Source organism: Streptomyces sp. NPDC101234 (genome assembly GCF_044767525.1).
Classification (GTDB): Bacteria; Actinomycetota; Actinomycetes; order Streptomycetales; family Streptomycetaceae; genus Streptomyces; species Streptomyces sasae.
Genome location: NZ_JBIWOA010000011.1, coordinates 112,154 through 225,379, shown reverse-complemented (window position 1 = coordinate 225,379; position 113,226 = coordinate 112,154). Strand labels below are relative to the sequence as shown.

Annotated in this window: 100 protein-coding genes, 3 tRNA genes and 1 pseudogene (2 of these 104 only partly in view); 50 read left to right on the top strand and 54 right to left on the bottom strand. The window is 71.2% G+C overall.

The window, feature by feature from the left end; genetic code table 11:
* Positions 1-161, top strand: the 3' portion of a protein-coding gene (gene fxsT / locus ACIRR9_RS21870; protein WP_403754217.1) for an FxSxx-COOH system tetratricopeptide repeat protein. 3,889 nt of this gene lie to the left of the window's left edge; 161 of the gene's 4,050 nt are visible here — the last part of the coding sequence; the start codon falls outside the window, past its left edge; its stop codon occupies positions 159-161.
* Positions 162-166: 5 nt separating this feature from the next.
* On the opposite strand, the gene ACIRR9_RS21865 is transcribed toward fxsT, so the two are convergent.
* The 9 genes from ACIRR9_RS21865 to ACIRR9_RS21825 form a co-directional block, all read right to left on the bottom strand.
* A complete protein-coding gene (locus ACIRR9_RS21865) occupies positions 167-1,060 on the bottom strand; it encodes an alpha/beta fold hydrolase (RefSeq protein ID WP_403754214.1) in 894 nt (297 codons plus the stop codon).
* Between the two features lie 152 nt (positions 1,061-1,212).
* The gene (locus tag ACIRR9_RS21860; protein WP_403754212.1) at positions 1,213-2,910 is read right to left on the bottom strand and encodes a PHP domain-containing protein; all 1,698 of its coding nucleotides are present in this window, start codon (positions 2,908-2,910) and stop codon (positions 1,213-1,215) included.
* Between the two features lie 26 nt (positions 2,911-2,936).
* Positions 2,937-4,772 carry a LamG-like jellyroll fold domain-containing protein gene (locus ACIRR9_RS21855; RefSeq protein WP_403754209.1) on the bottom strand — a complete coding sequence of 612 codons (1,836 nt, stop codon included), beginning with the start codon at positions 4,770-4,772 and terminating at the stop codon, positions 2,937-2,939.
* A 49-nt stretch (positions 4,773-4,821) separates the two neighbouring features.
* Complete coding sequence (locus ACIRR9_RS21850) at positions 4,822-7,764, bottom strand: glycoside hydrolase family 2 TIM barrel-domain containing protein (protein ID WP_403754206.1); 2,943 nt, start codon at positions 7,762-7,764, stop codon at positions 4,822-4,824.
* Complete coding sequence (locus tag ACIRR9_RS21845; protein WP_403754437.1) at positions 7,761-8,669, bottom strand: alkaline phosphatase family protein; 909 nt, start codon at positions 8,667-8,669, stop codon at positions 7,761-7,763. Before ACIRR9_RS21845 ends, ACIRR9_RS21850 begins: the two co-directional genes overlap by 4 nt.
* Positions 8,670-8,850: 181 nt before the next feature.
* Positions 8,851-9,636 (bottom strand): carbohydrate ABC transporter permease, encoded by a 786-nt coding sequence (locus tag ACIRR9_RS21840; protein ID WP_260328689.1) that lies wholly within the window; start codon positions 9,634-9,636, stop codon positions 8,851-8,853.
* A gap of 104 nt (positions 9,637-9,740) precedes the next feature.
* Positions 9,741-10,718: a carbohydrate ABC transporter permease gene (locus ACIRR9_RS21835; RefSeq protein ID WP_403754433.1), complete on the bottom strand. Its 978-nt coding sequence runs from the start codon at positions 10,716-10,718 to the stop codon at positions 9,741-9,743.
* Between the two features lie 34 nt (positions 10,719-10,752).
* Complete coding sequence (locus ACIRR9_RS21830) at positions 10,753-12,030, bottom strand: ABC transporter substrate-binding protein (protein ID WP_403754203.1); 1,278 nt, start codon at positions 12,028-12,030, stop codon at positions 10,753-10,755.
* Between the two features lie 108 nt (positions 12,031-12,138).
* Positions 12,139-13,158, bottom strand: coding sequence for a carbohydrate kinase family protein (locus ACIRR9_RS21825; protein ID WP_403754200.1), 1,020 nt, complete (start codon positions 13,156-13,158; stop codon positions 12,139-12,141).
* Between the two features lie 127 nt (positions 13,159-13,285).
* Between ACIRR9_RS21825 and ACIRR9_RS21820 the strand changes: the two genes are divergently transcribed.
* From ACIRR9_RS21820 to ACIRR9_RS21800, 5 genes are all read left to right on the top strand, one after another.
* Positions 13,286-14,050, top strand: a complete 765-nt coding sequence (locus tag ACIRR9_RS21820) for a DeoR/GlpR family DNA-binding transcription regulator (RefSeq protein ID WP_384567895.1) — start codon at positions 13,286-13,288, stop codon at positions 14,048-14,050.
* Complete coding sequence (locus ACIRR9_RS21815; protein WP_403754197.1) at positions 14,047-15,384, top strand: 6-phospho-beta-glucosidase; 1,338 nt, start codon at positions 14,047-14,049, stop codon at positions 15,382-15,384. The genes ACIRR9_RS21820 and ACIRR9_RS21815 overlap by 4 nt, the downstream gene beginning before the upstream one ends.
* A gap of 48 nt (positions 15,385-15,432) precedes the next feature.
* Positions 15,433-18,477, top strand: coding sequence for an alpha-mannosidase (locus ACIRR9_RS21810; RefSeq protein ID WP_403754194.1), 3,045 nt, complete (start codon positions 15,433-15,435; stop codon positions 18,475-18,477).
* Positions 18,478-18,481: 4 nt separating this feature from the next.
* Positions 18,482-19,732 (top strand): alpha-L-fucosidase, encoded by a 1,251-nt coding sequence (locus tag ACIRR9_RS21805; protein WP_403754192.1) that lies wholly within the window; start codon positions 18,482-18,484, stop codon positions 19,730-19,732.
* Positions 19,733-19,924: 192 nt separating this feature from the next.
* Positions 19,925-20,797, top strand: coding sequence for a sulfotransferase family protein (locus ACIRR9_RS21800; protein ID WP_403754189.1), 873 nt, complete (start codon positions 19,925-19,927; stop codon positions 20,795-20,797).
* Positions 20,798-20,852: 55 nt separating this feature from the next.
* Here the strand turns inward: ACIRR9_RS21800 and ACIRR9_RS21795 are convergent, their stop codons facing one another.
* Positions 20,853-22,532 carry a carbohydrate binding domain-containing protein gene (locus ACIRR9_RS21795; protein ID WP_403754186.1) on the bottom strand — a complete coding sequence of 560 codons (1,680 nt, stop codon included), beginning with the start codon at positions 22,530-22,532 and terminating at the stop codon, positions 20,853-20,855.
* Between the two features lie 171 nt (positions 22,533-22,703).
* On the bottom strand, positions 22,704-23,837 hold the full coding sequence (locus ACIRR9_RS21790; RefSeq protein ID WP_403754183.1) for an ATP-grasp domain-containing protein: 1,134 nt from the start codon (positions 23,835-23,837) through the stop codon (positions 22,704-22,706).
* 324 nt (positions 23,838-24,161) lie between these two features.
* Between ACIRR9_RS21790 and ACIRR9_RS21785 the strand changes: the two genes are divergently transcribed.
* Together ACIRR9_RS21785 and ACIRR9_RS21780 are read left to right on the top strand one after the other, a co-directional pair.
* A complete protein-coding gene (locus ACIRR9_RS21785; RefSeq protein WP_365335210.1) occupies positions 24,162-25,067 on the top strand; it encodes a metallophosphoesterase in 906 nt (301 codons plus the stop codon).
* A complete protein-coding gene (locus ACIRR9_RS21780) occupies positions 25,015-25,695 on the top strand; it encodes a 4'-phosphopantetheinyl transferase superfamily protein (protein ID WP_365335212.1) in 681 nt (226 codons plus the stop codon). Before ACIRR9_RS21785 ends, ACIRR9_RS21780 begins: the two co-directional genes overlap by 53 nt.
* Positions 25,696-25,709: 14 nt before the next feature.
* On the opposite strand, the gene ACIRR9_RS21775 is transcribed toward ACIRR9_RS21780, so the two are convergent.
* From ACIRR9_RS21775 to ACIRR9_RS21765, 3 genes are all read right to left on the bottom strand, one after another.
* Positions 25,710-25,937 carry a hypothetical protein gene (locus ACIRR9_RS21775; RefSeq protein WP_403754180.1) on the bottom strand — a complete coding sequence of 76 codons (228 nt, stop codon included), beginning with the start codon at positions 25,935-25,937 and terminating at the stop codon, positions 25,710-25,712.
* A 216-nt stretch (positions 25,938-26,153) separates the two neighbouring features.
* A complete protein-coding gene (locus tag ACIRR9_RS21770; RefSeq protein WP_403754430.1) occupies positions 26,154-26,693 on the bottom strand; it encodes a toxin-antitoxin system, toxin component in 540 nt (179 codons plus the stop codon).
* Between the two features lie 37 nt (positions 26,694-26,730).
* Positions 26,731-27,387 carry a helix-turn-helix domain-containing protein gene (locus ACIRR9_RS21765; RefSeq protein ID WP_403754177.1) on the bottom strand — a complete coding sequence of 219 codons (657 nt, stop codon included), beginning with the start codon at positions 27,385-27,387 and terminating at the stop codon, positions 26,731-26,733.
* Between the two features lie 226 nt (positions 27,388-27,613).
* On the opposite strand from ACIRR9_RS21765, the gene ACIRR9_RS21760 reads away from it, so the two are divergent.
* A complete protein-coding gene (locus tag ACIRR9_RS21760; protein ID WP_403754174.1) occupies positions 27,614-28,285 on the top strand; it encodes a hypothetical protein in 672 nt (223 codons plus the stop codon).
* A gap of 52 nt (positions 28,286-28,337) precedes the next feature.
* On the opposite strand, the gene ACIRR9_RS21755 is transcribed toward ACIRR9_RS21760, so the two are convergent.
* Positions 28,338-29,132, bottom strand: a complete 795-nt coding sequence (locus tag ACIRR9_RS21755; RefSeq protein WP_403754171.1) for a cache domain-containing protein — start codon at positions 29,130-29,132, stop codon at positions 28,338-28,340.
* 33 nt (positions 29,133-29,165) lie between these two features.
* The gene (locus tag ACIRR9_RS21750; protein WP_403754168.1) at positions 29,166-29,906 is read right to left on the bottom strand and encodes a FadR/GntR family transcriptional regulator; all 741 of its coding nucleotides are present in this window, start codon (positions 29,904-29,906) and stop codon (positions 29,166-29,168) included.
* Between the two features lie 123 nt (positions 29,907-30,029).
* Between ACIRR9_RS21750 and ACIRR9_RS21745 the strand changes: the two genes are divergently transcribed.
* The 11 genes from ACIRR9_RS21745 (at position 30,030) to ACIRR9_RS21695 (ending at position 44,066) form a co-directional block, all read left to right on the top strand.
* The gene (locus ACIRR9_RS21745; RefSeq protein ID WP_403754165.1) at positions 30,030-31,061 is read left to right on the top strand and encodes an ABC transporter ATP-binding protein; all 1,032 of its coding nucleotides are present in this window, start codon (positions 30,030-30,032) and stop codon (positions 31,059-31,061) included.
* Between the two features lie 39 nt (positions 31,062-31,100).
* The gene (locus tag ACIRR9_RS21740; RefSeq protein WP_403754162.1) at positions 31,101-32,303 is read left to right on the top strand and encodes an ABC transporter substrate-binding protein; all 1,203 of its coding nucleotides are present in this window, start codon (positions 31,101-31,103) and stop codon (positions 32,301-32,303) included.
* Positions 32,304-32,306: 3 nt separating this feature from the next.
* Complete coding sequence (locus tag ACIRR9_RS21735) at positions 32,307-33,170, top strand: ABC transporter permease (RefSeq protein WP_403754159.1); 864 nt, start codon at positions 32,307-32,309, stop codon at positions 33,168-33,170.
* 18 nt (positions 33,171-33,188) lie between these two features.
* Entirely contained in the window at positions 33,189-34,004 is an 816-nt protein-coding gene (locus ACIRR9_RS21730; RefSeq protein WP_403754156.1) for an ABC transporter permease, read from the top strand.
* Positions 34,005-34,095: 91 nt separating this feature from the next.
* Positions 34,096-35,640, top strand: coding sequence for an amino acid permease (locus tag ACIRR9_RS21725; RefSeq protein WP_403754153.1), 1,545 nt, complete (start codon positions 34,096-34,098; stop codon positions 35,638-35,640).
* A gap of 146 nt (positions 35,641-35,786) precedes the next feature.
* Entirely contained in the window at positions 35,787-36,782 is a 996-nt protein-coding gene (locus tag ACIRR9_RS21720; protein ID WP_403754150.1) for a LacI family DNA-binding transcriptional regulator, read from the top strand.
* 182 nt (positions 36,783-36,964) lie between these two features.
* A complete protein-coding gene (locus tag ACIRR9_RS21715) occupies positions 36,965-38,317 on the top strand; it encodes an ABC transporter substrate-binding protein (RefSeq protein WP_403754147.1) in 1,353 nt (450 codons plus the stop codon).
* A gap of 5 nt (positions 38,318-38,322) precedes the next feature.
* Positions 38,323-39,279 (top strand): carbohydrate ABC transporter permease, encoded by a 957-nt coding sequence (locus tag ACIRR9_RS21710; RefSeq protein WP_403754144.1) that lies wholly within the window; start codon positions 38,323-38,325, stop codon positions 39,277-39,279.
* Entirely contained in the window at positions 39,276-40,157 is an 882-nt protein-coding gene (locus ACIRR9_RS21705) for a carbohydrate ABC transporter permease (RefSeq protein ID WP_403754141.1), read from the top strand. The genes ACIRR9_RS21710 and ACIRR9_RS21705 overlap by 4 nt, the downstream gene beginning before the upstream one ends.
* 30 nt (positions 40,158-40,187) lie before the next feature.
* Positions 40,188-41,831, top strand: coding sequence for an alpha-amylase family glycosyl hydrolase (locus ACIRR9_RS21700; protein ID WP_403754138.1), 1,644 nt, complete (start codon positions 40,188-40,190; stop codon positions 41,829-41,831).
* Positions 41,832-41,921: 90 nt separating this feature from the next.
* Positions 41,922-44,066: a discoidin domain-containing protein gene (locus ACIRR9_RS21695; protein WP_403754135.1), complete on the top strand. Its 2,145-nt coding sequence runs from the start codon at positions 41,922-41,924 to the stop codon at positions 44,064-44,066.
* Here the strand turns inward: ACIRR9_RS21695 and ACIRR9_RS21690 are convergent.
* From ACIRR9_RS21690 to ACIRR9_RS21675, 4 genes are read right to left on the bottom strand one after another with little or no spacing between them, the layout of a single operon-like run.
* Positions 44,035-44,850: an ABC transporter ATP-binding protein gene (locus ACIRR9_RS21690; protein ID WP_403754133.1), complete on the bottom strand. Its 816-nt coding sequence runs from the start codon at positions 44,848-44,850 to the stop codon at positions 44,035-44,037. The two genes, ACIRR9_RS21695 and ACIRR9_RS21690, sit on opposite strands and share 32 nt — an antisense overlap.
* 24 nt (positions 44,851-44,874) lie before the next feature.
* Positions 44,875-45,651, bottom strand: coding sequence for an ABC transporter permease (locus tag ACIRR9_RS21685; RefSeq protein ID WP_403754131.1), 777 nt, complete (start codon positions 45,649-45,651; stop codon positions 44,875-44,877).
* Positions 45,648-46,421, bottom strand: a complete 774-nt coding sequence (locus tag ACIRR9_RS21680) for an ABC transporter permease (RefSeq protein WP_403754427.1) — start codon at positions 46,419-46,421, stop codon at positions 45,648-45,650. The genes ACIRR9_RS21685 and ACIRR9_RS21680 overlap by 4 nt, the downstream gene beginning before the upstream one ends.
* Before the next feature lie 5 nt (positions 46,422-46,426).
* Complete coding sequence (locus tag ACIRR9_RS21675; protein ID WP_403754129.1) at positions 46,427-47,392, bottom strand: ABC transporter substrate-binding protein; 966 nt, start codon at positions 47,390-47,392, stop codon at positions 46,427-46,429.
* Positions 47,393-47,589: 197 nt separating this feature from the next.
* Between ACIRR9_RS21675 and ACIRR9_RS21670 the strand changes: the two genes are divergently transcribed.
* Positions 47,590-48,333 carry an IclR family transcriptional regulator C-terminal domain-containing protein gene (locus ACIRR9_RS21670; RefSeq protein WP_403754127.1) on the top strand — a complete coding sequence of 248 codons (744 nt, stop codon included), beginning with the start codon at positions 47,590-47,592 and terminating at the stop codon, positions 48,331-48,333.
* Here ACIRR9_RS21670 and ACIRR9_RS21665 read toward each other — a convergent pair.
* From ACIRR9_RS21665 to ACIRR9_RS21650, 4 genes are all read right to left on the bottom strand, one after another.
* On the bottom strand, positions 48,284-49,222 hold the full coding sequence (locus ACIRR9_RS21665; RefSeq protein WP_403754125.1) for a PDR/VanB family oxidoreductase: 939 nt from the start codon (positions 49,220-49,222) through the stop codon (positions 48,284-48,286). The genes ACIRR9_RS21670 and ACIRR9_RS21665 overlap by 50 nt on opposite strands.
* Entirely contained in the window at positions 49,219-49,389 is a 171-nt protein-coding gene (locus ACIRR9_RS21660; RefSeq protein WP_403754124.1) for a hypothetical protein, read from the bottom strand. The genes ACIRR9_RS21665 and ACIRR9_RS21660 overlap by 4 nt, the downstream gene beginning before the upstream one ends.
* A complete protein-coding gene (locus ACIRR9_RS21655) occupies positions 49,386-50,450 on the bottom strand; it encodes a Rieske 2Fe-2S domain-containing protein (RefSeq protein ID WP_403754121.1) in 1,065 nt (354 codons plus the stop codon). Before ACIRR9_RS21655 ends, ACIRR9_RS21660 begins: the two co-directional genes overlap by 4 nt.
* A gap of 214 nt (positions 50,451-50,664) precedes the next feature.
* Positions 50,665-52,566, bottom strand: a complete 1,902-nt coding sequence (locus ACIRR9_RS21650; protein ID WP_403754118.1) for an OmpL47-type beta-barrel domain-containing protein — start codon at positions 52,564-52,566, stop codon at positions 50,665-50,667.
* Between the two features lie 343 nt (positions 52,567-52,909).
* Between ACIRR9_RS21650 and ACIRR9_RS21645 the strand changes: the two genes are divergently transcribed.
* Positions 52,910-53,887: an NAD(P)-dependent oxidoreductase gene (locus ACIRR9_RS21645; RefSeq protein ID WP_403754115.1), complete on the top strand. Its 978-nt coding sequence runs from the start codon at positions 52,910-52,912 to the stop codon at positions 53,885-53,887.
* A gap of 407 nt (positions 53,888-54,294) precedes the next feature.
* On the top strand, positions 54,295-55,533 hold the full coding sequence (locus ACIRR9_RS21640; RefSeq protein ID WP_403754112.1) for an MFS transporter: 1,239 nt from the start codon (positions 54,295-54,297) through the stop codon (positions 55,531-55,533).
* A 146-nt stretch (positions 55,534-55,679) separates the two neighbouring features.
* Here the strand turns inward: ACIRR9_RS21640 and ACIRR9_RS21635 are convergent, their stop codons facing one another.
* The 3 genes from ACIRR9_RS21635 to ACIRR9_RS21625 form a co-directional block, all read right to left on the bottom strand.
* The gene (locus tag ACIRR9_RS21635; protein ID WP_403754110.1) at positions 55,680-56,558 is read right to left on the bottom strand and encodes a GNAT family N-acetyltransferase; all 879 of its coding nucleotides are present in this window, start codon (positions 56,556-56,558) and stop codon (positions 55,680-55,682) included.
* A 129-nt stretch (positions 56,559-56,687) separates the two neighbouring features.
* Positions 56,688-57,425 (bottom strand): class I SAM-dependent methyltransferase, encoded by a 738-nt coding sequence (locus ACIRR9_RS21630; RefSeq protein WP_403754107.1) that lies wholly within the window; start codon positions 57,423-57,425, stop codon positions 56,688-56,690.
* Between the two features lie 101 nt (positions 57,426-57,526).
* Positions 57,527-57,922, bottom strand: a complete 396-nt coding sequence (locus tag ACIRR9_RS21625; RefSeq protein WP_365335267.1) for a nuclear transport factor 2 family protein — start codon at positions 57,920-57,922, stop codon at positions 57,527-57,529.
* Positions 57,923-57,978: 56 nt separating this feature from the next.
* Between ACIRR9_RS21625 and ACIRR9_RS21620 the strand changes: the two genes are divergently transcribed.
* Entirely contained in the window at positions 57,979-58,557 is a 579-nt protein-coding gene (locus ACIRR9_RS21620) for a PadR family transcriptional regulator (protein WP_403754103.1), read from the top strand.
* Between the two features lie 51 nt (positions 58,558-58,608).
* Here the strand turns inward: ACIRR9_RS21620 and ACIRR9_RS21615 are convergent, their stop codons facing one another.
* The 4 genes from ACIRR9_RS21615 to ACIRR9_RS21600 all read right to left on the bottom strand — a co-directional run bounded on the left by ACIRR9_RS21615 (position 58,609) and on the right by ACIRR9_RS21600 (position 64,400).
* Positions 58,609-59,781, bottom strand: a complete 1,173-nt coding sequence (locus tag ACIRR9_RS21615; protein WP_403754100.1) for a C40 family peptidase — start codon at positions 59,779-59,781, stop codon at positions 58,609-58,611.
* Between the two features lie 98 nt (positions 59,782-59,879).
* A complete protein-coding gene (locus tag ACIRR9_RS21610) occupies positions 59,880-60,362 on the bottom strand; it encodes an RNA polymerase sigma factor (RefSeq protein WP_403754097.1) in 483 nt (160 codons plus the stop codon).
* Positions 60,363-60,514: 152 nt separating this feature from the next.
* Positions 60,515-61,180: a M15 family metallopeptidase gene (locus ACIRR9_RS21605; RefSeq protein WP_403754094.1), complete on the bottom strand. Its 666-nt coding sequence runs from the start codon at positions 61,178-61,180 to the stop codon at positions 60,515-60,517.
* Between the two features lie 142 nt (positions 61,181-61,322).
* Complete coding sequence (locus ACIRR9_RS21600; protein ID WP_403754091.1) at positions 61,323-64,400, bottom strand: AfsR/SARP family transcriptional regulator; 3,078 nt, start codon at positions 64,398-64,400, stop codon at positions 61,323-61,325.
* A 399-nt stretch (positions 64,401-64,799) separates the two neighbouring features.
* Here ACIRR9_RS21600 and ACIRR9_RS21595 point away from each other — a divergent pair, with 399 nt between their 5' ends.
* From ACIRR9_RS21595 to ACIRR9_RS21580, 4 genes are all read left to right on the top strand, one after another.
* Positions 64,800-65,735, top strand: coding sequence for a hypothetical protein (locus tag ACIRR9_RS21595; protein ID WP_403754089.1), 936 nt, complete (start codon positions 64,800-64,802; stop codon positions 65,733-65,735).
* Positions 65,736-65,823: 88 nt separating this feature from the next.
* On the top strand, positions 65,824-66,279 hold the full coding sequence (locus ACIRR9_RS21590; protein WP_403754086.1) for a hypothetical protein: 456 nt from the start codon (positions 65,824-65,826) through the stop codon (positions 66,277-66,279).
* Between the two features lie 227 nt (positions 66,280-66,506).
* Positions 66,507-68,555: a phosphocholine-specific phospholipase C gene (locus tag ACIRR9_RS21585; RefSeq protein WP_403754083.1), complete on the top strand. Its 2,049-nt coding sequence runs from the start codon at positions 66,507-66,509 to the stop codon at positions 68,553-68,555.
* Positions 68,556-68,621: 66 nt separating this feature from the next.
* Positions 68,622-69,428 (top strand): phospholipid scramblase-related protein, encoded by an 807-nt coding sequence (locus tag ACIRR9_RS21580; RefSeq protein WP_365335284.1) that lies wholly within the window; start codon positions 68,622-68,624, stop codon positions 69,426-69,428.
* Between the two features lie 244 nt (positions 69,429-69,672).
* Here ACIRR9_RS21580 and ACIRR9_RS21575 read toward each other — a convergent pair whose 3' ends face one another.
* Together ACIRR9_RS21575 and ACIRR9_RS21570 are read right to left on the bottom strand one after the other, a co-directional pair.
* A complete protein-coding gene (locus ACIRR9_RS21575) occupies positions 69,673-70,632 on the bottom strand; it encodes a hypothetical protein (RefSeq protein WP_403754080.1) in 960 nt (319 codons plus the stop codon).
* Positions 70,629-71,423 (bottom strand): phosphatase PAP2 family protein, encoded by a 795-nt coding sequence (locus tag ACIRR9_RS21570; protein ID WP_403754077.1) that lies wholly within the window; start codon positions 71,421-71,423, stop codon positions 70,629-70,631. Before ACIRR9_RS21570 ends, ACIRR9_RS21575 begins: the two co-directional genes overlap by 4 nt.
* Before the next feature lie 234 nt (positions 71,424-71,657).
* Between ACIRR9_RS21570 and ACIRR9_RS21565 the strand changes: the two genes are divergently transcribed.
* Positions 71,658-72,272, top strand: a complete 615-nt coding sequence (locus ACIRR9_RS21565; protein ID WP_403754074.1) for a TetR/AcrR family transcriptional regulator C-terminal ligand-binding domain-containing protein — start codon at positions 71,658-71,660, stop codon at positions 72,270-72,272.
* Positions 72,273-72,419: 147 nt separating this feature from the next.
* Here ACIRR9_RS21565 and ACIRR9_RS21560 read toward each other — a convergent pair whose 3' ends face one another.
* The 3 genes from ACIRR9_RS21560 to ACIRR9_RS21550 all read right to left on the bottom strand — a co-directional run bounded on the left by ACIRR9_RS21560 (position 72,420) and on the right by ACIRR9_RS21550 (position 76,009).
* Complete coding sequence (locus tag ACIRR9_RS21560) at positions 72,420-73,481, bottom strand: DUF2510 domain-containing protein (RefSeq protein ID WP_403754071.1); 1,062 nt, start codon at positions 73,479-73,481, stop codon at positions 72,420-72,422.
* Between the two features lie 100 nt (positions 73,482-73,581).
* Positions 73,582-74,724 carry an anhydro-N-acetylmuramic acid kinase gene (locus tag ACIRR9_RS21555; protein ID WP_403754068.1) on the bottom strand — a complete coding sequence of 381 codons (1,143 nt, stop codon included), beginning with the start codon at positions 74,722-74,724 and terminating at the stop codon, positions 73,582-73,584.
* Positions 74,725-74,728: 4 nt separating this feature from the next.
* The gene (locus tag ACIRR9_RS21550; RefSeq protein ID WP_403754065.1) at positions 74,729-76,009 is read right to left on the bottom strand and encodes an MFS transporter; all 1,281 of its coding nucleotides are present in this window, start codon (positions 76,007-76,009) and stop codon (positions 74,729-74,731) included.
* Between the two features lie 181 nt (positions 76,010-76,190).
* On the opposite strand from ACIRR9_RS21550, the gene ACIRR9_RS21545 reads away from it, so the two are divergent.
* The gene (locus tag ACIRR9_RS21545) at positions 76,191-78,872 is read left to right on the top strand and encodes an ATP-binding protein (protein WP_403754062.1); all 2,682 of its coding nucleotides are present in this window, start codon (positions 76,191-76,193) and stop codon (positions 78,870-78,872) included.
* Between the two features lie 80 nt (positions 78,873-78,952).
* Here ACIRR9_RS21545 and ACIRR9_RS21540 read toward each other — a convergent pair whose 3' ends face one another.
* From ACIRR9_RS21540 to ACIRR9_RS21505, 8 genes are all read right to left on the bottom strand, one after another.
* Positions 78,953-79,744: an SDR family NAD(P)-dependent oxidoreductase gene (locus ACIRR9_RS21540; protein ID WP_403754059.1), complete on the bottom strand. Its 792-nt coding sequence runs from the start codon at positions 79,742-79,744 to the stop codon at positions 78,953-78,955.
* A 49-nt stretch (positions 79,745-79,793) separates the two neighbouring features.
* Complete coding sequence (pcaD, locus tag ACIRR9_RS21535) at positions 79,794-80,912, bottom strand: 3-oxoadipate enol-lactonase (RefSeq protein WP_403754056.1); 1,119 nt, start codon at positions 80,910-80,912, stop codon at positions 79,794-79,796.
* Complete coding sequence (gene pcaB, locus ACIRR9_RS21530) at positions 80,909-82,258, bottom strand: 3-carboxy-cis,cis-muconate cycloisomerase (protein WP_403754053.1); 1,350 nt, start codon at positions 82,256-82,258, stop codon at positions 80,909-80,911. The genes pcaD and pcaB overlap by 4 nt, the downstream gene beginning before the upstream one ends.
* Entirely contained in the window at positions 82,255-82,857 is a 603-nt protein-coding gene (pcaG, locus tag ACIRR9_RS21525; protein WP_365335307.1) for a protocatechuate 3,4-dioxygenase subunit alpha, read from the bottom strand. Before pcaG ends, pcaB begins: the two co-directional genes overlap by 4 nt.
* A 6-nt stretch (positions 82,858-82,863) precedes the next feature.
* Positions 82,864-83,637: a protocatechuate 3,4-dioxygenase subunit beta gene (gene pcaH / locus ACIRR9_RS21520; protein ID WP_403754050.1), complete on the bottom strand. Its 774-nt coding sequence runs from the start codon at positions 83,635-83,637 to the stop codon at positions 82,864-82,866.
* 117 nt (positions 83,638-83,754) lie between these two features.
* Entirely contained in the window at positions 83,755-84,957 is a 1,203-nt protein-coding gene (locus ACIRR9_RS21515; RefSeq protein WP_403754047.1) for a thiolase family protein, read from the bottom strand.
* Positions 84,954-85,598, bottom strand: coding sequence for a 3-oxoacid CoA-transferase subunit B (locus ACIRR9_RS21510; RefSeq protein ID WP_403754044.1), 645 nt, complete (start codon positions 85,596-85,598; stop codon positions 84,954-84,956). The genes ACIRR9_RS21515 and ACIRR9_RS21510 overlap by 4 nt, the downstream gene beginning before the upstream one ends.
* Positions 85,598-86,353, bottom strand: coding sequence for a CoA transferase subunit A (locus ACIRR9_RS21505; protein WP_403754041.1), 756 nt, complete (start codon positions 86,351-86,353; stop codon positions 85,598-85,600). Before ACIRR9_RS21505 ends, ACIRR9_RS21510 begins: the two co-directional genes overlap by 1 nt.
* A 210-nt stretch (positions 86,354-86,563) precedes the next feature.
* Between ACIRR9_RS21505 and ACIRR9_RS21500 the strand changes: the two genes are divergently transcribed.
* A complete protein-coding gene (locus ACIRR9_RS21500; RefSeq protein WP_365335317.1) occupies positions 86,564-87,043 on the top strand; it encodes a MarR family transcriptional regulator in 480 nt (159 codons plus the stop codon).
* A 109-nt stretch (positions 87,044-87,152) separates the two neighbouring features.
* On the opposite strand, the gene ACIRR9_RS21495 is transcribed toward ACIRR9_RS21500, so the two are convergent.
* Positions 87,153-88,217, bottom strand: a complete 1,065-nt coding sequence (locus tag ACIRR9_RS21495; protein ID WP_384563789.1) for an ATP-dependent DNA ligase — start codon at positions 88,215-88,217, stop codon at positions 87,153-87,155.
* Between the two features lie 156 nt (positions 88,218-88,373).
* On the opposite strand from ACIRR9_RS21495, the gene ACIRR9_RS21490 reads away from it, so the two are divergent.
* The 3 genes from ACIRR9_RS21490 (at position 88,374) to ACIRR9_RS21480 (ending at position 91,175) form a co-directional block, all read left to right on the top strand.
* Complete coding sequence (locus ACIRR9_RS21490; protein WP_403754036.1) at positions 88,374-88,934, top strand: hypothetical protein; 561 nt, start codon at positions 88,374-88,376, stop codon at positions 88,932-88,934.
* Positions 88,935-88,991: 57 nt separating this feature from the next.
* Positions 88,992-90,011: a non-homologous end-joining DNA ligase gene (ligD, locus tag ACIRR9_RS21485; protein WP_403754033.1), complete on the top strand. Its 1,020-nt coding sequence runs from the start codon at positions 88,992-88,994 to the stop codon at positions 90,009-90,011.
* Positions 90,012-90,131: 120 nt separating this feature from the next.
* Positions 90,132-91,175, top strand: coding sequence for a LacI family DNA-binding transcriptional regulator (locus ACIRR9_RS21480; protein WP_403754030.1), 1,044 nt, complete (start codon positions 90,132-90,134; stop codon positions 91,173-91,175).
* A gap of 12 nt (positions 91,176-91,187) precedes the next feature.
* Here ACIRR9_RS21480 and ACIRR9_RS21475 read toward each other — a convergent pair whose 3' ends face one another.
* Positions 91,188-91,979: a VOC family protein gene (locus tag ACIRR9_RS21475; protein WP_384563778.1), complete on the bottom strand. Its 792-nt coding sequence runs from the start codon at positions 91,977-91,979 to the stop codon at positions 91,188-91,190.
* Between the two features lie 260 nt (positions 91,980-92,239).
* Between ACIRR9_RS21475 and ACIRR9_RS21470 the strand changes: the two genes are divergently transcribed.
* The 5 genes from ACIRR9_RS21470 to ACIRR9_RS21450 all read left to right on the top strand — a co-directional run bounded on the left by ACIRR9_RS21470 (position 92,240) and on the right by ACIRR9_RS21450 (position 95,248).
* Positions 92,240-92,494, top strand: a complete 255-nt coding sequence (locus tag ACIRR9_RS21470; protein ID WP_365335541.1) for a WhiB family transcriptional regulator — start codon at positions 92,240-92,242, stop codon at positions 92,492-92,494.
* Between the two features lie 66 nt (positions 92,495-92,560).
* Positions 92,561-92,631 (top strand) — tRNA-Ala (locus ACIRR9_RS21465).
* Between the two features lie 11 nt (positions 92,632-92,642).
* Positions 92,643-92,714: transfer RNA gene (locus tag ACIRR9_RS21460), tRNA-Glu, on the top strand.
* Positions 92,715-92,741: 27 nt separating this feature from the next.
* Entirely contained in the window at positions 92,742-94,070 is a 1,329-nt protein-coding gene (locus ACIRR9_RS21455; RefSeq protein ID WP_403754026.1) for an SDR family oxidoreductase, read from the top strand.
* Positions 94,067-95,248 carry a ribonuclease inhibitor gene (locus ACIRR9_RS21450; RefSeq protein WP_403754023.1) on the top strand — a complete coding sequence of 394 codons (1,182 nt, stop codon included), beginning with the start codon at positions 94,067-94,069 and terminating at the stop codon, positions 95,246-95,248. The genes ACIRR9_RS21455 and ACIRR9_RS21450 overlap by 4 nt, the downstream gene beginning before the upstream one ends.
* A gap of 3 nt (positions 95,249-95,251) precedes the next feature.
* Here ACIRR9_RS21450 and ACIRR9_RS21445 read toward each other — a convergent pair whose 3' ends face one another.
* Entirely contained in the window at positions 95,252-97,087 is a 1,836-nt protein-coding gene (locus ACIRR9_RS21445; RefSeq protein ID WP_403754020.1) for an AAA family ATPase, read from the bottom strand.
* A complete protein-coding gene (locus tag ACIRR9_RS21440; RefSeq protein WP_403754017.1) occupies positions 97,088-98,491 on the bottom strand; it encodes a hypothetical protein in 1,404 nt (467 codons plus the stop codon).
* A 90-nt stretch (positions 98,492-98,581) separates the two neighbouring features.
* Here ACIRR9_RS21440 and ACIRR9_RS21435 point away from each other — a divergent pair.
* Both ACIRR9_RS21435 and ACIRR9_RS21430 read left to right on the top strand, forming a co-directional pair.
* Positions 98,582-98,657 (top strand) — tRNA-Trp (locus tag ACIRR9_RS21435).
* Between the two features lie 190 nt (positions 98,658-98,847).
* Positions 98,848-99,471: a hypothetical protein gene (locus ACIRR9_RS21430; RefSeq protein WP_403754015.1), complete on the top strand. Its 624-nt coding sequence runs from the start codon at positions 98,848-98,850 to the stop codon at positions 99,469-99,471.
* Here the strand turns inward: ACIRR9_RS21430 and ACIRR9_RS21425 are convergent.
* The 4 genes from ACIRR9_RS21425 to ACIRR9_RS21410 form a co-directional block, all read right to left on the bottom strand.
* Positions 99,468-100,313: a hypothetical protein gene (locus ACIRR9_RS21425; RefSeq protein ID WP_403754012.1), complete on the bottom strand. Its 846-nt coding sequence runs from the start codon at positions 100,311-100,313 to the stop codon at positions 99,468-99,470. The genes ACIRR9_RS21430 and ACIRR9_RS21425 overlap by 4 nt on opposite strands.
* 190 nt (positions 100,314-100,503) lie before the next feature.
* Positions 100,504-101,478 (bottom strand): acyl-ACP desaturase, encoded by a 975-nt coding sequence (locus tag ACIRR9_RS21420; protein WP_123972096.1) that lies wholly within the window; start codon positions 101,476-101,478, stop codon positions 100,504-100,506.
* A 227-nt stretch (positions 101,479-101,705) separates the two neighbouring features.
* A complete protein-coding gene (gene ddaH / locus ACIRR9_RS21415; RefSeq protein ID WP_403754009.1) occupies positions 101,706-102,482 on the bottom strand; it encodes a dimethylargininase in 777 nt (258 codons plus the stop codon).
* A 98-nt stretch (positions 102,483-102,580) separates the two neighbouring features.
* On the bottom strand, positions 102,581-104,218 hold the full coding sequence (locus ACIRR9_RS21410; protein ID WP_403754006.1) for an ABC-F family ATP-binding cassette domain-containing protein: 1,638 nt from the start codon (positions 104,216-104,218) through the stop codon (positions 102,581-102,583).
* Between the two features lie 334 nt (positions 104,219-104,552).
* Between ACIRR9_RS21410 and ACIRR9_RS21405 the strand changes: the two genes are divergently transcribed.
* Complete coding sequence (locus ACIRR9_RS21405) at positions 104,553-105,395, top strand: isocitrate lyase/phosphoenolpyruvate mutase family protein (RefSeq protein ID WP_403754004.1); 843 nt, start codon at positions 104,553-104,555, stop codon at positions 105,393-105,395.
* A 19-nt stretch (positions 105,396-105,414) separates the two neighbouring features.
* Here the strand turns inward: ACIRR9_RS21405 and ACIRR9_RS21400 are convergent, their stop codons facing one another.
* A complete protein-coding gene (locus ACIRR9_RS21400) occupies positions 105,415-105,831 on the bottom strand; it encodes an SsgA family sporulation/cell division regulator (RefSeq protein WP_403754001.1) in 417 nt (138 codons plus the stop codon).
* 201 nt (positions 105,832-106,032) lie between these two features.
* On the opposite strand from ACIRR9_RS21400, the gene ACIRR9_RS21395 reads away from it, so the two are divergent.
* The 4 genes and pseudogenes from ACIRR9_RS21395 to mmpA all read left to right on the top strand — a co-directional run bounded on the left by ACIRR9_RS21395 (position 106,033) and on the right by mmpA (position 108,338).
* Positions 106,033-107,136: a WD40/YVTN/BNR-like repeat-containing protein gene (locus ACIRR9_RS21395; RefSeq protein WP_403753998.1), complete on the top strand. Its 1,104-nt coding sequence runs from the start codon at positions 106,033-106,035 to the stop codon at positions 107,134-107,136.
* A 7-nt stretch (positions 107,137-107,143) separates the two neighbouring features.
* Positions 107,144-107,386, top strand: a pseudogene (locus ACIRR9_RS21390) (plasmid stabilization protein); the annotation flags it as partial.
* A gap of 55 nt (positions 107,387-107,441) precedes the next feature.
* Positions 107,442-108,131, top strand: a complete 690-nt coding sequence (locus ACIRR9_RS21385) for an endonuclease V (RefSeq protein ID WP_403753995.1) — start codon at positions 107,442-107,444, stop codon at positions 108,129-108,131.
* A gap of 60 nt (positions 108,132-108,191) precedes the next feature.
* The gene (mmpA, locus tag ACIRR9_RS21380) at positions 108,192-108,338 is read left to right on the top strand and encodes a morphogenic membrane protein MmpA (protein WP_403753992.1); all 147 of its coding nucleotides are present in this window, start codon (positions 108,192-108,194) and stop codon (positions 108,336-108,338) included.
* A 4-nt stretch (positions 108,339-108,342) separates the two neighbouring features.
* Here the strand turns inward: mmpA and ACIRR9_RS21375 are convergent, their stop codons facing one another.
* Complete coding sequence (locus ACIRR9_RS21375; RefSeq protein WP_403753989.1) at positions 108,343-109,521, bottom strand: saccharopine dehydrogenase family protein; 1,179 nt, start codon at positions 109,519-109,521, stop codon at positions 108,343-108,345.
* 179 nt (positions 109,522-109,700) lie between these two features.
* Between ACIRR9_RS21375 and ACIRR9_RS21370 the strand changes: the two genes are divergently transcribed.
* The 4 genes in view from ACIRR9_RS21370 to ACIRR9_RS21355 are tightly spaced (at most 40 nt apart) and all read left to right on the top strand, a layout consistent with a single transcriptional unit that may run on beyond the window.
* On the top strand, positions 109,701-110,852 hold the full coding sequence (locus ACIRR9_RS21370; RefSeq protein WP_403753986.1) for a CaiB/BaiF CoA transferase family protein: 1,152 nt from the start codon (positions 109,701-109,703) through the stop codon (positions 110,850-110,852).
* Entirely contained in the window at positions 110,852-111,865 is a 1,014-nt protein-coding gene (locus ACIRR9_RS21365; protein WP_123972088.1) for an LLM class F420-dependent oxidoreductase, read from the top strand. Before ACIRR9_RS21370 ends, ACIRR9_RS21365 begins: the two co-directional genes overlap by 1 nt.
* Before the next feature lie 39 nt (positions 111,866-111,904).
* Positions 111,905-113,119: an acetyl-CoA C-acetyltransferase gene (locus tag ACIRR9_RS21360; RefSeq protein ID WP_403753981.1), complete on the top strand. Its 1,215-nt coding sequence runs from the start codon at positions 111,905-111,907 to the stop codon at positions 113,117-113,119.
* Between the two features lie 40 nt (positions 113,120-113,159).
* Positions 113,160-113,226, top strand: the beginning of a protein-coding gene (locus ACIRR9_RS21355) for a 3-hydroxyacyl-CoA dehydrogenase NAD-binding domain-containing protein (protein WP_403753978.1). It continues 2,129 nt past the right edge of the window; only the first 67 of its 2,196 coding nucleotides appear in the window; the start codon lies at positions 113,160-113,162; its stop codon lies off the right edge, out of view.

The following is a 113,226-nucleotide window of genomic DNA, read 5'->3' as shown; positions in this document are numbered from 1 at the left end:
CGGTGACCCTGCGCGCCCTGCGCCGGATCCCGGAGGCGGACCAGTTGCAGGAGAGCACGCAGGCGGACCTGGAGCGGCTGCTGGGGGAGGAGCATCCGCACACCGTGACGGTACGGGAGGGCAAGCGGATCCACCGGGACCTGGAGCCGCCCCTGGTGTGAGACGGTCAGGCGCGGTCGGCGGCCAGCCGGCCGCGCCCGCCCAGCAGCCAGGTCACGATGTCCGGCAGCACCCGCAGGGACGCGAAGTGCGCGGCCCGCGGGTGCAGTACGGCCCTGCCGCCGGGGATGCGTTCGGCCAGCCACCTGGTGTGGCTGACCGGTGCGAACACGTCCTGTTCGCCGTGCCAGAGCAGCACCGGCACGGAGATGTCGGCGAGCGAGAAACCCCAGGGCGTGCAGAAGGACAGCGCGTCATCGACCCAGCCGTCGGCGGACACGCTCAGCGCCTCACGGTAGTTGCGCAGCAGCATGGTCCGGATGCCGGCGTCGGCGACCACCCGCAGGTCCGACTCGGTCAGCTCCCACCGCAGTTGGGTGAGCAGCTTGCGCGGGTCGGTACGGATGGCGACGGACCGCTTGCGGAGGCTGGCGGCGAGCTGGTCGGGGCCGGCGAGTGCCTGGAGGTACTCGTGGACGTTGGAGGCGGCCATCCCGGCGAACCAGTCCAGTCCGTCGGCGTCGCGCGGGGCGAGGCTCACCAGTACCGCGACCCGGGTCACCCGGTCCGGCAGCAGCGCCGCGCAGGCCAGCGCGTGCGGGCCGCCGCCGGAGCGGCCGACCACGGCGAAGCGTTCGATGCCGAGGGCGTCCGCGATGGCGGCGACGTCCGCGGACACATGGGCGACCTGACGGCCGGCCAGCCGGTCGGACCGGCCGTAGCCGGGACGGTCGTAGGTGATCAGGCGGACCCGCTGGTGGTACAGCAGCATCGGCCGGGGCGCGGGGCCGAGCCGGCTGCCGGGTGTGCCGTGCAGCAGGAAGACCGGCGAGCCCTGGGGATCGCCGGCCATCTCCACTTCTAATCGCCGACCGTCCCCGCTGTACACCTCGGTCTGCATCCGCGGCCTCCTCGAAGCCCCCGTCAACTGCGGTATGCCCTGCCGTCGTGCAACGGCCATTCCCCATGGTGACCCAGATCATCCGGGTGTGCGGAGTTTTGGCGATATCACAGAGGCGGGGGCGGAGGAGAGGCCGCCGGGATGACGATCCGTCAGGAGCCGGTCACGTCGACGAAGATCGGGTTCGAGTAGAACCAGGTGTCCGCCCACGGGTCGCCGTTGCCCGGCTCGTGCGGGATCGGGCCGTGCGGGTCGATCGACGCGCCCAGGTAGCCCGCGCCGTTCCGCTTGCCGTCGCTGCCGCGCAGGCGGACGTAGAAGGACTCGTCGCCCGCGGTGATCGGGATGTGCAGCGTGTAGGTGCCCTTGCGGTCGCTGACATCCTTGGACTGGACGACCTTCGTGTCGGGCGCCCGCCAGGTGTCGCGGTCGGCGAGCGGGCCGCGCACCGCGCCCCGGATGACATCGACGTGCGCCAACTGGGGCAGGATTCCCTGGGCGTTGGCCCGGGACGCGGTCGTCACCGTCACGTACAGGGTGATCCGCTCGCCCTTGCGGACGCGCAGCCGGCCGCCGAGGGTGACACCGTTGCCGTGGTCGCAGTCCCGCTTCAGCCGGACGTCGAGGCCGTCGAGCAGGTGGCCGTGGTCCAGCCAGACCCGGCCCGCGCGCAGGCCCGCCATCACCGCACGGTAGCCGTAGCGGGTGACGCCGACGTGGGTGCGGCTGAACTCACCCGGCCAGAAGTCGCTGCCGGGCTGCGGGGTGTCGGTGTTGACCGGGTCGGGCAGCTTGCCGGTGTTGTCGAAGTTCTGCCCGGCCGGCCAGTCGCCGTTCTTCCAGGTGTCGAAGACCGTGCGGTGGTTGTCGGAGTTGGTGGTGATCGTGAACAGCCTGCCCTCGGACAGCATCGCGTCCCACAGGCCGCCGACCGTCGCCGTCGCCCAGTCGAAGCCGCCGTACGTCAGGTACGCGTCCGCCGGGTAGCCCGCCCAGGACTGCGCGGAGGGCTTGTTCTCGTACTCGCCGCGGATGGACGTGGCGCCGCGCCAGCCGGGGATCGCCGCACCCTGGGCGCCGGGTGCGCCCTCCATGCCGATCATGATCTCGGCGGCCTCGTCATTCCCGCCACCCCACCCTGCGTCCCGCCAGTTGCGCATCTCGTGCGGGGAGTCGATGCCGAGGCGCAGCGGGTGGTTGGCGAGGACGAGGACGTCGTCGACATAGCCGGTGCGGCGCTGCTCGGCCAGCCACTGGATGGCCTTGACGGCGTGGGCCTCGTTGCGGGCGGTGTTCGCGCCGTCCGCGGAGCCGTCGGTGTAGCCGAGCAGCTTGCCGTCGTAGGCCAGTTCGAACTGCGTGAGCAGATCGGTCTCGTTGGGGCCGGGCGCGGCGAAGACCGTGCAGTGCTCGGCGGCCGGGATGTACCACTCCAGGCCCTGGAAGATCAGCTGGCGCGGGTTCGCGGCGCGCGCCTTGAGGATCTCCGCGTGCTCCAGCTTCGCGCCGTAGTAGGCGTGTCCGAAGTTGGAGTGCTCGTTGAACACCATCCAGTCCAGGCCGTATTTCGCGGCGGCCTGGGCCTGCTGGGAGAACGTGTACTTGGCGTCGTGGCTGTACACGGAGTGGACGTGGTGGTCGCCGACCAGGTAGGCGAGGCGCGGGTCCTCGCCGCCCAGGCCGCGCTGCGCGGGCGCGGCGAACGCCGGGGTCGCCGCCGACCCGAGCGCGAACGCGGCGCCGAACAGGCCCGCACGGCGCAGGAGCTGACGTCTCGACACACCCTGGGCGTCGAGTTCGGCGGGGGCGACAGCGGGGTCGGCCCAGGTGGGGAGCTGCTGCTCGGTCATGAAAGTGGTGATCCTCGTGACGGGGGTCAGTGGGTCATGAAGGAGGAGACGGGCAGCGCCCGCGCGACGATCCGGACGTCGCCGAGGCGGCCGTGCAGGATCTGGTCGATCTTGTCCGCGTACTCGTAGCCGCCGAGCAGCCAGGGCTTCCCGGACGAGGCGATACCGATCGCGGGGGCGTGCGGGTTGCGGGCCACCGGGCAGCCCTGGACGTACATGACCGTGTGCCGGCCGTCGTTGACCACGGCCACGTGCCACCAGATCTCGGGGTCGGTCTCGTCACCCCAGTTGGTGGCCAGCTGCTGCTGGTTGAGCGGGTGCACCGCCCACTGCGGGCCGGGACCGTCGGAGAGGGAGAGGGTCGCGAGGGGCTCGTCGGGGTCGTCGGTCACCGTGCCGACCGAGCCGTTGCGGCCGGTGCGGCTGACCAGGCCGGACCAGGCGTTGTGCGAGGCGTCCCAGTCGGCGGGCAGCCGGTAGAACGCCTCGATGGTGTAACCGTCCTTGAAGGTCGCCGAGTTGAGCGGCGCGCCGTCGACGGTCTTCAGGTACGCGCCTTTCAGCGGGGACTTGTAACCCGTGAACTCCAGGCTGCCGTGCCCCGGTTGGTCCGGGTGGTGGTCCGCCGACCAGCCGAGGGTGCCGCCGCCCACCGAGACCACGGTGAGGTCGTTGCCGTTGCCGGACAGGTCGCGGACCGTGCCGGAGACCGCCGAGTCGAACCGCCAGTAGGCGGCCGTGCCCCGGACCAGCAGCTGTGAGGCGGGCCGCGCCGGGCGGGCCGGTACCGGGGCGAAGCCGGCGAAGCGGTCCGCGAAGTCGATGTCGACGGAGAAGCGGTCCGCGTCGCCGCTGAGCTCCATCTCCTGCCGCTCCAGCTCGTTGAGGCCCTTCTTGGCCCGGCCGAGGATCCACGGCGAGACCGTCTCCACGTCGATGACGTCGCGGTCCAGGTCGAAGTGGTAGAGGCGGATCATCGCCGCGCCGCCGAAGTAGCGGTTCTGGTAGTTCGTCAGATGCAGGTGCACCTCGTTGCCGGCCGCGTTCTTGCGGGTGGCGCGGCGGGCCGGCCAGTAGTGGCCGTTCAGGGTGAGGAAGATCTGGTCGTGCTCGTCGATCAGCTGGTCCCAGAGCTGCTGCCCGTACGACGACAACTCGTCGTCGTCCACGACCAGTTCATGCGTGGTGAGGATGACGGGCGCCTTCGGGTGCCGGGCGATGACGTCCTTCGCCCAGGCGTACCCCTTCGCCGACAGCCGCCAGTCCAGGGCCAGCACGAGCCACTCCCGCCCGGCCGCCCGGAACAGGTGGTAGGTGTTGTAGCCGTCCGAGGAGGCGCCGCCGAACGTCGGATTGCCCTGGAAGCGCTGCGGCCCGAAGGCGTCCAGGTACGGCGTCGAGCCGCGCTGGTCGTCCGTGGACGACCTGATGTCGTGGTTGCCGGCCAGCACGCTGTAGCCGACCCCGTGCCGGTCGAGGATCCCGAACGCCTTGCTGATCGCGGCGAACTCCTCCTCGGCGCCGTTCTGGGTGAGGTCGCCGAGGTGGGACAGGAAGACGATGTTCTCGTCGGACTCGCCGCCCTGCTCCAGGAGATAGCGCAGCGAGGCCTCGATCGGCGCCGGGTTGATGCTCGGCCCGTCGAAGAGGTACTGGGTGTCGGGCATCACCGCGAGGGTGAAGCGCCGGCTCTCCGGGTCGGGCCGCCGGCCGGACCCGGAGGACGACGCCTCGGCGACGGCCGGCAGGGCCACCCCCGCGGTGGCGGCGGCGCCCAGCAGCGCGGTGGCCCTGAGGAAGTTGCGTCTTCCGGCTCCGGCCTGCGCGGCCTCGCCCTGAGGGTGGTCATGCGAAGTACACACGTGTGCTCCGTGAGTGTGCAGAAGGGGCAGCGAAGGGCGTGGGGGGATCTCAGAGGACGCGCAGGGTCCAGCTCCAGCGGTGGATGCCCGGTGCGACGAGGTAGGAGGGGAAGGTGTCGGGACCGCACGAGGCCGTACCGAGACCCCGGTGTGCGGCGTCGAGGTGGACCACACAGCCGGCCCGCGGCACGAGTTCGTCGTGGTGCGTGACGGCGGTGAGGTCCTCGGCGCGGTAGCGGGTGACGGAGACCTGGCGGGGCTCGTCGAGCTCGACCGCGAGCCCGGTGGCGTCGGGCGCCGACAGCGTGAACCGCCGTACGCCGTGCCGGCCGCCGCTCTCCTGCGGCCGGAGATAGGGGGTGAACAACTCGTCCACGGGCAGGGAGTGGTGGCCGACCGGGGCTCCGGCGGCGCGGTCCGGGTACGACTCCCAGGGACCCTGACCGAACCACTCCAGCAGATCGAGCCCGGCCACCGTCTCGAAGACCGAGCCGACCCGGGCCACGTCGTGGAACTCCTGGGGGAGTTCGGCCGACTCGTCGACCCGCACCCCGCCCTCGACCGGCGTGAACTCCTGCCGGTGCCGTACCACCCCCACGGTGCCGGCGTACTCCGCGAGTACGGTCACCTGGTCGCCTTCCCGGCGCACGGAGACCACCTTGCGGACCAACCGGTCCAGGCCCCAGGCGCGCCAGCGCGGCGCGATCCCGCCCAGCTCGTCGTTGTCGGTGGGCGCCCGCCACAACGACAGCGTCGGACCGGCCGTCAGCAGCGGGTGCAGCAGCAGCCCCTCGCCGTCCACCTCGACGGCCGGTCCCACGGCAACCCGCTCACGCGGTGCGTCCGCCGCCCGGAGCCGGAGCTGCGGCGCGCAGACCTCCGTACCGGCCGGCGCCCACGCCTGGTCCTCGGCGACCGTCACCCGCAGCGTCAGCCACGCCTCCCCGCCGTCCGCGGGCACCGCGAACGGCAGTGGTACGGCCGCGGTCTCGCCGGGCCGCAGATCGGGCAGCTTCGCCGGGCCGGTCAGGGCACGGCCGTCGGCCAGCGCCAGCTCCCAGGTGCCCGTCAGCCAGTCCAGGCCGCGGAAGTGCTGGTGGTTGGCGAGCACGACGCCCTCGTGCCTGAAGCACCGGATGCGGACCGGCGCCGCGATCTCCCGGTGCTCGTACATCGCGGGCTTGGGGGTGCGGTCGGGGAAGACGATCCCGTCCGCGACGAACGCCCCGTCGTGCAGGGCCTCGCCGAAGTCGCCGCCGTACGCCCAGCGGTGGCCGGGCGCGGCGACACCGTTGTCATACAGTCCGGCGCCTGTGCGCCCGACCGGTCTTCCGTCGCTCACCCGCTGGAGAATTCCGTGGTCCCAGAACTCCCAGATGAACCCGCCCTGAAGCCCCGGAGTGGACTCGATGGCGGCCCAGTGGTCGGCCAGCGTGCCGTTGCTGTTGCCCATGGCGTGGGAGTACTCGCACTGGATCAGCGGCTTGGTCTGCTCCCCGGACAGCGCGTGTGCCACACAGTCCTCCAGCGCCGCGTACATCGGGCAGGCGATGTCGGAGGCCACGTCCGGGTCCGCCCAGCCGAGCTTGGCGGCCCCCTCGTACTGGATCGGCCGGGTCGGGTCGTGCCGCCGCACCCAGCCCGCCGCCGCGTCGTGGTTCGCCCCGTAGTCGGACTCGTTGCCCAGCGACCAGATGATGATCGAGGGATGGTTCTTGTCCCGCAGCACCATCCGTGAGACACGGTCCACGAAGGAGTTCAGGTAGCGCGGGTCGTCGGCGATCTCGTGCGCGTGGTCGTGGGACTCGATGTCCGCCTCGTCGACGACGTAGAAGCCCAGTTCGTCCGCGAGGTCGTAGAGCGTCGGATCGTTCGGGTAGTGCGAGGTGCGGATCGCGTTGAACCCGAACCGCTTCAGCACCACCAGGTCCGCGTGCATGTCGTCGTACGACACCGTCCGCCCGGTCAGGGGGTGGAAGTCGTGCCGGTTCACACCGCGGATGAAGACGCGTTCGCCGTTGACCAGCAGGTCTCGGCCGACGATCTCGACGTCGCGGAAGCCGACGCGGTGGTGCGACGCGTCGGCGACCGTGCCGTCCGCGCGGTGCAGCCGGACGGTCAGCCCGTACAGCTCGGGCTCCTCCGCGTTCCAGGTGCGCACCTCGGGCACGACGGCATGGATACGGGCCTCGCCGAGGAAGTCGGACACCCGGTCGTCCTCGGTGTTGAGGCGGTCGAACTCGGCGTCCTGCGCGAGGGGTTCGCCGTCCAGGTCACCGGTGACGTACCAGCCCCCGGGCAGCGCCCGGTCGCCCGCCGCGTTCCGCACCAGACAGTCCACCCGCAACTCGCCGTCCAGGCGCGCCCGTACGGTCACGTCCGCGAGATACAGCGGATCCGTGGCGTACAGCAGCACGGAACGGGTGATCCCGCCGTGCCACCACTGGTCCTGGTCCTCGATGTGCGTCGCGTCCGACCACTTGACGACGGTCAGCCGCAGGACCGATCGCTCGCCGGGACGCACGACTTCCGTCAGGTCGAACTCGGCCGCCAGGTGGGAGTCCTTGGAGACGCCCACCGGCCGCCCGTCGACGTGCACGAGGAGCACGCTCTCCGCCGCGCCGACCTGGAGCACGATGCGCCGCCCGGCCCACTCGGCGGGGACGTCGAGTTCACGCTCGTAGACCCCCGTCGGATTGACGGCCGGCACCTTCGGAGGGAACTCCCGGAACGGCATGGTGACGTTCGTGTACTGCGGCAGGTCGTCCGTGTCCTGCACGGTCCAGGCACCCGGGACGTACGCCGTGGACCAGGAGCCGCCGACCGGCGCGTCCGGAGCGGGCAGCAACTGGAAGCGCCAGTCGCCGTCCAGGGGGAGTCCTCCGGTGCGCCGGTCGACGGCGTTCATGGGGAGCCGCCCCCAGGAGGTCACTTCGGGTGCCTCCCAGGGACGGAGGGCGATCAGGGGGTCGGTGGGAAGTTCGTCGGTCATGACCATTCCGAAGTCGGTGTGGTGGGGCTTGGCAGGACCCGTCCTGCCAGGCCCCAGGCGGGGTCGACGGGGATGCCGAGCCGGTCCAGGACGGTGGGGGCGATGTCGACGAGACGGGGGGTGTCGAGCAGGGTGCCTGCGACGGGCGCGCCGGGCTCGGCCAGGATCACGAAGACCTCGCGTTCGGCGCGGGTGTCGCCGCCGTGGCCGCCGGCGTCCAGGTGACCGTGGTCGGTGGTGACCAGTACGGTCCACCGCTCGCCGGAGCCCCGGGCGTCGATCGCCGCCAGCAGCCGCCCGAGGTGGGTGTCCTGGGCGAGGAGGGCGTGGTCGTAGGCGGGGGAGAGGGGGCCGGTGGCGTGGCCGGCCTCGTCGGTGGCGCCGAAGTACACGAACACCAGGTCCGGGTCGTGTTCGGTGAGCCAGCGGACGGCGGTGCGGGCGACGAGATCGTCCGCGGTCGCGTAGCCGTCGCTCTCGCCGTCGTAGTGGACGCGCCGGCCGATGCCGGGGCCCAGGGTGCCGCGGTGGACCAGCTCCGGCCAGGACACCGCGGCCGCGGTCCGCAGACCGGGGCGGGCGGCGGACGCGCGGCTGAGGAAGTCGGGGTAGCGGGTGTAGTCGGCGCCGGCGAAGTCGTTGCCGGTCACCCTGTGCCGGTCGGGCCACACCCCGGTCAGCACGCTCGACCAGCCGGGCCCGGAATCGGTGTAGGCCATGCTGGTCGACGGCCCGTCCGCGGCCTGGCCGTCCGCCTCGCCGTACGGCAGCAGGCTGGTGCCGTGGGCGCCCGTGGCCATCAGGCCGTGCAGAACCGGCGCGTGGGCAGGCGAGCGAAGCGAGATGGGGGTCTCCCCGGCCGGAGGCTGGGGGAGGACCAGCCGGTCGTGGCGCAGTCCGTCCATGCCCACCACGAGTACTTTGCCGTGCGCGGTGCCGTCCCGGCCGGGGGGCACGGCACGGCGCCGGGCGAACGGCAGGCGGGCGGAGGGTCCCGCACCCTCCGCTGCCCGCGTCCGCCCGGCGTCGGCGTCCGTCACCGGATCCCTCCTCTGTCTCACACGTGTGTCTCACACGTGGCGCGGGTCAGGTGCCCTGCACCGCGCCCTCGGTGGCGCCCGCGATGAAGCCGCGGGCGAAGATGGCGAAGACCAGCACCAGCGGCAGCGACGCCATCAGCACACCGGCCATGACCATGCTGTAGTCGGTGGTGTGGCCGACGTTGAGCTGGGCCAGCTCGACCTGGAGCGTCACGTGGTCGGGGTTGGTGAGCACGATGAGCGGCCAGACGTAGTCGTTCCAGGCACCGACGAAGGCGTAGATGGCGAGGAAGGACAGCGCGGGCCTGATCATCGGCAGCGCGATGTTCCAGTACTGGCGGAAGAACCCGGCGCCGTCGATGCGCGCGGCGTCGAGGAGTTCGTCGGGCACGCCGTTCTCGATGTACTGGCGCAGCCAGAAGATGCCGAAGGCGTTGGCCAGGGCGGGCGGGACCAGCGCCTTCAGCATGCCGACCCAGCCGATGTTCGACATGAGGATGAACTGCGGCAGGATCGCCAGCTGCAGCGGCAGCATCATGAACAGCAGCAGCGTGCCGAAGAGCACCTTGCGGCCGGGGAAGTCGAACTTGGCGAAGGTGAAGGCCGCCAGCGAGTCGATGAAGAGCACCAGGACGGTGGTGACGGTCGCGACGATGACCGTGTTGAGCATCGACCCGAAGAAATCGATGGTGTTGAGCACGTGCCGGATGTTCTCCAGCAGGTGGGAGCCGAAGGTGAACTTCGGCGGGCTCTTGTAGATGTCCTGGGTGGTGTTGGTGGCCATGACGATCGTCCACACGAACGGGAAGACCGAGAGCAGGACGGCCGCCATGAGGATGATGTGCGCGGTCAGGCCCTTGGGGCGGCGCAGCCGCCTCGCGCGCGGGGCCGGCCGCGTCGGGTCGGCCGTCGGAGCGGCTGTCGGGTCGGCTGTGGTCACGGCTTCCTCCCTCGTTGGGTGATGCGCCAGTTGACGGCGACGAGGACGATGATCAGCAGGAAGAAGGCCCACACGATGGCGGCGCCGTAGCCGTAGTCGTTGTTGAGGAAGGCCGACTGGTAGAAGTACAGCAGCGTGGTCAGACCGGCCTGTCCCGGGCCGCCGAGGTTCGCGTTGGCGGCGTTGTTGGCGAACAGGACCTGGGGTTCGCTGAAGCTCTGCAGACCGTTGATCGTCGAGATGATGACGGTGAACAGGATGATCGGCCGCATGATCGGGACGGTGATCTGGAAGAACGTGCGGACCGGGCCGGCGCCGTCCATCTTCGCCGCCTCGTAGATCGAGGTCGGGATCGCCTGGAGACCGGCCAGGTAGATGATCATGTTGTAGCCGGTCCACATCCAGGTCATCAGCAGCGAGATGACCACTTTGATCAGCCACGGGTTGCTCAGCCACGGCACCGGCGAGATGCCGACCGTGCCCAGGATCGCGTTGACCAGGCCGAAGTTGTTGCTGAACACCGCGCCGAAGAAGATCGCCACGGCCACGATCGAGGTGACGTTCGGTACGTAGAGGGCGATGCGGTAGAAGCCCTTGAAGCGGCGCACCGAGTGCAGCAGCGTCGCCAGCACCAGGGCGCCCAGCAGGGTGGGCACGGTGGACAGCACCCAGATCACCAGGGTGTTGCGGATCGACAGCCAGAAGACCGGGTCCGACCACAGGAACTTGAACTGCTGCAGGCCCACGAACTGCATGTCGCCGAGGCCGTCCCAGCGTTGGAAGGCCAGGTACAGCGAGTAGAAGACCGGGAAGAAGGAGAACGCGGCGAAGATCAGGTAGAAGGGCGAGATCGCCAGGTACTGCCGCCAGTACGCCAGCGGGCCGCGCCGCTTGGGCCGTGCGGTGGTGCCCGCGGGCGTGGCGCGCCGCGGGCGGAACCGGGCCGGGCCCGGCCCGCCGCGGTGTTCGGGCACCGCGGCGGGACCGGTCACCGGAGGTGACGTCACCTCAGTTCACCCCCTGCCGCCGGGCGATCTGCTTGGCCTGGCTGACCGCGTCGTTCCAGGCGTCGTCGGGCTTCTTGCCCTTGGCCTCGATGTTGGTCAGCTCCGTCTTGTAGGGGGCCATGACGGCGGCGTCGGCCGGGGCCTCGTAGGCGGCCGGGACGGACTTGGCGGCCGGTCCGAAGACCTCGATGATCTTCTGTCCGCCGAAGAAGGCGTCGGGGCCCGTCATGGCCGGCATGGTGTACGCGGCCGGGGCGGCGGGGAAGATGGCGGCGTCGGTGAACCCGCGGGCGTCGTTGGCCGGGCTGAGGATCCAGCTGATGATCTTGAAGGCCTCTTCGGGGTTGCGGCACTGCTTGGGCAGGGCCAGGTAGGAGCCGCCCTGGTTGGCCGGTCCGACGGGCATCGCGCACACCCGCCACTTGCCCTTGGTCTGCGGGGCCGCCTGCTCGATGTCCAGCGCGTGCCAGGCCGCGCCGAGCTCGGTGAGGAGGTTCTTGCCGACGGCGGCGTTCCAGGAGTTGTCGTTGATCTTGGCGTCGAGGCCCAGGGTGTAGGGGCGCACCGACGTGGTCCACGCGGCGCGGATGTGGTCCTGGTCGCCGATGAAGTGGTTGTTCTTGTCGATGAACCGCTGGGTGCCCTGGCCGATGGTCATGTCGAACATGGAGCCGAGGTTGTTGACCAGGTAGGTGCCGGGGTTCTTCTTCTGCACCTCCAGGCCGAGCTGGAAGTAGTCCTCCCAGGTCGTGACCAGGGCGGCGACCTTGGCGGGGTCGGTGGCCACGCCGGCCTTGGCGAACAGGTCCTCGCGGTAGAAGAGCGCGGTGGGGCCGATGTCGATCGGGAAGCCGATCTGCTTGCCGTCGCTGGTCTGGGCGAGCTTGGTCTTCCAGCCCAGGTACTGCGAGGACAGCTTCTTGAAGCCCAGGTCGTTCAGGTCGAGGAAGCGGGAGGCGTTGGGCAGGAAGGAGGCTATGTCCTCGCCCTTGATGCCCGTGATGTCGGGCACGGAGGAGCCGCCCGCGGCGAGCGTGGTGGTGAGCTTCTGCTTGAAGTCGCCGCCGATGGAGGCGGCGGTCAGCGTCACCGCGCCGCTGAAGTGGGTCTTCGCCTCCGCAACCACCTTGTCGCTGAGCGCACCGCCCCAGTACCACAGGGTGAGGTTCTTGCCGTTCTTGGTGCCGCCCGATCCTGAGCCGCCGCATGCGACGGTCAGGCCGGACGCGGCCGCGGTGAGCGCGGCGGCCTGGAGGAAGCCTCTACGTGAAAGGTCCACGGGTCACTCCTGTTGTTCCTGTTCGTGGTACTGAGGGGCGTGGTACTGAGGGGCGTGGTGGTGTGGGGCGTCGGGCTGTCGGGCGTGGGGCTGTGGATCGGGTGCGGGTCAGTGCTGCGGGGCGGGCGGTGTGACGGGGGCGTGGTGCACCGGCGGGCCGATATCGGCCGGGATGCGGTCGGCCAGGAAGCCGTAGGCGTGCTTGAGGTCCGGGTCGGTCAGCGACCGCCACCAGCGGTCCACGCCGTACCAGCCGGGTGCCGCCAGTGCCCCGCCGTGGTGGCCGACCGAGAGACCCGCGGCGAGCACGGCGAACCGCAGCCGGTCCGCCAGCGGCCAGCCGCCGAGCGAGGCGGCCACGAAGCTCGCCCCGAAGACGTCGCCGGCGCCCGTCGCGTCCAGCACGTCGACGGCCAGGGCCGGGACCTCCGCGTACTCGCCGGTGGTCTGGTCGACGGCCAGCGCGCCGTCCCCGCCGCGCGTCACCACCGCGACCGGGACCAGCTCGGCGAGCGTGCCGAGCGCGGCCCGCGCGCTGTCGGTGCGGGTGTAGGCCATGGCCTCGGTCTCGTTCGGGAGGAAGGCGTGGCACAGGGCGAGCTGGTCGAGGAGGTCGCGGGACCACTCCTGGGTGGGGTCCCAGCCGACGTCCGCGTAGATGCGGGTGCCGTTCGCGGCCGCCTTGGCGATCCACTCGCGCGGCTCGGCCTCGATGTGCACCAGCGCCGTACGCGCCTCGGGCGGGTCGCCCATCAGCACGTCCTGCGAGTACGGCGGTTCCTGGCCGTGGGTGACCAGGGCGCGGTCCTGGCCGTGGGCGAGGGCGACGGTGACGGGGGTGGGCCAGCCGTCCGCGACGCGGGAGAGCGAGAGGTCGACGCCCTCCTGGCCGGCCAGGACCTCCTGGCAGTAGGCGCCGTAGAAGTCGTCGCCGAAGACCGTGGCCAGCGAGGTACGCAGGCCGAACCGGGCCGCGGCCACCGCGAGGTTCGCGATGCCGCCGGGGCCGCAGCCCATACCGGACGTCCAGATCTCCTCGCCCGGCGTCGGCGGCTTCCCGAGCCCGGTGAGGACGAGGTCGTAGAAGAGCAGCCCGGTCAGCAGCACATCGGGCCTGTCGTCGTCCACGCGCACACCCTCTCGTCAAAACTCGTCATTTTGATGACGGGAATCGTGCGCTGATCCGGGAGATTGGTCAATACCCGAGCAGAAGTGAGCATGGATTTGATTGAAGATGACGAGTAGTGTTCGCCGCGTGCTGGCAGAACGACGACATCAACTCATCCTGCGGGCCCTGCGCTCCGGCGGGCCCGCCGCTGTGACCGACCTCTCCGAACAGCTGGGCGTGAGCCCGGCCACGATCAGGCGCGACCTGGTCAAGCTGGAGGAGGACGGGCTGCTCACCCGGGTGCACGGCGGAGCGGTCGCGGAGGAGGGCGATCAGCCCTTTGCCGAGGTCGCCGAGGTGCGGGTGGCCGAGAAGGACGCCATCGCCGCGCACGCCGCGTCGATGGTCGCCGACGGCCAGTCGGTGCTCCTGGACATCGGCACCACCGCCTACCGGCTGGCCCGCCAGCTGCACGGCCGCCGCCTCACCGTGATCACCAGCAACCTGGTGGTCTACGAGGAGCTCGCCGACGACGAGGGCATAGAGCTGGTGCTGCTCGGCGGCATGCTCCGCCGCGAGTACCGGTCCCTGGTCGGCTTCCTCACCGAGGACAACCTGCGCCAGCTGCACGCGGACTGGCTGTTCCTCGGCACCAGCGGGGTGCGTCCGGGCGGTCAGGTGATGGACACGACGGTCGTCGAGGTGCCGGTCAAGCGCGCCATGATCAAGGCGAGCGACAAGGTCGTCCTGCTCGCCGACGCGGCGAAGTTCCCGGGTACGGGCATGGCGAAGGTCTGTGGTCCCGAGGACCTGGACGTGGTGGTGACGAACGCGTCGGTCGACCCGGCGACCCGGTCCGCCCTGGAGGAGGCCGGTGTCGACGTGGTCCTGGCAGGAAAGGCTCAAACGTGAAACTGACGATTCTTGGCGGCGGCGGATTCCGCGTGCCGCTCGTGTACGGCGCACTGCTGGCGGACCGGGCCGAAGGGCGGGTCACCGAGGTCGTGCTGCACGATCTCGACGACGGCCGGCTCTCCGCGGTCGCCCGGGTCCTGGCCGAACAGGCCGCGGACGTGCCCGACGCCCCCGCCGTGACCGCCACCACCGACCTGGACGAGGCACTGCGCGGCGCCGACTTCGTCTTCTCCGCGATCCGCGTCGGCGGCCTCGCGGGCCGGGCCGACGACGAACGGGTGGCCCTGGCCGAGGGCGTCCTCGGCCAGGAGACCGTCGGCGCGGGCGGCATCGCCTACGGGCTGCGGACCGTCCCTGTCGCCGTCGACATCGCCCGGCGGGTGGCCCGGCTCGCCCCCGACGCCTGGGTCATCAACTTCACCAACCCGGCCGGCCTCGTCACCGAGGCCATGTCCCGCCACCTCGGCGACCGCGTCATCGGCATCTGCGACTCCCCGGTCGGCCTCGGCCGCCGGATCGCCCGGGTGCTCGGCGGGAACCCGAAGGAGGCCTGGATCGACTACGTCGGCCTCAACCACCTCGGCTGGGTGCGCGGCCTGCACATCGCGGGCCGCGACGAGCTCCCGCGCCTGCTCGCCGACCCCGACCTGCTCGGCTCCTTCGAGGAGGGCAAGCTCTTCGGCGTCGACTGGCTGCAGTCCCTGGGCGCGATCCCGAACGAGTACCTGCACTACTACTACTTCAACCGCGAGGCCGTCCGCGCCTACCAGCAGGCCGAGAAGACCCGCGGCGCCTTCCTCCGCGACCAGCAGGCGCACTTCTACGAGGCGGTCACGGAGCCCGGTGCGAAGGCCCTGGACGTCTGGGACCGCACCCGCGCCGAGCGCGAGGCCACCTACATGGCCGAGAACCGGGAGACGGCCGGCGCCGGCGAGCGCGACGCCGACGACCTCTCCGGCGGCTACGAGAAGGTCGCCCTGGCCCTGATGCGGGCGATCGCCCGCGACGAACGCACCACCCTGATCCTCAACGTCCGCAACCGCGACACCCTCTCGGCGCTCGACGGCGAGGCCGTCATCGAGGTGCCCTGCCTGGTCGACGCCAACGGCGCCCACCCGGTCGCCGTCAAACCGCTTCCTGATCACGCCACCGGTCTTGTCTGCGCGGTCAAGGCCGTCGAGCGCGAGGTGCTCGCCGCGGCCGAGTCCGGGTCCCGCACGACGGCCGTCAAGGCGTTCGCGCTGCACCCGCTGGTCGACTCGGTGAACGTGGCCCGCCGGCTGGTGGAGGGGTACACCTCGGTCCACCCCGGCCTGGGTTATCTAAAGTAGACGTCAGCGGATCGGAAAGCGCTTTCTCACCCTCTTCTGGAGACTTCCATGCACGACGAACGCCGCCGGATCGAGGAGCGCGTAGAGCGCCTCCAGAACCAGCGCATCAAGCCCGCGATCTACGCGGCCACCGTCCCCTTCGAGGTGACCGCCTGGCAGGCCCCCGGGGAGCCGGTCTCCTTCGAGGAGGCCGCGGCCGCCCCCTATGAGCCGTTCGCCATGGACACCCCGTGGGGCCCGCCCTGGGGCACCACCTGGTTCCGGATGCACGGCGAGGTGCCCGCGGAGTTCGCGGGCCGCCGGGTCGAGGCCGTCATCGACCTCGGGTTCGTGGGCGACTGGCCCGGCAACCAGGCCGAGGCCCTGGTGCACCTGACCGACGGGACCCCGCTGAAGGCGGTCAACCCGCTCAACCAGTACGTGCGGATCGCCGACCCGGCGACCGGCGGCGAGGTGATCGACTACCTGGTCGAGGCCGCCTCCAACCCCGACATCCTCGCCAACGACTTCCGCGAGCCCACGCCCCTCGGCGATGTCCTGACGGCCGGCGACAAGCCGCTCTACACCTTCAAGCGCGCCGACATCGCCGTCCTCGACGAGGACGTCTGGCACCTCGACCTCGACATCCAGGTGCTGCGCGAGCTGATGCTGGAGCTCGGCGAGCACGACCCGCGCCGGCACGAGATCGCGCACGCCCTCGACCACGCGATGGACCTGCTGGACCTGGACGACATCTCCGGCTCGGCCGCCGCCGTCCGCGAGGCCCTCAAGCCCGCGCTGTCCAAGCCCGCGCACGCCAGCGCGCACGTCATCTCCGGCGTCGGCCACGCACACATCGACTCGGCCTGGCTGTGGCCGATCCGCGAGACCAAGCGCAAGACCTCCCGGACCTTCTCCAACGTGACATCGTTGGCGGACGAGTACGAGGAGTTCATCTTCGCCTGCTCGCAGGCCCAGCAGTACGAGTGGGTGCGCGACAACTACCCGCAGGTCTGGGCCCGGATCCAGGAGTCCGTGAAGAAGGGCCAGTGGGCCCCGGTCGGCGGCATGTGGGTCGAGTCCGACGGCAATCTCCCCGGCGGCGAGGCGATCGCCCGCCAGCTCGTGCACGGCAAGCGGTTCTTCATCGAGCACTTCGGGATCGAGACCAAGGGTGTCTGGCTGCCGGACTCCTTCGGCTACAACGCGGCCTACCCGCAGCTCGCCAAGCTGGCCGGCAACGAGTGGTTCCTCACCCAGAAGATCTCCTGGAACCAGACCAACAAGTTCCCCCACCACACCTTCTGGTGGGAGGGCATCGACGGCACCCGGATCTTCACGCACTTCCCGCCGGTCGACACCTACAACGCCCGCTTCAGCGGCGAGGAGATGTCCCGCGCGGTCCGCAACTACGCCGAGAAGGGCGCCGCCACCCGCTCGCTGGCCCCGTTCGGCTGGGGCGACGGCGGTGGCGGCCCCACCCGCGAGATCATGGAGCGCGCCCGCCGTCTGAAGGACCTGGAGGGCTCGCCGCGCGTCGAGGTCGAGCACCCGGACGCCTTCTTCGCCAAGGCCCGCGCCGAGTACGAGGACGCCCCGGTCTGGGTCGGCGAGCTCTACCTGGAGCTGCACCGCGCCACCTACACCTCCCAGGCCCGCACCAAGCAGGGCAACCGGCGCAGCGAGCACAAGCTGCGCGAGGCGGAGCTGTGGGCGACCACGGCAGCCCTGCACGCGCCCGGCTACAGCTACCCGCACGAGAAGCTCGACCGGCTCTGGAAGACGGTCCTGCTGCACCAGTTCCACGACATCCTGCCGGGTTCCTCGATCGCCTGGGTGCACCGCGAGGCCGAGGCCGAGTACGCCCGCGTCGCCGAGGAACTGGAGGTCCTGACCGCCGAGGCGGTCACCGCGCTGGGCGGCGGCACCTCCCGGGTCTTCAACACCAGCCCCTACGACCGTGCGGAGGTCGTCCGCGACGGCGCGGGCACCCCGGTGTACGTCGAGGTCCCCGCGAGCGGCAGCGCCCCGCTGACGGGCGGCGCCGAGGCCCCGAGGCCGGTGACCGTCACCGGCCGGGTCATCGACAACGGCCTGGTGCGCGTGGAGATCGCCGAGGACGGCACGCTGTCCTCCGTGTACGACCACCGAGCCGGGCGCGAGGTCCTCGCCGACCAGGGCAACCTGCTCCGGCTGCACACCGACCTCCCGAACTACTGGGACGCCTGGGACGTCGACAAGCACTACAAGAACCGCTACACGGACCTCCTCGACCCCTCCGAGATCACGGTCGTCGACGAGGACCCGCTGCTCGGCTCGGTCCGGATCACCCGGCCGTTCGGCAACGGCTCGACGATCGTCCAGACGATCACCGTGCGCGCCGGCAGCCCCCGGATCGACTTCGAGACGGACATCGACTGGCACGAGGCCGAGAAGTTCCTCAAGGCCGGCTTCCCGGTGGACATCCGCGCCGCGCACTCCTCCGCCGAGATCCAGTTCGGCCACGTCCAGCGGCCCACCCACACCAACACCAGCTGGGAGGCGGCCCGCTTCGAGGTCTCCGGCCACCGCTGGGTGCACCTCGCCGAGCCCGGCTACGGCGTCGCCGTCATCAACGACTCGACGTACGGCCACGACGTCTCCCGCACGGTCCGCGAGGACGGCGGCACGACCACCACGGTCCGCCTCTCCCTGGTCCGCGCCCCGCGCGTCCCGGACCCGGGTGCCGACCAGGGCCGCCACCGCTTCACCTACTCCCTGCTGCCCGGCGCGAGCATCGAGGACGCGGTCGCGGCCGGCTATGCCCTCAACCTCCCGCTCCGGGTGGCCGATTCGGCGGGCGAGCCGCAGCCGGTGGTCTCGGTGGACGGCGCGGGTGTGACCGTCGAGGCGGTCAAGCTCGCCGACGACGTCTCCGGCGATGTCGTGGTCCGGCTCTACGAGTCCCGGGGCGGCCGCGCCCAGGGCGTCCTGCGCACCGGCTTCCCGCTCGCGGGCGCCCAGGTCACCGACCTGCTGGAGCGCCCCCTGGAGGACGCGGCCACCGACGGCGACACCGTCGCGGTGGAGCTGCGCCCCTTCCAGATCCTCACCCTCCGGCTGCGGAGGGGCTGACCGTATGCCGATGCAACCCTGGTTCACCGACGCCAAGTTGGGGATCTTCGTGCACTGGGGCATCTACGCCGTGGACGGCGTCCAGGAGTCCTGGTCCTTCTACGACGACATCGTGCCGCACGAGCAGTACATGTCCCAGCTGGGCCGGTTCACGGGCGCCGCGTACGACCCGAAGGCGTGGGCGGACCTGTTCGCCCGCGCCGGCGCGAAGTACGCTGTGCTGACGAGCCGTCACCATGACGGTGTGGCCCTGTGGGACACGGAGTACGGCGACCTCAACCTCGGCAAGGACTACCTCGGCCCCTATGCCGAGGCCCTGCGCGAGAAGGGGCTGAAGGTCGGTCTCTACTACTCCCACTCCGACTGGAACCACCCCGACTACGCCTCCACCCGCAAGCCCGGCCGCCCGCCGGAGCAGGAGGACAACCGCTACTCCGAGGTGGCGGCCGAGGACGAGGACCTGGCCGCCTGGGAACGCTTCATCGTCTACCGGGACGGCCAGATGACGGAGTTGGCGTCCCGCTTCCGGCCGGACCTTATGTGGTTCGACGGGGAGTGGGACCGCAGCGAGGAGCAGTGGCGGATCCCCGAACTTGCCGCGCTGATCCGCTCGTACGTCCCGCACGTCGTCTTCAACGCGCGGATGCTCGGCGAGGGGGACTATGCGACCCCCGAGCAGGGCGCCCCCGTGGTGCCCCCGGAGGGCCCCTGGGAACTCTGCCTGACGATCAACGACTCATGGGGCTACCAGCACCACGACCACAACCACAAGTCACTGGCCCAGCTGATCCGCTACTTCACCGAGACCATCGGCGGCGGTGGCAACCTGCTGCTGGACGTCGGCCCCATGGAGGACGGCACCATCCCGCAGCCGCAGGTGGAGCGCCTCGAAGGGCTGGGGGAGTGGATCCGCAGGCATGCGGAGGCGGTGTACGGGACGGTCCGCGGGCTGCCCGCCGGGCACCACTACGGCCCCAGCACGCTCTCCGCGGACCGCCGTACCCTCTATCTCACCCTGTTCGACGCCCCGCGCGCCGAGATCGGTGTCCGCGGCCTCGCCACGAAGGTCACCAAGGTGACCGTGCTCGGCACCGGCACCGAACTCGGCCACCGGGTGGTCGGCGGACTGCACGAGGCGGTCGGCGTGCTGTGGATCGACCCGCCGGCCGAGGCCGACCTCGACCCGTACGCCACCGTGCTCGCCGTCGAACTCGACGGGGAGCTGGAGCTGTACCGGGGATCCGGCCGGTTCTGAGGTTCTTCGTCCATAAAAGCCGGAGATTCTCATATGAAGAATTAAGAGATCGGTAAGTGCGCAGGTCACGGCGGCTTTTCGGGCCGCCGTGACCCTGTTGGTTCGCCTCTTGGACACCTTGAGTTCGCTTGGCACCCCTGGGATGCGTGACGGCAGGGACGAGAGAGAGGCATCACCGTGCGAGACCCGCGAATGTCAGCGATCGCCAAGGGGCTCAAGCGCCGCGGACGGCTCATGGCGCAGGCGGTGAGCCCGCCGCGCAGGACCCTGGACGGGATCCCGACGCAGCGCCCGGTCGGGCCGGAGCAGCCCTTTGACGGCTATGTGGCCCCGCTCGCCCCGCGCCTGGTGCAGTCCCCGGTCTTCGTCCTCTCCTCGGTGCGCTCCGGCTCCACCCTCCTGCGGGTGCTGCTGAACAGCCACAGCCGCATCCGCGCCCCGCACGAGATGCATCTGCGCACGGTCCACGTCCGGATGTCCCGGGAGTTCACGGCGGACGCCATGAAGGAACTCGCCCTGGACAAGGACGAGTTGGAGCACGTCCTGTGGGACCGCGTGCTGCATCTCGAACTCTCCCGCAGCGGCAAGGACGTCATCGTCGACAAGACCCCGCCGAACACCCTCATGTGGCCGCGGCTGCACCGATGTTGGCCCGAGGCCCGGTTCGTCCTGCTGCTGCGCCACCCCGGCGCCGTCATCCAGTCCCTGACCAGCCGCCGCGCCGAACCCGACCACGACCAGATCCGCGGTGAGGTCCTTGGCTACGCCGAGAAGCTGGAAGAGGCCCGGCAGCAGCTCCCCGGCGCCCATGTGATCACCTACGAGGACCTGACCGCCGAACCGGAGCGGGTCACCCGTGACCTGTGCGAGTACCTCGGTGTCCCCTGGGAGAGCGGCATGCTCGACTACGGCACCCAGGACCACGGCACCTTCCGCCCCAAGCTCGGCGACTGGAGCGAGGAGATCAGGTCCGGCCGTGTCCAGGCCGCCCGGCAGGCCGACCCCGGCGCCGAACTCCCGCCCCGGCTCGCGGAGATAGCGAAGGCGTGGGGGTACCCGGTCTAGGCACCCCCACGCCGTTCGGTCCCTGCCCGCTCGGCCGGTCGAACCGGCCGCTCGCTCAGCCGGTGAAGCCGGCCGTGATCGAGGTGAACTGCCAGTTGTTCTGGCTGATCCCGGAGCAGTTGCTCACCACGCCGCCGCCCGCGCAGCCGCGGTCCCGGTTGACCGCCCAGAACGCGAGCCGGGCGATGTGGTGCGAGTTCCCCCAGTCACGGATCTGGGTCCAGATCGCCGGGGTCGTGGTCTCCTGCTGGTCGGACAGCCCGTTCATGCCGGAGATCCCGATGTGCGCGTAGGCCGTCGCGTCGTCCCAGCCGAACGTGGACTTCAGCTTGGTCTTCAGCCCCTCGGCCGCAGCGACGGTGTTGCCGTACATATCGGAGCCGCCGCCGAAGTCGAACGGCATGATCGTGAAGACGTCGATGTCGGCGCCGATCGACTGAGCCTGCTCGATCAGCCTGTTGCCGTAGTACGTCGGCCCGGTGGTGGACGTCCCGAAGGTGACGATCGTCTTCAGACCGGGGTTGTTGGCCTTGACCGTCTTCAGGGCGGTCAGGATCTTCGCCTGCACGGCCTCGTTCTCGAACTCGTCCGTGTTCTCGATGTCCATGTCGACGGATTTGAGACCGTAGGCGTCGATCACCTTCTGGATCGCTCCGGCCAGCGCGCTCGCGGAGGAGCAGTTGGCGCCGAGCTTGCTGCCCTGCCAGCCGCCGAACGACGGGGTGATGTCACCGCCGGCCGCCCGGATCTGGTTGATCGCGGTCTGGTCGACGCCGCCGGTGAGCGCCCTGCTGCCGTCCCAGGCCGGGGTGCAGCCGCCCGAGTCCAGCACGAAGGCCATGGTGAAGTTCTTGATGCCGGTCGCGCTCATCACGGTGGAGGGGCTCGGCGGGTCGCCCCAGCCCTCGAAGAGGTAGGGTGCGGCCTGCTTGAAGCCGGTGCCGCCACCGCTGCCCGCGTTCGTGGTCACGGACACGGCGTTGGAGGCCGCCGAGACGTTCCCGGCCGCGTCCCGCGCCTTCACCGTGAACGTGTACGCCGTGCCGGCCGACAGTCCGCTCACCGTGGCGGACGTCCCGGAGACGCTCGCCACCTGGCTGGACCCGCTGTAGATGTCGTACGCCGTCACCCCGACGTTGTCCGTCGCGGCCGACCACGACAGCGACACGCTCGACGAGGTCTTCCCGGTGGAGGCGAGGTTCGTGGGCGCGGTGGGCGCCTGTGTGTCCGAGCTGCCGCCGGGCCCGTCGAGGCTGATGTCGTCGGCGTAGTACGTCCCCTGGGCGTACCACCCGTGGACGTAGATCTGCGCGCTGGTCTGCGAGGCGCCAGTGGTGAAGGAGACGCTCAGCTGGCTGTACTGGGACGGCGAGGTGGTCCAGGTGGAGGCGCCGCCGGTCACCCCGAGATAGACGTACGAGCCGCGGACCCAGCCGCTCAGCGAGTACGTCGTGTTGGGCTGCACGGCGACGGTCTGGGTGCACTGGGCGGTGTCGCTGGAGCTCACGGCCCCCGCAAGGGCCTTGGAGCCACCGTGCACGGGGGAGGACACGACCGAGCCGAGGTTCCCGGAGCAGGACCAGGGCGAGAGGCTCCCCGACTCGAAGCCGGGGTTGGACAGGACGTTGGCCGCCTGCGCGGTACCGGGCAGCGCGATCGCCCCGGCGAGCGCGAGTGCGGCGGACCCGAGCAGGGCGGGTATCCGATGTCTGGAACGTCTGAGTGAGTTGCGCACACGATCTCCCTGAAGGAATGGGGGTGTTCGGGAGTGCGCAACAAAGTTGGTATGGACCAATCCGCGTGTCAAGAAGACGAACGTGAATTGGTCCATACCGGTGAGATGAGAAACTCGGGGGCGCGGGGAACTGCGCGAGCAACCACGACGATGCCGCACCCGGCCGACGACCTAAAGTGGCAGCACCTCGGCCGCAGCTTCCACCGAACTCACGGCAACAGGCGCAGCCACCGGCACCGGCAGCACCAGTTCCGCCGCCTCCTCCTCCCGCGCCACCGGCACGGACGGCAGTACGGGACGCGGCCCCGAAACCACCGCGTAGTCCTGCCCCAGGAACGGCGGCTCGATCACCCCCGGGTCCTCACCCAGCGCCAACTGCACCGCGGCCCAGGGCGCGTTGACGCCACACAGGGACAGCTGGTGCAACCCGCCCGCGGGCCGCGTGTTGACGTCGAGCAGGACCGGCTCGTCGCCGTACATCCGGAACTGGATGTTGGACAGGTAGTGCAGCCCGAAGCCCTCGGCGATGATCCGCGCCGGCTCCAGCCACCGCTCGTCGAGGGTGAAACCGCGCCGGCGGCCCTTCTTCGTACGGCCCACGGCCATCCGGACCAGGTTGTCGGGACCGGTGAGGCAGTCCACGGACACCTCAGGTTCCTCCAGACGGGGCATCACCAGCCAGTCCACCGGGTGATCGGCCTCCTGCAGCGCGTTGACGACCAGGTCGAGCTGGACGTACGGCCCGGGGAACCCGCTGAGGTGGAAGAGCGAGAAGGGGGCGCGCGTGATCACCCGGAAGCCCACCCCGCCCGCACCGGCCGCGGGCTTGAAGCACGCCTTGTGCCCATCAGCCTCCAACTTCTCCACCGCGTCGAGAAGTTCGTCCGCCGTACGGACCCGCCACCACGGCGGCACCGGCACGCCGACGGCGGCGACCGCCTCGTACGCGGTCGCCTTGTCCTCGAAGACCGCGGTCCCCTCCGGCGTCGGCGCCAGCAGGGCCGTACCGACCGCCTCGAAGTCGGCGCGGTGGGCGACGATCGCCGACTGGTGCAGCCGGGGCACGAAGACATCGATGCCACGGCGCTGGCACTGGTCGAGCGCGTACTCGACGTAGGCGGCCGGGGACAGGCCCTCCGGCTCCATGTCGGCGGTGTCGGCGGCGGCCAGTACGGGGGAGTCGGCGTCACCGTGCGTCGCATGGATCTCGACCGCCCGGTCGCTGGGATTTTTCCGCAGCTGATCCATGAAGAACACGTTCTCCGCGTACGTGCGGTTGAGCCAGACGCGTACGCGAGAGCGCATTAATGCCGCCTTCCGGGGTTTTTGGGCAGGGCTCAGCGAGCCCGTGCCCGGGCAGGGTGGTTGGAGGGTCACCAAACCGCCCTGGTCGAAGGGAAGTTCGTGGCGGTGGTGTTGGGGGGATCATACGGCTTCCAAGGGGCCCCGCGTGCAACGCCAGTGTTACGGATTTCCCCGGAGTGTCCACGCGCGTTTTCCTGCGCCGTCCCTGCCGGTTTCCTTGACTGGCCGGTGACGGGCATACGCCCGGTCGGCCGGGTCCCCTTGTTCGCCGTGCCCGTGGTGTGCTGTGGTGGGTGGAGACGACATGATCGGAAGGGGTACGGGGTGGAGTCCACGGCCGGTGCCGGGCGGTTGCTGGCCATCAGCGACCTGCACATCACGTACCCGGAGAACCGCGAGCTCGTCGGGAAAATGCGACCGGAAACGGACCAGGACTGGCTGATCGTCGCCGGTGACATCGCGGAGACCGTCGCCGACATCCGCTGGACCCTCGAAACCCTGGCCGGCCGCTTCCGCAAGGTGCTGTGGGCACCCGGCAACCACGACCTGTGGACCCATCCCAAGGACCCGGTGACCCTGCGCGGCGTCGCCCGCTACGAGCACCTCGTCGAGCTCTGCCGGGAACTGGGCGTGGTCAGCCCCGAGGACCCCTACCCGGTCTGGGAGGGCCCGGGCGGCCCGGTCGTCGTGGCACCGCTGTTCCTGCTGTACGACTACTCCTTCCTGCCGGCCGGCTGCGCCACCAAGGAGGAGGGCCTCGCCTACGCGCACGGCACCGGCGTCGTCTGCAACGACGAGTACCTGCTGCACCCCGACCCCTACCCGACCCGCGAGGCCTGGTGCCGGGCCCGGGTCGAGGCCACCGAGCGCCGGCTCGCCGAGCTGCCCGAGGACCTGCCGACCGTGCTGGCGGGCCACTACCCGCTGGACCGGCACCCCACGGACGTGCTCTGGCACCCGGAGTTCGCCATGTGGTGCGGCACCACACTCACCGCCGACTGGCACCGCAGATTCCGCGTCGACACCATGGTCTACGGTCATCTGCACATCCCCCGCACCACCTGGCACGAAGGCGTCCGCTTCGAAGAGGTCTCCGTGGGATACCCCCGCGAGTGGCGCAAGCGCTCCCGGCCGCCGGGCGAACTGCGCCGCATACTGCCGATGGAGGTCGGAACCGGTGATCGAGGAGCTGCTCCCGGACTCGGTGGTGGTCGTGGAGATGCTCGGTGACGAGGCGATCCGCGAGGCCCCGCTCTACCCCGAGGAGGAGGCGATCGTCGCGCGGGCCGTGCCCAAGCGGCGCCGCGAGTTCGCCGCCGTGCGCGCCTGCGCCCGCAGCGCCATGGAGAAGCTGGGGGTCCCGCCACAGCCGGTCGTGAGCGGTGAGCGGGGGGCACCGCGCTGGCCGGACGGGCTGATCGGCAGCATGACCCACTGCGAGGGCTACTGCGCCGCCGCCCTGGCCCGCGCCGCCGACCTGGCGTCGATCGGTATCGACGCCGAACCGCAGGGCCCGCTGCCCGAGGGCGTCGGCGAGTCGGTGCTGCTGCCCTCGGAGCAGGAGCGGCTGGGCCGGCTCGCCGCGGAGCGGCCCGGCGTGCACTGGGACCGCCTGCTGTTCAGCGCCAAGGAATCCGTCTACAAGGCGTGGTTCCCCCTCACCGGGAAGTGGCTGGACTTCATGGAGGCCGACATCGAGCTCTTCCCGGAGCCCGGTGAACGGCCGTACGGCACGCTGCGCGCCCGCCTCCTGGTCCCCGGCCCGACGGTCGGCGGGCGGCGCCTGCAGGTCTTCGAGGGCCGCTGGGGCGCGGGGTACGGCATGCTGGCCTCGGCCGTGGTGGTGCCGCACCCCTGACCACCCCCGTCGGCTCAGACGGGCGGGCACCAGTCGTGCAGCAACCGGAAGAACGCCTCCTCGTTGCCCGCCAGTCCCGCTCGGGTCAGGGCCTCCTCGGCCTCGGCGAACACGGCCGGTGGTACGAGCGGGGGCCGGTCTTCGCCGGGTGGTCCGTCGAAGGCCGCGCGCACCGTGTGCAGCAGCCGCAGATAGGCCTGGACGGCGGTGCGCTCTTGGTCGGTCAGTACAGCGGTGGGCATGGGTCGGCTCTCCCCGTCGGTCGTCGCGGTCACACGCCCGTGCGGCGCGGGCCCACCGCGTGTGCGGTGCGCACCCTCCAGCTTGCCGCGCGCCACTGACAACGCCGTCCGGCCACACCTCGGTTCCCCCGCTCAGCCGACGCGCAACCGCGCCGCGAGCCCCCCTGAGGGAACGTCTCTTCGCTGTTCCGGCAACGGATTCCGGCCCGGCGGGGCTCACTTCCCCGGATAGCCGAGCGATGCCTCGATACGCCCCGCGACGTCGTGCCGCCGTACCGGCCCGCGCAGGGCCGAACCGGCGAGCCAGGTCCGGCACTTGCTGGCCAGCAGCAGCCCGAAGGTCTCCGCGTCCCGCTCCTCGGCCCGGTCGCAGCGGGTGCGGGCGGCGACCCGCAACACGGCCGCCTGGACCGCGGCCTGCTCGCCGCCCGTCCTCTCGGTGAGGAGCCGTGCGGCCACCCCGACCCCCTCGACGTCATGGCCGTGGTGCCCGGCGTGCATGTGCCACAGTTCGTGGCCGAGGATCACCAACTGGTGATCGGGAGCGGTGCGTTCCTCGACGACGACCAGGTCGCTGTCGGCCAGGTCGAGCCAGAGCCCGCTGGCCGTGCCGGGCGGGAAGACGGCCGTGCGGAACAGCACGGGACGGCCGCGGCGGCGGCCCATGGCGTCGCACAGTGCCCGGTACAGCTCCTGCGGCGGGGCGGGCGCGGGCAGGGTCAGCTCCCCGACCAGCTCACCGCTCAGCCGGCGCATGTCCCTGCCGATGCCCACTGTTCTCCCTCAGCTCAGCTCACGACTCGGGCCGCTTGACGCTCTCCAGGAGCATGTCCAGCCATTCGGCGACCTTGTCCCGGTGCTGGTCGGTGGGCAGCTGGGCGGCCCGCCAGGCGATCCCGCGCACCCCGTGGTCCTGCAGCAGCCGCTCCAGGGGGTCCTCGGCGGCCTCGGCCGCGGCCCGCTCCCGGTCGGCCAGCTTCTGCAGCAGCTCCTGCTCGACCCGCTGGAGGGCGCCCGCGAGGGCCTCCGGGTCCTCCGCGGTGAGGAAGCCGGCGTGCACCCGGAAGAACCGCTGGAGGGCGTCGCAGTGCTCCATCGTCGGCCGCCGGTCGCCGTTGAGCAGCGCCCCGGCCTGCTGCCGGGACATGCCCGCGCCGTCGGCGATCTCCTGCTGGGTGTGTTTCCGGCCATTGGGCTTGAGGCGGGTGCGGCGCAGCAGGTCGAGGCGTTGCAGGAAGCGCGCCTGGACGTCCGGCTCGCCCGCGGGCCGGCCGCTCAGCAGGGCCCGCACCACGGACTCGGGGACACCGGAGGCATAGGAGAGCCGCCCGACGTCGAAGACCTCGGCATGCCGTACCCCGAGCCGGCCGGCGAGCGCGGTGACGCGGGCGACGTCGGCCGGCAGCTGGGCGGTCGCCGTGGCGCCCGGATCCTCGTAGCCATCCGTCACCGACAGAACTCCTGTGTCTCTCAGGGGAAGCAGGGACTTCTCACAAGCCGTGAACTCACGGGAGATTAGCCGGTCGTTCGAACTCACATCCAGGTCTCGCCACAACTGTGGCCAATTTCGGCCGTCAACGGGCATGGAATGCCACGATAGTTGACATGACTCCAGGTGGAGCAGCAGGATCACATCGCCGCGAGAAGGCCGCATAGGCAAGAGGGGTGACCTCCCGATGGCATATCAGGCAGGTGGGCGGCGGCCGGCGCCGCGGCCCGTCCCCGAGAGTCCTGAGGTCCAGGCGTATCTCCAGGACTACGCGTTGCTGCTGGACGCGGTCCCCTTCCCGTCCCTGGTCGTGGACCACCGCTGGGACGTCGTGCTGGCCAACGGCGCGTTCGGGACACTTTTCCGCGCGGTCGCCCCGCACCCCACCGCCATGCCGGGGGACAACTTCCTCCGCTTCGTCCTCTTCCACCCGGACGCCGGCTCGGTGCTCGGCGCGCACGAGGCCGGCTGGTGCCTGCCGCTGCTCGCACAGTTCAAGACCACCCTGGAACGGTACGGCCACGACCCCGAACTCCAGTCGATCCGCCGGGAGATCGCCCAGGACCCCATCATGGAGGCCGCCTTCCGGCAGGGGCTGCCGCACTGGCTGCGCGCGGTCGGCGAGGACGGCGCTCAGCTCGACGGTGCCGTCCGCCCGTTGCACCACCCGGACCCGCTGCTGGGCGCCACCGAGTGCCGGGTCGTCAGCGAGACCCCCAAGACCCTTCAGGACCTGGGCTACGCGCGTTACACCCTGGTACTGCGCGCCACCCCCCGGCCCGTGGCCGCCCCCCGCCGCTCCCGCAGGCCCGGCGGCCTGGGCGCCCATCTGACCGTCGTTCCGGCCCCCGGAGCCTGACCCGGCACCGCCGGCGTTCAGGTCGCCGACGGCGCCGGGCCGGACGTCGGCCTCATCCCCGTTCCGGGGCCACGACCAGGACCAGCGGCACGCCCCGGCAGGGCACCAGCCGGGTCCCGTCGAAGACGCCCGGCCGTCCGCTCTCCAGGACGCCGGCGAAGTCCGGCCCCCTGGTCAGGGATCCGGCCAGATGTGCCGGGTCCGCCGACGCCGCCACCCGGCCCCGGGCGTTGACCAGCCGGGCGGGCCCGGGCAGCTCCCGCAGCAGGGGCAGCGCGGCCGCCTCGAAGTGGCGCAGGTACACATCGGCCGCCGCCACGCCCAGAAAGCGCCCGCCCACCTCCACCGGCGCGGACAGGGTGAGGCTGTACTCGTCCGAGCAGAGGTAGTCGACGTACGGCCCGGCCACCGCCCGCCGTCCGGTGTCCCGGGGCAGCGCGAACCAATCCCAGTGCGTGTAGTCCGAGTAGGCCGACGACCGCGGGTCGAGGTCGAGGAGCAGCGGCCGTACGTCTCCCTGGGCGTCGGTCTGCCACCACTCCAGCCAGGCCGGGACATCGGCCAGCAGACCGGGCGCGGCCACGAAGCCGACGCCGGAGACCAGTTCCTGCCGGGTCAGGCGCAGATGGAGCCCGGGGCGCAGTGCGGCGAGATCGGCGGTCACGGGCCGGCGGCCCTCGGCGGCGACCCGGGCCAGTAGCGCGGTCGTGTCGGCACGGGTCTGCGCGACGGCGTCGAACACCGCCTCCAGGGCACGGCCGACCCGCGCGGCGACGTACTCCTCGGTGTCGGCGCCGGCGTCCAGTGTCGTGGTCGGCGGACCGGAGGGGGCGGTGCTGCGGCTCATGCTGCCCTCCAGCGGACGGGGGACCGGGCGCGGCTACAGGGCCAGACGCAGGGCGATGAGCCGTGCCGTCGAGTCCCGTACGCACCGCTCGGCCAGCTCCCTGGCCGATGGGTGCGCCCCATCCTGCACGGCCGAGATTACGGATCGGTGACGGTCCGCCACCTCTTCACGATATTCATCGTCGCCGAGCACAAGGCAGAGCAGCGCTCCGACCTCCGTCTGGAGCGCGACCTGTTCCCGGGTGAGCCGGGCCGACTGCGCCGCGGCGGCCAGCTCCACATGGAAACGGCCGTAGACCCGGCTGCGCGCCGCCGCGTCCGGCGCCTTGCACAGTTCCTCGGTGGTGCGCCTGAGCTGGTCGAGATCGTGGTCCTCGGTGCGCTCGGCCGCGAGGTGGGCGGCGGTGCCGGACAGGGCCGCCCAGTGGTCGCCGAGGTCGCGCAGCTCCTCCGGGCTCCAGCCGCGCAGGCGTTCCCTGAGCCGCTCCGCACCGGGAAGGTCGGGGAGGGAGACGAAACTGCCGCCGCCGCGGCCCCGGCGGGTGACGACCAGGCCCTGCTGGCGCAGTGCCATCAACGCCTCCCGCAGGGTCACCGTGGACACCCCCAGCTGTCCGGCCAGCTCCGTCTCGCCGGGCAGCTGCTCCCCGTCGGCGAGCAGGCCGAGCTCGATGGCGTCGCCGATCCGGCGCACCACGGCGTCCACCCGGGCCCCGCTGTCCACCGGGGCGAAGACGGCCTTTCGGGCGCCGCCGTCCGTCTGCTGCTGTCTCACGGCCCACCACCCTATGCGTTGACCCAAGCTTTACCTCAGAGGGGTCTTGAGCTCTGAACTATGACTTCATATCTTTCCGCTCACCAGGTGCAACGCAAGAGAGCGGCAGAAAGGTTCCCGCCCATGGAGGCCAGCGCGATCCGGTTGCGGGATCTGCGGAAGTCGTTCGGCGACACGACCGCCGTGACCGGAGTCGACCTGGAGATCCGCGACGGCGAGTTCTTCTCGATGCTCGGCCCTTCCGGCTCCGGCAAGACCACCGTCCTGCGGATGATCGCCGGCTTCGAGACCCCCACCTCGGGCGTGATCGAACTCGCCGGACAGGACGTCACCGGCCGCGCCCCCTTCGAACGGGACGTGCACACCGTCTTCCAGGACTACGCCCTGTTCCCGCACATGACCGTCGAGCAGAACGTCGCCTACTCCCTCAAGGTCCGCGGCGTCCCCAAGGCCGAACGCCTGGTCCGCGCCCGCAAAGCGCTCACCGAGGTCCGTCTGGACGGCTACGGCGGCCGCCGCCCGTCCCAGCTCTCCGGCGGCCAGCGCCAGCGCGTCGCCCTGGCCCGCGCCCTCGTCGGACGCCCCCGCGTCCTGCTCCTCGACGAACCCCTCGGCGCCCTCGACCTCAAACTGCGCGAACAGATGCAGATCGAACTCAAGGCCCTGCAGCGCGAGGTGGGCATCACCTTCGTCTTCGTCACCCACGACCAGGAGGAGGCCCTGACGATGAGCGACCGCGTCGCCGTCTTCCACCAGGGCCGCATCGAACAGGTCGGCACCCCCGCCGAGATCTACGAACGCCCCGCCAGCCCGTTCGTCGCCTCCTTCGTCGGCACCTCCAACCTGCTCACCGGCGACACCGCCCGCCGGGTGCTCGGCGAGGACGGCACCCACAGCATCCGGCCCGAGAAGATCCGGGTCCTCCAGGAGACCGCCGACCCGGACGGGGAAGGGCATGCCGACGCCGTAGGCACCGTCGCCGAGGTCGTCTACCTCGGCGACGCCACCCGCTTCCTGGTCGACCTGGACGGCGGCGGCCGGCTCACCGCGCTCCAGCAGAACCTCGACACCTCCGCAGAGGACGTCGCCGCCTACCGCGGCACCCGCGTCCGGCTGCGCTGGCAGCGCCGGCACACCGTCCACGTCCCCGACTGATCCGCCGTCCCTCGCCTCCGGATCCGCCGTCCCTCACGTATGGAGTACGTCGTGCGCCTCAACCGTCCCCTCGCCTCGGCAGCCGTGGCCGCCCTGCTGCTGGCCGCCACCGCCTGCGGCTCCTCCGCCTCCGGCTCCTCGACCGGACTCAACCCGCCCGACCTCAAGCCGCTCGCCAAACTCGGCAAGTCCGAGGGCGAGGTCAACCTGATCGCCTGGGCCGGCTATGTCGAGGACGGCTCCGACGACCCCAAGGTCGACTGGGTCACCGACTTCGAGAAGCAGACCGGCTGCCAGGTCCACTCCAAGGTCGCGGCCAGCTCCGACGAGATGGTCAAACTGATGAAGACCGGCGAGTACGACGCGGTCTCCGCCTCCGGCGACGCCTCCCTGCGCCTGATCGCCTCCGGCGACGCCGCCCCCGTCAACACCAAGCTCGTACCGAACTACAAGGACATCTTCAGCGGCCTGAAGAACGGTGCCTGGAACTCCGTCAAGGGCCAGATGTACGGCATCCCGCACGGCCGCGGCGCCAACCTGCTGATGTACAACACCCAGAAGGTCAGCCCCGCTCCCACCTCCTGGTCCGCAGTCTTCGACGACGCGGCGAAGTACAAGGGCCATGTGACGGCGTACGACTCGCCGATCTACATCGCCGACGCGGCCCTGTACCTCAAGGCCACCAAGCCCGAGCTGAAGATCAAGGACCCCTACGCGCTCGACCAGAAGCAGTTCGACGCGGCCGTCGCCCTGCTGAAGCAGCAGAACGCGGACATCGGCGAGTACTGGAGCGACTACCTCAAGGAGATCTCCGCCTTCAAGAGCGGCGACTCCGTCATCGGCACCAGCTGGCAGGTCATCGCCAACCTCGCCGCCGGCGAGGGTGCCAAGGTCAAGGCCTTCGTGCCCAAGGAGGGTTCGACCGGCTGGTCCGACACCTGGATGGTCTCCGCCAAGGCCAAGCACCCCGACTGCGCCTACCAGTGGCTGAACTGGATCGTCTCCCCGAAGGTCAACGCCGAGGTCGCCGAGTACTTCGGCGAGGCCCCGGCCAACGCCAAGTCCTGCGACCTGACAGCCGACAAGAACTTCTGCACCACCTACCAGGCGGCCGACGAGACCTACTGGAAGAACATCGCCTTCTGGAACACGCCCATCGAGCAGTGCCTGGACGGCCGCACCGACGTCAAGTGCGTGCCGTACGCCAAGTGGGTGCAGGCCTGGACCGAGATCAAGGGCTGAGCCATGACCGTGCTCACCCGGACCGCGGGGGCGCTGCACCGGCGCCCCCGGCTCCGCCTCGCCCTGCTGCTGACCGCCCCGCTGCTGTGGCTGGCCGTGCTCTACCTCGGCTCCCTGGCCGTGCTGTTCGTCTCGGCGTTCTGGACGACGGACTCCTTCACCTCGGAAGTCGTCAAGGTCTGGTCGACCGACAACTTCCACGAGCTGTTCACCACACCGGTGTTCCGGCAGGTCATCCTGCGCAGCGTCGGCGTCGCCCTCGCGGTGACCGTCCTGTGCGCGGTGATCGCCTTCCCGGTCGCCTTCTACACGGCGAGGGTGGCCAGGCCGAGCCGGCGCCCGCTCCTCGTGGTCGCCATCCTCACCCCGCTGTGGGCGAGTTACCTGGTCAAGGTGTACGCATGGCGACTGATCCTCTCCGAGGGCGGCCTCGCCGACTGGATGCTGAAGCCGTTCGGGCTCAGCGGACCCGGCTTCGGGCTGCCGGCCACCGTGCTCACGCTGACGTACCTGTGGCTGCCGTACATGATCCTGCCGATCCACACCGCGCTGGAGCAGTTGCCGGACAACCTGCTCGACGCGTCGGCGGACCTGGGCGCCCGCGCCTGGCGGACCTTCCGGTCCGTGGTCCTGCCGATGGTGCTGCCGTCGGTGGCCGCCGGATCGGTGTTCACCTTCTCGCTCAGCCTCGGCGACTACATCACCGTGCAGATCGTCGGCGGCAAGTCCCAGCTCATCGGCAACCTCGTCTACGCCAACATCGAACTCAACCTGCCCATGGCCGCCGCGCTCGCCACCGTCCCGGTCGTCGTCATCGTGCTGTACCTGCTGGCGATGCGGCGCACGGGGGCGCTGAGCAGCCTCTGACGACGGGTGCTAAGTCACATGCCACTCTCCCGGTCCGCCCGTATCGCCCTCCGCGTCGCCGCAGCCCTCGGCTTCGCCGTCATCTACGTGCCGTTGCTGCTGGTCCTCGCCAACTCCCTCAACCCCGACCGCAGCGCGAGCTGGCCGCCGCCCGGCCTGACCACCCGCTGGTGGTCGGTCGCCTGGCACAGCTCCGGTGCCCGCGACGCGCTGTGGACCTCGGTCAAGGCCGGGCTCGGCGCCACCGCGATCGCACTGGTGCTGGGCACGCTGGCCGCCTTCGCCGTCGCCCGGTACCGCTTCTTCGGCCGTGACGCCCTCTCCTTCGTGGTCGTACTGCCGATCGCGCTGCCCGGCATCGTCACCGGCATCGCCCTCAACTCGGCGTTCAGCACGGTCCTGCAGCCGCTCGGTGTCGGACTCGGCCTGTTCACCGTGGTCGTCGGACACGCCACCTTCTGTGTCGTGATCGTCTTCAACAACGTCGTCGCCCGGCTGCGCCGCACCTCCGGCACCTACGAGGAGGCGGCCGCCGACCTCGGCGCCGACACCTTCCGCGCCTTCGTCGACGTCACCTTCCCGCTGGTGCGCTCGGCGCTGCTCGCGGGCGCGCTGCTCGCCTTCGCGCTCTCCTTCGACGAGATCGTGGTGACGACGTTCACCGCGGGACCGGGGGTGCAGACCCTGCCCCTGTGGATCTTCGACAACATGACCCGGCCCCAACAGGCGCCGGTGGTGAACGTGGTGGCGGCGGTCCTGGTCCTGCTGTCCGTCGTTCCGATCTACGTCGCCCAACGCCTGTCCGCGGACACGGCGACCGCAAGCCGGGTCTGACCGGGGCGACCTGAGAAGCCACGTCCTGACGAACACCCAAGCCGGATATCGGGGCACCTCCCGAACCCGAACCACCCGAAGGAGTCCCCGCATGTCGACAAGCCCTCCACCCACCGCCGTGGAACCCGTGGAACCCGTCAGGCAGGACGCGGCGGATGCCGCGCAACTGGCCGCTCTCGGCTACCGGCAGCAGCTGACGCGCGCGCTCGGCCTGTGGCAGAACTTCTCGGTCGGCTTCACCTACCTCTCTCCTCTCGTCGGTGTGTACTCGCTGTTCGGCTACGGCCTGGCCACCGGCGGCCCGGTGTTCTTCTGGTCGATCCCGATCGTCCTGATCGGCCAGGGGCTGGTCATGCTGACCTTCGCCGAGGCCTCGTCGCAGTACCCGATCGCCGGCGGCATCTACCAGTGGACCAAGCGGCTCGTCGGCCCGCGGTACGCCTGGCTGTCCGGCTGGATGTACACCTGGGCGCTGCTGATCACCATCACCTCGGTCGCCTTCCCGATCGCGGGGTACGCCGGACCGCTCCTCGGCTACCCGGTGAACCACGCCACGACGGTCCTGACCGCGGTGGTCGTCATCGTGCTCTGCGGCGCCGTCAACCTGGCCGGGGTCAGACGGCTGGCGTTCGCCGCCACCGCCGGTGTGGTCGCCGAGGTCGTCGGCACCGTCGTCCTCGGTCTGTACCTGCTGTTCTTCCACCGCCACCAGGGCATCTCCGTCATCGGCCACAACCTCGGGGCCGGCGGCTCCGGCGGCCAGGTCGGCGCCTTCCTGGCCGCGACGCTGTTCAGCGTGTGGATCTTCTTCGGATTCGAGGCCTGCGGCGACATCGCCGAAGAGGTCAAGGACCCGTCCAGGAAGATCCCCCGGGCGATGAGCATGACCCTCGCCGTGGGCGGCCTGGCCACCGTCATCCTGACCCTCGGTCTGCTGCTGGCCGTCCCCGACATGGGCGCCGTGCTCAGCGGCAAGGACACCAACCCGATCGGCACGATCCTCGACGCCTCGCTCGGCACCGTGGGCGCCAAGTTCGCCCTCGCCCTGATCGTGCTCGGCTTCATCTCCTGTGTCCTCGCCATCCAGGCGGCCGCGACCCGCCTGGTCTACTCCTTCGCCCGGGACGGCGTCATCGCCGGCTCGCGTGCGTTCTCCACGATCCACCCCAAGTTCCACATGCCGCCCGGCGCGATCGCGGTCGCCACCGTCGTCCCGGCCGGAATCACCCTGCTGCCCTCCGCGTCCGTGGCCCGCATCATCACCTTCGCCGTCGTCGGCATCTACCTGGGCTTCCAGAGCGTCGTGCTCGCGTCCGCGATCGCCCGGGCCCGCGGCTGGCAGCCGTCGGGAGCCTTCCGGCTGGGCCGCTGGGGCTGGGCGGTCAACCTGCTGGGCCTGGTCTACGGCGTGACCGCGATCATCGTGCTCAGCATCAAGACACCGGCCAGCGGCACGGGATTCTTCGACCGCTGGCTCGTCCCCATCTCGGTCGGCATCGTCCTCGGAGCGGGAATTCTCTACCTGCTCATCGCGCGCCCCCGTGAGCACATCCGCGACGACGCCCGCGTACCCGCACAGGCGGCGGAGCCGGTTGCCACGGGCACCGAGCCCACCGAGCCCACCGAGTCCGCGTAACGACAGCCCCGGCCCGCCGCCCTCGACGGTGACCGGCGCGGCCGGCAGCCCTCCTCGCTGCCGGCCGCTCGGCGTGTGCCGTTGCGGCACCATGAGTCCACCGGTTTACGCAAAGGGCTTGCGTTACTTGCGCTAGTCTTGCGGCCATGACGCGACGACTTGCGGAAGTGGCCAAGAAGGTCGGGGTCAGCGAGGCCACGGTCAGCCGGGTGCTCAACGGCAAACCCGGGGTCTCCGAGGCCACCCGGCAGGCGGTGCTCTCCGCCCTGGACGTCCTCGGCTACGAGCGGCCCACCCAGCTGCGCGGTGAGCGCGCCCGGCTCGTCGGTCTGGTCCTGCCCGAGCTGCAGAACCCCATCTTCCCGGCGTTCGCCGAGGTCATCGGCGGCGCGCTGGCCCAGCTCGGGCTCACCCCGGTGCTGTGCACACAGACCAAGGGCGGGGTCTCCGAGGCGGACTATGTGGACCTGCTGCTGCAACAGCAGGTCTCCGGCGTGGTCTTCGCCGGCGGGCTGTACGCCCAGGCCGACGCGCCGCACGACCACTACCGGCTGCTCGCCGACCGCAACATCCCGGTGGTGCTGGTCAACGCGGCCATCGAGCACCTCGGCTTCCCCGGCGTCTCCTGCGACGACGCGGTGGCGGTGGAGCAGGCCTGGCGGCACCTCGCCTCCCTCGGCCACGAGCGGATCGGTCTCGTCCTCGGCCCCGCCGACCACATGCCGTCGGCCCGCAAGCTGGCCGCCGCGCGCACCATGGGCGACCTTCCGGACGCGCACGTCGCCCGGGCCATGTTCTCGATCGAGGGCGGTCACGCGGCCGCCACCCGGCTCATCGACCGGGGCGTCACCGGCATCATCTGCGCCAGCGATCCGCTTGCGCTCGGGGCGATCAGGGCGGCCCGCCGCAAGGGCCTGGACGTCCCGTCGCGGGTGTCGGTCGTCGGCTACGACGACTCCGCGTTCATGAACTGCACCGAACCCCCGCTGACCACCGTCCGCCAGCCCATCGAGGCCATGGGCAGGGCGGCCGTGGAACTGCTGAACGCGCAGATCAACGGCAGCGCCGTGGCTCGCGACGAGCTGCTCTTCGAACCCGAACTGGTGGTCCGCGGCTCCACCGCGCAAGCACCCCGCGACTGAGAAGCAAGGAGAGACAAGGACAGACATGGAGATCCACGGAGGCATTCAAGAGATCCGGCTGCCTGTCGAATAATTACAGATTCTGCGCGACATCTTGCGGACGCATGTCGCCGGTGCTTGAGTGTGCGACGCCCACCGGTCCCGGTGCGGCGCCCAACGCTCCTGTTCTGGGGGGTCCACCGATGTCCAGCACCGGGTTCCGTCGTGCTCTCGTCGCGATCGGCGTCTGCTCGTCCCTAGCGCTCTCCGCCTCGGCCTGCGGGTCGGGTGACGACGACGCGGGGAGCGGCAAGACGAAGATCACCGTCAACTGCGAGCCGCCGAAGAGCGCCAAGGTCGACCGGTCGTTCTTCGAACAGGACATCGCCGCCTTCGAGAAGAAGAGCCCGGACATCGACGTCGTCGCGCACGACGCGTTCCCCTGCCAGGACCCGAAGACCTTCGACGCCAAGCTCGCCGGCGGCCAGATGGAGGACGTCTTCTACACGTACTTCACCGACGCCAAGCACGTCGTGAACATCAACCAGGCCGCCGATCTCACGCCGTACCTCAAGGATCTGAAGAGCTACGACACCATCCAGAAGCAGCTGCGCGACATCTACACCGTCGACGGCAAGGTCTACGGCATCCCGCGCACCGGCTACTCGATGGGCCTGATCTACAACCGCAAGCTCTTCCAGCAGGCCGGCCTCGACCCCGACCAGCCCCCGACGACCTGGGACGAGGTCCGCGCCGACGCCAAGAAGATCGCCGCACTCGGCAACGGCACCGTCGGATACGCCGACTACAGCGCCCAGAACCAGGGCGGCTGGCACTTCACCGCCGAGCTGTACTCGCAGGGCGGCGACGTGGTGTCGGCCGACGGCAGGACGGCGACCGTGGACACCCCCGAGGGGCACGCCGTCCTGCAGAACCTGCACGACATGCGCTGGACCGACAACTCGATGGGCAGCAAGCAACTGCTGATCATCAACGACGTGCAGCAGATGATGGGTTCGGGCAAGCTCGGCATGTACCTCTCCGCCCCGGACAACATCCCGATCCTGGTCAAGGAGAAGGGCGGCAACTACGACGACCTCGCCCTCGGCCCGATGCCCGGCGGCAAGGCCACGCTCATCGGCGGCGACGGCTACATGTTCAACAAGAAGGACACCCCCGCCCAGATCCGGGCCGGCCTCAAGTGGCTGGACTCCATGTTCCTTACTCCGGGCGACGGCTTCCTCGGCGACTACGCCCGCGCCAAGAAGAACAACGCCCCGGTCGGCCTGCCCGAGCCGCGGCTGTTCACCGGCGCCGCCGACGCCAAGGACCAGCAGGTCAAGAAGGCCAACGCCAACGTCCCGGTGAAGAACTACCAGGCGTTCCTGGACGGCAACCAGTCCCTGCAGATGAAGATCGAGCCGCCGGACGCCCAGCAGATCTACTCCGTCCTCGACGGCACCGTCTCCGCCGTCCTCACCAAGAAGGACGCCGACATCGACCAGCTCCTCAAGGACGCCAAGGAAAAGATCGACGGCATCCTGGCCCGGGGCTGACCACCATGACCAAGACGGCCGAGCGTCGACCTTCCCCCGCGGCGGTCGGCGCCCGACAGGCCCCGGCGCCGCCCCCGGCAGGGGACCGGGGGCGGCGCCGGCTGCTCGACCAGGCCCGTGCCTACGGCTTCCTGCTCGGCGGACTGATCTGCTTCGCCCTGTTCTCCTGGTACCCGGCGATCCGCGCGGTCGTGATCGCCTTCCAGAAGTACACGCCCGGCTCGTCCCCCGAATGGGTCGGCACCGCCAACTTCACCCGGGTCCTGCACGACCCCGAGTTCTCGGCGGCCTGGCGCAACACCCTCACCTTCACACTGCTGGCCCTGCTGATCGGCTTCGCGATCCCCTTCGTCCTCGCCCTGGTCCTCAACGAACTGCGGCACGCGAAGGCGTTCTTCCGGGTCGTGGTCTATCTGCCGGTGATGATCCCGCCGGTGGTCAGCGCCCTGCTGTGGAAGTGGTTCTACGACCCCGGGGCCGGCCTCGCCAACGAGACCCTGCGCTTCCTGCACCTGCCCACCTCGAACTGGTCCAACGGCGCCGACACCGCGCTCATCTCCCTGGTGATCGTAGCCACTTGGGCCAACATGGGCGGCACCGTCCTGATCTACCTGGCCGCCCTCCAGTCGATCCCGGGCGAGCTGTACGAGGCCGCCGAACTCGACGGAGCCAATCTCCTGCAGCGCATCCGGCATGTGACGATCCCTCAGACCAGATTCGTCATCCTCATGCTGATGCTCCTTCAGATCATCGCCACCATGCAGGTGTTCACCGAGCCGTTCGTGATCACAGGAGGCGGTCCGGAGAACGCCACGGTCACCGTGCTCTACCTCATCTACAAGTACGCCTTCCTCTACAACGACTTCGGCGGTGCCTGCGCGCTCAGCGTGATGCTCCTGGTGCTGCTCGGCATCTTCTCCGCCGGTTACCTGCGGCTGACCCGATCCGGGGAGGACGGATGAGCAGCGCCACCCGCACCCTGATCTCCCCTGCGGCGCTGGCCCGCCCGCGCGGCAAGGCGGTCTACTGGACCGTCTTCACCGGAGTCGTCGTCCTCTTCGCGCTCGCCTTCCTGTTCCCGGTGTACTGGATGGTGACCGGCGCGATGAAGTCCCCGGACGAGGTCGCCCAGACCCCGCCCACCCTGATCCCGAAGCACCTGCACATCTCCGGGTACACCGACGCCTGGGACCTGATGCAGCTCCCGCAGCACCTGTGGAACACGGTGGTGCAGGCCGCCGGCGCCTGGGCCTTCCAGCTGGTGTTCTGCACGGCCGCCGCCTACGCCCTGTCGAAGCTGAGACCGGCCTTCGGCAAGGTGATCCTCGGCGGCATCCTGGCCACCCTGATGGTCCCGGCCCAGGCCCTGGTCGTCCCCAAGTACCTGACCGCCGCCGACCTGCCCTTCATCCACACCAGCCTGCTCAACGACCCGCTCGGCATCTGGCTGCCGGCCGTCGCCAACGCCTTCAACCTGTACCTGTTGAAGCGGTTCTTCGACCAGCTGCCGCAGGACGTCCTGGAGGCCGCGGAGATCGACGGCGCCGGAAAGCTGCGCATCCTGTGGTCGGTCGTCCTGCCCATGTCGCGGCCGGTGCTCGGGGTCGTCTCGATCTTCGCCCTGGTCGCGGTCTGGCAGGACTTCCTGTGGCCGCTGATGGTCTTCTCCGACACCGACAAGCAGCCCATCAGCGTGGCCCTGGTCCAGCTGTCGCAGAACATCCAGCTCACCGTGCTCATCGCCGCGATGGTGATCGCCAGCATCCCGATGGTCGCGCTGTTCCTCGTCTTCCAGCGGCACATCATCGCCGGGATCAGCGCGGGCAGCACCAAGGGCTGACGCCCTTCCTTCGACAGAAAGGCACGCACCGTGGGACAGCCCAGCCATGCCCCGAAGGACCACGAGCACCACTCGGACGACTCGGACCACGAGGACCGCGACTGGTGGCGGTCGGCCGTCATCTACCAGGTGTACGTCCGCAGCTTCGCCGACGGCGACGGAGACGGTACCGGCGATCTCGCGGGCGTCCGCGCCAAACTGCCCTACCTCGCCGGACTCGGTGTGGACGCACTCTGGTTCAGCCCCTGGTACCCGTCACCGATGAAGGACGGCGGCTACGACGTCGCCGACTACCGGGCCATCGACCCGGCCTTCGGCACCCTCGCCGAGGCTGAGAAACTCATCGCGGAGGCGCGCGAGCTGGGCATCCGGACGATCGTCGACATCGTTCCCAACCACGTCTCCGACCAGCACTCCTGGTTCCGGGCGGCGTCGGCGGCGGGCCCGGGCGGTCCCGAGCGCGAGCTGTTCCACTTCCGGCCGGGGCGCGGCGCGAACGGCGAACTCCCGCCCAACGACTGGCCGTCCCAGTTCGTCGGCTCCACCGAACCCGTCTGGACCCGGCTTCCCGACGGCGAGTGGTACCTCCACCTCTTCACCCCCGAACAGCCCGACCTCAACTGGGCCCACCCCGCCGTCCGCCAGGAGCACGAGGACATCCTGCGGTTCTGGTTCGAGCGGGGCGTCGCGGGCGTCCGTATCGACTCGGCCGCCCTGCTCGCCAAGGATCCCGACCTGCCCGACCTGGCCGGCCACCCGGAGCCGCACCCCTTCGTCGACCGCGACGAGCTCCATGACATCTACCGTTCCTGGCGTGAGGTCGCCGATGCCTACGCCGGTGTCTTCGTCGGCGAGGTATGGCTCCCCGACACCGAACGCTTCGCCCGCTATCTGCGCCCCGACGAACTCCACACCGCCTTCAACTTCTCCTTCCTCTCCTGTCCCTGGGACGCGAACCGGCTGCGGACGTCGATCGACACCACCCTCGCCGAGCACGCGCCGGTCGGCGCCCCCGCCACCTGGGTGCTGTGCAACCACGACGTGACCCGCACGGTCACCCGGTACGGCCGCGAGGACACCGCCTTCGACTTCGCCGCCAAGGCCTTCGGCACCCCGACCGACCTGGAGCTGGGCACACGCCGGGCCCGCGCGGCCGCCCTGCTGTCCCTGGCCCTGCCCGGCGCGGTGTACGTCTATCAGGGGGAGGAGCTGGGGCTGCCGGAGGTCGACATCCCGGTCGACCGCATCCAGGATCCGATGTACTTCCGGTCCGGCGGCACCGACCCCGGCCGCGACGGCTGCCGGGTGCCCCTGCCCTGGGCGGCCGATCTGCCGTATGCGGGATTCGGTTCACAGGCGGAGCCCTGGCTGCCGCAGCCGGCCGGCTGGGCCTCGTACGCGGTCGACCGACAGCAGGACGACGCCGGCTCCATGCTGGCCCTCTACCGGCGGGCGATCGCCCTGCGCCCCGTCTTCGGCCACGGCCCGCTGACCTGGCTGCCCGCCCCCGAAGGTGTCCTCGCCTTCACCCGCGCCGCGGGCGTGACCTGCCTGGTCAACCTCGCGCCCGCCCCTGCCGAACTCCCTGACCACACTCAACTCCTGCTGACCAGCGGCCCGTTGGACGAAGAAGGCCGTCTTTCGCAGGACACGGCGGCCTGGCTGCTGAGCTGAGCCGCCGACGCGCATCCCGCTGTCCCCGAGCACCCCCCACCAGGAAGGGATCGGCACATGCACAGCACCAAGGTCAGATCTGTCAGGAGCATGCCATCAGTGGCCGCGGCGGTGGCTCTCGCCGCCGGCATGCTCGTCGCCATCGCCCCCGCCGCCCATGCGGCGGCGGGCGCCAGTCTCCCCTTCACCTCGGTCGAGGCGGAGTCCGCGACCACCACCGGCACCAGGATCGGCCCGGACTACACCCAGGGCACCCTCGCCTCCGAGGCCTCCGGGCGCCAGGCCGTCCGGCTCACCTCCGGACAGCGCGTCGAGTTCACCGCCCCCCAGGCGTCCAACGCCGTGAACGTCTCCTACAGCGTCCCCGACGGCCAGACCGGCACGCTCAACGTGTACGTCAACGGGGTCAGGCTGGCCAGGACCCTCGCCGTCACCTCCAAGTACTCCTACATCGACACCGGCTGGATCCCCGGCGCCAAGCAGCACCACTTCTTCGACAACGCCCGGCTGCTGCTCGGCCAGAACATCCAGGCGGGCGACAAGGTCGCCTTCGAGTCCACCGGCACCCAGGTCACCGTCGACGTGGCCGACTTCGAGCAGGTGGCCGCGGCCGCCTCGCAGCCCGCCGGTTCGGTCTCCGTCGTCTCCAAGGGCGCCGACCCCAGCGGCAACGGCGACTCCACCCAGGCCTTCCGGGACGCGATCGCCGCCGCCCAGGGCGGAGTGGTGTGGATCCCGCCGGGCGACTACAGGCTCACATCGTCGCTGAGCGGTGTACAGAACGTGACGCTCCAGGGTGCCGGCAACTGGTACTCGGTCGTGCACACCTCCCGGTTCATCGACCAGTCCAGCTCCTCCGGGAGCGTCCACATCAACAACTTCGCGGTCATCGGCGAGGTCACCGAACGCGTCGACTCCAACCCGGACAACTTCGTCAACGGTTCACTGGGGCCAAACAGTTCGGTGTCCGGGATGTGGATCCAGCACCTCAAGTGCGGATTCTGGCTGACCGGCAACAACGACAACCTGGTCGTCGAGAACAACCGGATCCTCGACACCACCGCCGACGGACTCAACCTCAACGGCACCGCGCACGGCGTCCAGGTCCGCAACAACTTCCTGCGCAACCAGGGTGACGACTCCCTCGCCATGTGGTCGCTGTACTCGCCCGACACCAACTCAAGCTTCTCGAACAACACCATCTCCCAGCCGAACCTCGCCAACGGCATCGCGATCTACGGCGGCACGGACATCTCCGTGCGGAACAACCTGATCTCCGACACCAACGCCCTCGGCAGCGGTATCGCCATCTCCAACCAGAAGTTCCTCGACCCCTTCAACCCGCTGGCCGGCACCATCACGGTCGACGGCAACACGCTCGTCCGCACCGGCGCGATGAACCCCAACTGGAACCATCCGATGGGGGCGTTGCGCGTCGACTCGTACGACAGCGCCATCAACGCCACCGTCGACATCACCAACACGACGATCACCGACAGCCCTTACAGCGCCTTCGAGTTCGTCTCCGGCGGCGGGCAGGGCTACCCGGTCCGCAATGTCACCGTGGACGGCGCGACCGTGCGGAACACCGGGACGGTCGTGGTCCAGGCCGAGGCTCAGGGCGCTGCGACCCTCCGCAACGTCACCGCCACGAGTGTGGGCGCGGCCGGCATCTACAACTGCCCCTACCCGTCCAACTCCGGCTCCTTCGCGCTCACCGACGGGGGCGGCAACTCCGGCTGGTCCAGCACCTGGTCGGACTGCTCGACCTGGCCGACGCCGGGCCAGGGCAACCCCGACCCGGACCCGGGCCGTAACCTCGCCAAGGGCCGCCCGACCACCGCCACCGGCTCGCAGGACATCTACACGCCCGGCAAGGCCGTCGACGGCGACGCGAACAGCTACTGGGAGTCGACCAACAACGCGTTCCCGCAGTCGCTCACCGTGGACCTCGGCTCCTCCTATGCGGTCCGCCGGCTGGTGCTGAAACTGCCCCCGCTCTCGGCCTGGAACGCGCGTACCCAGACCATCACCGTGCTGGGCAGCACCGACGGCTCCAGCTACTCGACGGTCGTGGGTGCCACGGGCTACCGCTTCGACCCGGCCACCGGCAACACCGTCACCGTCGCCCTGCCCGGCTCCACCGGCCTGCGCTATCTGCGGCTCACCGTCAGCGCCAACGACGGCTGGCCGGCCGGGCAGTTCAGTGAGGTGGAGGCGTATCTGACGTCGTGACCCCCGGCTCCCGGGGAACCCCGCGCTTCGCCGCCTGGATCTGCTCGTACACATGGGTCCGCAGCTCGGCGAAGCGCGGGGCGACCCGGGTGTGCAACTGGTCCCGCCGGTCCGGCAGATCGACCTTCAGCTGCTCCTGGACGACGGTGGGGGAGGCGGACAGGACGATCACCCGCTGGCCCAGATAGACCGCCTCGTCGATGTCGTGGGTGACGAACAGGATCGTGATCCCGCGCTCCCGCCACAGACCGCGGACCAGGTCCTCCAGATCTGCCCTGGTCTGGGCGTCGACGGCGGCGAACGGCTCGTCCATGAGGAGGACCCGTGGCTCGTAGGCGAGGGCGCGCGCGATCGCCACCCGCTGCTGCATACCGCCGGAGAGCTGCCAGGGGTAGGCGCCGGCGGCGTCCGCGAGACCGACCGAGCGGAGCGCGTCCGAGACCAGCTCCCTTCGCCGCTCGCGCGTCAGGTCTTTCTGTTTCAGCGGGAGTTCGATGTTCGCGGCGACCCGCATCCAGGGGAACAGACTGCGGCCGTACTCCTGGAAGACGAACGCCATCCCGGGGGGCGGTCCGGTCACCCTCCGCCCCTCCAGCAGGACTTCGCCGCCGGTCGGGGTGAGCAGTCCGCCCATGCACTTGAGGAGGGTGGTCTTGCCGCAGCCCGACGGGCCGACGAGACAGACGAGTTCGCCCGCCTCCACGGTGAAGGTGAGGTCCCGCACCGCCTCGACCCGGCGGCCGGACCCCTCGTAGACCTTCTTCAGGCCGCGTACGTCGAGCATGACCCGCCCCTTCACGATGCTCACTCAGGACCGCCGGGTGGTGGAGCGCAGCCCGTGGTACCAGCCGAGCACCCGTCGCTCGACCGCCTGGAAGACCACCGACAGCGCGAAACCGAGCAGGCCCAGCAGCAGGATCCCGGTCCACATGCCGGGGATCGCGAAGCTGCGCTGGAACTGCACGATGGTGAAGCCGAGCCCGTTGCTGGCCGCGAACATCTCGCTGATGACCATCAGGATGATCCCGACCGACAGCGCCTGCCGCAGGCCCGCGAAGATCTGCGGACTCGCCGAACGCAGGACCAGCGTACGCAGCCGGGCCACGCCAGTGATGCCGTAGGAGCGGGCCGTCTCGGCCATCACCGGGTCCACCGCCCGTACCCCCTCGACGGTGTTGAGGAGGATCGGCCAGACGCAGCCGCCGGCGATCACCACGATCTTCATGGTGTCGCCGATGCCCGCGAACAGCATGATGACCGGGACCAGGACGGGCGGCGGCACCGCCCGCAGGAACTCCAGGACCGGTTCGCAGACCGCCCGCACCCGCCGGTACGAGCCGATGACCAGGCCCAGGCCGATGCCCGCGACGGCCGCCGTGGCGTATCCGGCGAGCAGCCGCAGCACACTGCGCAGCAGGTCGTCGCGGAGCCGCTGTCCGGTCCAGACGTCCGGGAAGGTCCTCAGGATCGTGCGCAGCGGCGGCCAGTAGATGTCCGTACTGCCGTCGGAGGCCAGCCACCACAGCGCGACCAGCACCGCGGGCAGCGCCAGCGCGTACCCGGCGCGGAGCGGTAGCCGCCTCACACCGTCACCTCCCCGCGCACCGACTGGTGCCAGGCCAGCGCCCGCCGCTCCACCGACCGTGCGCCCACATTGATGACCAGCCCCAGCAGCCCTGTCACCACGATCAGGGCGTACATGTCCGGCACCGCCTGCGAGGTCTGGGCGACCGCGATCCGCTGGCCCAACCCCGGTGCGCCGATGACCAGTTCGGCGGTGATGGTGAGGATCAGGGCGACCGCGGCGGCCAGCCGGACGCCGGTCATGACGTACGGCAGGGCGGTCGGCCACAGCACATGGCGGACCCGGGCCCAGGTGCCGAGTCCGTACGACCGTGCCGTCTCCTCGGCGACCGGGTCCACGTCCTGGACGCCGTACATCACCTGGATCAGCACCTGCCAGAAGGAGGCGTAGACGACGAGCAGGAGGACAGAGCGGAGTTCGGTGCCGTAGAGCAGGATCGCGAGGGGGATCAGGGCGACCGAGGGGATCGGGCGGAGGAACTCGATCGTGGACGCGGTGGCCTGGCGCGCGTGCGGAACGACCGAGATGAGCACCCCCGCCACGATGCCGGCGCCGACCGCGATCGCGAGGCCCGCGGCCCAGCCGGTGAGGGTGTCGCCGAGCGCCGACCAGAAGGCGCCGTCGGCGAGTTCGGTGCCGAGGGCACGGGCGATACGGCTGGTCGGCGGGAAGTAGTCCGCCTTGACCAGGCCGAGCCGCGGCACCGCCTCACCGAGGGCGAGGAAGGCCGTGAGTCCGGCCGCACCGAGTGCGGTGTTCAGCCCCTTCACGTCTTTCACGGCAGCAGTTTGTCCAGGTCGGGTGCCGTCTTGAAGAGGCCGTCCTGCTCGCTCAGCTTCTCCAGCGTCTCGATCGACGAACGGTTCGGCTCCGCGGGCCACTTGGGCAGCGTCACCTTGGCCAGGACGTCGGCCGGGGTCTTGGTGTAGGTGGTGACGATCTGCCGGACCTCGTCCGGGTGCGCGTCGGCATAGGACAGCGACTCCGCCACGGCCTCCTGGAACTTCTTCACGACGGCCGGGTTCTTCTGTGCGTACGACGTCGACGTGAAGTACATGGCCACGGTGAGGTTCTGTGCCACGTCGACCAGGGGCGAGGCGATCTCGGCGGCACCCTGGAGCTTCATGGTGGCAAGGGCCGGCTCGACGGCCATCGCCGCGTCGATCTGGCCCTTGTCGAGCGCGGCCGGCATCTGGTCGAAGGCGAGCTCGACGAACTGCACCTTGTCCGGATCACCGCCCGCCTTGCGGACCGACTCGCGTACCGCGGTCTCGTTGATGTTCTTCAGCGTGTTGACGGCGACCTTCTTGCCCTCCAGCTGTTTCGGCGAGGTGATACTGCTGCCCTTCTTCACGACGAGCCCGCCGAAGTCCTTGCCCGCGACGCCCGTCGAGGCCACGCCGTTGGCGATCGCCTGCACCGGCACGCCGTTGGACCGGGCGATCATCAGCGAGGTCACATTGGAGAACCCGAACTGGAATTGACCACTCGTCACACCCGGCACGATGGCCGCACCGCCCTGCGCGAGCGTCATCGACAGCTTCAGGCCGCGCTTGCCGAAGAAGCCCTCCTTCTGGCCGAGATAGAGGGGGGCCACATCGACGATGGGGATGATTCCCACCTTGACGGTGGTGGTGCCGCCCGACGAGGGCGAGGTGGACGACGAGCCCCCGGAGGAGCCGCAGGCCGCCGTGGCGAGCAGAAAGGTGCCGGTCGCTAGACCGGCGAGCAGACGACGCATGGCTCCTCCTGTGCAGACAACGGTGTTCCGACAGGGTGTGCGCGGTGCGCACAATGGTGCTCGGTTGGTGCTCAGCGGGAAGGTAGAACCGGCCGGACGACCCGGTCAATGGGTTTAGCTGACAAAATTGTTGACAGTTATCGAACCGCGCTCTCACCGTGTTCTCGGCCTGTGTCGGAAAGACCGGGGAGGCGCCGATGCCCAGTGATGCCCGCGCACCGTACTTCGTCAGGTCCTTCGAGCGCGGCCTGGCCGTCCTCCGCGCCTTCGACGCCGAGCATCCGACGCGCACGCTCAGCGAGGTGGCCCGCGCCTGCGACCTGCCCCGCGCCGCCGCCCGCCGCCTGCTGCTCACCCTCGCCGACCTGGGCTACGCGCACTCGGACGGCCGCCGCTTCCGCCTCACCCCGCGCGTCCTGGAACTCGGCCACGCCTTTCTCTCCGGCCTCGACCTGCCGGGCCTCGCGCAGCCGCATCTGGAGCAACTCGTCGCGCTGACGGGGGAGTCGGCCGCGCTCTGCATCGTGGACGGCGACGCCGTCGTGTGCGTCGCCCGGGTCCCGGCCCGGCGGGTGATGGCGGCGACGATCGCAGTGGGAGCCCGCTTTCCGGCCCACGACACCGCGGCGGGCCGGGTGTTGCCGACGCGGGCTCCGGAGGCCCCGTCGCCCCACGCCGAGGTGATACGGCGTCAGGGGTACGCGATCCTCGACGGCGACCCGGAGAACGGTGTCAGAACGGTGGCCGCCCCGGTACGGGACCGGAGCGGCCAGGTGGTGGCCGGGGTGACGCTCGCGACGCACTCCGGCCGGACCTCCGCCGCAAGGGCCCGCCGCGAGCTGCTGCCGCACCTGCGGGCGACCGTGGCGGCGATCGAGGCGGACCTGCGGATCACAGATCGAGCACCAGGCGCTCCCCCCGGCACCGCGACACACAGATGAGCATGGTCTCCCCGGCCGCCCGCTCCTCCTCGGTGAGCACCGAGTCCCGGTGGTCCGGGGTGCCTTCGAGGACATCGGTCTCACAGGTGCCGCAGGTGCCCTCGGTGCAGGAGAAGAGCACCTCGACCCCGGCGGCTCGGACGGTGTCGAGTACGGAGACGCCGGGTGCGACGGTGAGGCTACGGCCGCTCTGCGCGAGTACGACCTCGAACACCCGCTCCTCGCCTGTCTGTTGCTTCTTGGGTTGGAACCTTTCGACCCGCAGTACGCCCGCCGGGCAGCGTTCCTCCACCGCGTCCAGCAACGGCCCCGGACCGCAGCAGTACACCAGAGTGCCGTCCGGGACGTCGTCCAGTACCGGGCCGAGATCCAGCAGTCCGGTCTCGTCCTGCGGGGCGACGGTGATCCGCTCCCCGCCGTAGCGCGCCAACTCGTCGGTGAACGCCATGGACTGCCGGGTCCGCCCGCCGTACAGCAGGGTCCACTCGGAGCCCGCGGCCTCGGCGGCGGCGAGCATCGGCAGGACCGGGGTGATCCCGATGCCGCCCGCGACGAACCGGTAGCGGGACGCCGGTTCGAGACGGAAGTGGTTGCGCGGCCCGCGCACCCGCACCTTGTCGCCGACGCCCAACTGCGCGTGGACGTAGGCGGATCCGCCCCGCCCGTCGGGCTCCCGGAGCACCGCGATCCGCCAGGCGGTACGGTCCCAGGGGTCCCCGCAGAGCGAGTACTGCCGCTCCAGCTCCGACCCGAGCAGGACATCGAGATGCGCCCCCGGCTCCCAGCCCGGAAGCTCTTCGCCGAGGGGGTGCCGAAGGGTGAGGGCGAGGACGCCGTCGGCCGCCGACACCCTTTCGCTGACGACCAGTTCGGCCTCGTACGTGCTCATGCGGTGCGCTCCGGGGTCTGGTGTCCTTCGGGGTGGCCGAGCATCCACTCCCACATCTCGACCGGGTCCTGGGCGGAGTGCTCGGCCCCGCAGTGACAGGTGCCGTGCAGCACGTCGGTGCCCGGCAGCCAGTCGATGCGGTAGACCTCGCCGGTGGGTGTGCTCACAGGACCTTCTCCACGGGCTTGTCGCCCTCCTCGACCAGCCGGGCGAGGATTCGGCGGGCGGCGAGACCGCCGGTGTCGATGTTGATGCTGAGCTCCTGGTAGCCGGCCCGCTCCGAACCCAGGGTCCGCTGCAGGAGGTTGAGGGCGTCCACGTCCTGCATGACCACCGTGTGGTTGTTGCCCCGCAGGAACTCGGTGACCTCGGCGTCGTCCGTCGCCCAGTCCCGGGAGACCATCCAGAAGTCGTACACCTTGCCGTCCGAGGACGGGGTGATCGCATAGGTGATCTCGGTGTGGAAGCCGTTCGGGTCGCTGCCGTCGGCCTCCGGCAGCACGCCGACCGGCGCGATCCGGCTGTGCAGCAGATACAGGCACGGCGCGTGGTACTCGATGTCCTGCCAGCGTGTGATCCGACCCTCGATCCCGGTCGAACGGGCGTAGAACGGCGGGCACTCGGCGTCGTCCATGTGCCGGCTCACCCGCACGATGCCGGCGCCCTCGTCGACCTCGGTCGTGATGGGCGTCTCGGCGACCTCGGGCGTGCCGATGTAGCCGCCGTGCAGATAGGTCTCGTGGGAGAGGTCCAGGAGGTTGTCGACGAGGAGGCCGTAGTCGGCGTCGATCGGCTCCATGCCCCGGACGGTCGTCCAGCCGGGGGCGTCGAGGTGACGCGCCCGCGGGATGGACCGCGGGTCGGCGAGCGCCGGGTCGCCGATCCACACCCACACCAGGGAGTCCTGCTCGACGACCGGGTAGGAGGCGACGCGGGCGGTACGCGGGATGCGTTTCTGCCCCGGCACATACACACACGCGCCGGTCCGGTCGTAGGTGAACCCGTGGTACCCGCACACGATCCGGTCCCCGTCGAGCCCGCTCTCCGACAGCGGGTAACGGCGGTGCACACAGCGGTCGTTGAGGGCGACGGGCGCACCGTCCTCCTCGGCCCGGTAGAACACCAGCGGTTCCCCGAGCACCGTCCGCCCGAGCAACTCCCGCCCCACCTCATGACTGTAGGCGGCGACGTACCACTGGTTCCTGGCGAAGGCGGTGATGTGCGGCATGAGGAGTTCCGTCCTTGTGGGGGGCGTCGTCGCCCCGCCCGGTGTGGTTGGAGTCAGGGTCCCCATGGCCGCGGTCGCCCTGCAATGCGTCTTCTGCGAGGCGGAAGTCTTGTCGTAAGGGCTCCTCGGAGGATCCGGCCGGCGAAAACCGAACGGCCCGCCGGGCGAGCCGGGGGCCGTCAGGGTGTCTCGGGTCAGGAGCCGGAGTCCGGGGTCAGGAGCCCCCGTCCCCGTGTCCGTGCGAGTCGTTCCTGATGCGGATGCCGAGGGACTTCGCGAGCTCGTGGTTCTGCGCGTGGTCGATCGAGCGGAACAGCAGTTCGTGCATGCCGTCACCGCGGACCTTGATCCGTGAGGTGTACTTCTTCCAGCCCTTGCCGTCGAGGTCGTACTCGGTCCTGGCCACACCGGACAGGTCGTCCGTGGCGGTGAGGGTGACGGTGACGTTCGAGTGGTAGACACCGTGGCTGTCGGGGCGCGGGGTCGTCCTGGCCCTGGTGACCGGAGGCGTGGTGTCCAGCGGTTCGTTCATCGCCTCGTCGGCCGGAGTCATCTCGTCCTCCATGGTCGGCGCCGGCATGGTGCCCGAGGAACTGGTGCCGATGGAGCCGGCACGGAGCAGGAGGTTGCTCCAGTCGTCCCAGCCGGTGAGCGTCGTGCGCGCTCCGTCGTTGTTGACGTCGTAGCCGACCAGACCCGTGATCTGGCCGTCGCAGTTCCAGTCGACCTGCTTGTCCGCCGCGGGAACGGTGACGAAGGAGCCGCCCCCTCCCTGGTTCGGGCAGTAGTGCTTGAGGTCGTGGTTCCCGCTGCTGGTCGGATAGGACCTTTCGTCGAGGCTGTTCTCGTCGAGTGCGGTGTTCTGGCGGGAGAAGTCCATCGTGCCGGTGGTGGACCCGGAGGTGAGGCCCATCTGGTACAGGTAGTTCATCACGCTGAAGTACTGCGGCTTGTGGTTGACGTTGTTGTTCCCGCCGTGCTCCAGGTTGAGATTGTGGCCCAACTCGTGCATGAACGTACCGGCCTGCTCGGAGACGGTGCCCACCTGATTGGCGAAGCTGCCCAGGCTGACGATGAGGTCGCTGCCCGGGGTGGGGGCGATACCGCTGGAGGTGCTGCCGGACTCCAGGTTGTGTGCCGAGATGGCGTAGTGGAAGATCGGCGCCCGACCGGTGCTGGTGAAGCCTCCGTCCTCCGTCTTGATCGTGTTGAACGCGTTCCACTGGTAGCGGCCGTTGACCGAGGTTCCCAGGTTCTTCGTCTCGGGGAGTTTTCGGGCCGTGCTCAGCGTCCCCCACGTCTTGTCGGTCGCGAAGTCGAGGATGCTGTCGGGTCCGGCGTCCACGTGCAGGTTGATGCCGGTGCTCGGCGAGTGGCGGCGGTACGGCGAGTTCGCGAAGGCGTTGACCACCCGCTTGATCGCGTCGGCAGAGAGGGCGTGGCTGTGTGTCGTGTCCGCCATCCAGTCGACCTGGACGAAGATGTCCGGCTTGTTGACGGTGGCCCCCATCGCCGGCAGGTCGATGAACTTCAGGCCGGGGCCGGGCTGGGTGTGGGCGCTGCCGTCGGCCGGGTTGATGTAGACACCGTTCGTCTTCCAGCTGTCGGGGATCCCGTCGCAGGTCCTGGAGCTGCAGTCGAAGGTGAAGTCGACGGTCGGGTCGAGACCCTGACCACCGCTGTGACTGATCACGTAGCTGGACGGTGCTGACTCGGTGTAGGAGGCCGAACCGACCAGGGGGGCGTTCCACCCGATGTTCACCCGTCCGGACTCCCGGGCGATGTTGAAAGCCACGGTCCCCACGTTGCCGGTGGGGTCGTTGCACGCGTTCAGGGTCCAGCTGGCGGTGGCGCCCGCGTTGATGCGGTCCGGCAGGGTGGCGGGGCACCCGTTGTAGCTGTACGGGCCCAGGATCAGGTCGCGGTCGCTGTTGTTGGTGAACCTCACGGTCAGGAGGGAACCCGAACGCAGCGCGGCGGCGGCCGGTGTGCCGGCTGCCGCCAGAGTGACCAGTACCAAGGTCAGTATGCCCAGGACCGCGAGCCTGCCGGAGTGGGACAGGCCTGTGCTGTCGGCTCTTCTCCTGACAGCACCGACATGACGCTGTGTGTTCATAGCCGCACGGTATGGTGACGCCCGGTTTCCACCCCGCGTGACGCGACGCGTAGTCACTCCACTGGCCGGGCGCCGGGCCGGGGCATCGACGTGGTCGTGCAGCAGGCGGCGAGCTGCTCGCCGACCTCGGCGCGGCGGCCGGTGTAGGCACTGGTCCTCCGAGACCCCGTCGGCCTTGCGGCACTGCTGCACGGGGAACAGCGCGTTCGCCGTCGCCTCGGACTTCATGACGCCCTCGCCCCATCGGGCTGGAGCTTCATCTGCCGGTGACGACTCAAGAAGGCCGGATCCTGATCACGTTACGAGCTCATAGGATGACCGCAGTGTTCCCCGGTGATCCAAAGTGTCTCCAAGTGACCGGAGGTGCGGCGGTGTTTCGGGTGTGCCGGCGGGAAACGACAGACCCAACGACTGCCATGGCGGTGATTCTTTGCCCTCGCGCGTAGCCCTCGTCGGTGCCGGCCGAATGGGGAGACCTCTGTGTGGACGCTTCGTTTCGGCGGGCCACACGGTGACCGTTTCCGATCTGCGTCCCGAACGGGAAGAAGCAGTGCGCTCGTTGGGCGCGGACTGGGCGCCCTCCGTCACGACCGCCGCAGCCGGGGCGGATGTACTGGTCACCGTGGTTCCTGGACCCGATGAGGCTGTGGCAGCTCTTCCGGATGCCGTGTTCGCCGCCCTGGCCCCTGGGGCGGTGTGGATCGACATGACGAGCAACGCCCCCGCAGCCGCACGGGAGTTGCGGGAACGAGCCGACGCCCACGGCGTCGATGTCCTCGAAGCGCCCATGGGCGGCAGTCCGGACGACGCCGAACACGGGCGCCTGCGGCTGTTCGTGGGCGGTTCTGCTGAAGTCCTCGAACGGTGCAGGCCGCTGTTGGAAGCGGTGGCGACATCGGACCGGATCTCCCACATGGGCGGCCCGGGAACCGGCTACACGACGAAACTCCTCATCAACCTCCTCTGGTTCGGGCAGGCCACGGCAACCGCCGAGGCCCTGCTGCTCGGACGCCGGGCGGGCATCGAACTCGCCGCCCTGCGCGACACGCTGGCCGACAGCGCGGCGGGGAGCGACTTCATCCGCCGGGACCTGCCGGCTCTGTTCGCCGGGGACTACCTTCGCTCCTACGGGCTCGACCGCATCCACGACCAGCTCAAGGTCATCACCGGTGAGGCCCGAGATCTCGGCACCCCGCACGAGATGGCCGACACGGTGTTGCGCATCCACCGGCTGGCCCTGGAGCGCTTCGGACCTGTGGACGGCGAACTCCTTGCCGTAGCCCTACTGGAGGAGGCTGCCGGTACCCTGCTGCGCCCCTGACCGGTCCGGTACCGGTTTCGGCCCTGACGAGCGTTCGGGCCAGGGCACCTCGGCAAGATCCTGAGCGGCCCAATCCGGGGTCGCGAGGAAAAGCCGACGCGGGCGTGTGGCGCACGCCGCATTCGGCGTCGTACCAAGGGCGCAGGAAGTGCGTTCCGGGGCGTGAGGACAGCGGGGTTCGGAATGTGGTCTTTTTGGAAGACGGCCGACTTCACGTTCTCTCGCGATCAGGCATTTTGCAGGCGGTGATGCGATGAGCTGCTTGTTCTCGTCGTGGTCCCACCTGCGCAAGGCGGTCTCCTGTACAGCCATGGGCCCGCTCCGCTACGTTGCCGACCGGAATCGGGCTCGTCGACGCGTTGGTGGCTGGGTGGCGCGTCTTCTCGACATGCCCGACGGAGACCTTCGTGTCCTACCGCTCCCTGCTACGCGTGGCAGGTGCAGGCTTCTTCCCCCTGGGGTTCCTCGCCCGCCTCCCGTACGCCACATCAGCCCTCTCCACTCTCGTACTGCTCCAGTCCACCACCCACGGCTATGCGTTCGCCGGCCTCGCCGGCGCGGCCCAGAGCATCGCCATCGCCGTCGGCGGACCCCTGGTCGGGATCATGGCCGACCGGCATGGACACCGCACCGTCGGCGCCTTCGCGGCGGTCGCCGACTTCGCTTCCTGGGCGGCGCTGCTGGCCGTGAGCCACGGCTCCAGGACGAGTGTGCTCGCCGCGGCCATCCTCGTCGGTCTGACCCAGCCCCAGGTCGGCCCTCTGGTGCGCGTCCACTGGTCCCGGCTCGTACGAGCCCACGACGACCCCGGCCTGCTGTCGGCCGCCCTGTCGTACGAGGCGGCCGCCGACGAGGTGGGCTTCGTGGCCGGGCCCGCCCTGGTCGGGGCGATCGCAGCGCTCGGCCCCCTCGCCCCCGCCGCTCTGACGATGACTCTGATCGCCGTGAGCACCCTCCCCTTCGCCCTGCGCCACGCGGACCGCCCCACGGGACAGCACACCGCGGACCGGAACCGCGGTGCACAACGCCTGCCACGCCGCCCCTTGGCCGTCGTGTTCCTGGCCATGGTCGCCATGGGAACCGTGTTCGGAGCCGTCCAGACCACCGTCACCGTGTACGCCGACACCATCGACGAACCCGGTGCCGCGGGCCTCATGTACGCGGGGTTCGGCATCGGCAGTGCGCTGGCCGGCGCGGCCTGCGCCTGGCTGCCCCGGCGGCTCACCCTGCGGGCCCGCTACGTCGTCTTCGCCGCGGCACTCTTCGCGGGCATGCTCGTCCTGGCCGGCGGCACCCGGCTCGTGTCCGTCCCCGCGGCCGTGGCCCTGGCGGGCTTCACCGTCGCGCCCTACATGATCAGCCTGTACGCCCTCACCGAACGGCTCGCCCCCGCCGAACGCGCTGCCGTCGCCATGACCGTCCTGTGTGCGGGCGGCCCCCTCGCCACCGCCGCCGGGCAGGGCGTCTCCGGCGGCCTCGCCCAGACCCACGGTGCCGACGGCGCCCTCCTGGTGGCCCTCACCGCAGCAGGTGGTGCCCTCCTGCTCGCGGTGTCGGCCGTCCTGGCCGACCGCAACCGCAACGTATGGATCATCGACCGGACTCCTGCACCTCCCGCGCTCCCGGAAACAGCGGACGCCGTCTGACCGACGGCGGAGCCGGCCGGGGGCCACCGCTGTCGGTGAGCGGTTCGGCCCCGGCCGGCCCGATCGGTTGCGCGCCGGTGTCAGGGAGATCGGGCGGTCGTCACACTCGGCGGGATCCGGGTGGTCGGGCCGTCGTCTGGTGGAGGTCAGTCCCCGGCTGCAGGCGCCTGTGGGGAGAAGTCGTACGGGGCCCAGTCGGTGACCCGGCGGTATCCGAGGCGCTGGTAGAGGGCGTTGCTGGTGCGGTTGCCCGCGTCCGTGTACAGCACGACCTCCGTGGCGCCCGCGGCCAGCGCGGCGCGGCTCACCTCCGCGGTCACGGCGGCGGCATAGCCATGGCCGCGGAGACGGGCCGGGGTGTAGACCGGGTCCAGCCGGACCATGCCGGCGATCATCGGGTTCACGCCGGCCATGGAGACCGGGGTGCCGTCCGGGGTCTCCCAGAAGGTGTAGCTCTTCTCGGCGAACCGGGTGCCGGCCCAGGTACCGGCGTCGATGGTGACGGTCTCGCCGAGGTCCGCGGCGAGTTCACGGCACCAGCGCATGAGGTGCTCGTGGTCGTGCTCGCCCACGCGGCGGCCATGTCCGTCCGGGTGCGGCTCCGGCGGGGTGAGGGTGTCCAGGCGGTAGAGGTGCATCCGGACGCGGAGGGTGTGCGTCGCGCCGGTGTGCCGCTGCCAGGCCTCGGCGAACGCGGTGGCGGTGTCGTGGTCCGCGGTGACGCCGGCGAAGGTGTGGCCGAGCCCGGTCAGCCGGGCGGCGAGGGTGTCGGCCTGAGCGGGGGAGAGCGGGGTGAGGGTCAGCCGGCGGCTCGGCGGGCGGTAGAAGATCGCCTGGGTGCCGCCGTCCGATTCCAGTCGGCCGAAGAGGACGGATCCGGGAGTGAACGCGCCCGATCGGGTCCGCCACTTCGCCATGGTGGTCAGCGGTGTGTTGTGCAGGACGGGGCGCGAGCGGAGGAAGTCTCCGGCGTGGGCGAGGAAATCGTCGATGTCTTCGGTGAGGTACCAGGCATCCGGGCGCATGCTGCATGATCCCGAACCGACGCGCATCCGGGTAGCCGTTGCGGGAAGAGCAGTCGTGATCAGGCCGCGGCCGACCGCCGGTCGGCCTCGTCGTCGGGCAGGAGCTCGGTGTGCTGGACCGACGTGTGGTCAGCGGCGGGTGGTGTCCATGATCAGGTAGGGGGCGAGGCCGGACCCGGCGGGGCGGTCGGAGTCCGGCAGTGCCGGGGTGTCCGTGGCGGGCGCGGGGAAGCCCGCCCCGGTGAGCAGCGCGCGGTACGCGGACAGCGGACGGTAGTAGCAGGCGGTGGTGACGGAAGTGCCGTCGAGCTGGCGCAGCACCGTGGGCACGGGGTCGCCTTCGGAGTACGACGCGCCCTCGTCGCCGAACCGGAGCGTGGCGAACCGCTCTCCCACGGCGTCCGGGTTGAGGTCGGCGAGGACATAGGGGGCGCCCGGCCGGAGCACCCGGTGGATCTCGGCGGTCAGCGCGGCCAGCCTGGTGTCGTCGGGGTCGGTGCAGTAGACCAGGCAGCAGACGGCCGCGTCGATGCTGCCGTCCGGGATCCAGGCCAGCGAACGGCCGTCGAAGAGGCGGTAGCCGATGCGCGGATCGGCGCGGTCGGCGCGGGCGATGTCCAGTATGTGCGCCGAGGGATCGACACCCTGCACCGACCAGCCGCGCGCCTGGGCCAGTTCCAGGGCCAGTGCGCCGGTGCCGCAGCCCACGTCGAGGACGGTCGCGCCGGGCCCTCGGGGAACGCCTACGCGGTCCAGTACCGCAGGGAAGATCAGCTGCCGGGCCAGCCTCATGTCACGGTTGCGGTAGGCCGCCGCGGCCGCGGGGGTGTCCCAGGCGAGCGTCTGCGGCCGGTCGGAAGCGGTCATGGTCCAGAGTCTCGTGGCCGTGCCCGGCTCCCACCAGTCCCTCGACCGGGCAGTCCCCCGATCGGGCGATCATGGGAACCGGAGGACGACGGCCCGGCCGGTCACTGCGCGGCGGCGGCCTCCTGGGCGATCCGCTCGAACTGGGCGCCCATCGCCTCGGACAGCGCCTGGGCGGCCGACAGCGGGCGCACCATCACCGTGAACTCGTCGATCTTCCCGTTCTCGTCGAAGTGCAGGAAGTCGCAGCCCTGGAGCTTCTTGCCCGCCACGGTCGCCGTGAAGACGAAGGCGTGGTCCCGGCCGTCGGGGTTCGCGATCTCCCGGACGTAGACGAAGTCCTCGAACACCCGGGACACCGCGCGCAGGATCGCGGCGGTGATCGCCTTGCCCGGATACGGCTTGAACGCGACCGGGCTGGTGAAGACGACGTCGTCGGCCAGCAGGGCGGCCACGGCGTCCATGTCGTCGCTCTCGACGGCCTTGCGGAAGGGGTGCATGGGGTCCACCTCACCTATTCAAAAAGTTGAGTACTTTCGCATGCTAGCGTGTCCCCATGGCTCTGCGGAATGCGGTGATGGCCGCCCTCCTGGAGGGAGAGGCCTCCGGGTACGACCTCGCGAAGGGATTCGACGCGACGGTCGCCAACTTCTGGACGGCGACGCCCCAGCAGCTCTACCGCGAACTGGACCGCATGGAGGCGGACGGACTGGTCGCCGCCCGCGTGGTCGAGCAGGAACGCAGGCCCAACAAGCGGCTGTTCTCACTGACCGACGCCGGCCGTGAGGCGGTACGCGCTCATACGGCCGAGCCGCCTGGCCGACCTGCGGTGGTCCGCGACGAGCTGCTGGTCAAGGTGCAGTGCGCGGACGCCGGTGACATCGAGGCGGTCCGGACGGCCGTCGCCGAACGCATGGAGTGGGCCACCGCCAAACTCGCCCGCTACGAACGGATCAGGCAGCGCCTCCTCGCCGGCCGCTCCGAGGAGGCGTACTTCGCCGAGGCGGACCGCATCGGCCCGTACCTCACCCTGCTGCGCGGGATGTCCTTCGAGCGGGAGAACCTCCAGTGGGGGGACCTGGCCCTGCGGAGACTGGGGCAGCGAGCCGCTGCCAATAAGCAACAAAGTGAATAGGCAAGTGCGCGGGGCGCCCGAATCGAGGGGCGCCCCGCGGGCAGGCCCGGATCAGCAGGTCGCGACCCCCGGCAGCCAGGCCGGGCCCTTGATGTAGATGTTCGTCATCCACGCGCCGTTGGTCAGCTTGGACCAGGCGTCGTTGGTGTAGCCCTCGGCCGTGACCGTCTGGGCGTGGGTCTGGCAGACCACGTTGACCGTCGTCGGCTGGGCGAAGTAGTCGACGACACCGGCGTTCACGTTGGGCTCGCTGTGCGTGCGCACGCCCGTGCCCCAGGTCTGGAACGCCGTGCTGCCCCCGCTCGGCGGCGGCGGGTTGTCGCCGCCGCAGTCCGGGATGCCGGGCAGTTCGGCCGGGCCCTTGATGTAGATGTTGGTCATCCAGGAGCCGTCGGCGAGCTTGGCCCAGATGTCGTTGGTGTAGCCCTCTGCGGTCACCTCCTCGGCGTGCTCCTGGCACTGGACGGAGACCTGGGTGGGACCGGCGAAGGTGTCGACGACCGAGGCGTGCACGCTCGGTGTGGAGTGCGTGTGCACCCCGGTGCCCCAGGTCTCGAACGTCGAACCGCCGTTCGCCGGCGGCGGCACCGGTGTGCCGGTCGGGTTGATGCGGATCGCGCCCGCGTAGTCGCCGCCCGTGCGCACCGGCGTCACCCTGATGTGGGTGCCGGACTCGTAGGCCTCGACCATCTGTCCCGCGCCCAGGTACATGGCGACATGGTGGATGTACCCGCTGCCCCAGAACATCAGGTCACCCGGGACCAGGGGAGCGGTGCCCTGGCCCGCCGAGAAGCGGGCCGAGGCCTGCGGGCTGTGGTACTGGTCGTCGGCCGTGCCGTTGAGCAGGTCGCGGCCGGTCGCCCGGTAGTACGCGTACCGCGTCAGGCCCGAGCAGTCGAAGCCCTTGCGCTCGTTGTCGTGCAGGCTGTCGGGGTCGGAGCCGTCGTAGTAGCCGTACGTGGCACCGGGCGTGGCGCCGTGACCGCCGCCCCAGCTGTACCAGACGCCGATCTGGGAGCAGGCCGCGTTCACGGCCGCCTCCGCGGTCGCCGAGGCGCCGGAGGCCAGCACACCACAGGTGGCGTCCTGGGCGGCGGCCGGGGTGGTGACGGCCTGGGCGGTGGTGGCATGCCCGGTGGTGGCATGCGCGGTGGCGGACAGGAGCGGGACCGTCGCGAGAGCCGCGGCGACGGCGACAACCCTGGCAGGTGTGGTGATTCTCAAGGTGCACATCCTTCGTTGACATGGAGCCATGTGTTGCGGGGGTCCGATGACCGACCGGGTGCCGCGTCCCACCCCCGTGGGGACGCGGCACCCGGAACTCAACCGGCCAGTGCCGCCCGCATCTTGGCCAGCGCCCGCATCCGGTTGCGCTGTACGGTGCCGCGATGGGCGCCGAGCCGTTCCCCGGCCGTGTCGTGGGTGAGCCCCTCCAGGTCGACGAGGATCACCGCGGCCGCCTCCTTCGGCGAGAGCACGCTCAGCAGCGCGAGGGCGGTGGCCGAGGCCTCGTACGAGCCGAGCCCGCCGTCCCAGCCCGCCTCGGGCAGCCGGTCGGTGGTCCGCTCCCGGCGGGAGGGGTGCAGCCAGGAGTCGCGCAGCAGGTTCAGCGCGACCGTGCAGGTGTAGGCGTAAGGATGCTGCTGGTGCGTCAGATTCCGGGCGCGGGCCCGCCGGGACAGCCGCAGATACGTCTCCTGCAGCAGGTCGTCCGCGTCATGCGGATTGCCGGTCAGGGCGAGCAGCCGTCTGCGCAGTCTGGGCATGTCGGCGGTGAAAGCGGCGTCGAAGTCTCCCGGGGTCATATGGTCCCGGGCCGCCTCGCGCGGATCCTGCGTACATGTGCCGCCGTGGCTTTCCATGGTCGTCCCCCGCTGGTCGTCCGTGGTGTGAGAGATCCGTGTGTGAGATCCGTCGGGTGAGGGATCCGTGGCGTGAGAAGGATCCGGTCCGCTGGTCAGACGGTCCGGACAGGTGCGGCGGCGGGCCCGTAGCGGGCGGCCGGCGCCCCGCTCAGCAGGGCCCAGTACCGGTCGCCGTAGGACCAGTGCCACCACTCGGTCGGGTAGTTGACGAAGCCGGCCGTGGTCAGCACCCGGTCCATCAACTCCCGGTTGGCGCGTGCCTCGGCGCCGATGCCCGGTGCCCCGGTACGGCAGGCACCGTCGCTCTCCTGCGGGGTGGCGTTGACCGCCGTGCCCAGCGGCAGCTCGGTGCCGTCCGCGGTGCACAGGGTCAGGTCCACGGCCCCGCCGCTGACATGGGGCGCCACCTCCGGCGGGGAGATGTAGGCGCTGGCCAGCTCACGGATGCGGTCCGGTCCGGCGCCGGGGTGGGCCGCCCGCATGGTCGCCGCGTACTGCTCGAAATAACGCCGTTGCAGATCGGGCGGCCGGTAGCCCTCGACCACCAGGAACCGGATCCCGTCGGGCAGCAGCGACTGCGCCTGAAGGAGCCGGTGCAGCGCACCCGAGCGCAGGTGGGCGTAGCTGCCGTCGGCGTCGGCCTGGCGCGCGTCGACCCGTAGTCCGGGTGTCCCGCGCAGATCGACCAGCGGTTCGCCGCACTCCTGCTCGGCGACCGCGGCGACCCGGGAGTCGGAGAGCGTGATGATGTCCGTCACGCAGACAACAGTGCCCGGCCCCCCTGCAACTGCTCTGCAGGTTCCCTGCAAGCGCCCCACCAGGACTTCTGCAGACCTGCCCGGTCACGGCGGCTCGCGGTCCTCCCGCCCGTCCACGACCACTGGCGGTCCGCGCGCTCGATCACGGCGACTCCGCGTCCGTCCGCTCCCGCGCCTCGCGTCCGCCCACCGACCGGAAGACCTCCAGCGCCTCCGACCGGGCCGCTCGCGCGGTCTGTGTGTCGCCGTCCGCCGTCCACACCGCGGCCAGGTCCCACATCGTGCGGGCCCGCCACAGGGGCAGCCCCAACTCCGCCCAGAGGGCGGCCGCGTGCTCCAGCGGTGCCCGGGCCGCGTCGGTGTCCCCGGCCGCCAGCCGCAGCTCCCCGAGCGTGCGCAGCACCAACGCCTCCCCGAACCGGTCCTGCCGCTCCTGGGCCACCTCCAGACACCGCACCAGCCGCCGTCCCGCCTCCTCGGTCCGGCCCGTGCGCAACTCCACCTTGGCCAGCGACTGTTCGGTGTACATCGCGCCGAAGGTGTCGCGCAGAGCGGTGAAGAGGCGCAGCGCCTCGTGCAACTGCCGTTCCGCGTCGGGGTACCGGCCCTCGGCCCGGTCGCACAGGGCGAGCGAGCGCAAGGTGAGCCCCTCGCCGTGCCGGTCGCCGGCGGCACGGTACAGATCGAGGCCCCGGGCCAGGGCCTCCCGGGCCGCGGCCCCGCACCCCTGCTCGCGGTGCACATACCCGATGCCGTACAGCACCCGCGCCCGGGCGCCGAACTCGCCGTCGTCGCCGTACCGCTCCAGCGCGGCCTCCAGCAGCTCCAACGCCTCGGCATAGCGAGCCTGTTCACGGCGGGCGGTGCCCATCCCGGCCAGCGCCTGCGCCGCCCCGTCCGGCACCCGCTCCCCGAAAAGCCGCAGCGCGTCCGCGAAGTAGGCGTACGACTCCTCGAACCGGTCCTGTTCGTAGCGGAGTTGGCCAAGGCCGGTGAACAGCCAGGCCTCGCCCTCGACGTCCCCGCTGCGCCGTACCGCCGCCATGGCCGCCGTGTGCGAGCGGGACCAGGCGTCGAACTGGTTGTACAGCGCGGCCGAACTCGCTATCAGCGCCCCGGCGAGATCCCGGGCGGCCCGGGCCAGCCCATGGTCGGCGCAGTGTGTCACGGCGGCCAGCAGCCCGGCCTGTTCGGCGGCGAACCAGGCCGCCGGCCGGGCGAGCAGCGCCTCCTCGGTCTCCGGGTCCAGCGGGCGCACGGCGGCCGGTTCGGGGAAGTGCCGGGCCGCACCGCCGGGGCCGCGGGCGGCGGCCTTCCTGGCGAGGTCCAGCCAGCAGCCGACCAGACGCAGCACGGCCGCCGCGCGTTCTTCGGCGCTCTCCTCCGAGAGACAGCGTTCGCGGGCGTGTTCCCGGGCGAGGTCGTGGATGCGGTAGCGGGCCAGGCCGGTGCCGTCCACGCCGATCACATCGATGAAGTGGCAGTCCACCAGCCGCTCGACGGCCTCCTCGGCCTCCTCGGTCCCTATGCCGAGCAGGGGAGCGGCGACCCAGGCCGCGAAGTCGGGCAGGTCCAGCAGGGCGAGACGGCGCAGTGCCCGGCGTTCCTGCGGGTCGAGGTCGGCGTAGCCGAGCTCCAGGCTGGTGCGCAGCTCCAGGTCCCCGGCGCTGAGTTCGTTGAGCCGACGGCGTTCGTCGCGCAGCCGTCCGGCGAGCCGGCCCGGCGCCCAGTGCGGACGGGCGGCGAGCCGGGCGCCCGCGATACGCACCGCGAGCGGCAGCCGCCCGCACAGGGCGACGATCTCGGCGGCCTGGGCGGGCTCCGCTCCCGTCCGCCCCTCGCCGGCCACCCGGCGCAGCAGTTCGAGGGCCTCGGCCTCGTCCGGTACGGCGAGGTCCAGATGGGCGGCGCCTTCGAGGGCCACCAGCCGGCGGCGGCTGGTCACCAGCACCGCCGAACCGGGGCCGGGCGGCAGCAGGGGCCGGACGTGTGCCTCGCCGGCCGCGTTGTCCAGGACGATCAGGACCCGGCGGTGCCCGATGTGGGTGCGGTACAGGCCGGTCAGCTCCTCGACCCCGGAGGGCAGCGTGTCCGGGGCGACGCCCATCGCGCGCAGCAGCCGGGCGAGCCCGTCGGCGGGCTCCAGCGGCGTGGTGTCGGCGGCCCTGAGGTCCACGAACAGACGTCCGTCCGGGAAGAGTTCGGCGGTGCGATGGCCGACGTGCACGGCGAGGGCCGTCTTGCCCATGCCGGAGCGCCCGGAGATCACCCCGATCGGGGGTGCGGTCCGGCCGGTGTCGCTGACGCCGCGCAGCAGTTCGGCGGCCCACTTGACCTGCCCGGCGCGGCCCACGAAGTCGGCGATGTCCGGCGGCAGATGGGAGGGCGCGGGCGGGGGAGCCCCGTCCCTCGGGGCGGGTACCGGCACGGGCCGTGCGGTCGGCTCGGGCACCGGCCGGGCGGCCCGACCGGTTCCCAGCACGCCCGTGTCATGGGTCAGCACGGCCTGGTGCACCGCCCGCAGCTCCGGCCCCGGGTCGATGCCCAGCTCGTCGCGGAGCACCGCGCGGCCCTCCTGGTAGACGCGCAGCGCGTCGGAGACCCGGCCGGTGCGGAACAGGGCGGTCATCAGCTGGCCGCGCGGCCGCTCCCGCAGCGGATGCGCGGCCACATGGGCCAGCAGCGGCGCGATCGTGTCGTCGGCCCGGTCCAGCTCCAGGGCGAGCCCGAAGGACTCCTCCTCGGCCACCAGCCGCAGCTCCGCGAGACGGGCCGCCTCGATCCGCGCGAACGACTGGCCGAGCCCCTCCAGGGCCTCCCGGCCCCGCCACAGCCCGAGCGCCTCGGCCAGCACCGACGCGGCCTCCTCCGTACGCCCCAAGGACCGCCCGGCCGCGAGGAGTTCCTCGAAGCGGCGGGCGTCGACCCGGTCCGGGGCGAGGTCGGCGAGGTATCCCGGGGCCCGGGTCCGGATCAGCTCGGCCGTGCCGACCCGGGCCAGTGCCCGTCGTACGGCGGAGACATGGGTGGCGACCAGGGCGCCCGCGGTGGCCGGGGCCTTCTCGTCCCAGACGAGGTCCACCAGGCGTTCGGTGGAGACGACCTCACCCAGGTGCACCACGAGCGAGGCGAGGACGGCGAGAGGTCTGGAGCCGCCGAGCGGGGCCCGCCGGCCTCCCTCCCAGACCTCCACCGGGCCGAGCAGGCGTACTTCGAACATCGATCCCCGATCGCCGCTCCCAGCGGATGCCGACAACGATATCGGCGGCCACCGTCAGGGCAGGCCGAAAGCCGGGCCGTCATGTCCGGAACCCGTCCGGCCGACCGGCCCGGCGGAACCGCCGCGATGCCCGCCGTACCGAACCGAGCCGGGGCCCGCCGGTGCCTCGGGAGCCGTTCTCCCTCCTGTCGCAGTTGGCTGGTTTCTGTGCGTGGCCATAGCGACCCCTGTGCGGGAGACGGCCGGCCGCCGGCTCTCGTATGACCGCGTACCCGGATCCGCCGCGAATTCCGTCGCGTCCGAAGTTCCCCGCGACCGGGTGTCATACGAACGCCCCTCCGACGGCGTCAACGGGCCGTAAGCACCGAGCCGTTCGCCGTACGCCCAGGGAGTCGCCCGATGAAGCGCACCGCCTTCCGTCGAAAGACCGCGCGGCTGAGCGCTGTCGCCGCCGTGGCCGCGCTCACCCTCGCCGGCTGCTCCCGGGCGTCCGGCGACGGCTCGGCCCCCACCGCCGCGCACCGGGTCCGGGACCTCACCTACGCGGAGGACCTGCGGATCTCGGACGCCGAACAGAGCCTGGTCGCCCGGTGCATGGCCCGCCACGGGTTCCGCTACTGGACGGACCGCCCGCTGAGCCTGGCCGAGAGCAGGCCGCTCGGCTACGTCCAGGACGACGTGCGCTGGGCCCGTACCTACGGATACGGCAGCAGGATCACCGCGAAGGAGGACCGCGCCCGGCTGCACAACCCCAACAGCGCCTACCGCAAGGGCCTCACGGCCACCCGGAAGGCCGCGTACGACACCGCGCTCGACGGTGGCCGGCAGGCCGAGCTGCTGCGCACCGACGTCCCCGGCGGGGGCAAGGTCAGCAAGCAGACCGGCGGTTGCGACGGCGAGGCGGAGCGGCAGCTGTACGGCGACCCGCAGACCTGGTTCCGGCTCGACACCACGGCGAGCAACCTGCGCCCGCTCTACGTCGGCAAGCTGCTGCACGACCGGCGGTTCACCGCCGCCGTGCACGCGTGGTCGGCCTGCATGAAGCGGGCCGGCCACCCCTACCCGGACCCCGACGCCGCCCGGCAGGCCACCCGGGAGCACCCGGCCGACCAGACCCGGGCCGGGGAGGCCAGGAGCTTCGCCGCCGAGACCCGGACCGCGGTCGCCGACGCCACCTGCGCTCGCGAGGTCTCCCTCAGGTCCGTGGGCCAGGACCGCGAGGCCCACTGTCTGGCCCAGCTGGACGGCGAGTACGGCGCCCGGCTGGACGCCTACCGGCAGGTGCGCCTGAAGGCGCTGGAGCGCGCCGAGCGGATCGTGCCCGCCCGCACCTGACACCTGCCGGAACCCCATGACTCCGCGGCGCCCGCCGCGGCCCTCTCCCACACCGACCGCCTCCGACGAGGCAGAACGGGAATTCATCATGCGCAAAATGACCCTCGCCCTCACCACGCTGGCCCTCGCGGCCGTCGGTTTCGCCCTGCCGGTGAACGCCCAGGCATCCGCCGGCTGCAACGCGCAGTGGCCGGGCCGCGACGGCAATGTGCGGGCCTGGCGGGACTGGGACTGCGCGGGCGGCCTGCTCGGCGTCACCGCGGGCAACGACGCCAGCTGGGCCGACGGTTCCGGCGGTTTCCAGGGCGTCGCCAACTCCGCCTCCTCCGTGATGAACAGCGGCTACGTCGGCGGCAAGGACGTCGTGGCCTTCTACTACTACGCCAACTACTCGGGCGGCTACGGCTGCCTCAAGCCGGGCGAGCTCTACGTGGACGACCTCACCCGTGACCACTTCACGGACGGCCACTCCATGAACGACAACATCATGTCCCACCAGTGGGTGACGGAGAGCGCCTGCGCCGCGGGCTCCTTCATCAGCTGACACCCCGGCCGACCGGTCACGGCCGAGGTCGTCCCCTCGTCCGTGACCGGTCGTCCGTGACCGGATCCGCCCGCCTCCTTACCGACTGCCTACCTCGCGTACCTCCGAGATTCACATCCGCGCCACCAGACCCTTCCCTGACGTTCGATGCCCTTGGAACACTCGCTCCCGCGCACTGTCCGCCCTGTTCCGGCCATCCGTACGTCAGGATGAGAGGTCGTTCACCCATGACCGAAGTAAACCGGCGCCGATTCCTTCAACTCGCGGGCGCCACAACGGCGTTCACGGCGCTCTCCAGCAGCATCGAGCGCGCCGCCGCGCTCCCCGCGAACCACCGCACGGGGTCGATCGAGGATGTCGAGCACATAGTCGTCCTGATGCAGGAGAACCGTTCGTTCGACCACTATTTCGGCACCCTCAGAGGTGTCCGCGGCTTCGGTGACCCGCGTTCGGTCACCCAGAACAACAAGTCCGTGTGGAACCAGTCGAACGGCACGAAGGACATCCTGCCCTTCCACCCGGACGCCGACGACCTGGGCCTCGCCTTCATCCAGGACCTCCCGCACGGCTGGAGCGACACGCACAACGCCGTCAACGGCGGCAAGTACGACAAGTGGGTGCCGGCCAAGGGCTCCACGACCATGGCGTACCTGAACCGGGACGACATCCCGTTCCACTACGCGCTCGCCGACGCCTTCACCGTCTGCGACGCCTACCACTGCTCGTTCATGGGCTCCACCGACCCGAACCGCTACTACATGTGGACGGGTTACACGGGCAACGACGGCCAGGGCGGCGGCCCGGTCCTCGGCAACGACGAGGCCGGCTACAGCTGGACGACCTACCCGGAGCGCCTGGAGAAGGCGGGCGTCTCCTGGAAGATCTACCAGGACGTCGGCGACGGCCTGGACGCGAACGGCGGCTGGGGCTGGATCCAGGACGCCTACCGCGGCAACTACGGCGACAACTCGCTGCTCTACTTCAAGCAGTACCAGAACGCCCAGCCCGGCGACCCGCTGTACGACAAGGCCCGCACCGGCACCGACGCCACCAAGGGCGAGGGCTTCTTCGACCGGCTGAAGGCCGACGTCAAGGCCGGCAAGCTGCCGCAGATCTCCTGGGTGGTCGCCCCCGAGGCCTTCACCGAGCACCCCAACTGGCCCGCCAACTACGGTGCCTGGTACGTCTCGCAGGTCCTCGACGCGCTCACCGCCGACCCCGAGGTGTGGGCGAAGACGGCCGTGTTCATCACGTACGACGAGAACGACGGCTTCTTCGACCACCTGATCCCGCCGTTCCCGCCGGCCTCCGCCGCACAGGGCAAGTCCACGGTCGACCCGAGCCTGGACCTCTTCAAGGGCGACGCGAGCCACGCGGCCGGTGCCTACGGCCTCGGCCAGCGCGTCCCGATGATCGTCGTCTCCCCGTGGAGCAAGGGCGGTTACGTCTGCTCCGAGACGCTCGACCACACCTCGATCATCCGGTTCATGGAGAACCGCTTCGGCGTCCACGAGCCGAACATCTCGCCCTGGCGGCGCGCCATCAGCGGTGACCTGACGGCCGCGTTCGACTTCTCCCGCAAGGACACCAAGCCCGTCGCGCTGCCCACCACGGACGGCTACCAGCCGCCGGACAAGAACCGGCATCCCGACTACGTGCCCACCCCGCCGGCCAACCCGGTCCTGCCCAGGCAGGAGCGCGGCTCGCGGCCCACCCGGCCGCTCAAGTACGCCCCGGTGGTGGACGGTTCGCTGGACGCGGCGACCGGCAAGTTCACGCTCGCCTTCGCGTCGGGTGCGCACGCCGGCGCCGCATTCCTGGTCACCTCCAACAACCGCACCGACGGCCCCTGGAGTTACACCACGGAGGCCGGCAAGTCCGTCTCCGACACCTGGAACACGGCGTACTCGAACGGGTCGTACGACCTGACCGTGCACGGCCCGAACGGCTTCCTGCGCACCTTCCAGGGCCCCGGCAAGGCGGCGGGCCCCGAGGTCACCGCGCGTCCCGTCGGCGACGACATCGAGCTCACCCTCTCCAACAAGGGCTCCGGCACGGTGAAGCTGACGCTGGCGAACGGGTACGGCGGCAAGCCGTGCACGGTCACCGTGCGCGCCGGGGCGACCGTGAAGCACACCGTCGACCTCGCGCACAGCCGCCGTTGGTACGACGTGACCGTCACCTCCGACGCCGACAAGACCTTTGTGCGGCGGATCGCCGGACATGTCGAGAACGGCCGTCCGGGCGTCAGCGACCCGGCGATCATCACCGACTGACGGTGCGATGAGGGTCGCATCGTGCGGGCTGATCAGGTACCGGTCACATCGGGGTAGTGTGCCCCGGTGACGACGCAATCGAACACTCCTGAAGGCTGGTACCCCGATCCGCACGGTGCGCCCCAGACGCTCCGGTACTGGGACGGCGCCCGGTGGACCGACCACACGAATCAGCAGGGCGCGGTGCCGGGGCAGGCCGCCCCGGCCGCCGACCCCCGCGTGCAGCGGCAGGTGCAGCAGCAGGCCGGGGTCGCGGGCGGGGGTGCCGGTGGCGGCACCCTGTTCACCGAGCCGGTGCTGGTGGTGAACCAGAAGGCCAAGCTGATCGAGCTGACCAACGAGTACAAGGTCATGGACCAGAACGGCCGGGAGCTCGGCTCGGTGGTCGAGGTCGATCAGAGCGCGCTGAAGAAGATCGCGCGGTTCGTCTCCAGCCTCGACCAGTTCATGACGCACAAGCTGGAGATCAGGGACGCCCACGGGCAGCCGCAGCTGGTGCTGACCCGGCCCGCGAAGGTCTTCAAGTCCCGGGTGGTCGTGACGCGTCCGGACGGTTCGCCGGTGGGTGAGATCGTCCAGCAGAACATGATCGGGAAGATCAACTTCGCGATGAACGCGGGCGGTCAGAAGGTCGGTGCGATCAAGGCGGAGAACTGGCGGGCGTGGAACTTCGCGGTCGTCGACCACGCGGACAACGAGGTGGCCCGCATCACGAAGACGTGGGAGGGGCTCGCGAAGACGATGTTCACGACCGCCGACAACTACGTCCTGCAGATTCACCACCAGTTGCCGGAGCCGCTGCGGAGTCTGGTGGTGGCGACGGCGCTGACCGTCGACACGGCGCTGAAGCAGGATTCGCGGGGGCTGGGCTGAGCAGTCCCCTACGGGGGTACGGCCACGGCCTTGGCGGCCGGCGTTCGCGGGGAGGCCGCGGGGGCCGGCCGTAGGCGTTTCGGGGGTTTGTCGGTGCGGGGTGTTGACGAACGCCTTGTGGGGGGCGGGACCTGCCGAGTCGCGGCTGCGGGTGCGTTGTGGCTGGTCGGGCAGTTCCTCCCCCAGCCTTCGGCCGGGGGTACCCCCAGCGCCCCTGACGGGGCGCTGCAGTCCGGGGCGCTTCTCAGTGTGCTGTGAGGTGGCCGGGTTCTTGGTTCTGCTGGGGGAGCAGCGCCTGCTGTGCCGCTATCCTCGCCTCCTCCAGGGCCAGTACCGCCGCCACCGGGTGTTCCTCGTCCGGGGCGAGTTCGATGGGTCGTGCCGCCGGGGGTACCCGGGTCAGCAGGACCACGCCCCACGACGCCAGGCCGGCGCCCGCCAGCGCGAGCAGGATTCCGGCCGCGCCGCCGTGCAGTCCCTGGCCCAGCAGCGTCAGGCCGATCACCGCCGCCGCCACCGGGTTGGAGAGGGTGACCACCGCCAGGGGGGCGCCCAGGCCGCCTCGGTAGGCCGTCTGGGAGAGCAGCAGGCCGCCGACCGCGAACGCGGCGACCAGCAGCGCCACCACGATCACCTCGGTACTGAGGGCCGGGCCCGAACGCTCCGTCGCCGCCACCGTCACCGTCTGGGTGAGGGCGGACGCGACGCCCGAGGCGAAGCCGGACGCGGTGGCGTGGCGCAGGCCCGGCCGGGCGCCGGGGCGGGAGAGGGTGCCGATCAGAACGGCCGTCGTACCGGCGACCGCGAGGGCCTCGGGGAGGCTCAGGATCTTGTGGGGCGCCGGGCCCGAGGCCGTGATCAGGAGGGCGCCGAGGCCGAGCAGGGTGAGGGCCGTGCCACGCCACTCCGTCGCGCTGACCCGGCGGCCCGCCACCCGCGCGCCCATCGGTACGGCTGCGACCAGGGTGAGTGCGCCCAGCGGCTGTACGAGGGTGAGGGGGCCGTACTTGAGGGCGACGACGTGCAGCAGGGCCGCGCCGGCGTTCAGGCCGACCGCCGCCCACCAGGCGCCGCTGCCGAGCAGGCGGAGCAGGCCCGCGCCGGAGTTCTTGGAGGCGAGGCGCTCCTGTGCGACCGCGGCGGCCGCGTAGGCGGCGGCCGAGACCAGGGAGAGCAGGACGGCGACCAGGGCGGCGGCGCTCATCGGCCCGCCCCCACCAGCGCGGGCTCTTCCACGGTGAGACCCCGGGTGCCGCGTCCGGCCGTGGTGGTCGTGCGGTGGGGCGGGTGGATCAGGGCGAGGGCGGTGCCGAGCATCGCGGTGGCGATGATCGCGTCCAGCCAGTAGTGGTTGGCGGTGCCGACGATCACGAGGAGGGTGATCGCGGGGTGCAGCAGCCAGAGCCAGCGCCAGCGGGACCGGGTGGCGACGATCAGGCCGATCGCCACCATCAGGGCCCAGCCGAAGTGCAGTGAGGGCATCGCCGCGAACTGGTTGGAGAGGTGGTCGCTGGACGGCGGGCCGTAGACGGACGGGCCGTACACGTGCGCGGTGTCGATCAGACCGCTCGCGGCCAGCATCCGCGGCGGTGCCAGCGGGAACGTGAAGGGCAGCACCAGGGCGGCGGCCGTGACCACGGCGAGGACCCGGCGGGCCCAGACGTAGTGCGCGGGCCGCCGCAGGTACAGCCAGACCAGGAAGGCCAGCGTGGCCGGGAAATGAACCGTGGCGTAGTAGGTGTTGGCCAGATGGACGAGGGTGTCGCCGTGCAGCAGTGCGGACTGCACGGAGACCTCCGAGGGCAGATGCAGCGTCCTTTCCAGGTCCCAGATCCGGTGGGCGTTGTGCATGGCCTCGGCGGTGTGGCCGGTGGCGAGCTGCCGCCCGAACTTGTAGACGAGGAAGAGCCCCGCGACGAGCAGGAGCTCACGGACGAGCGGCGGCCGGGCTATGGCGCCCGGCTCCGCTTCTGCCGGCTCGGACTGGGATCTCATCCCAGGCCCCCTCACTGACGGTGGTGCTGTGCCGAGTCCGGACGGTGGCCCGGACTCGCCGATACTCATCGATACGGAAGAGTACCGATACGCCACTGTACCGATACGCCTGAGTACCGGTACAGTGGCGTATCGATAGACGTAGGCCACACTGGTTGTAGGTTTCCGCCCCGGTCGAACGGCGGGCGGTGCGGAAATGATCCGCAGGTGATGTGCGAGTGAGGAGAAGGGCGCATGACGTCGCAGGCCGCAGACGGACCGGAGACGGTCGCCGCCTCGCGCCGCTCCAAGATCACGCCGGAGCGTGAGCGGGAGTTCTTCGACGCCGTGCTCGAACAGATCCGCGAGTGCGGCTATGACTCCGTGACCATGGACGGGGTCGCCGCCAGCACCCGGTGCAGCAAGTCCACGCTCTACCGGCAGTGGAAGACCAAGCCGCAGTTCGTCGCGGCCGCGCTGCGCGCCAACCGCCGGGTACGCTTCGTCGGCATCGACACCGGGTCCCTCGCCGAGGACCTGCGCCAGGTCGGGCGGATCGCGGGCAACTGGTCGGGCAAGGACACGAAGCTGCTCCAAGCGCTGGGGCACGCGGTTACCTCGGACCGAGAGCTGGCGATGGCCCTGCGCGAGGCGCTCGTCGAACCCGAGATCGCCGCACTCCAGGAGATCCTGCGACGCGGTGTCGAACACGGTGAGGTACCCGCCGACCACCCCGCACTGGAGTATGTCCCGGCCATGATGTTCGGAGTCCTGCGGATCCGGCCCATCCTGACCGGCGAGTACGCCGACTCCGCCTATCTCGTCGGCTTCGTGGAGGCTGTCGTGCTGCCCGCACTCGGACTCACCTGAGACCCAGGCCGCCGTCCGTGGGATGACTGGACGGTGACCTGCTCGCGCCGCACCGTGGGGACGGGGGCGGCGCGCACCCCCCGGCCGGGTGGGGCTCCCCTTTGAGCGGAGGGGCGCTCCACCCGGCCGATCAGTACCGGCGGGCGGTCAGGTGTTCTGTCCGTTGCCGCTGCCGGAGGACACCTTGATGCCGGCGGTGATCGTGTCGATGACCGACTCCTTCTGGCCGACGTCCACGCCGAACCGGACCACCACGATCTGCTGGGCGTTCGCGGGCGAGGGGAAGGCCAGCGACTCGACATAGCCGTCGGCGCCCTTGCTGGTCACCGCCTTCCAGCGGACCAGATAGCCCTTCTGCCCGGCCACGGTGACCGCCTTGGAGGCCAGCACCTCGTGCGAGGTGATCGCGCCGTAGGTCGTGCCGCCGTACGACTCCTTCGCGTTCGCCGCGATGTCCGCCTTGGCGACCTCCTCGGCCGTGCCGCCCGAGGTGCCCAGCGCCAGCGCGGGCGCCGAGTAGGCGCCGCCGGCGGTGCAGGTCTGCGAGGTGTTGCCGGGGCACTTGTAGGAGTTGTCGGAGGTGACCGCGGCGCCGAGGGTGGTCGCCTGCCCGGTCCAGCCGTCCGGCACCGGCATGCTGATGGCGCTGACGGCGTCCGACACCGTGCCGCCGCCCTTGATCTTCGGCGCCTCGGACTGGTTCGGCTCCGGCGACGCACTGCCCCCGGAGCCGCCCGAGCCCGAACCCCCGCCGGAGCCCGAGCTGCCGCCCGACCCGCCGAACGGGAAGCCCTGTCCGCCGTTCTGCCCCTCTTGACCGCCCTGGCCGAAACCGCCCTGGCCGCCCGAGCCCTGCTGCGCGGCCTGGCCGCCGTTGTCACTGCCGCTGCCGGTGAGCGCGTACACGCCCACCCCGATGGCGGCCAGCACCGCCGCGGCGACACCGACGGCTATCCCGGTGCGCAGCCCGCGTCGGCCGGCCGGTGGCGATCCGAGGTACTCCGGGTACCCCGGCTGGGCCTGGTACGCCGGGTAGGCAGGGTAGGCCCCGTCGGCCGGCGGCTGCGGCGGGGGACCCCAGTCGGCGGCCGACCCGGCGGGGCGGGTCTGCTCGGTCCAGGCCTTGCCGTCCCACCAGCGCTCGGTGGCCGGACCGTCACTTGTCTGCCCGGGGTCGGGGTACCACCCGGGAGGAGTCACCTGCGTCATGCCCCCACCGTATGAGGCATCGGTGAAAGTCGGATGAGAGGATCCGGCAACTTTCGGATGAGAGTATCGGCACGGTTCATCGGGTGAGGGCATCCGCGGTTCATTCGATCCGCATCCGCGTCGGCGGACCCGCGGCCGGAGGGGGCAGCCGCAGCCCGGCCCGGCCCGGGGTCAACGAGCCCAGCACGCTCGGATGCCGGGCGCCGGTGGCGGCCGGGACGGTCCCCGCGAGGCCGTGCGCGGTGAGGAAGCCGAGGACCGCGAAGGCGTACGCCTCCTTCGCCGCCGCGGGCAGACCGAGATCGTCGGAGACGCGGACCGGGATCCCCGGCAACTCGGTCCGGAGCACCGTCATCAGCACCGGGTTCCGGGTGCCGCCACCCGACACGATCACCTCCGTCGCCCCCACGCCCCGCACCGCGTCCGCCACCGTCCGGGCCGTGAGCAGGGTGAGAGTCGCCAGCGCGTCCTCGGCGGACAGGCCTTCGGGGGCCCGCCAGTAGCCGGCGTGGAACAGCTCCTTGCCGGTTGTCTTGGGCGCGGACAGCGCGTAGTACGGCTCCGCCAGCAGCTCTTCGAGCAGCGCCGCGTCCGGACGGCCGCGTGCCGCCAGCGCCCCGTCCACGTCGTACGCCGCCCGCCCGCCCGTGAACTCCCGGGCCGCGGCGTCCATCAGCGCGCACCCCGGCCCGGTGTCGAAGGCCGTGCCGTCCGGAGCGGTGAGGTTGGCGATGCCGCCGATGTTCAGCGCCACGGGGGTACCCGGCCGCCCCCGCAGCCACAGCAGGTCGACCAGACTCACCAGGGGAGCGCCCTGGCCCCCGGCGGCCACGTCCCTCGGCCGGAAGTCGGCGACCACCGGCAGCCCGGTCGCCTCCGCGATCCACGCCGACTGCCCCAGCTGCAGGGTGCCGTACACCCGGCCGCGCTCCGCCCAGTGGTAGACCGTCTGCCCGTGGGAGGCCACCAACTCGGCCCGTCTGCCGCACAGTTCACGGTCGGCCCGGACGGCCGCCGCCGCGAACGCCTGCCCGATCCGGGTGTCCAGCAGACACACCCGCGCCAGTGGCACGGCAGCCGGCGGCAGCGCCGCCGCGAGGGACTCCCGCAGCTCCTCGTCGTACGGCGTGCTCACCATCCCCAGCGGCTTCAGCAGCAGCGTGTCGCCGGCCAGGCGCAACTCGGCGGCCGCCGCGTCCACCGCGTCGTGCGACGTCCCGGACATCAGACCGATCACCAGCACTTCCTCAACCCGCCTTCCACCGCGGCGCCGGCCCGAGCAGCGCGAGCACGCTGACCGCGCAGGTCGCCGCCGCGTAGTAACCGGGAACGTCCAGATTCCCGGTGCGCTTCACCGCCTCCGTGATGATGAGCCCCGCACAGCCCGAGAACACGGCATTGGACAGGGCGTAGGCGAGTCCGAGGCCGGTGCAGCGCGCCCGCGCCGGGAACATCTCCGCCAGCATCGCCGGCCCCGGCCCGGCCAGCAGCCCCACCACCGCGCCCGCCCCGAACAGGGCCGCATCCTTCACTCCGGTCGAAACCCCGCTGTCCTGGAGGAGGTTGAGCAGTGGCACGGCCAGCACGACCACGAGACCGGCACCCGTCAGCATCACCGGCCGCCGCCCCACCCGGTCGCTCAGCACTCCCGCCGGCAGGATCGCCGCCGCGAAACCCACGTTCGCCACCACGGTCGCCAGCAGCGCCTCCCGGAAACCGGTGTGCAGCGAGGTCTGCAGGTACGACGGCAGCACCACCAGGAAGGTGTACCCGGCCGCCGACCAGCCCATCACCCGTCCGGCGGCCAGCGCGATCGCCCACACCGACACCCGCTCGGCCCGCACACCGCGTTCCCGTTCCCGGAACTCAGGCGTCTCGTCCAGCCCCACCCGCAGCCACAGCGCCAGCGCACCCAGGGGCAACGCCAGCAGGAACGGCAACCGCCAACCCCAGTCCGCGAACTGATCCGCGGGCATGACGCCCGACAGGCCCACGGCCATGCCCGCCCCGCCCAGGAGTCCCAGCGCCACGGTGAACGACTGCCACGCCCCGTACAGTCCCCGTCGCCCCGGCGGTGCGAGCTCGGTCAGCATCGCCACCGCCCCGCCGAACTCGCCGCCCGCCGACAGTCCCTGAATCACCCTCAGGAACGTCAGCAGCCAGGGCGCGAGCGCACCGGCCTGCGCGTACGTCGGCAGCAGGCCGATCAGCGTGGTGGCGGCCGTCATCAGCGCGACCACCAGGATCAGCACCGGCCGCCGCCCGAGCCGGTCGGCCAGCCGGCCGAACAGGGCCGCGCCCAGCGGACGGAAGAAGAACGCCAGCCCGAACGAGGCGTAGGTGCGCACCAGCCCCTCGGCCGCGCTCCCGCCCGCCGGGGTGAAGAACCGCTCGGCGACGACCGTCGCCAGGTAGCCGTAGACACCGAACTCGTACCACTCGATGAAATTGCCGATCGATCCCGCCGCCAGCGCCCGGAACGACCGGTTCCGCTCGGTGGCCGCACGATCTTCGAAAATCAGGTTCATTTGCCTGCCCGTTGACGGTCCGTTCACTCCACAGCGGCAGGTCGGGGCCGTCCCGCGTCGCCCCGCCGCACCCGCTTTCACCCGTCACGGCAACAGGTGCCCTGACCGGCCTCCGGACAGCCAACAGGACGGCTACGCTCGAGGTCTGTACGTCGTTCGGGCGACTTGGGGAGGCAACGGGATGACGGAGGAACAGCACCCGGCGGGCGTCTCTGCTCCCCTCTGGGAGCGCGACGCGGAGATCGCCACCATCACGGAGGCGCTCGACGTCCTCTGCGCCGACCGGTCCACCTCCGGAAACCTGCTGGTCCTGCGCGGCGAGGCCGGGCTCGGCAAGACCGCCCTGCTGGCCGAGACCCGCCGTATCGCCGAGCGCCGCGGCTGCACCGTCTGGTCCACCCGCGGCGGCGAGACCCTGCGCAGCGTCCCCTTCAACGTGGTACGGCAGCTGCTCCAGCCCGCCCTGGTCTCCCTGCTGCCCGAGGAGGCCCGCGAATACCTCGGCGACTGGTACGACATCGCAGGACCCGCCCTCGGCATCACCGACCCCGGAGACCGCCAGGCCGACCCGCAGGGCGTCTGCGACGGCCTGGTCGTCGCCGTCCGCCGGCTCGCCAAACGAGACTGGCCGCTGGTGCTGCTGATCGACGACGCGCACTGGGCCGACCAGGAGACCCTCGCCTGGCTCGCCGCCTTCGTCGAACGCCTCGACGACCTGCCCGTCCTGGTCCTGGTCGCCCGCCGGCCCGGCGAGGTCAGCGGCGACAGCGCCCGCTTCCTCGACGCCGTGGCCGCCGCGGCCGGCAACCCCGTCCACAGCCTCAGCGCCCTCACCCCGGACGCCACCGCCGGACTCACCCGCGCCACCCTGGGCGCACACGCCGACGCCCCGTTCTGCCGCGAGGTCTGGGCCGTCACCGGCGGCAACCCCTACGAGACCGTCGAACTCCTCGCCAAGGTCCAGGACAGCGAGGTCGAACCCGTCGAGGCCCGGGCCGGCGAACTGCGCGCCCTCAACCGGTCGGCCCGCGGCGGCGGACTCGTCACCCGCCTCGAAGGCCTCGGTATCGACGCCACCCGGTTCGCCTGGGCCGCCGCCATCCTCGGCACCGGCATCTCCGTCGACCTCGTCGCCCAGCTCGCCACCATGAGTGTCGACGACGCCGAGCGCTGCGCCGAGCTGCTGCGCACCGCCCGTATCCTCACCGGACCCGCCCCGGCCGCCTCCCAGGTGCACACCGGCGACCTGGAATTCGTCCACCCGCTGATCGCCACCGCCGTCTACAACTCCATCCCGCCCGCGATGTGCACCGCCATGCACGGCATCGCCGCGCAGATCGTCATCGACGACGGCCGGGGCATCGCCGAGGCCTCCCGCCATCTGCTGAAGGTGCACCCGGACGACGACGAGGAACTCGTCCAGCAACTGCGCGACGCGGCCAAGGAACACCTCGCCGTCGGCGCCCCCGACGCGGCCCGCCGCTGCCTCGAACGCGCCCTGCGCGAACCGCCCGTACCCGACGTCCACGCGCGCGTGCTCTACGAACTGGGCTGCGCCACCCTGCTCACCAAGCCCGCCGTCACCATCGACCATCTGCAGAGCGCGCTCGGCATGCCCGGCCTCGGCGGCGCCGAACGCGTCGACGCCGTCTTCCGCCTCTCCCAGGCCCTCCTCCACAACGACCAGCTGGAGGAAGCCGTCCGCACGGTCGAGGCGGAGGCCGCCCGGCACGAGGAAGGGCCCGCGAAACTCCGGCTCCAGGCCGTCCAGTTCATGTGGGAGGGCATCGCGGGCGAGGCCGTCTCCCCGCACCGCTCCGAACGGCTCGCCGCGCTCGCCGGCACCTGCACCGGCCGGGACAACTCCGAGCGCGCCCTGCTCATGCTGCGCGGCTTCGACCTCCTCATCCAGGGCGAGAGCGCCGAGGAGGTCGTCGAACTCTGCGACCGCGCCCTCGTCAACGGCCGGCTCGCGCCCGGACTCGGCTGGACCGACACCGAATGGGGCATCGAACTCCTGCTGATGCTCGCCAACTCCTACGTCTACACCGACCGCCTCGACCGCGCGGAGAGCCTCTACAACGAGGCCCTGCGCGCCTACGAGTCCGCCGGCTGGAGCGGCGGCCACCTCGCCCTCGCCCATGCCTACGTCGGCCTCGGCCACCGCAGGCGCGGCCGGCTGCGGGACGCGGAGATCTCCCTGCGGGAGTCCTTGCGGATCGCCGAGCGGGTCGGCCGGCGGCTGCCCCTGTACTGGACCGCCACCTGCAACCTCGTCGACACGCTCCTCGCCCGCGGCCACGTCCAGCAGGCCTGGGAGACCGCCGAACAGTACGGCTTCGCACCGCCGTACCCCTCCACGATCGTGATGCCCGACCCGCGGTCCGTGCGCGGCCGGCTGCTGCTCGCCGTCGGCCGTACGAAGGAGGCCGTCAACGAGCTGGAGGCGGCGGAGAAGGCCGCCGCCGCGCGCGGTCACTTCAACCCCGTGGTCGTGCCCTGGGCGCTCGACCTCGCCCGGGCCCTCGCGGGCGAGGACCCGGCGCGGGCCGCACAACTGGCCGCGGACGCACGGCGGCAGGCGGAGCGGTTCGGGACGGACACGGCCATCGGTGAGGCGCTGAGGTGCGCGGCCGCGCTGGAGACCGGGCAGCGGCAGGTACGGCTGGCCTCCCAGGCGGTGGCCTATCTGGAGGCCTCGCCCTGCCAGTACGAGCATGCGGCGGCTCGGGTGGAGTACGGGATCGCTGCGCGGTCGGTGGCCGAGCTGAACAGAGGGCTTTCGTTGGCTCGGTCCTGTGGGGCGGACGGGTTGGTTGCTCAGGCTCGGGAGGTGCTGGATACGGGGCGCGGGCTGCGTTGACGGGTGCGGGTTGTATGTGGTTGCTCGCGCCCACGCGGCGGAGCCGCAAATTGATACAGCCCCGCGCCCCCAAAGGTGCGCTACAGAGCGAGGAGTTGATCAGTTACCGCTGACAGGCGTTTCTGTACGTCCTTGTCGTACGTCGCCTCGTGCGCTCGCGCCTTGCTCGTGCCGTCGAAGTAGCCGCCCGTTCCCAGGTCCTGTGTCGCCAGGGCCAGGACGCCCGGGGCGCCGTCCGCCACCGTGCTCCAGGGTGCTACCCCGCCCTCCCTCACCATCGCCGTGTCCATGAAGGTCGCGGGATGCAGGACGTTCACCGCGACTCCCGTGCCCGCCAACTCCTCCGCGAGAGCGAACGTGTGGGCCGCCAGGGCGAACTTCGCCCGGCAGTATGCCGCGAAGCCCTGGTAACCCCGCGTGAACTCGGGGTCGGCGAAGTCGAGGAGTTCCTGGCCCGCCGAGCCGACGTTGACGATCCGGGCCGGGGCATTGGTGCGCAGTACCGGGAGCAGGGCACGGGTCAGGGCCACCGGCGCCAAGTAGTTGACGGCCAGGCGGAGTTCGTGGCCGTCGGAGCTCAGCTCGCGGCCCGAGCCGGGCGTACCGGCGCCGACGCCCGCGTTGTTGATCAGTACGTCCAAGTCGGGATGGGCCTCGGCGACCTGCGCGCCCAGCTCGCGGACCTGCGCCAGCGAGGCCAGGTCCGCGACGAAGCCCTCCGCGTCGCCCTCGGTGCGCAACTCCGCCACCAGTTGTTCGGTACGGGCGGGGTCGCGGCCGTGTGCGAGGACGACATGGCCGGAGCGGACCAGTTCGAAGGCGACGTACCGGCCGAGCCCGGAGGTCGCGCCGGTGATCAGGATGGTCGACATGCCCCCACCGTAGGCACAGTGCCCTCCTCTGTGCCTGTCCCCGGTGGGGTCACCCTTCCTCTTCCGCCAGCACCCGCTGGGCCGCCGCGAACGCCGAGTTCGCCGCCGGGACCCCGCAGTACACGGCCGTCTGCAGCAGTACCGCGCCGATCTCCTCCGGGGTGAGCCCGTTGCGCCGGGCCGCCCGCACATGCATGGCCAGCTCCTCGTAGTGCCCGTGGGCGACCAGCGCGGTGAGGGTGATCATGCTGCGTTCGCGGCGGGAGAGCGTGGGGTCGGTCCAGATCTCGCCCCAGGCGTAGCGCGAGATGAAGTCCTGGAAGCGGGCCGTGAAAGGCGTCTGGCGGGCCTGCGCCCGGTCGACGTGGGCGTCGCCCAGCACTTCGCGGCGGACCGCCATGCCTCGCTTGGCGCCCCCGTCCAGGTGGGAGCGGAGCGCGGTGAGGACGGCTTCCGGGCACTGCGCGGGCGCCAGATGGGAGGCACCCGGCAGCTCGACCAGCGTGGACGCAGGCACCGCGTCCGCGATCTCCCGCAGATGCGGGGGCGGGGTCGCGGGGTCCTGGCGGCCCGCGATCAGCAGGGTGCGTACGGCGATCTCGCCGAGCCGGTCGCGCAGGTCGAAGGCGGCCAGTGCGTCACAGCAGGCGGCGTACGCCTCCGGGTCCGCCGTCCGCTGGTCCTCGACCAGCCGGGACACGGTGAAGCCGGGCGTGAACCAGCGGCTGCCCGCGTTCTCCGCCAGCCACTCCACGCCCTCCCGGCGTACCCGTTCGGCCCGCTCCTCCCAGGGCCTGGAGCCGTTGAAGTGGGCCGAGGAGCAGATCACGGCCAGGCTGTCGAGCCGGTCCGGGTGGTGGACGGCGAGGTGCAGCCCCACGGCCCCGCCCAGTGAGACACCCGCGTACGCGAACCGGTCGATGCCCAGCGAGTCGGCGAGCGCGAGCACCAGGTCGGCGAGGTCACCGACGGTCGCGCCCGCCTTGATCGGATCGGGTGCCGCACCGCCGTGCCCCGGCAGGTTCCAGCGCACCACCCGGTGCGCGATGGACAGTTCGGGTGCGACGGCGTCCCACAGCGCGTACGAGGTGCCGAGCGAGGGCCCGAGCAGCAGCGCGGGAGCGGAAGTCGGACCCTCGGCACGGTGATCGAGCAGTTCACTTGTCAACGTCGCTCCAGCGCACGGTCGGTGAGGACACCGGCGGAGCCGGTGTAGCGGGCGGGATCGGTGAGGTCGTCGAGGTCGACGCCCTGGCCGGCCTCCTTCAACTCGGGCTCCTCGGCAAGGAGTTCGCGCAGGGTGCGGTGCTCGGCGTGAGTGCGGCGGGCGAGGGTGGTGAGCAGTTCTTTCGCGCGGGCTCGGCCGAGCACGGGAGCCAGTTCGGCGGACAGCCGCTCCGAGACGATCAACCCGTTGGTGAGGCCGAGGTGGTGACGCATCGCCTCCGGGTGCACCCGGAGGCCATCCGCCAGGTCAGCCGTGTCCCGGGCCGCGCCTCCGACGGTCCGCAGCAGGTCGCGCAGCGGCTCCCACTCGGCGTGCCAGGCCCCGGCCGGCCGCTCGTCCTCCGCCACCAGCGAGCCGTACAGGACGGCCGCCAGCTGCGGGGCCCGCCGGGCGGCGGCCGCGACGAGCGTGGAGCGCACGGGGTTCGCCTTGTGCGGCATGGCCGACGAACCGCCCCCGCTGCCCTCGGAGAGCTCACCGATCTCCGTACGGGACAGGGTCAGCACATCCACCGCGATCTTGCCAAGGGCTCCGGCCGTGAAGGCGAGGCACCCGGCGAGATCGGCGATCGGCGTGCGCAGGGTGTGCCAGGGCAGGAGCGGGGCGGCGAGGGCGAGTTCGCGGGCGTAGGCCACGGGCAGCGCGGCGGGGTCCGTGGCGCCGTACGCCCCGAAGGCCGCCAGCGTTCCTGCCGCGCCCGCGAGTTGCACGGGCAGCGACTCGCGCACCCGGGCCGTGCGGTCCCGGGCGTCCAGGACCAGTGAACGCCAGCCGGCCGCCTTCAGCCCGAACGTGGTCGGTACGGCGTGCTGGGTGAGCGTGCGTCCGGGCATCGGCGTGTCGCGGTGCTCGGCGGCCAGCCGGGCCAGCGCCCGCTCGGTACGCCCGAGGTCGGCGAGCACGAGGTCCAGGGCGCGGGCGGCGACCAGCATCGTCGCCGTGTCCATGATGTCCTGGCTGGTCGCACCCCGGTGGACGTACGGCCCGTACTCCGCGCCGACCGCCTTCGTCAGATCGGCGACCAGCGGGATGACCGGGTTGCCGCCGGCGCGGGCGCGCTCCGCGAGGGCGCCGATGTCGAAGAGGCCGGGGTCGACCGCCTCGGCCACGGCCGCCGCGGCCTCGGCGGGGACCAGCCCGAGGGCCGCCTGGGCGCGGGTGAGGGCCGCCTCCGCGTCGAGCAGCGCCCGCAGATAGGCGCCGTCGCTCGTCGCGGACGCGGCGGGGGAACCGGACCACCCGGGGGCGAGCAGTCCGGCCTCACCGCCATACTCCACTGCTGTCACTGGAACTCCAGGAAGACCGTTTCGCCTTCGCCCTGAAGGCGGATGTCGAAACGGTAGGTCCCCCGGCCCTCGTCGGCGGCGATCAGCGTGTCGCGTCGCTCGCCCACCCGGGTGAGCAGCGGGTCGGCGGCGAGCGCCGCGTCGTCGCCCGGCAGATAGATCCGGGTGAACAGGTGCACCAGCAGGCCGCGCGCGAACACACACACACTGAGATACGGCGCGCTGCCGCCGCGGGCGCCGGGCCGCAGCGTCCGCGCGTACCAGTGTCCGTCGGTGTCCGTCTGGATCCGGCCCCAGCCGGTGAACTCCACGCCGTTGCGGCCCAGGTAGTCGCCGGTCGCCGGGTCGCGCCGGATCGAACCGTCGGTCGTGGACACGTTCCCGTCGGGATCCGCGCCCCACAGCTCCACGAACGCGTCGGGCAGCGGGTTGCCCTCGCCGTCCAGGATGTACCCGTGGACCGTGACCGTGTCCGGGTGCCCGAGGGGCGCGATCTCCTCGCCGCCGCGGAACGGCAGCGCGTACCCGTAGAAGGGACCGACCGTGTGCGACGGGGTGGGCAGCACGCTCTCCGGGCTGCTCGTGTCGATCTTCGTCATGGCAGGTCAGCGTCCTTCTTCGAGCCAGGTGGCGTGCGGGCCGTCCAGCACGATGTCCCAGTGGTAGCCCATCGAGAACTCGGGCACGGACAGGCTGTGGTCGTAGGTCGCGACCAGCCGCTGCCGGGCCGCGTCGTCCGTCACCGACTGGATGATCGGGTCGTACGGGAACAGCGGGTCGCTCGGGAAGTACATCTGCGTCACCAGCCGCTGTGTGAACGCCGAACCGAACATCGAGAAGTGGATGTGGGCCGGACGCCAGGCGTTGAGGTGGTTGCGCCAGGGGTAGGGGCCCGGCTGGATGGTGGTGAACCGGTAGCCGCCGTCGGCGTCGGTGATCGTACGGCCCACACCCGTGAAGTTCGGGTCCAGCGGGGCGTCGTGCTGCTCACGCTGGTGGGCGTAGCGGCCGGCCGAGTTGGCCTGCCAGATCTCGACGAGCTGACCCCGGACCGGCCGGCCGTCCCGGTCGAGAAGCCGCCCGGAGACGGTGATCCGCTCACCGATCGGTTCACCGTTGTGCTGCCGGGTCAGATCGTTGTCTATCCCGGTGATGTCCCGCTCCCCGAAGGCGGGCGAGTGCAGCTCCACCAGCTCGGGGTCCTTGCTGGTGTCGATGGCGACCAGGGGTTGTTTCGGGTGCCGCAGGAGCGAGGAACGGTAGGGCGCGTAGTCCCTTCGGGGATGGTTCTCGACGGGGGCACCTTCGGCGACACGCTTTTCATAGGCTGCGTGCTCGGCGGCGATCTCGAGGTCGATGTCGGCCTGGGTGAGTGTCATAAGAAGTCCTAGGTGAAGCGCCACTGCTTTCAGGGGCGCGGGGCTGGATCGATATGCGGCTCCGCCGCGTGGGCGCGACCAGCCACAACGCACACCCGCAGGTGCTGAACCGGCCGTCTACCGTTCAAGAACAAGCGCGAGCCCTTGCCCGACGCCGATGCACAGCGTGGCCACACCGGTACCGCTTCCACGCCGCGCCAGCTGATGCGCCACCGTCCCCGCCAGCCGCGCCCCTGACGCACCCAGCGGATGCCCCAACGCGATGGCCCCACCCTGCGGGTTGAGAATCGCCGGGTCGAACTCGGGCCACTCGGCGACGCATCCGAGCACCTGCGCCGCGAACGCCTCGTTGAGTTCCAGGACGTCGAGGTCGCCGAAGGTCTTGCCCGCTTTGGCCAGCGCACGGTTGACGGCTTCTACGGGCGCGAGTCCGAAGTAGTCGGGGTCCAGCGCGTGCACGCCGGTCGCGGAGACCCGTGCCAGCGGTTCCCGCCCGAGCGAACGCAGCCCCTCCTCGTCGGTGAGCAGCAGAGCTGCCGCGCCGTCGTTGAGCGGCGAGGCGTTGCCTGCGGTCACCGTGCCGCTCTCCGCACGGAAGGACGGCTTCAGCCTGGCCATCGCGGCGAGGGAGGCGTCCGGCCGTACGCACTCGTCCGCGGCGAAGACGACCGCCTCACCCTTGCGCTGCGGAATCGACACCGGCGCCAACTCGGCGTCGAAGAGGCCCTGATCCTGCGCGGCCGCAGCCTTCTGATGGGAGGCGAGGGCGAACTCGTCCTGCTGCTCGCGGCTGATCTTGTGCTTGTCGGCGATGCGTTCCGCCGACTCGCCCAGCGGGATGGTCCACTGCGGGTCCATCCTCGGGTTGACCATCCGCCAGCCCAGCGTGGTCGAGTACAGCTCGGCATTGCCGGCGGGGAACGGCCGGTCGCTCTTGGGCAGGACATACGGCGCCCGGGTCATCGACTCCACGCCGCCGGCCACGGCGATGGAGGCGTCCCCGACGGCGATCGCTCGGGCCGCCTGGATGACCGCCTCAAGGCCGGAGGCGCACAGCCGGTTGACCGTGACGCCCGGCACGGAGGTCGGCAGGCCCGCCAGCAGCGCGGCCATCCGGCCGACGTTGCGGTTCTCCTCGCCGGCGCCGTTGGCGTTGCCGAAGTAGACGTCCTCGATCCGGGCCGGGTCCAACTCGGGGATACGGGCGAGGAGTTCGCGGATGGCGTGGGCGGCCAGGTCGTCCGGGCGCACTGGAGCGAGACCGCCGTTGTAACGGCCGATCGGCGTGCGTACCGCGTCGACGATGTACACCGTGTTCACAGCAGATCCTCCGGGACAGCGAGCTTCGCGTCGGTCTTGGCGACGATCTCCTCCACACCGACCCCGGGCGCGGTCTCGACCAGCACCAGGCCGTCGTCGGTCACGTCGATCACGCCGAGGTCGGTGATGATCCGGTCGACGCAGGCCTTGCCGGTCAGCGGCAGCGCGCACTGCTCAAGGATCTTCGGCGCGCCGTCCTTCGCGGTGTGCGTCATCACCACGATGACGGTGCGGGCGCCGTGGACGAGGTCCATCGCCCCGCCGATCCCTGTGACCAGCTTCCCGGGAATCGCCCAGTTCGCCAGGTCACCGCCCGCGGAGACCTGCATCGCCCCGAGGACGGCGACGTCGATGTGCCCGCCGCGGATCATCGAGAACGACAGCGCCGAGTCGAAGAACGAGGCGCCCGGCAGGACCGTGACGGTCTCCTTGCCGGCGTTGATCAGATCCGGGTCGACGGCGTCCTCGGTGGGATAGGGGCCGGTGCCCAGGATGCCGTTCTCCGACTCCAGGATCACCTCCACCCCCTCCGGCAGGTAGTTCGGGATCAGGGTCGGCAGCCCGATCCCGAGGTTGACGTACTGCCCGTCCTGAAGTTCGCGGGCCGCCCGTGCGGCCATCTGCCGGCGCGTCCAGGCCATCAGCTGCTCACCGTCCGCTGCTCGATCTCCTTGTCCGCCGCCTGCTCCGGGGTCAGCGCGACCACCCGCTGCACGAAGATGCCCGGCAGGTGCACCGCGTCCGGGTCGATCTCTCCAGGTTCCACCAGTTTCTCGACCTCGGCGATCGTGATCTTGCCGGCCATCGCCGCGAGCGGGTTGAAGTTGCGGGTGGACTTGTTGAACACCAGGTTCCCGTGCCGGTCGCCCCGGGCCGCGCGCACCAGCGCGAAGTCGGTGCGGATGCCGTGCTCAAGGACGTACTCGGTGCCGTCGAACTCCCGCACCTCCTTCGCGGGCGACGCCAGCGCGACCCCGCCCTGGCCGTCGTAACGCCACGGCAGCCCGCCCTCGGCGACCTGCGTGCCCACCCCGGCCGGGGTGTAGAACGCCGGGATCCCCGCACCCCCGGCCCGCAGCCGCTCCGCCAGCGTTCCCTGCGGGATCAGCTCCAGCTCCAGCTCGCCCCCCAGGTACTGGCGGGCGAACTCCTTGTTGCCCCCGATGTACGAGCCCGTCACCCGGGTGATCCGGCCCGCCGCGAGCAGCACCGCAAGGCCGGTCTCCATCGCCCCGCAGTTGTTGGAGACCACCGACAGACCGCCGACACCCCGCTCGTACAACGCCCCGATCAGTACGTTCGGGACACCGCTCAGCCCGAAACCACCCACCGCCAGCGACGCGCCGTCCGGTACATCGGCCACCGCCTCCCCGGCCGTGGCGACCACCTTGTCCATGTGTGCAGCCCCATCTCTTCCTGGCGCCCGGGTGACGCTCTCGGCGTCCAATTAATCAGGGCACTGAGTATTTCAGCGAGATATCCTTCACGCTGCCACTGGCGTCGCCACACGTCAAGAGCTGGGGCGATAGCAGACGGGTGTACAGACAGGCTGGTCGTCTGCGGGTATCGTTCAGTGCACCAACGAATTCGGACCATGGGAGTGCGTATGGCCGCGGTGGATCTCACCACCCACCCCGGGCATCTGGCCCGGAGGCTTCAGCAGGCCCACTACCTGCTGTGGAACACGATGGTCTCGGAGGAGATCACCTCGCCGCAGTTCGCCGTCCTGAACGCGCTCGTCGCCGAGCCGGGGCTGGACCAGCGCACGGTGGGGGAGCGGGTGGGGCTGGACCGGTCGACCATCGCCGAGGTGATCAGCCGGCTCGGCAGGCGCGGGCTGCTCGACAAGGTGCGCGATCCGCAGGACGGCCGTCGCTTCCTGCTGCGCCTCACCGACGACGGGCTGCGCACCCACCGCAAGCTCGCCGTGCGGACCGCCCGGATGAACCAGGTCTTCCTGGCCCCGCTCTCGGCCGGGGAACAGGCCCAGTTCTTCGAGCTGATCCGCCGGGTGTCGGACGCGGCGGAGGGGCTGCGCAATCCGACGGAACCCCTCGTCCCGCAGGCCCCGCTCGCGCAGGCCTAGCCGGGTCCAGGCCTGCGCGACCACGACCCGCACCTGCCCGTGCATCGGCGGCCATCGGGAGGGGCCAGGGCTCCGGGCGGGGAGCGGCCACGACCGCAGGCGCGGAGGGCTACGACCCCAGGATCCGCGTGAGGTCGTAGCGCACCGGTTCCTCCAGTTGCGCGTAGGTGCAGCTCTCCGGTGTGCGGTCCGGGCGCCAGCGGCGGAAGCGGGCCGTGTGCCGGAACCGCGCCCCGTTCTCCATGTGGTCGTAGGCCACCTCGGCCACCCGCTCCGGCCGCAGCGGCACCCAGGACAGGTCCTTCTTGCCCGACCAGCGGCTCGGCGCCCCGGGGAGCCGGGCCGACTCATGGGCGGTCTCCTCCGTCCAGGCCGCCCAGGGATGCCCGGAGACGTCGGCCATGCGCAGCGGCTCCAGTTCCTCGATCAGCTCGGCCCGCCGCTTCATCGGGAACGCGGCCGACACGCCGACGTGCTGGAGGGCGCCCCGGTCGTCGTACAGGCCCAGCAGCAGTGAGCCGACCACCGGGCCGCTCTTGTGGAAGCGGTAGCCCGCCACCACGACATCGGCCGTCCGCTCGTGCTTGACCTTGAACATGGCGCGCTCGTCCTGGCGATAGCGCAGGGTGAGCGGCTTGGCGATGACCCCGTCGAGGCCCGCCCCCTCGTACTCCTCGAACCACTGCCGGGCCACCTCGACATCGGTGGTCGCGGGTGCCAGGTGCACGGGTGGGGTCACTCCGGTCAGGGCCCTGGTGAGCAGGGCGCGGCGGTCGGTGAGCGGGACGTCGAGGAGCGACTCGTCGTCCAGCGCGAGCAGGTCGAAGGCGACGAAGGAAGCAGGGGTCCGCTCGGCCAGCGTGCGCACCCGGGAGTCCGCCGGATGGATCCGCTCGGTCAGCGCGTCGAAGTCCAGCCGGCCCTCCCGGGCGATGACGATCTCCCCGTCCAGCACGCACCGCTCGGGCACCCGCTCCTTCAGGGCCGCCACCAGCTCGGGAAAGTACCTGGTCAGCGGCTTCCCGGTGCGGCTGCCGAGCTCCACCTCGGTGCCGTCCCGGAACACGATCGCACGGAAGCCGTCCCACTTCGCCTCGTACTGCATGTCCGGCGGGATGCTCGCCACCGACTTGGCGAGCATCGGCTTCACGGGCGGCATCACCGGCAGATCCATGCGTCCGACTCTACGAGCGGTCCCGGGCGCCCGCCCGTCGCGGGAGCCGCCCTCCCGGGGACGCCTGATGATCACAACCTGGACACAGGGACCGCACAGCGCCCGCCCGGCGCGGATGATGCTCCTCGACCACGAACGCACCACGGGGGAACATCCATGCGCATCCGCACGACCGTCGCCGCTGCCCTGCTGCTGGCCGGCGCCACGGCCTGCACCGGCGGCGGTGCCGTCGACGGCAAGGTGTCCGGTTCCACGCCCGCGCCCACGACCGCCGCCAAGGCGCTCACGCTCGGGTCCGGCCGGCACTGGAAGGACATCGACGGCGACGGCAGCCACATCGCCGCCACGACCACGGCCCTCACCTACACCCAGCCCGTGAAGGGCGTGCACCTCCCCGACGGCCTCGCCGACTTCCCCCACCCCGAGTGGGCCGTACTGGAGGTCAGGACGTGCGCCGACGCCGACAGCACCAACGTCATCGTCGCCCAGTCCCCCTGGACGCTCCGCCTCGCGGACGGCACTCGCGTCAAGCCGCTGGCGCTCAGCGGATACGGCGTACCAGGCCCGGCCTATCCCGTCTCGGGCGCGGCCGTGGGACCGGGCGACTGCCTGCGCGGGAAGCTCACGTTCGGTCTGGCCAGGGGGAGCCGTCCCGACCGGATCGTCTACGACGTCGAACGCCGGCCCGCCGTCACCTGGGCCGTGCCCCGGACCTGAGAAGCGGCGGCCGCAGGCCGATATGCGGGGTGGGGGCGGTGCGCCTACCGTGGCCGCATGGGCAACGCGGTGGAACTGGAGGTGGCCGGCCGCACCGTACGGCTGTCCAGCCCCGACAAGGTCTTCTTCCCGGAGCGCGGTTTCACCAAGCTGGACGTCGCCCGCTACTACGCGGCCGTCGCCCCCGGCATCCTGCGCGCCCTGCGCGACCGGCCCACCACCCTCCAGCGCTACCCGGACGGCGTCGACGGCGAGTGGTTCTACCAGAAGCGCGCCCCCAAGGGCATGCCCGACTGGATCCCGACCGCCCACATCACCTTCCCCAGCGGCCGCACCGCCGACGAGATGTGCCCCACCGAGGAGGCCGCGGTGGTGTGGGCCGCCCAGTACGGCACTCTCACCTTCCACCCCTGGCCGGTACGCCGCGACGACGTGGACCGGCCCGACGAACTCCGCATCGACCTCGATCCGCAACCCGGCACCGACTTCGGCGACGCCGTCCGTGCCGCCCACGAACTGCGCGCCGTCCTCGACGAGTTCGGCGGGCTGCGCGGCTGGCCCAAGACCTCCGGCGGCCGCGGCCTGCATGTCTTCGTCCCCATCGAACCCCGCTGGACCTTCACCCAGGTCAGGCGCGCCGCGATCGCCGTGGGCCGCGAACTGGAGCGGCGGATGCCCGACCGGGTGACGATCAAGTGGTGGAAGGAGGAACGCGGTGAGCGCATCTTCGTCGACTACAACCAGACGGCGCGCGACCGCACCATCGCCTCCGCCTACTCCCTGCGGCCCCGCCCGCACGCCCCCGTCTCCGCGCCGCTGCGCTGGGAGGAGGTCGACGACGTGCGGCCGGAGGACTTCGACCTGGTCACGATGCCTACCCGGTTCGCCGAAGTCGGCGATGTGCACGCCGACATGGACGACCACGCCCACTCCCTCGACGCGCTCCTGGAACTCGCCCGCCGTGACGAGCAGGAACACGGTCTCGGGGACCTGCCGTATCCGCCCGAGTACCCCAAGATGCCGGGCGAGCCGAAACGCGTCCAGCCCAGCCGGGCCAAGCCCGAACAGTCCGCCTGACGGCGGGACTTCACCGCAGGGCGGGTGAGCGGACCATGGCTCCGCGGTCCGCGGCCCCGGACCCGCGTGAGCGCTCCCGTCGCCCCGTTCGACCGGAGCTATCCTGATCGCCAGCCGCCGATGAGGAGGGCCGAAGTGTCCGAGGCAGTGTCGCGCCCCACGCTGGAGGCCGTGGCCGCACGCGCCGGGGTGTCCCGGGCCACCGTGTCACGGGTGGTCAACGGCGGGGACGGGGTGCGCGAACCCCTCGTCGAGCGGGTCCGGCAGGCCGTCGAGGAACTCGGCTACGTCCCCAACCAGGCGGCCCGCAGCCTGGTGACCAAACGGCACGACGCCGTCGCCGTGGTCATCGCCGAACCTGAGACCCGGATCTTCACCGACCCCTTCTTCGCCCTCCAACTACGTGGAATCAGCAAGGAGTTGACCGCCCAAGACAACCAACTCGTACTGCTGCTCACCGAGGGGCGGGACGACCATGCGCGGGTGGCCCGCTATCTCGCCGGCGGCCATGTCGACGGGGCGCTCGTCTTCTCCCTCCACCTCGACGACCCGCTGCCCGGTCTGATCGAGGGCGCCGGAGTCCCCACCGTGTTCGGCGGACGGCCCGGCTGGAGCGACGGCTCGAACAGCGCCGTCTACGTCGACTGCGACAACCGGGGCGGCGCCCAGGACGCCGTACGGCATCTCGTGGGCCTCGGCCGGAGGCGGATCGCGCACATCACCGGACCCCTCGACCAGACGTCGGCGGCCGACCGCCTCCAGGGCTACCGGGACGTCATGGGGGAGCCCGATCCGCGCCTGGTCGTCCTGAGCGACTTCACCCTGGGCGGCGGCGAACGCGCGATGAGCGAACTCCTCGACCGCTGCCCGGACGTGGACGCCGTCTTCGCCGCCAACGACCTCACCGCGCTCGGCGCCCTGCGCGTCCTGCGCGAGCACGGCCGCCGGGTGCCCGAGGACGTGGCCGTGATCGGCTTCGACGACGTGCTGCCGGTCACCGAGCAGACCGGGCCGTCACTGACGACGGTCCGTCAGGACATAGAGGAGATGGGCCGGTTGATGGCACGGCTGCTGCTGCGCGCCCTGACCCGCGACAAGCCGGCGACGGGCGCGCCGTCCAGTGTCATCCTGCCCACGACATTGGTACGACGCGCTTCCGCCTGACCCCTGCCCGGCTCAACTCTGCTGCGGCTCGCCCCTGATCACCGCGAAGCGGGCGCCGTACGGGTCGGCCAGCTTGGCCATGCGGCCCACGCCTTCCAGCGTCGTGGCCGGCATCCGCACCCTGCCGCCCGTCTGCTGGGCCTTCTCGACCACCGCGTCCGGGTCCTCGACCTCGAAGTACGGCAGCCAGTACGCACCGGCCTGGGCCTCGGCCGGGTCCTCGGCCAGCGGGACCATCCCGCCGAACATCGACTCGTCGCCGCCGTCCGCCGGGTTGACACAGGTGTAGGTGCCACCGGGGAAGGGGACTCCGGAGGTCTCCAGGCCGAGCACCTTGTGGTAGAAAGCGGCGGCCAACGCGATGTCCGGGGTGTACAGCTCGACCCAGCACAGCGAACCCGGATCGCCCGCCACGTCGACGCCCTTGGTCAGCGCGGGCTGCCAGATACCGAACGGCACGCCCGCCTGGTCGGCGAGGATCGCCAGACGGCCCTGGCCCATCACGTCCATCGGCTGGGCCAGGACGCTGCCGTGCGCCTGCTCGGCGAGCTTGGCGGTGGCCTGCGCGTCCTCGCTCCGGAAGTACACGCTCCAGGACGGCGGACCCTGCTCGGGGGTGGTCTGCATACCACCGGCGACGGTTTTGCCGTCCAGTTGGAAGAATCCGTAACCGCCGGCGTCGGGCCCCGCCGACTGGAACTGCCAGCCGAAGAGACCGTTGTAGAAGGAGATGGCGCCGTCGATCTCGGGGGTGCCGAGGTCGATCCAGTTGGGTGCGCCGTTGACGAAACGGGTGGTGAGCATCTTCGCCCTCCTCGGAAGGGGGTCGCGTTCTCTGCTCCGCCGAGTCTTCCACCGCCCGCCGACAATCGCTGCCGTACCACGCGCACCCACCCCGGTTACCGTGGGTTACTGGACGCACCCGCCGTGTTCTGATTCCGTTGCGCGCGCCGCCGTGCGCAGGCGGGGCGCGGACGCGCATCATCGAGACTGCCGTGGTGTGCCGCCGCCGCGTTGAGCGGGCGTTGAGCGAACGTTTTTCGCCGCACGGCACGATCCTGGCCATGCACTTCGACACCATCACCCCGCCCCGTACGCCCGTCCCGGCCTGGCAGGCGCAGGCGCTGTGCGCGCAGACCGGGGCGGACTTCTTCTTTCCCGAGCCCGGCAGCTCGGTACGCGAGGCGAAGCGCATCTGCGGTATGTGCGAGATGCGTTCGGCCTGCCTGGAGTACGCGATGGACAACGACGAACGCTTCGGCGTCTGGGGCGGCCTGTCCGAGAAGGAGCGCCTCGACCTTCGGCGCGCGTCCCGCTGAACCACATCCGCCCCGGAAATCGTGTACGACGGTACGCCGTCGCCCGGATACGATCCCGTCACGCGGCCGGACGTAGCGCAGAGGCAGGCGCACCGCTTGGCAAGACGGACACACCGGTTCGAATCCGGTCGTCCGGACCGCGTGACGAGGTTCCGTAGAGCAGAGGCAGACTCGCCACCCTCTCAAGGTGGATACGCCGGTTCGAATCCGGCCGGGACCGCGGTACGGCGGACACGGGGCGGGACGGATGAGCGAGGCGATCACCGAGGCGGAACTGGCCGCCTTCCATGAGGTCGTGGGGAAGCTGCGGGCGCTGCCCGTCGACGACCCGGTGCGGCTGCGCGCCGAGCAGGTCGCCGCCTCCTTCGCCCGCGACGGACGGCTGCGCCGGCGCAGGACGCGGAACAGCGAGGTGTCGACGGCCGACGCCGCCGCGATGGCCGCGACCGCGACCGGCGCCCTGGACCGCCGCGAGGACGCGCCGCTTGCCGTGCCCGGCGCCGGGGGCGTCTTCCACAAGCCGCGCACCTGCTACGTCTGCAAGTCGCCCTATCGGCAGGTCGACACCTTCTACCACCGACTCTGCCCCGGCTGTGCCGCCGACAACACCACCCGCCGTGCCCTGAGCGCCGACCTCGGCGGCCGCCGTGTGCTGCTCACCGGCGGCAGGGTGAAGATCGGCTTCCAGCTGGCGCTGATGATGCTGCGCGACGGCGCCGAAGTCCTGCTCACCTCGCGTTTCCCGCACGACACCCGGCGCCGCTTCGAGGCCGCGCCGGGCAGCGCCAAGTGGCTGGACCGCCTCACCGTCCTCGCCGTCGACCTGCGCGACCCGCGCCAAGTGCTGGGACTCTGCGAGGAGTTGCGGCAGGAGGGCGAGCCGCTGGACATCCTCGTCAACAACGCGGCCCAGACCGTACGCAGGCCGCCCGAGTCCTACGCCCTGCTGGCCTCCGGTGAACGCGACGCACTGCCCCCGGGCGCCCGGCAGGCCCCCGGATTCACGCCGATGCGGATGCTGGAGAGCGGAGCCGCGTCCCTGCCCGTCGCGCTGCGGGAGGCCGACGAGGCCGGGCTGCTGCCCGATCCCTCGCCCGAGAACTCCTGGTCGGCCCGGCTCGGCGAGCTCGACCCCGCCGAGGTCCTGGAGACCCAGCTCGTCAACGCCCTCGCCCCGGCCCTGCTGTGCGACCGGCTGCTGCCGCTGCTGCTCGCCTCCCCGCACCCCCGCCGCTATGTCGTCAACGTGACCGCGGTCGAGGGCCGGTTCGCCGTCCGCAACAAGATGGCAGGACATCCGCACACCAACATGGCCAAGGCCGCCCTCAACATGCTCACCCGCACCAGCGCGGCCGAACTCGCCGGGCAGGGCGTCCACATGTGCGCCGTCGACACCGGCTGGATCACCGACGAGAACCCGGCCCCGAAGAAGGCCCGGATGGCCGGTGCCGGCTTCCGTACACCCCTGGACATCGTCGACGGGGCGGCCCGCGTCTACGACCCGATCGTGCGCGGCGAGGCGGGCGACCCGGTGTCCGGGGTGTTCCTGAAGGACTACCGGGAGGCGGCGTGGTGAGCGCGGACCCACAGCAGCAGACCTTCGCCGGGGTACCGCACATCGCTCCGCGCCCGGCCGCCGAACTCGCCCTGCTGCTGGACTGGTTGCGGGCCGGACGCCCGGCCGGGGAGCGGCTGGACTTCACCGCCGGCACCGCCCTGCCCGACGGCCGCCTCGACCTGTGCAAGCAGGGCGTCGGCGCGGCGGGCGCCGCCCTGATCGCCGAGGCCCTGGGCCAGGGCCCTTCTCCGGTACGGCACCTGCTGCTCGGCACGGACGCGCTGGGCGACGACGGCGCCGAAGCCGTGGCCGGTTCCGGCGCCGAGGTGGAGACGCTCTACCTCGGCTGCAACGGCATCACGGCGGGCGGTGCCTGCCGGATCGCCGACCAGCTGCGCGCCTCACCGCAGGTCGTCACCGGCGTCTGGCTCAAGCGCAACCCGCTGGGCAGCGGGGGCGGCCGGGCGGCCGCCGAACTGATCGAATCCGCCCGCTCCCTGCGCACCCTCGACCTCGTCCAGACCGGGCTGGACCCGGCCGGAGCGGCGGTCCTGGCCGACGCACTGCTGGCGGCGGCCGGCAACGGGCGCCGCATCGAGCGGCTCTTCGCCGGCGGCAACCCGCTGGGCGAGGCCGGTGCGCGGGCGCTGGCGGCCGTGGTCGCCCAGGGAGCGGTCGACGAACTGTACGTGTCCGCCGCGCGGTTGGGTGACGAGGGCGCGCTGTTGCTGGCCGACGCGCTGGACCGGGCGCCGTACGGGCACCTCACCCGGCTGTCCGTCGCCAGCAACGGCATCGGGCCGTCGGCCGCCGCCCGCCTGGTGACAGCGGCGGCCTCGGCGGGCGTCACCCTGCTCGACCTCGGGCGGGTCCGCGCGGCGGCCGTACTCGCGGCGCCCGACAACCGGGTGGACCTGGCCGCGGCCGACGCCATCGGCCGGGCCCTCGCCGACGCCGAACACCGCCTCGCTCATCTCGTCCTGACCCACACCGGCATGCGCAGCCGCGAGGCCCACCGCCTCCTCGACCACGCGGTCGACGCCGCAACCGCCACCCGCTACCGCCTCGGCACCGGCATCGCCACCAGCGTCAAGCGCCGCCTGGCCGACCTCAGCGCCCACATCCCGGCACCGGCGGTCCCGGCCGACGTGGCCGCCGTACGCAGCGTCCACCGGACGGCACCGCAGGAGCCCTGACGGTCAGCGCCTGCGGGTCTCCATGAACACCTCCGACCAGTACCGCTGCTGCCGCTCCGAGGCCCCCACCAGATAGGTCGCGCGCAGCTTGGCGGGGAGCAGCGACACCAGCCGGAGCACCACCGCCCGATGCCTCTTCAGCTGCGACAGCTCGGCGTTGGCGAGGATCTGGTGGACCACGTCGCTGTCGTCACCGCCCTCGTCGGACAGCGCGGCCGCCCGGCGCAGCCGGGTCTCCCAGGCGCCGACGTCCCGGGCCAACTCGCGCAGACCGGTGACGGGGCGCCCCTTGAAGCGGTCGATGAGGGCGGTCAGCGGCACCGGCGCGTACTCGCCGTCGCCGAGGTAGACCATGCCCATCTCCAGCGGCAGCCCCTTGCGGTGCAGCTTGATCAGCCGCTCCGGGGTCCGCTTGGTGATCCAGGCCCGTCCCTCGTCGTCGATGTCGTGCTTCCACCACTCCAGGACCGTCTCGGCGTCCCGGCCGTACCTCGCGAGCAGCCACTCGTTGGCCGGGATGTCCTCGGGCTCGACCGTGAGCGAGGCCGTGAAACGGGTCGCCTGGGCGATGTTGTTCCGCGACACCAGCAGCTTGCGGCCCAGGTGGTACGGCGGGTTCTGCACGGCTATCTGCGCCCGCAGGTGCTCGATCCGCCGCCCCGCCAGCGACCACTCCTGGGTGACCTCCATCAGCTTGGCGAACGCGGCCCTGTCCTTGGGCCGGTTGTACTCGTCCCAGACGATCGCCTTGGGCTCCGGACCCGTGAAGGGCGCGGCGAGCAGGTTGTCCAGGGTGCCGTCCGGGGACGGGACCGGCGCGCACAGGTCCTCGACGTTCGTCACCGGCAGGGAGAAGTAGAGCGGGTCCCGGCCGAGGCCATCGCGCAGGGTCTCCCGCACCAGCTCCGTCTTGCCGCAGCCCGGCGGCCCCTGGAGCAGCACCGTCCAGCGGTTGCGCAGGGCCGCCCGCACCACCTGCCGCACCGGGTCCGCGATCGTCGCCGGATTGGCCACGCCGATGCTCGCGGCGATCCGGTCCAGAATCTCGGCCGTGCGGTTCTGGCCCGGTCTGCCGTCCGGGCCCGGTTCGGCGAGCCGCAGCCGCTCGCCGTCGACCAGAGGCAGGCCCCAGCGCAGCGGGAAGCCCTCGCGCGCGTTGGCCAGGACGTGGTCGAGGGTGCGCGGGGAGAGCAGTTCGCGCAGGGCGGGGGAGAGCGACGCCCACAGGGAGAACACCGGACGCAGGTCCCACGGGCGGTACCTGGCCGCGAGATGCCGGCGCCAGGAGGTGTCGTTCGCAGTGATCCGCATCGTCACCATGCGGTCCAGGAGCGCCAGGTCCCCACGGCGCGCCGAGGTCTCCGTCAGTGACTCGTTGTCGGTGAGGAACACGCCGACGCAGCCCAGGGCGCGCAGATCGTGCTCACCCAGCGACCAGTTGCAGGCGATCTGCATCAGCTGCGACTGGATCGTGTCGCCCGCCTGCAGCGAGTCGTCGATGAGCAGCACGAACGGCCGGCCCGGCCTGAGCCGGCTCATCACCAGCTGGCGCAGCACCAGTTCACCCGTGCGCGGGTCCCTGACCGGCGCGTTGACCAGTAGATCGTCCGGGGTCAGGTTCGCCGCCGGCACGTACACCAGGGTGGTGTCCGGGTGGGCGCGGGCGATGTGCGAGAAGAACGTCGCCGTCTTCCCGATGCCGTGCTCGCCGAAGATCTGCCCCGTCTGCCCCATGTCGATCATCGCGTCGATGAAGGACTCCAGCCGGGACGCCGCCGCCGGTTTCCCGCCCTCGGTGGTTGTGGTCTCGGCCTCTGTGGTCTCTGCCTCTGTGGTCATCTACCGCGATCCTGTGGTGACGCGATGGCAGTCCATCGCGGGTGTGTGCGTATCGGGCCAGTCGTTGCCGCCGTCGGTTATGAGCCAGATCCACTTCTCCGGCTCGGCCGGTGTGATCGGCGGTGCGTAGCCGTCGGTCAGGACGACGACCGCGTCCGGGGTCACGTCGCAGCGCCGGCCCGCCACCTCGGTACGGCCCTCCACGTAGTCCGCGACCACCTGGAAGCTGGTGCCACCACCGCCGTACACCCTCTCGCCGGGCCGGAACGGCATCACCACGGCGTCGAAGGACAGCCAGTGCGCCGCCACCCCGTCGATCCGGCCGACCAGCCGGGTGAGCCAGTCGATCACCTGGTCCGGCATCGACCCCGAGGTGTCGTAGGCGATGACGAGCACCTTGTCCCGCACCGGGCCGCGCCGCGCGAGCATCGGGTCCTGCCCCAGGGCGGCGAGCAGGGCGCCGCGCTTCTTCGGGTACACCAGGCGCTCGCCGTCGCGCAGCCGGGAACCCAGCACGTCGACCAGCCAGCGCTGCCACCAGTCGACGGTCCGGGTGCGGGTGGTCTCGCCGCGCAGCACCCCCGCGCCCAGGTTTCCCCAGAGCTTCGCGGCCCGCGCGGAACCCTCCTCCGTACGGCTCATGAGGTCGAGCAGCTCACGCTCGGCGCCCGCGTGTCCGCGCCGGGCCGCCAGCAGGGAGTTGAGCAGCGCGGAGGAGGTCACCGCGTCGACCGTCTCCTGGTCGGCGGGGACCAGGCCGGCCACCAGATGCGGGCACAGCGGCGGTGGCACCGGCGGATCGCACATGCGCTTCAGCTCGCCGTAGATCCGCATGTCCGTCTCGATGAACACCTCGAAGGCGAGTGGCTCCAGGCCGTGCGCGGTCAGGTCCTGCCGGTAGGCGTCGTACACCCGGCGCGGATCGACGCCCGTCGGCCGGCCGTCCAGCAGGGGCAGCGCCTCGCGGCCGAGGCGGACCAGGGCCACATGGTTGATGGCGACCTCGGCGGCCAGCGTGAACACCGGGTCCTCGCGCAGCTCGGCGTCGGCCAGGAGATGGCGGTGCACCAGATGCCGGGCCTCGTGGAACAGCACGAACTTCACGCCGTCCAGGCCGAGCGCGACGAAAAAGTCCGGGTTGTACAGCAGCAGACAGGTGCCGTCGCCCGAGGCCACCACGGCCGCCGTGTCCACCGCCGTCGTCGGGATCTGGTGCGGGCACTTCGAGTACAGCCACGAGGCCACCGCGGACTCGGTCAGCCCGAAGTCCAGCAGCGCGGCCTCCTTCAGCCGCCGCGCCTCGGCCACCACCGCCGGATCCGCCGGCCGGTACGCCTGAAGGGCCTTGCGATCAGACAGATCGGCCACAAGAAGGCGTGGCCGCCCCCGCTCTCCGTACGCCATGTGCAGCCCCCCGCCGCGCGGTTCCCCGAGTGCTTCATTGGTACCAGCCGGCACTGACAGCGGGCCAAGGCATTACGATCTGCCGCAAGGGCGGGGCCGTAGCGCAGAGGCAGGCGCACCGGTCTCCAGAACCAGAACACGCCGGTTCGAATCCGGCCGCCCCGCCCCCTGAGAGACAGACCCGGAGCCGTTGGGGCATGGCGGTTCCCGGCCCGGCCGCCGGCGTCGAAACCCGCCACACGTCCGTCTTTCCACTCCAGGAGCCCCGGAGCCGTGTCGTACTGGGGAAGGCATGCGCGCGGCTCGGTCACGGGGCACGCTGGAAGAAGAGCGACGTGGCGATGGGAGGAGCTCCCATGGGACACACGGAACAGCGGCCCGCCACCACGACCCGGGCCGAGAAGCCCGTCAGCACCGGGGGTGTCTTCTTCTCCTTCGCCCCGTGGATCATCTTCGGTGTCGTCGCCGCCCCCAGCACCTGGGAGTACGCGGCACTGGCCGCGCTGATCGCCGCGGTGGTGCTCTCCGGCAGGGACATGCTCCGGGGCCGGTACTTCCTCCTCGACATGGTCGCCATCGTGTTCTTCGCCGTGCTCTGCGTCCTCGCGCTCGCCCTGCACCGCCATGAACTGATCTGGCTGGAGACGTATGCCCAGGTCGTCTCCAACGCGGTGGTGGCCGTCGTGGCCCTCGGCTCCCTGCTCTCCGACCCCTTCACCGCGCAGTACGCCCGCCAGTCGGTACCGCGCGAGTTCTGGGCCTCGCCCGTCTTCGCACACGTCAACAAGGTGCTGACCGTGGCCTGGGGCGTAGTCTTCGCGCTGATGGCCCTGTCCACCTGGCTGGCCATCAGGCTGCCGGGGCAGAGCGACTGGTTCAACTGGGTCGTCCCCGTCGCTCTGCTGGTCTGGGCGGTGAAGTTCACCGAGCGCTATCCGGAGCAGTACAAGCAGCGGGCCGCCCGGCAACGGGTCGCCTAGGCGATCGCCCCCGCTGTCACGACCAGTTCCCCCACCGTGCCGTGGAAGGTGCCGATCAGCTGGGCCAGCACCGCCCAGGCCTCCTCGCGGTCGCCCAGGTGATCTTGGACCAGGGGCCGCAGGGCGGCTTCCGCCTCGGCGGACCGGCTCGGGAACATCACGTGCCCCATGGACAGCACCTTCAGCACGTCCAGGGCGGGGCCGTGATCCAGAGCGTACTCGGCGGGGCCGTCCAGGATTCCCGCCTGGCGGACCCGGAAGTCGAACTTGCGGTGGGTGCCGAACTGGGCGCGCAGCGAGGGCGGACAGTCCGGGCGGATCGAGAGGGCCCAACGGACGTAACCGGGCAGGGAGTTCTCGCGGTCCGCCTCGGCGACGGTCTGCCAGTGCTCGCGCCGGTAGACCATGGAGGTGGCCTCCCGCGCGGCGGCCATGGAGGCCGACTCGCGCAGGGCCGGGACCAGCCCGATGCGGGCGATCCGGTCCGGGACCTGCGGTGCCTTGTAGTCGTCACGCAGGACCGGGTCGACCTCCACCGCGAGCAGCCGGCCGGGGCCGAACGGCACCCCGTCCAGGATGGCCCGCCGCAGCGCGGTGTCCCGGTCGGGAAGGAGGCGCCAGACGACGGCGTTGAGATCCGGGTCGTCCTCCTGGAGCATCCACAGCATCGCCGATGACGGCAACGCCGGCAGGCTCCACGGGAGTCTGCGCCGGGCCTCTCGGAGGTCCTCCGGCGCCGGGAGGGGCAGGCCGACACGCGCGCGTACCCGGTCGGCGTCCGCGGAGTCGATCAGGTCCAGCAGGAAGCCGACCGCCCGGTCGGAGGTGTTGTCAGCACGCACGCGCGCATGATGCCGCAGGCCACCGACAGGGCGCACGGAAAATCCGCACGCCCCGGTACGCCCCGGCTGCGGGAACGGGCCTCGGCGCGCCCCCGCCGTGGGAATGCGCCTCGGCGCGCCCCGCCCGAGGGTGCGTTTCAGAGCGCCCCGCCGCGTGCGCGCGGCTCGGAGCGCCCCGTCGCGCGGTCGGTCACGCGCCGGCGCGCGCCGCCATCCGTGCCTTGCGCGCGGCCAGCTTCTCGTCGAACTTCGACGCCTCCGCGTTCAGCCCGCCCATGAACAGCCCGAGCTCCTCCTGCGCCTGCAGACCCTCCGGGCCGAGGCCGTCGATCTCCAGGACCTTCAGGTGGCGCAGCACCGGCTGCAGCACGTCGTCGTGGTGGATGCGCAGGTTGTAGACCTCGCCGATCGCCATCTGCGCGGCGGCCCGCTCGAAGCCGGGGATGCCGTGACCGGGCATGCGGAAGTCGACCACGACGTCCCGCACCGCCTGCATGGTCAGGTCGGGGGCGAGCTCGAAGGCCGCCTTGAGCAGGTTCCGGTAGAAGACCATGTGCAGGTTCTCGTCGGTCGCGATGCGCGAGAGCATGCGGTCGCAGACCGGGTCGCCGGACTGGTGGCCGGTGTTGCGGTGCGAGATGCGGGTCGCGAGCTCCTGGAAGGCGACGTAGGCGACCGAGTGCAGCATCGAGTGCCGGTTGTCGGACTCGAAGCCCTCGCTCATGTGCGACATCCGGAACGCCTCGAGCTTGTCCGGGTCGACCGCGCGGGAGGCGAGCAGGTAGTCGCGCATCACGATGCCGTGCCGGCCCTCTTCCGCGGTCCAGCGGTGCACCCAGGTGCCCCAGGCGCCGTCGCGGCCGAACAGCGAGGCGATCTCGTGGTGGTAGCTGGGCAGGTTGTCCTCGGTGAGGAGGTTCACCACCAGGGCGATCCGGCCGATCTCGGTGACCTTGGACTGCTCCTTGCCCCAGGCCTCGCCGTCCTCGAAGAAGCCGGGGAAGTTACGGGCGTCCGTCCACGGCACGTACTCGTGCGGCATCCAGTCCTTGGCGACCTTGAGATGGCGGTTCAGCTCCTGCTCGACCACTTCCTCCAGGGCGTACAGCAGCCGGGCGTCGGTCCAGGCGGACGAGCTGCCGAGATGGGGAGAAGTGATCGTCACGAGAACTCCAGGGGACGCCGAACAAGGGGCTATGAACGGGAGAAGGCCGGCGAGCGGTGCCGGAAACCTACGTGATCGTAGGCTACGAATTCGTAGGTTACGAAGCCGTAGGTTAAGTGCGCTGTAAACACTGCTGATCAGGTACCGTGCGCAAGGCGAATCGGGACATGCCAAACGGTCATGGGACCCGCAGGTCCCGGGGCCGACCGGGTGAACCGATCACCCGGTCAGACGTACAGCTCCCGCAGCCGCACCGAGAGGCACGTCACACATCCCTCGAGCTTCTCGAACTCGGAGATGTCCACCGTGACCACCTCGTGGCCGAGATCGGTCAGCAGCTCCGCGGTCTTCGGGGCGCTCGCCGACATCAGCAGCTTGCCGCCGCCGAGCAGCACCACATGGGCGCCGGCATCCTCGGGCACCGCCAGGAAGCCCGGGAACAGCGAGGGCCGGTCCACGTTCGGGATGTGCCCCAGAATCGTTCCGTCGGGAAGCGCGGTGACCGCCGACTTCAGGTGCAGCACCTTGCTCACCGGTACGGCGACCACGCGCGCGCCGAGCGGCTCGAACGCGGCCCGCAGCTGCTGCACCCCGGCCGCGTTGGTGCGCCCGCCCCGGCCGACGTAGATGGTGTCGCCGACCTTCAGGACGTCACCGCCGTCCAGAGTGCCGGGCTCCCAGATCCAGTTCACCGAGCAGCCGAGGCGGGCCACCGCCTCCTCGACCCCGGCGGTCTCCGCGCGCCGGGCCTCGGCGCCGGGCCGGGTGATCAGCGCCACGTTCCTGTACATGACGACCGTGTCCTCGACGAACACCGAGTCCGGGCAGTCGTCCTCGGGGTCGACCTCGATGGTCTCCCAGCCGTGCGTGCGCAGGCTCTCCGCGTACGCCTCCCACTGCTCCTGGGCGAGCTCGACGTCGACCTTCTCCCGCTCGATGTGCGTCACCAGGCCTTCGGCGAGGTGCGGGCTGGGGCGGCGGATGAGGGCCTTCTTGCTGGGCACGACAGGTCTCCGGGGTCGGGGGCGCGGTCCGGCGCCCGTTGTGGGGGCCCCGGACCGCCATCATGCAGGGCGGGCCGGTGCCGACAAAACCCCCGTTGTCAGGCTGTGCCCTCCCCGAGACGTGCCACCTCCTCCGGTGTGGTGCCGGTCAGTTCCCCGTCGGCCATCAGCAGCCACCGGGTGATCCCGATCGACTCCAGGAACGGCAGATCGTGACTGGCCACGATCAGGGCACCTTCGTACGACTCCAGGGCCGAGGTCAGCTGCCGCACGCTGGCCATGTCGAGGTTGTTCGTCGGCTCGTCCAGCATCAGCAGCTGCGGGGCGGGCTCGGCCAGCAGCAGCGCGGCGAGGGCCGCCCGGAAACGTTCGCCGCCGGAGAGCGTGGCCGCCTTCTGGTCGGCGCGGGCGCCCCGGAACAGGAAGCGGGCGAGCCGTGCCCGGACCCGGTTGTTGGTGGCGCCCGGCGCGAACCGGGCCACGTTCTCGGCGACGGACAGCTCCCCGTCGAGCACGTCCAGCCGCTGCGGCAGGAAACGCAACGGCACGTGTGTGTACGCCGCCCCCGCGACCGGCGCCAGCTCCCCGGCGATCGTCCGCAGCAGCGTCGTCTTGCCCGAGCCGTTGCGCCCGATCAGCGCGATCCGCTCCGGCCCGCGCAGATCGACGATCCCCTTGACGTGTGAACCGTGGGCCAGTTCCAGGTTCTCCAGCGTGAGCACGTTCCGGCCCGGCGGCACGGCCGTGAACGGCAGCTCCACGCGGATCTCGTCGTCGTCCCGGACCGCCTCCACCGCCTCGTCCAGCCGCTCCCTCGCCTCGGCGAGCCGCTCCTCGTGCATGATGCGGTGCTTGCCCGCGGACTCCTGTGCCGCACGCCTGCGAGCCCCCATGACGATCTTCGGCTCGCGTTTCTGCTCGAACATCTTCTGGCCGTACCGCTTGCGCCGGGCCAGCTTGACCTGGGCGTCGGACAGTTCGCGCTTCTGCTTGCGGACATCGGACTCGGCGACCCGCACCATCCGCTCGGCCGCCTCCTGTTCGACGGCGAGGGCCTCCTCGTACGCCGAGAAGGTGCCGCCGTACCAGGTGACCTCCCCGGCGCGCAGATCGGCGATCTGGTCGACCAGGTCGAGGAGTTCGCGGTCGTGGCTGACCACGATCAGCACGCCCGGCCAGGACTCGACGGCCGCGTACAGCCGCCTGCGGGCGTACAGGTCGAGGTTGTTGGTGGGTTCGTCGAGCAGCAGCACGTCCGGCCGCCTCAGGAGCAGCGCGGCCAGCCGCAGCAGTACCGACTCGCCGCCGGAGACCTCGCCGACGGTCCGGTCCAGACCGATGTGGCCGAGGCCGAGTTCGCCGAGGGCGACCAGGGCGCGCTCCTCCACGTCCCAGTCGTCGCCGACCGTCTCGAAGTGCGCCTCCGACACGTCACCCGCCTCGATGGCGTGCAGCGCGGCCCGCCGGGCGGCGATGCCGAGTGCCTCGTCGACGCGCAACGCGGTGTCCAGGGTGACGTTCTGCGGAAGGTGGCCGACCTCGCCGGCCACCTTCACGGTGCCGTCGGCGGGGACGAGTTCACCGGCGACGATCTTCAGCAGGGTGGATTTCCCCGAGCCGTTGACACCGACCAGGCCCGTGCGGCCGGGGCCGAAGGCGATGTCGAGGCCCTCGAAGACGGGGGAGCCGTCGGGCCAGGCGAAGAACAGGGACGTACAGGTGACGGAAGAAGACATAAGGCGCCTCGCGGTTGCTTGCGGTGTCGGGGGCAAACGCGTGTCGAGACACCGCGAGGCAGCAGCCGAAAGGGCCAGGAGAGATCCTGCGCCGGGGGGACGGCTCGCACGCCGAGGTCGTACGCCACGGACACACCTCATGGGTGTGGCGCGGTGTCTCAGGACCTCAGACGAGCAACGTCCTTCTCCAATCGGCGACAACAGGACGTGGAACACCGTACGAGCGGGCTCGGCGAGGCGTCAACGCATTAAAGAACGGGGTCCGGCCGGAGCCCCACATGCATGTCGGATTCCTGCCAGCCACCGCCCCGCTCCGGCTGGTTGAGTCGTCCCCATGACGAACCAGAACACCCTTCGCGACCGTGCCCTCGCCTTCCGCGCCCTGCACATCCCCGGCACCCCGCTGGTCCTCCCGAACGCCTGGGACGTCACCAGCGCCCGCATCGTCGAGGACGCGGGCGCCGCCGCCGTCGCGACCACCAGCGCGGGACTGTCCTGGACGCTCGGCTCGGCGGACGGGGACCGGCTGGACCGCGACCGGGCGCTCGCCGCCGTCGCACGTATCGCCGAAGTGGTCGAGGTACCGGTGAGCGCGGACGTCGAGACGGGCTACGGCAAGGACCCGGCGGCCGTGGCCGACACGATGCGCGCCGTGATCGAGGCGGGCGCCGTCGGGGTGAACATCGAGGACGCGCTGTACGAGGACGGAACGGGACCGCTGCGTGTCGTCGCAGAGCAGGCCGAACGGATCAGCGCCGCCCGTGAGGCCGCCGACGCCGCGGGGGTGCCGGTTTTCGTCAACGCCCGGATCGACACCTTCCTGAGGGGTGCCGGGGGAGTGGACCTCACACTGGAGCGGGCCGCGGCCTTCCTCGCCGCCGGTGCCGACGGGATCTTCGTCCCCGGGGCCGTCGACCCGAAGACCGTCGAGCTCCTCGCCGAGGGGATCGACGCGCCGCTGAACGTGATGGCCGGCCCCGGCGCACCGCCGGTCGCGGAGCTCGCCTCGCTGGGTGTGGCGCGGGTGAGCGTCGGCTCGGCCGTCGCCCAGGCCGTCCACGCCGTGACCCGTCTCGCCGCACAGGAGCTGCTGGGTGCGGGGACGTACGGCAGGCTGGCGGGCGGCCTCGAATTCGGAGAGCTGAACCAGTTGATGGCCGGCCGCCGGAACATCTGAGCGGCGCGGGGGCGGGCGCCTAGCAGGCGTCGCGCATGAGCTCCGTCAGGTCGTGATCCAGATCCAGCTGGAGGTGTTCGAGGCCGACGGGCACCAGAGTGCCGGTCGCCTTCAGGAACCGGCGTATCTCGCCGGTCAGCACATGGATGACGGCGGTGCCCTCGGGGGCGTGGAACTCCAGCACGGTCCGGTCGTAGCCGTACGGACGCACCCGCACGTCCCCCTTGCCCTCCGGGGCGTGCAGGCCGGCCTCCAGCAGCTCGCGGGAGAACGTCCAGCAGACGTCGACGCCCTCCAGGGTGGCCGGGGCCGGGAAGGTCATACGGACGGCGAACGGGTCCTCGCGGTCGTAGCACAGGGTGGCGGGAATGCTCGGCATGCGCGGCGACGCCGCGACCAGGCGGGCCTCTACGGGCTGCTCTATGACGGTGGACAACGCCTTGCTCCCTCGTGACGGCTGTACGAATTTCCTGGCGTGTGAGACCTGGTACTGGAAGAGACGACGGAAGTCGCCGATCCGTGCACATGAAGAGCGGGTGACGTGTGTCACCGGAGGTATTCACACCATCGGCTTACTTCTGGTGGGACCGGTGGGCCCTCTGGACGCCACCGGGGGAGTGGGCTAGCTTCGCGCGCCATGAGGCGCTTGGGGAGCACGCGACGGGCAGGGCGAACGGGACGTACAAGCCGTGTGGTGGCCGTGGGGGTGGCGTGCGGGGCGGCACTGGCGGCGCTGACCGTCGGCTCCGCGCGGGCCGCGGCACAGACACCGCACTGGGTGCTCAAGGACACCGGCACGCCGGACGTGCGCTTCCGCGGCCTGGCCGCCGTCGACCGCGACACCGCCTGGCTGGCCGGTACCGCCGGTACCGTGCTGCGCACCACGGACGGCGGGACGAGCTGGCGGAACGTCTCCCCGCCGGGCGCTGGCGACCTGCAGTTCCGGGACGTCGAGGCGTTCGACGCGCGCCGCGCGGTGGTGCTGGCCATCGGCGAGGGCGAGGCGTCCCGCGTCTACCGCACCGACGACGGTGGGACGACCTGGATCGAGTCCTTCCGCAACACCGACCCTGCCGCGTTCTACGACTGCATGGCCTTCTTCGACCGCCGTCACGGCCTCGCCATGAGCGACCCGGTCGAGGGGAAGTTCCGCATCCTGTCCACGAGTGACGGCGGCCGCTCCTGGCGGGTGCTGCCGGACACCGGCATGCCGCCCGCCCTGGACGGCGAGGCGGGCTTCGCCGCGAGCGGCCAGTGCCTGGTCACTTCTGGGCCGAAGGACGCCTGGCTCGCCACCGGCGGCGGCGCGCACGCGCGCGTGCTGCACTCCACCGACCGCGGCCGCACCTGGACCGCCGCCGACACACCGATCCCGGCGGGCGACCCCGCCAAGGGCGTCTTCGCCCTCGCCTTCCGCGACCGCACCCACGGCCTCGCGGTCGGCGGCGACTACCGAGCCGACCAGCCCTCCCCGCAGGCGGCCGCGCTCACCCCCGACGGCGGCCGCAGCTGGCAGCCCGCCACGACCCCGCCGCCCGCCTACCGCTCCGGCGCCGCCTGGCTCCCGCACAGCCGCAGCACCGCCCTCGCCGTCGGCCCCACCGGCACCGACCTGACCACCGACGGCGGCCGCACCTGGCGGACCGTCGACACCGGCTCGTACGACACCGTGGCCTGCACACCCGACCTCAGCTGCTGGGCGGCCGGCGAGCAGGGGCGGGCGGCACGCCTGGAGCACTGACCCGCGGGAGGCGCGCGGCGCCCGGACCGTCAACAAGGAACGCGCCCGCTCCGGCGAGTCGAAGACCGCCGGCCGTACGTCGATCCAGGACACGCCGTCCGGCCGACGCGGCGGCAAGCGGTCCCACACCGGGTCCCAGGGCCCGACCTGCGACCAGCTCCACGAGGAGGCCGGGCAGCGCGGCACCGAGGGCCGCTCGGACATGAACAAGGCCCAGCTGCAACGGGCTTCGGGCGACAGGAAGCGCTGACCCGGTCACCGGAAATCGGCACGCGCGCGTGGCGCGTCGTACGCTCGGGGTCACCATGACGACCGTATGCGTACCCGCGGACTGGCCCGCGACCGAGGAACAGGCTCTGGCCGTGCAGGACGAGCTGCGGGGGCGGGTGATCCTCGACGAGCCGGGTCCGGCGCCCGGTACCGGGCATGTCACGGGCGTCGACGTGGCTTATGACGACGAGCGGGACCTGGTCGCGGCGGCGGCCGTCGTGCTGGACGCGGCGAGCCTGGAGGTCGTCGCCGAGGCGACCGCCGTCGGCCGGGTCTCCTTCCCGTACGTGCCGGGACTGCTCGCCTTCCGGGAGATCCCGACGGTGCGGGCCGCCCTGGACGCCCTCCCGTGCCCGCCGGGCCTGGTGGTCTGTGACGGCTACGGCCTCGCCCATCCGCGCCGCTTCGGCCTCGCCAGTCACCTCGGAGTCCTCACCGGCCTGCCCACGATCGGCGTCGCCAAGAACCCGTTCACCTTCGCGTACGACGACCCGGACGCCCCGCGCGGCAGCCACGCACCGCTGCTCGCCGGCACCGAGGAGGTCGGCCGCGCCCTGCGCACCCGGCACGGCGTCAAGCCCGTGTTCGTGTCGGTGGGCCACCGGGTGAGCCTGGACAACGCCTGCGCTCACACCCTCGCGCTCACCCCGAAGTACCGGCTGCCGGAGACCACCCGCCGCGCGGACGCCCTGTGCCGCGGCGCGCTGCGTGAAGCTCAGGCCTGAGTAGCGATTCTGAGTACGAGTACGGATGTGGCCGTTACAGTCCGACGGCAGGCTTGCCGCATGACCACATACCGCACCTCCGAGTCCGTTGCCGCCTCCGCCCAGCCCGTCGGGCGCCCGGTGGCGGCCGCGCTGGTCCTCGCCGTGGTGGTGGGGTCCGGGTGGGTGGCCGGGATGCTCTACACCGTGATCCAGTGGCAGTCCTAGGGGTTCAGCGGGTCGCCGCCACCCGGAACCCGATCCCGGCCGCGCGCAGCCGCTCGGTCAGCGCGTCGCCCATCGCCTGGGCCGTGGTGACCTGGCCGGCCGTCGGCGGCAGGTCGTCGAAGGCCAGCGACAACGCCGACTCGGCGAACATCTTCGCCGTCTCGCCGTAGCCGGGATCACCGCCCGAGACCTCCGTGAACACGCGCCGTCCGCCGCCCTCGCCGACGAACCGGACCGTGAACCAGCTGCGAGCCCGCTTCTCCGCGCTCGGCCCGTCCCCGGGCTTCAGACGGTCCGACAGCCAGCGCCGGGCGGGCGGCACCTGGGCGGCCGCGGCCACCGCGGCGACGGCCGCGACCCCGCCGAGCGCGACCGGCAGACGGTCGACGGCCGCGTAGTGCCGGTAGCGGAAGTCGGGGCCGTAGCGGTCCAGCGCCTTCGCCGAACGGCGCACGATCTGCGCGTCGATCGTGGGCAGCGGCAGCGCCCAGGCGCCGACCTCGGGCGCGAAACGCGGGGCGCCCGCCGGAGCGCTCGCCCGCCGGCTCATCAGCCGGGGCTCGTGCCGGGCGCGGTCCCGGGCGGCGGCGAACATCTGCCGGGGGCGCGCGAACTGGTCCAGCGCGGAGGCGAAGGTGCCGCCGGAGAAGGTCGCGTCGGCCGTCACGAAGCCGTCCACGGTCAGCGGCACGCCCTCCGGCAGCTGCCGGACCGTGAAGTAGGCGCCCAGGTCGTGCGGGATCGAGTCGAAGCCGCACGCGTGCACCAGGCGGGCGCCCGTCTCACGCGCGCGTGCGTCGTGCCGCACGTACGTCAGGTCCACGAACTCGGGCTCACCGCACAGGTCCAGATAGTCCGCCCCGGTGTCCGCGCAGGCCGCGACCAGGTCCGCGCCGTAACGGCCGTACGGGCCGACCGTGGAGGCCACCACGCGCGCGTGCTCGGCGAGGGCGCGGACCGTGGCGGGCTCCGCGGCGTCGGCGCGCAGCAGCCCGACCTCCGCGCCGCCCGGCAGCCGCTCCCGCAGCTCTTCGAGCTTGCGCTCGTCCCGGGCCGCGATCGCCCAGCGCAGGCCCTCGGGAGCGTGCTCGGCGAGGTACTCGGCGGTGAGCGCGCCGACGAAGCCGGTGGCTCCGAAAAGCACGATGTCGTACGGACGGTCCGTCGTTCTCAGCCTGCTCATGACACCTCTCGGTCCTGCAACCCGCGCCGTTGTCGGTGGCTGAGGCTAGCGTGAGGAGTGCGGACGCACCCCCACCGGGTATCTTGACTAAGCGCTTGCTCGTCTACTCTTGTGTCCAGTGGAACGTGTTCTTAACATCGTCGGTGTTACATCAGTTGTGTCACATGACTGGGGGCGGCATGACCACGGCAGGGACGCCAGGACACGGCCCGCTCTCCGGTGTGCGCGTGGTCGAGCTGGCCGGCATCGGACCGGGCCCGTTCGCCGCGATGCTCCTCGCCGACCTGGGCGCCGACGTGGTCCGCGTCGACCGGCCCGGCGGCCAGGGACTCGCGATCGACCCGGCGTACGACGTCACCAACCGCAACAAGCGCTCCGTGCTCGTCGACCTGAAGTCCCCGGACGGTCCTGCCCGCGTCCTCGACCTCGCCGAGCGCGCCGACATCCTGATCGAGGGCTACCGCCCCGGCGTCGCCGAGCGCCTCGGCGTCGGCCCCGAGGACTGCCACGCCCGCAACCCCCGCCTGGTCTACGGCCGGATGACCGGCTGGGGCCAGGAGGGGCCCCTCGCGCACCGCGCGGGCCATGACATCGCCTACATCGCCCTCACCGGCACCCTCGGCATGATCGGCCGCCCCGACGAACCCCCGGCCGTCCCCGCCAACCTGCTCGGGGACTACGCGGGCGGCTCCCTCTACCTCGTCGTCGGCGTCCTCGCCGCGCTCCACCACGCGCGCGCGACCGGCACCGGCCAGGTCGTTGACGCCGCCATCGTGGACGGCACCGCGCACCTGGCCGCGATGATCCACGGCATGGTCGCCGCCGGCGGCTGGCACGACCGGCGCGCCGCCAACCTGCTGGACGGCGGCTGCCCGTACTACGGCACCTACGAGACCGCCGACGGCGGCTACATGGCGGTCGGCGCCCTGGAGCCGCAGTTCTACGCCGAGTTCCTTCAGCTGCTGGGCGACCTCGACGACCTGGCCGACGCCCGCAAGGACTGGACCCGCTGGGGCGAACTGCGCGAGCGGGTCGCCGCCCGCTTCAAGTCCCGCACCCGGGCCGAGTGGACGGCCGTCTTCGAGGGCTCCGACGCCTGCGTGGCCCCCGTGCTGTCCCTCCGGGAGGCCCCGCACCACCCCCATCTGGCCGCCCGCGGCACCTTCACCGACCACGGCGGCATCACCCAGCCCGCCCCCGCCCCCCGCTTCTCCGCGACCCCCACGGCCGTGCGGACCGCCCCCGCCCGGCCCGGCGCGGACACCACCGGCGTGGCCCGCGACTGGGACGTACCCGCACTGCTCGACGACCACGACAAGGACCCCACCTGATGGAGCTCTCCACCTTCCTCGACTACGCGGGCGACCCGCGGGCCGCGGCCGACCGGGCGGCCGCACTGGAACCGGCGGGCCTCGACGCGGTCTGGGTCGCCGAGGCCTACGGCTTCGACTCGCCCACCCTCATGGGCTACCTGGCCGCCCGCACCGAGCGGATGAAGATCGGCTCCGCGATCCTCAACGTCTACTCCCGCACCCCCGCCCTGATCGCCCAGACGGCCGCCGGTCTCGACATGGTCTCCGGGGGCCGCGCGATCATCGGGCTGGGCGCCTCCGGCCCGCAGGTCGTCGAGGGCTGGCACGGGAAGGCGTACGACAAGCCGCTCGGCCGTACCCGCGAGACGATCGAGCTGACCCGCCGCATCCTGCGCCGCGAGGTCATCGACCACCACGGCATCACCGACATGCCCCGCCCCGGCGGCCTCGGCAAGCCCCTGAAGATCCTCACCAAGCCGGTGCGCGCCGAGGTCCCGCTCTACGTCGCCTCGCTGGGCCCGGCCAACGTCCGGATGACCGCCGAGATCGCCGACGGCTGGCTGCCCATCTTCTTCATCCCCGAGCGGGCCCATGAGGTCTGGGGGACCCCGCTGGCGGAGGGCGCCGCCCGCCGTGACCCGGCCCTGGGACCTCTGGGGATCGTCGCGGGCGGCCCGCTCGCCATCGGCGACGACGCGGCCGCCGCCCGCGACCTGGTCCGCCCCAAGATCGCCCTGTACGTCGGAGGCATGGGCGCCCCCGGCAAGAACTTCTACAACGACCTCGCCGTCGCCTACGGCTACGAGAAGGAGGCCCGGCTCATCCAGGAGCTGTACCTCTCCGGCCGCAAGAAGGAGGCCGAGGCGGCCGTACCCGACGAGTTCTGCGAGCTCATATCCCTGTGCGGCCCCGAGGGCTACGTCCGCGACCGCATCGAGGCCTACCGCGAGGCGGGCGTGACCATGCTCGACATCACCCCCGTCGGCCCGGACCCGGCCCGCCTGGTCGAGACCGTCAAGAACTGGCTCTGACCCCCTACCGCGTAAAAACCCTCGTTGAAAGGCTTGTCAGTGAGCACCGAAGCGTACGTGTACGACGCGATCCGCACCCCGCGCGGCCGCGGCAAGGCGAACGGCGCCCTGCACGGCACGAAGCCCATCGACCTGGTCGTCGGTCTCATCCACGAGATCCAGGGCCGTTTCCCGGGCCTCGACCTGGCCGCGATCGACGACATCGTCCTCGGTGTCGTCGGCCCGGTCGGCGACCAGGGCTCCGACATCGCGCGGATCGCCGCGATCGCCGCCGGACTGCCCGACACGGTGGCCGGCGTCCAGGAGAACCGCTTCTGTGCGTCCGGTCTCGAGGCGGTCAACATGGCCGCCGCCAAGGTCCGTTCCGGCTTCGAGGACCTGGTCCTCGCCGGTGGCGTCGAGTCGATGTCCCGGGTGCCGATGGCCTCGGACGGCGGCGCCTGGTTCAACGACCCGATGACCAACCTGGCCGTCAACTTCGTGCCGCAGGGCATCGGCGCCGACCTGATCGCCACCATCGAGGGTTTCTCGCGGCGTGACGTCGACGAGTACGCGGCGCTCTCCCAGGAGCGCGCGGCGACGGCCGTCAAGGAGGGCCGCTTCGACCGTTCCGTGGTTCCCGTGAAGGACCGCGCCGGGCTCACCGTCCTCGACCACGACGAGCACCTGCGCCCCGGTACCACCGCCGACTCCCTCGCGAAGCTCAAGCCCTCCTTCGCCGACATCGGCGAACTGGGCGGCTTCGACGCGGTCGCTCTGCAGAAGTACCACTGGGTCGAGAAGATCGACCACGTCCACCACGCGGGCAACTCCTCCGGCATCGTCGACGGCGCCTCCCTGGTCGCCATCGGCTCCAAGGAGATCGGCGAGCGCTACGGCCTCACCCCCCGTGCGCGGATCGTCTCGGCCGCCGTCTCCGGCTCCGAGCCGACCATCATGCTCACCGGCCCCGCCCCCGCCACCCGCAAGGCCCTCGCCAAGGCCGGCCTGACCATCGACGACATCGACCTCGTCGAGATCAACGAGGCGTTCGCGGCGGTCGTGCTGCGCTTCGTGAAGGACATGGGCCTGTCCCTGGACAAGGTCAACGTCAACGGCGGCGCCATCGCCCTCGGCCACCCCCTCGGCGCCACCGGAGCGATGATCCTCGGCTCGCTCGTCGACGAACTGGAGCGCCAGGACAAGCGCTACGGCCTCGCCACGCTGTGCGTGGGCGGCGGCATGGGCATCGCCACCATCGTCGAGCGCATCTGAAATCCCCGCGGAACCAAGAGACTTCACGGAGACACGAGCCATGACCGAGAGCACCACCATCCGCTGGGAACAGGACGACACCGGCGTCGTCACCCTCGTCCTCGACG

Excerpts from the sequence above, each read along its gene's own strand:
- ACIRR9_RS21865 (WP_403754214.1), bottom strand. The coding sequence starts at position 1,060 with ATGCAGACCGAGGTGTACAGCGGGGACGGTCGGCGATTAGAAGTGGAG.
- ACIRR9_RS21860 (WP_403754212.1), bottom strand. The coding sequence starts at position 2,910 with ATGACCGAGCAGCAGCTCCCCACCTGGGCCGACCCCGCTGTCGCCCCC.
- ACIRR9_RS21850 (WP_403754206.1), bottom strand. The coding sequence starts at position 7,764 with ATGACCGACGAACTTCCCACCGACCCCCTGATCGCCCTCCGTCCCTGG.
- ACIRR9_RS21845 (WP_403754437.1), bottom strand. The coding sequence starts at position 8,669 with ATGGACGGACTGCGCCACGACCGGCTGGTCCTCCCCCAGCCTCCGGCC.
- ACIRR9_RS21840 (WP_260328689.1), bottom strand. The coding sequence starts at position 9,636 with ATGGCGGCCGTCCTGCTCTCGGTCTTCCCGTTCGTGTGGACGATCGTC.
- ACIRR9_RS21810 (WP_403754194.1), top strand. The coding sequence starts at position 15,433 with ATGCACGACGAACGCCGCCGGATCGAGGAGCGCGTAGAGCGCCTCCAG.
- ACIRR9_RS21805 (WP_403754192.1), top strand. The coding sequence starts at position 18,482 with ATGCCGATGCAACCCTGGTTCACCGACGCCAAGTTGGGGATCTTCGTG.
- ACIRR9_RS21800 (WP_403754189.1), top strand. The coding sequence starts at position 19,925 with ATGTCAGCGATCGCCAAGGGGCTCAAGCGCCGCGGACGGCTCATGGCG.
- ACIRR9_RS21790 (WP_403754183.1), bottom strand. The coding sequence starts at position 23,837 with ATGCGCTCTCGCGTACGCGTCTGGCTCAACCGCACGTACGCGGAGAAC.
- ACIRR9_RS21775 (WP_403754180.1), bottom strand. The coding sequence starts at position 25,937 with ATGCCCACCGCTGTACTGACCGACCAAGAGCGCACCGCCGTCCAGGCC.
- ACIRR9_RS21770 (WP_403754430.1), bottom strand. The coding sequence starts at position 26,693 with ATGCGCCGGCTGAGCGGTGAGCTGGTCGGGGAGCTGACCCTGCCCGCG.
- ACIRR9_RS21760 (WP_403754174.1), top strand. The coding sequence starts at position 27,614 with ATGGCATATCAGGCAGGTGGGCGGCGGCCGGCGCCGCGGCCCGTCCCC.
- ACIRR9_RS21755 (WP_403754171.1), bottom strand. The coding sequence starts at position 29,132 with ATGAGCCGCAGCACCGCCCCCTCCGGTCCGCCGACCACGACACTGGAC.
- ACIRR9_RS21745 (WP_403754165.1), top strand. The coding sequence starts at position 30,030 with ATGGAGGCCAGCGCGATCCGGTTGCGGGATCTGCGGAAGTCGTTCGGC.
- ACIRR9_RS21740 (WP_403754162.1), top strand. The coding sequence starts at position 31,101 with ATGGAGTACGTCGTGCGCCTCAACCGTCCCCTCGCCTCGGCAGCCGTG.
- ACIRR9_RS21735 (WP_403754159.1), top strand. The coding sequence starts at position 32,307 with ATGACCGTGCTCACCCGGACCGCGGGGGCGCTGCACCGGCGCCCCCGG.
- ACIRR9_RS21730 (WP_403754156.1), top strand. The coding sequence starts at position 33,189 with ATGCCACTCTCCCGGTCCGCCCGTATCGCCCTCCGCGTCGCCGCAGCC.
- ACIRR9_RS21725 (WP_403754153.1), top strand. The coding sequence starts at position 34,096 with ATGTCGACAAGCCCTCCACCCACCGCCGTGGAACCCGTGGAACCCGTC.
- ACIRR9_RS21720 (WP_403754150.1), top strand. The coding sequence starts at position 35,787 with ATGACGCGACGACTTGCGGAAGTGGCCAAGAAGGTCGGGGTCAGCGAG.
- ACIRR9_RS21715 (WP_403754147.1), top strand. The coding sequence starts at position 36,965 with ATGTCCAGCACCGGGTTCCGTCGTGCTCTCGTCGCGATCGGCGTCTGC.
- ACIRR9_RS21710 (WP_403754144.1), top strand. The coding sequence starts at position 38,323 with ATGACCAAGACGGCCGAGCGTCGACCTTCCCCCGCGGCGGTCGGCGCC.
- ACIRR9_RS21705 (WP_403754141.1), top strand. The coding sequence starts at position 39,276 with ATGAGCAGCGCCACCCGCACCCTGATCTCCCCTGCGGCGCTGGCCCGC.
- ACIRR9_RS21695 (WP_403754135.1), top strand. The coding sequence starts at position 41,922 with ATGCCATCAGTGGCCGCGGCGGTGGCTCTCGCCGCCGGCATGCTCGTC.
- ACIRR9_RS21690 (WP_403754133.1), bottom strand. The coding sequence starts at position 44,850 with ATGCTCGACGTACGCGGCCTGAAGAAGGTCTACGAGGGGTCCGGCCGC.
- ACIRR9_RS21675 (WP_403754129.1), bottom strand. The coding sequence starts at position 47,392 with ATGCGTCGTCTGCTCGCCGGTCTAGCGACCGGCACCTTTCTGCTCGCC.
- ACIRR9_RS21670 (WP_403754127.1), top strand. The coding sequence starts at position 47,590 with ATGCCCAGTGATGCCCGCGCACCGTACTTCGTCAGGTCCTTCGAGCGC.
- ACIRR9_RS21665 (WP_403754125.1), bottom strand. The coding sequence starts at position 49,222 with ATGAGCACGTACGAGGCCGAACTGGTCGTCAGCGAAAGGGTGTCGGCG.
- ACIRR9_RS21655 (WP_403754121.1), bottom strand. The coding sequence starts at position 50,450 with ATGCCGCACATCACCGCCTTCGCCAGGAACCAGTGGTACGTCGCCGCC.
- ACIRR9_RS21650 (WP_403754118.1), bottom strand. The coding sequence starts at position 52,566 with ATGAACACACAGCGTCATGTCGGTGCTGTCAGGAGAAGAGCCGACAGC.
- ACIRR9_RS21635 (WP_403754110.1), bottom strand. The coding sequence starts at position 56,558 with ATGCGCCCGGATGCCTGGTACCTCACCGAAGACATCGACGATTTCCTC.
- ACIRR9_RS21630 (WP_403754107.1), bottom strand. The coding sequence starts at position 57,425 with ATGACCGCTTCCGACCGGCCGCAGACGCTCGCCTGGGACACCCCCGCG.
- ACIRR9_RS21625 (WP_365335267.1), bottom strand. The coding sequence starts at position 57,922 with ATGCACCCCTTCCGCAAGGCCGTCGAGAGCGACGACATGGACGCCGTG.
- ACIRR9_RS21620 (WP_403754103.1), top strand. The coding sequence starts at position 57,979 with ATGGCTCTGCGGAATGCGGTGATGGCCGCCCTCCTGGAGGGAGAGGCC.
- ACIRR9_RS21610 (WP_403754097.1), bottom strand. The coding sequence starts at position 60,362 with ATGACCCCGGGAGACTTCGACGCCGCTTTCACCGCCGACATGCCCAGA.
- ACIRR9_RS21600 (WP_403754091.1), bottom strand. The coding sequence starts at position 64,400 with ATGTTCGAAGTACGCCTGCTCGGCCCGGTGGAGGTCTGGGAGGGAGGC.
- ACIRR9_RS21595 (WP_403754089.1), top strand. The coding sequence starts at position 64,800 with ATGAAGCGCACCGCCTTCCGTCGAAAGACCGCGCGGCTGAGCGCTGTC.
- ACIRR9_RS21590 (WP_403754086.1), top strand. The coding sequence starts at position 65,824 with ATGCGCAAAATGACCCTCGCCCTCACCACGCTGGCCCTCGCGGCCGTC.
- ACIRR9_RS21585 (WP_403754083.1), top strand. The coding sequence starts at position 66,507 with ATGACCGAAGTAAACCGGCGCCGATTCCTTCAACTCGCGGGCGCCACA.
- ACIRR9_RS21575 (WP_403754080.1), bottom strand. The coding sequence starts at position 70,632 with ATGAGCGCCGCCGCCCTGGTCGCCGTCCTGCTCTCCCTGGTCTCGGCC.
- ACIRR9_RS21570 (WP_403754077.1), bottom strand. The coding sequence starts at position 71,423 with ATGAGATCCCAGTCCGAGCCGGCAGAAGCGGAGCCGGGCGCCATAGCC.
- ACIRR9_RS21565 (WP_403754074.1), top strand. The coding sequence starts at position 71,658 with ATGACGTCGCAGGCCGCAGACGGACCGGAGACGGTCGCCGCCTCGCGC.
- ACIRR9_RS21560 (WP_403754071.1), bottom strand. The coding sequence starts at position 73,481 with ATGACGCAGGTGACTCCTCCCGGGTGGTACCCCGACCCCGGGCAGACA.
- ACIRR9_RS21550 (WP_403754065.1), bottom strand. The coding sequence starts at position 76,009 with ATGAACCTGATTTTCGAAGATCGTGCGGCCACCGAGCGGAACCGGTCG.
- ACIRR9_RS21545 (WP_403754062.1), top strand. The coding sequence starts at position 76,191 with ATGACGGAGGAACAGCACCCGGCGGGCGTCTCTGCTCCCCTCTGGGAG.
- ACIRR9_RS21540 (WP_403754059.1), bottom strand. The coding sequence starts at position 79,744 with ATGTCGACCATCCTGATCACCGGCGCGACCTCCGGGCTCGGCCGGTAC.
- pcaG (WP_365335307.1), bottom strand. The coding sequence starts at position 82,857 with ATGACGAAGATCGACACGAGCAGCCCGGAGAGCGTGCTGCCCACCCCG.
- pcaH (WP_403754050.1), bottom strand. The coding sequence starts at position 83,637 with ATGACACTCACCCAGGCCGACATCGACCTCGAGATCGCCGCCGAGCAC.
- ACIRR9_RS21510 (WP_403754044.1), bottom strand. The coding sequence starts at position 85,598 with ATGGCCTGGACGCGCCGGCAGATGGCCGCACGGGCGGCCCGCGAACTT.
- ACIRR9_RS21505 (WP_403754041.1), bottom strand. The coding sequence starts at position 86,353 with ATGGACAAGGTGGTCGCCACGGCCGGGGAGGCGGTGGCCGATGTACCG.
- ACIRR9_RS21500 (WP_365335317.1), top strand. The coding sequence starts at position 86,564 with ATGGCCGCGGTGGATCTCACCACCCACCCCGGGCATCTGGCCCGGAGG.
- ACIRR9_RS21495 (WP_384563789.1), bottom strand. The coding sequence starts at position 88,217 with ATGGATCTGCCGGTGATGCCGCCCGTGAAGCCGATGCTCGCCAAGTCG.
- ACIRR9_RS21490 (WP_403754036.1), top strand. The coding sequence starts at position 88,374 with ATGCGCATCCGCACGACCGTCGCCGCTGCCCTGCTGCTGGCCGGCGCC.
- ligD (WP_403754033.1), top strand. The coding sequence starts at position 88,992 with ATGGGCAACGCGGTGGAACTGGAGGTGGCCGGCCGCACCGTACGGCTG.
- ACIRR9_RS21480 (WP_403754030.1), top strand. The coding sequence starts at position 90,132 with ATGAGGAGGGCCGAAGTGTCCGAGGCAGTGTCGCGCCCCACGCTGGAG.
- ACIRR9_RS21475 (WP_384563778.1), bottom strand. The coding sequence starts at position 91,979 with ATGCTCACCACCCGTTTCGTCAACGGCGCACCCAACTGGATCGACCTC.
- ACIRR9_RS21470 (WP_365335541.1), top strand. The coding sequence starts at position 92,240 with ATGCACTTCGACACCATCACCCCGCCCCGTACGCCCGTCCCGGCCTGG.
- ACIRR9_RS21455 (WP_403754026.1), top strand. The coding sequence starts at position 92,742 with ATGAGCGAGGCGATCACCGAGGCGGAACTGGCCGCCTTCCATGAGGTC.
- ACIRR9_RS21445 (WP_403754020.1), bottom strand. The coding sequence starts at position 97,087 with ATGACCACAGAGGCAGAGACCACAGAGGCCGAGACCACAACCACCGAG.
- ACIRR9_RS21440 (WP_403754017.1), bottom strand. The coding sequence starts at position 98,491 with ATGGCGTACGGAGAGCGGGGGCGGCCACGCCTTCTTGTGGCCGATCTG.
- ACIRR9_RS21430 (WP_403754015.1), top strand. The coding sequence starts at position 98,848 with ATGGGACACACGGAACAGCGGCCCGCCACCACGACCCGGGCCGAGAAG.
- ACIRR9_RS21410 (WP_403754006.1), bottom strand. The coding sequence starts at position 104,218 with ATGTCTTCTTCCGTCACCTGTACGTCCCTGTTCTTCGCCTGGCCCGAC.
- ACIRR9_RS21405 (WP_403754004.1), top strand. The coding sequence starts at position 104,553 with ATGACGAACCAGAACACCCTTCGCGACCGTGCCCTCGCCTTCCGCGCC.
- ACIRR9_RS21395 (WP_403753998.1), top strand. The coding sequence starts at position 106,033 with ATGAGGCGCTTGGGGAGCACGCGACGGGCAGGGCGAACGGGACGTACA.
- ACIRR9_RS21385 (WP_403753995.1), top strand. The coding sequence starts at position 107,442 with ATGACGACCGTATGCGTACCCGCGGACTGGCCCGCGACCGAGGAACAG.
- mmpA (WP_403753992.1), top strand. The coding sequence starts at position 108,192 with ATGACCACATACCGCACCTCCGAGTCCGTTGCCGCCTCCGCCCAGCCC.
- ACIRR9_RS21375 (WP_403753989.1), bottom strand. The coding sequence starts at position 109,521 with ATGAGCAGGCTGAGAACGACGGACCGTCCGTACGACATCGTGCTTTTC.
- ACIRR9_RS21370 (WP_403753986.1), top strand. The coding sequence starts at position 109,701 with ATGACCACGGCAGGGACGCCAGGACACGGCCCGCTCTCCGGTGTGCGC.
- ACIRR9_RS21365 (WP_123972088.1), top strand. The coding sequence starts at position 110,852 with ATGGAGCTCTCCACCTTCCTCGACTACGCGGGCGACCCGCGGGCCGCG.